General features: G+C 47.4%; 95 protein-coding genes and 1 riboswitch (2 of these 96 running past the window's edge). Of the genes, 49 read left to right on the top strand and 46 right to left on the bottom strand.

Translation table 11 applies throughout. The features are described 5' to 3' along the window. Both JYB87_RS00535 and JYB87_RS00540 read right to left on the bottom strand, forming a co-directional pair. Window positions 1-1,271: the 5' portion of a methyl-accepting chemotaxis protein gene (locus JYB87_RS00535; RefSeq protein WP_207354987.1), read on the bottom strand. It extends 352 nt beyond the left edge of the window; the window shows 1,271 of its 1,623 coding nt (coding positions 1-1,271); its start codon is at window positions 1,269-1,271; the stop codon falls past the left edge of the window. A 1,123-nt stretch (window positions 1,272-2,394) separates the two neighbouring features. After that, a protein-coding gene (locus tag JYB87_RS00540; protein WP_407695816.1) for an IS3 family transposase occupies window positions 2,395-3,611 on the bottom strand; the annotation gives its coding sequence in 2 pieces (ribosomal slippage) (window positions 2,395-3,296 and window positions 3,296-3,611; 1,218 coding nt in all). A 72-nt stretch (window positions 3,612-3,683) separates the two neighbouring features. Here JYB87_RS00540 and JYB87_RS00545 point away from each other — a divergent pair. Then, window positions 3,684-5,606: a hypothetical protein gene (locus tag JYB87_RS00545; RefSeq protein ID WP_207354988.1), complete on the top strand. Its 1,923-nt coding sequence runs from the start codon at window positions 3,684-3,686 to the stop codon at window positions 5,604-5,606. Window positions 5,607-5,800: 194 nt separating this feature from the next. After that, a complete protein-coding gene (locus JYB87_RS00550) occupies window positions 5,801-6,559 on the top strand; it encodes a hypothetical protein (protein WP_207354989.1) in 759 nt (252 codons plus the stop codon). 818 nt (window positions 6,560-7,377) lie between these two features. Here JYB87_RS00550 and JYB87_RS00555 read toward each other — a convergent pair. The 4 genes from JYB87_RS00555 to norV all read right to left on the bottom strand — a co-directional run bounded on the left by JYB87_RS00555 (window position 7,378) and on the right by norV (window position 11,019). Then, the gene (locus JYB87_RS00555; RefSeq protein WP_037444828.1) at window positions 7,378-7,713 is read right to left on the bottom strand and encodes a DUF1971 domain-containing protein; all 336 of its coding nucleotides are present in this window, start codon (window positions 7,711-7,713) and stop codon (window positions 7,378-7,380) included. A 92-nt stretch (window positions 7,714-7,805) separates the two neighbouring features. Next, on the bottom strand, window positions 7,806-8,363 hold the full coding sequence (locus JYB87_RS00560) for a class I SAM-dependent methyltransferase (protein ID WP_207354990.1): 558 nt from the start codon (window positions 8,361-8,363) through the stop codon (window positions 7,806-7,808). 56 nt (window positions 8,364-8,419) lie between these two features. Further along, the gene (gene norW, locus JYB87_RS00565; protein WP_207354991.1) at window positions 8,420-9,562 is read right to left on the bottom strand and encodes an NADH:flavorubredoxin reductase NorW; all 1,143 of its coding nucleotides are present in this window, start codon (window positions 9,560-9,562) and stop codon (window positions 8,420-8,422) included. Continuing rightward, window positions 9,562-11,019 (bottom strand): anaerobic nitric oxide reductase flavorubredoxin, encoded by a 1,458-nt coding sequence (norV, locus tag JYB87_RS00570; RefSeq protein ID WP_207354992.1) that lies wholly within the window; start codon window positions 11,017-11,019, stop codon window positions 9,562-9,564. Before norV ends, norW begins: the two co-directional genes overlap by 1 nt. A 189-nt stretch (window positions 11,020-11,208) precedes the next feature. Between norV and norR (JYB87_RS00575) the strand changes: the two genes are divergently transcribed. Continuing rightward, a complete protein-coding gene (gene norR / locus JYB87_RS00575; RefSeq protein WP_037444839.1) occupies window positions 11,209-12,762 on the top strand; it encodes a nitric oxide reductase transcriptional regulator NorR in 1,554 nt (517 codons plus the stop codon). A gap of 574 nt (window positions 12,763-13,336) precedes the next feature. Here the strand turns inward: norR (JYB87_RS00575) and hmpA are convergent. Then, window positions 13,337-14,521, bottom strand: a complete 1,185-nt coding sequence (gene hmpA / locus JYB87_RS00580) for an NO-inducible flavohemoprotein (protein WP_207354993.1) — start codon at window positions 14,519-14,521, stop codon at window positions 13,337-13,339. 224 nt (window positions 14,522-14,745) lie between these two features. On the opposite strand from hmpA, the gene norR (JYB87_RS00585) reads away from it, so the two are divergent. Beyond that, window positions 14,746-16,284 carry a nitric oxide reductase transcriptional regulator NorR gene (gene norR / locus JYB87_RS00585; protein WP_207354994.1) on the top strand — a complete coding sequence of 513 codons (1,539 nt, stop codon included), beginning with the start codon at window positions 14,746-14,748 and terminating at the stop codon, window positions 16,282-16,284. Window positions 16,285-16,386: 102 nt separating this feature from the next. Here norR (JYB87_RS00585) and JYB87_RS00590 read toward each other — a convergent pair whose 3' ends face one another. Together JYB87_RS00590 and JYB87_RS00595 are read right to left on the bottom strand one after the other, a co-directional pair. Beyond that, a complete protein-coding gene (locus JYB87_RS00590; RefSeq protein ID WP_407695823.1) occupies window positions 16,387-17,742 on the bottom strand; it encodes an ammonia-forming cytochrome c nitrite reductase subunit c552 in 1,356 nt (451 codons plus the stop codon). Between the two features lie 47 nt (window positions 17,743-17,789). Beyond that, window positions 17,790-19,001, bottom strand: coding sequence for an NnrS family protein (locus JYB87_RS00595; protein ID WP_207354996.1), 1,212 nt, complete (start codon window positions 18,999-19,001; stop codon window positions 17,790-17,792). Between the two features lie 827 nt (window positions 19,002-19,828). On the opposite strand from JYB87_RS00595, the gene chrA reads away from it, so the two are divergent. Further along, on the top strand, window positions 19,829-20,962 hold the full coding sequence (chrA, locus tag JYB87_RS00600) for a chromate efflux transporter (RefSeq protein WP_207354997.1): 1,134 nt from the start codon (window positions 19,829-19,831) through the stop codon (window positions 20,960-20,962). Window positions 20,963-21,297: 335 nt separating this feature from the next. After that, window positions 21,298-22,248, top strand: coding sequence for a TerC family protein (locus JYB87_RS00605; RefSeq protein WP_207354998.1), 951 nt, complete (start codon window positions 21,298-21,300; stop codon window positions 22,246-22,248). Window positions 22,249-22,332: 84 nt separating this feature from the next. Here the strand turns inward: JYB87_RS00605 and JYB87_RS00610 are convergent, their stop codons facing one another. The 10 genes from JYB87_RS00610 to JYB87_RS00655 form a co-directional block, all read right to left on the bottom strand. Beyond that, window positions 22,333-23,367, bottom strand: a complete 1,035-nt coding sequence (locus JYB87_RS00610) for a hypothetical protein (protein WP_207354999.1) — start codon at window positions 23,365-23,367, stop codon at window positions 22,333-22,335. A 142-nt stretch (window positions 23,368-23,509) separates the two neighbouring features. Beyond that, window positions 23,510-24,660, bottom strand: a protein-coding gene (locus JYB87_RS00615; protein ID WP_207355000.1) for an IS3 family transposase whose coding sequence is annotated in 2 segments (ribosomal slippage) — window positions 23,510-24,417 and window positions 24,417-24,660 — 1,152 coding nt in all. Because the reading frame shifts where the segments join, the coding sequence is not laid out codon by codon here. Window positions 24,661-24,888: 228 nt separating this feature from the next. Further along, a complete protein-coding gene (locus tag JYB87_RS00620; RefSeq protein ID WP_207355001.1) occupies window positions 24,889-28,002 on the bottom strand; it encodes an efflux RND transporter permease subunit in 3,114 nt (1,037 codons plus the stop codon). Window positions 28,003-28,059: 57 nt separating this feature from the next. Beyond that, a complete protein-coding gene (locus JYB87_RS00625; protein WP_207355002.1) occupies window positions 28,060-29,031 on the bottom strand; it encodes an efflux RND transporter periplasmic adaptor subunit in 972 nt (323 codons plus the stop codon). Continuing rightward, on the bottom strand, window positions 29,028-30,326 hold the full coding sequence (locus JYB87_RS00630; RefSeq protein WP_207355003.1) for a TolC family protein: 1,299 nt from the start codon (window positions 30,324-30,326) through the stop codon (window positions 29,028-29,030). The genes JYB87_RS00625 and JYB87_RS00630 overlap by 4 nt, the downstream gene beginning before the upstream one ends. 85 nt (window positions 30,327-30,411) lie before the next feature. Continuing rightward, entirely contained in the window at window positions 30,412-30,798 is a 387-nt protein-coding gene (locus tag JYB87_RS00635; protein WP_207355004.1) for a hypothetical protein, read from the bottom strand. A gap of 389 nt (window positions 30,799-31,187) precedes the next feature. Beyond that, the gene (locus JYB87_RS00640; RefSeq protein ID WP_207355005.1) at window positions 31,188-32,216 is read right to left on the bottom strand and encodes a TniB family NTP-binding protein; all 1,029 of its coding nucleotides are present in this window, start codon (window positions 32,214-32,216) and stop codon (window positions 31,188-31,190) included. Then, window positions 32,216-34,057 carry a Mu transposase C-terminal domain-containing protein gene (locus tag JYB87_RS00645; protein WP_207355006.1) on the bottom strand — a complete coding sequence of 614 codons (1,842 nt, stop codon included), beginning with the start codon at window positions 34,055-34,057 and terminating at the stop codon, window positions 32,216-32,218. Before JYB87_RS00645 ends, JYB87_RS00640 begins: the two co-directional genes overlap by 1 nt. Beyond that, complete coding sequence (locus JYB87_RS00650) at window positions 34,054-34,686, bottom strand: TnsA endonuclease N-terminal domain-containing protein (RefSeq protein ID WP_207355007.1); 633 nt, start codon at window positions 34,684-34,686, stop codon at window positions 34,054-34,056. The genes JYB87_RS00645 and JYB87_RS00650 overlap by 4 nt, the downstream gene beginning before the upstream one ends. Before the next feature lie 252 nt (window positions 34,687-34,938). Further along, window positions 34,939-35,736: a class I SAM-dependent methyltransferase gene (locus tag JYB87_RS00655; RefSeq protein WP_207355008.1), complete on the bottom strand. Its 798-nt coding sequence runs from the start codon at window positions 35,734-35,736 to the stop codon at window positions 34,939-34,941. A gap of 95 nt (window positions 35,737-35,831) precedes the next feature. On the opposite strand from JYB87_RS00655, the gene JYB87_RS00660 reads away from it, so the two are divergent. Next, window positions 35,832-36,674 (top strand): 23S rRNA (adenine(2030)-N(6))-methyltransferase RlmJ, encoded by an 843-nt coding sequence (locus JYB87_RS00660; RefSeq protein ID WP_207356559.1) that lies wholly within the window; start codon window positions 35,832-35,834, stop codon window positions 36,672-36,674. Window positions 36,675-36,701: 27 nt separating this feature from the next. On the opposite strand, the gene JYB87_RS00665 is transcribed toward JYB87_RS00660, so the two are convergent. From JYB87_RS00665 to JYB87_RS00675, 3 genes are all read right to left on the bottom strand, one after another. Further along, window positions 36,702-37,367, bottom strand: coding sequence for a lytic transglycosylase domain-containing protein (locus JYB87_RS00665; RefSeq protein ID WP_207355009.1), 666 nt, complete (start codon window positions 37,365-37,367; stop codon window positions 36,702-36,704). A 454-nt stretch (window positions 37,368-37,821) separates the two neighbouring features. Then, on the bottom strand, window positions 37,822-40,947 hold the full coding sequence (locus JYB87_RS00670; RefSeq protein ID WP_207355010.1) for an efflux RND transporter permease subunit: 3,126 nt from the start codon (window positions 40,945-40,947) through the stop codon (window positions 37,822-37,824). An 18-nt stretch (window positions 40,948-40,965) separates the two neighbouring features. After that, a complete protein-coding gene (locus tag JYB87_RS00675; RefSeq protein WP_207355011.1) occupies window positions 40,966-42,105 on the bottom strand; it encodes an efflux RND transporter periplasmic adaptor subunit in 1,140 nt (379 codons plus the stop codon). 344 nt (window positions 42,106-42,449) lie between these two features. Here JYB87_RS00675 and JYB87_RS00680 point away from each other — a divergent pair, with 344 nt between their 5' ends. Then, window positions 42,450-43,508: a LysR family transcriptional regulator gene (locus tag JYB87_RS00680; RefSeq protein ID WP_207355012.1), complete on the top strand. Its 1,059-nt coding sequence runs from the start codon at window positions 42,450-42,452 to the stop codon at window positions 43,506-43,508. Here the strand turns inward: JYB87_RS00680 and JYB87_RS00685 are convergent. The 3 genes from JYB87_RS00685 to JYB87_RS00695 all read right to left on the bottom strand — a co-directional run bounded on the left by JYB87_RS00685 (window position 43,441) and on the right by JYB87_RS00695 (window position 46,129). Next, the gene (locus tag JYB87_RS00685) at window positions 43,441-43,929 is read right to left on the bottom strand and encodes a GNAT family N-acetyltransferase (protein ID WP_207355013.1); all 489 of its coding nucleotides are present in this window, start codon (window positions 43,927-43,929) and stop codon (window positions 43,441-43,443) included. The two genes, JYB87_RS00680 and JYB87_RS00685, sit on opposite strands and share 68 nt — an antisense overlap. Window positions 43,930-44,008: 79 nt before the next feature. Then, window positions 44,009-44,668, bottom strand: coding sequence for a 7-cyano-7-deazaguanine/7-aminomethyl-7-deazaguanine transporter (locus tag JYB87_RS00690; protein WP_207355014.1), 660 nt, complete (start codon window positions 44,666-44,668; stop codon window positions 44,009-44,011). A 102-nt stretch (window positions 44,669-44,770) separates the two neighbouring features. Then, window positions 44,771-46,129: an isochorismate synthase gene (locus JYB87_RS00695; protein WP_207355015.1), complete on the bottom strand. Its 1,359-nt coding sequence runs from the start codon at window positions 46,127-46,129 to the stop codon at window positions 44,771-44,773. Between the two features lie 356 nt (window positions 46,130-46,485). Here JYB87_RS00695 and JYB87_RS00700 point away from each other — a divergent pair, with 356 nt between their 5' ends. The 9 genes from JYB87_RS00700 to JYB87_RS00740 all read left to right on the top strand — a co-directional run bounded on the left by JYB87_RS00700 (window position 46,486) and on the right by JYB87_RS00740 (window position 54,492). Then, entirely contained in the window at window positions 46,486-48,600 is a 2,115-nt protein-coding gene (locus JYB87_RS00700) for a TonB-dependent receptor plug domain-containing protein (RefSeq protein WP_207355016.1), read from the top strand. Between the two features lie 2 nt (window positions 48,601-48,602). Further along, window positions 48,603-49,949, top strand: coding sequence for an ATP-binding cassette domain-containing protein (locus JYB87_RS00705; RefSeq protein ID WP_207355017.1), 1,347 nt, complete (start codon window positions 48,603-48,605; stop codon window positions 49,947-49,949). Then, the gene (locus tag JYB87_RS00710) at window positions 49,939-50,619 is read left to right on the top strand and encodes an energy-coupling factor transporter transmembrane component T (protein ID WP_228729917.1); all 681 of its coding nucleotides are present in this window, start codon (window positions 49,939-49,941) and stop codon (window positions 50,617-50,619) included. The genes JYB87_RS00705 and JYB87_RS00710 overlap by 11 nt, the downstream gene beginning before the upstream one ends. After that, the gene (locus JYB87_RS00715; RefSeq protein ID WP_228729918.1) at window positions 50,606-51,202 is read left to right on the top strand and encodes a core component of ECF transporter; all 597 of its coding nucleotides are present in this window, start codon (window positions 50,606-50,608) and stop codon (window positions 51,200-51,202) included. The genes JYB87_RS00710 and JYB87_RS00715 overlap by 14 nt, the downstream gene beginning before the upstream one ends. Beyond that, window positions 51,202-51,939 carry a DNA-binding protein gene (locus JYB87_RS00720; protein WP_207355018.1) on the top strand — a complete coding sequence of 246 codons (738 nt, stop codon included), beginning with the start codon at window positions 51,202-51,204 and terminating at the stop codon, window positions 51,937-51,939. The genes JYB87_RS00715 and JYB87_RS00720 overlap by 1 nt, the downstream gene beginning before the upstream one ends. Next, the gene (locus JYB87_RS00725; protein WP_207355019.1) at window positions 51,939-52,169 is read left to right on the top strand and encodes a hypothetical protein; all 231 of its coding nucleotides are present in this window, start codon (window positions 51,939-51,941) and stop codon (window positions 52,167-52,169) included. The genes JYB87_RS00720 and JYB87_RS00725 overlap by 1 nt, the downstream gene beginning before the upstream one ends. Window positions 52,170-52,297: 128 nt before the next feature. After that, window positions 52,298-53,488 (top strand): HD-GYP domain-containing protein, encoded by a 1,191-nt coding sequence (locus JYB87_RS00730; RefSeq protein ID WP_207355020.1) that lies wholly within the window; start codon window positions 52,298-52,300, stop codon window positions 53,486-53,488. A gap of 69 nt (window positions 53,489-53,557) precedes the next feature. Then, entirely contained in the window at window positions 53,558-54,187 is a 630-nt protein-coding gene (locus tag JYB87_RS00735; RefSeq protein ID WP_207355021.1) for a paraquat-inducible protein A, read from the top strand. Between the two features lie 128 nt (window positions 54,188-54,315). After that, window positions 54,316-54,492 (top strand): hypothetical protein, encoded by a 177-nt coding sequence (locus tag JYB87_RS00740; protein ID WP_207355022.1) that lies wholly within the window; start codon window positions 54,316-54,318, stop codon window positions 54,490-54,492. A gap of 50 nt (window positions 54,493-54,542) precedes the next feature. Here JYB87_RS00740 and JYB87_RS00745 read toward each other — a convergent pair whose 3' ends face one another. From JYB87_RS00745 to JYB87_RS00760, 4 genes are read right to left on the bottom strand one after another with little or no spacing between them, the layout of a single operon-like run. Next, complete coding sequence (locus JYB87_RS00745) at window positions 54,543-54,848, bottom strand: DUF3240 family protein (protein ID WP_207355023.1); 306 nt, start codon at window positions 54,846-54,848, stop codon at window positions 54,543-54,545. Beyond that, window positions 54,845-57,898, bottom strand: a complete 3,054-nt coding sequence (locus JYB87_RS00750) for an efflux RND transporter permease subunit (protein WP_207355024.1) — start codon at window positions 57,896-57,898, stop codon at window positions 54,845-54,847. The genes JYB87_RS00745 and JYB87_RS00750 overlap by 4 nt, the downstream gene beginning before the upstream one ends. A 1-nt stretch (window position 57,899) precedes the next feature. Next, on the bottom strand, window positions 57,900-58,922 hold the full coding sequence (locus JYB87_RS00755) for a hypothetical protein (RefSeq protein WP_207355025.1): 1,023 nt from the start codon (window positions 58,920-58,922) through the stop codon (window positions 57,900-57,902). Beyond that, window positions 58,919-60,097 (bottom strand): metal transporter, encoded by a 1,179-nt coding sequence (locus JYB87_RS00760; RefSeq protein WP_207355026.1) that lies wholly within the window; start codon window positions 60,095-60,097, stop codon window positions 58,919-58,921. Before JYB87_RS00760 ends, JYB87_RS00755 begins: the two co-directional genes overlap by 4 nt. Window positions 60,098-60,253: 156 nt before the next feature. On the opposite strand from JYB87_RS00760, the gene JYB87_RS00765 reads away from it, so the two are divergent. Then, window positions 60,254-60,787: a helix-turn-helix transcriptional regulator gene (locus tag JYB87_RS00765; protein WP_207355027.1), complete on the top strand. Its 534-nt coding sequence runs from the start codon at window positions 60,254-60,256 to the stop codon at window positions 60,785-60,787. A gap of 62 nt (window positions 60,788-60,849) precedes the next feature. Here the strand turns inward: JYB87_RS00765 and JYB87_RS00770 are convergent, their stop codons facing one another. Continuing rightward, on the bottom strand, window positions 60,850-61,791 hold the full coding sequence (locus JYB87_RS00770) for a YeiH family protein (protein WP_207355028.1): 942 nt from the start codon (window positions 61,789-61,791) through the stop codon (window positions 60,850-60,852). Window positions 61,792-62,013: 222 nt separating this feature from the next. Continuing rightward, window positions 62,014-62,523, bottom strand: coding sequence for an aldolase/citrate lyase/malate synthase family protein (locus tag JYB87_RS00775; protein WP_207355029.1), 510 nt, complete (start codon window positions 62,521-62,523; stop codon window positions 62,014-62,016). Window positions 62,524-62,638: 115 nt separating this feature from the next. Between JYB87_RS00775 and JYB87_RS00780 the strand changes: the two genes are divergently transcribed. Beyond that, window positions 62,639-64,165 carry a DUF3612 domain-containing protein gene (locus JYB87_RS00780; RefSeq protein ID WP_207355030.1) on the top strand — a complete coding sequence of 509 codons (1,527 nt, stop codon included), beginning with the start codon at window positions 62,639-62,641 and terminating at the stop codon, window positions 64,163-64,165. A 50-nt stretch (window positions 64,166-64,215) separates the two neighbouring features. Here the strand turns inward: JYB87_RS00780 and JYB87_RS00785 are convergent, their stop codons facing one another. Together JYB87_RS00785 and JYB87_RS00790 are read right to left on the bottom strand one after the other, a co-directional pair. Beyond that, window positions 64,216-66,189 (bottom strand): methyl-accepting chemotaxis protein, encoded by a 1,974-nt coding sequence (locus JYB87_RS00785; RefSeq protein WP_207355031.1) that lies wholly within the window; start codon window positions 66,187-66,189, stop codon window positions 64,216-64,218. 113 nt (window positions 66,190-66,302) lie between these two features. After that, a complete protein-coding gene (locus JYB87_RS00790; RefSeq protein ID WP_207355032.1) occupies window positions 66,303-67,949 on the bottom strand; it encodes an electron transfer flavoprotein-ubiquinone oxidoreductase in 1,647 nt (548 codons plus the stop codon). A 206-nt stretch (window positions 67,950-68,155) separates the two neighbouring features. Beyond that, window positions 68,156-68,291: riboswitch (molybdenum cofactor riboswitch) on the top strand. Here JYB87_RS00790 and moaA point away from each other — a divergent pair. The 13 genes from moaA (at window position 68,279) to JYB87_RS00855 (ending at window position 78,267) form a co-directional block, all read left to right on the top strand. Beyond that, window positions 68,279-69,259 (top strand): GTP 3',8-cyclase MoaA, encoded by a 981-nt coding sequence (gene moaA / locus JYB87_RS00795; RefSeq protein WP_207355033.1) that lies wholly within the window; start codon window positions 68,279-68,281, stop codon window positions 69,257-69,259. (Overlaps the previous riboswitch by 13 nt.) A gap of 104 nt (window positions 69,260-69,363) precedes the next feature. Continuing rightward, window positions 69,364-69,795, top strand: a complete 432-nt coding sequence (moaC, locus tag JYB87_RS00800) for a cyclic pyranopterin monophosphate synthase MoaC (protein ID WP_407695824.1) — start codon at window positions 69,364-69,366, stop codon at window positions 69,793-69,795. A gap of 4 nt (window positions 69,796-69,799) precedes the next feature. Next, entirely contained in the window at window positions 69,800-70,048 is a 249-nt protein-coding gene (gene moaD, locus JYB87_RS00805; protein ID WP_207355035.1) for a molybdopterin synthase sulfur carrier subunit, read from the top strand. A gap of 2 nt (window positions 70,049-70,050) precedes the next feature. Continuing rightward, the gene (gene moaE / locus JYB87_RS00810) at window positions 70,051-70,518 is read left to right on the top strand and encodes a molybdopterin synthase catalytic subunit MoaE (protein WP_207355036.1); all 468 of its coding nucleotides are present in this window, start codon (window positions 70,051-70,053) and stop codon (window positions 70,516-70,518) included. Further along, window positions 70,518-71,276, top strand: a complete 759-nt coding sequence (gene modA / locus JYB87_RS00815; protein WP_207355037.1) for a molybdate ABC transporter substrate-binding protein — start codon at window positions 70,518-70,520, stop codon at window positions 71,274-71,276. Before moaE ends, modA begins: the two co-directional genes overlap by 1 nt. Next, a complete protein-coding gene (gene modB / locus JYB87_RS00820) occupies window positions 71,276-71,938 on the top strand; it encodes a molybdate ABC transporter permease subunit (protein ID WP_207355038.1) in 663 nt (220 codons plus the stop codon). The genes modA and modB overlap by 1 nt, the downstream gene beginning before the upstream one ends. Before the next feature lie 22 nt (window positions 71,939-71,960). Further along, complete coding sequence (locus tag JYB87_RS00825; RefSeq protein WP_207355039.1) at window positions 71,961-73,118, top strand: ABC transporter ATP-binding protein; 1,158 nt, start codon at window positions 71,961-71,963, stop codon at window positions 73,116-73,118. A 255-nt stretch (window positions 73,119-73,373) separates the two neighbouring features. Continuing rightward, window positions 73,374-74,051 (top strand): response regulator transcription factor, encoded by a 678-nt coding sequence (locus tag JYB87_RS00830; RefSeq protein WP_207355040.1) that lies wholly within the window; start codon window positions 73,374-73,376, stop codon window positions 74,049-74,051. 49 nt (window positions 74,052-74,100) lie between these two features. Next, the gene (locus JYB87_RS00835; RefSeq protein ID WP_207356562.1) at window positions 74,101-75,363 is read left to right on the top strand and encodes a sensor histidine kinase; all 1,263 of its coding nucleotides are present in this window, start codon (window positions 74,101-74,103) and stop codon (window positions 75,361-75,363) included. A gap of 37 nt (window positions 75,364-75,400) precedes the next feature. Next, window positions 75,401-76,090: a TIGR01621 family pseudouridine synthase gene (locus tag JYB87_RS00840; RefSeq protein ID WP_207355041.1), complete on the top strand. Its 690-nt coding sequence runs from the start codon at window positions 75,401-75,403 to the stop codon at window positions 76,088-76,090. A gap of 416 nt (window positions 76,091-76,506) precedes the next feature. Beyond that, window positions 76,507-76,656 (top strand): hypothetical protein, encoded by a 150-nt coding sequence (locus JYB87_RS00845; RefSeq protein ID WP_207355042.1) that lies wholly within the window; start codon window positions 76,507-76,509, stop codon window positions 76,654-76,656. Between the two features lie 126 nt (window positions 76,657-76,782). Then, window positions 76,783-77,514 (top strand): DUF4197 family protein, encoded by a 732-nt coding sequence (locus JYB87_RS00850; protein ID WP_207355043.1) that lies wholly within the window; start codon window positions 76,783-76,785, stop codon window positions 77,512-77,514. A gap of 114 nt (window positions 77,515-77,628) precedes the next feature. Next, window positions 77,629-78,267, top strand: coding sequence for a chloramphenicol acetyltransferase (locus JYB87_RS00855; protein ID WP_207355044.1), 639 nt, complete (start codon window positions 77,629-77,631; stop codon window positions 78,265-78,267). A gap of 545 nt (window positions 78,268-78,812) precedes the next feature. Here the strand turns inward: JYB87_RS00855 and JYB87_RS00860 are convergent. The 9 genes from JYB87_RS00860 to JYB87_RS00900 all read right to left on the bottom strand — a co-directional run bounded on the left by JYB87_RS00860 (window position 78,813) and on the right by JYB87_RS00900 (window position 89,059). Continuing rightward, on the bottom strand, window positions 78,813-79,520 hold the full coding sequence (locus JYB87_RS00860) for a hypothetical protein (RefSeq protein ID WP_207355045.1): 708 nt from the start codon (window positions 79,518-79,520) through the stop codon (window positions 78,813-78,815). 265 nt (window positions 79,521-79,785) lie between these two features. Then, window positions 79,786-80,682 carry a hypothetical protein gene (locus JYB87_RS00865; RefSeq protein WP_207355046.1) on the bottom strand — a complete coding sequence of 299 codons (897 nt, stop codon included), beginning with the start codon at window positions 80,680-80,682 and terminating at the stop codon, window positions 79,786-79,788. Between the two features lie 54 nt (window positions 80,683-80,736). After that, complete coding sequence (locus JYB87_RS00870) at window positions 80,737-81,351, bottom strand: hypothetical protein (RefSeq protein WP_207355047.1); 615 nt, start codon at window positions 81,349-81,351, stop codon at window positions 80,737-80,739. Window positions 81,352-81,526: 175 nt separating this feature from the next. Then, a complete protein-coding gene (locus JYB87_RS00875) occupies window positions 81,527-82,006 on the bottom strand; it encodes a hypothetical protein (protein WP_207355048.1) in 480 nt (159 codons plus the stop codon). A 962-nt stretch (window positions 82,007-82,968) separates the two neighbouring features. Then, on the bottom strand, window positions 82,969-84,408 hold the full coding sequence (menE, locus tag JYB87_RS00880; RefSeq protein WP_228729919.1) for an o-succinylbenzoate--CoA ligase: 1,440 nt from the start codon (window positions 84,406-84,408) through the stop codon (window positions 82,969-82,971). 1 nt (window position 84,409) lies between these two features. Then, window positions 84,410-85,453, bottom strand: coding sequence for an o-succinylbenzoate synthase (gene menC, locus JYB87_RS00885; protein ID WP_207355049.1), 1,044 nt, complete (start codon window positions 85,451-85,453; stop codon window positions 84,410-84,412). Continuing rightward, window positions 85,443-86,243 carry a 2-succinyl-6-hydroxy-2,4-cyclohexadiene-1-carboxylate synthase gene (gene menH, locus JYB87_RS00890; protein ID WP_207355050.1) on the bottom strand — a complete coding sequence of 267 codons (801 nt, stop codon included), beginning with the start codon at window positions 86,241-86,243 and terminating at the stop codon, window positions 85,443-85,445. The genes menC and menH overlap by 11 nt, the downstream gene beginning before the upstream one ends. Next, window positions 86,243-87,976, bottom strand: a complete 1,734-nt coding sequence (menD, locus tag JYB87_RS00895) for a 2-succinyl-5-enolpyruvyl-6-hydroxy-3-cyclohexene-1-carboxylic-acid synthase (RefSeq protein ID WP_207355051.1) — start codon at window positions 87,974-87,976, stop codon at window positions 86,243-86,245. The genes menH and menD overlap by 1 nt, the downstream gene beginning before the upstream one ends. Before the next feature lie 123 nt (window positions 87,977-88,099). Next, window positions 88,100-89,059: a LysR family transcriptional regulator gene (locus JYB87_RS00900; protein ID WP_207355052.1), complete on the bottom strand. Its 960-nt coding sequence runs from the start codon at window positions 89,057-89,059 to the stop codon at window positions 88,100-88,102. A gap of 390 nt (window positions 89,060-89,449) precedes the next feature. Between JYB87_RS00900 and JYB87_RS00905 the strand changes: the two genes are divergently transcribed. From JYB87_RS00905 to nrfD, 4 genes are all read left to right on the top strand, one after another. After that, the gene (locus JYB87_RS00905; RefSeq protein WP_207355053.1) at window positions 89,450-89,917 is read left to right on the top strand and encodes a hypothetical protein; all 468 of its coding nucleotides are present in this window, start codon (window positions 89,450-89,452) and stop codon (window positions 89,915-89,917) included. Window positions 89,918-89,982: 65 nt separating this feature from the next. Continuing rightward, entirely contained in the window at window positions 89,983-90,468 is a 486-nt protein-coding gene (locus tag JYB87_RS00910; RefSeq protein ID WP_207355054.1) for a cytochrome c3 family protein, read from the top strand. After that, entirely contained in the window at window positions 90,461-91,141 is a 681-nt protein-coding gene (locus tag JYB87_RS00915) for a 4Fe-4S dicluster domain-containing protein (protein WP_207355055.1), read from the top strand. The genes JYB87_RS00910 and JYB87_RS00915 overlap by 8 nt, the downstream gene beginning before the upstream one ends. Next, a complete protein-coding gene (nrfD, locus tag JYB87_RS00920) occupies window positions 91,138-92,079 on the top strand; it encodes a cytochrome c nitrite reductase subunit NrfD (RefSeq protein ID WP_207355056.1) in 942 nt (313 codons plus the stop codon). The genes JYB87_RS00915 and nrfD overlap by 4 nt, the downstream gene beginning before the upstream one ends. Before the next feature lie 181 nt (window positions 92,080-92,260). Here nrfD and JYB87_RS00925 read toward each other — a convergent pair whose 3' ends face one another. Both JYB87_RS00925 and JYB87_RS00930 read right to left on the bottom strand, forming a co-directional pair. Next, the gene (locus JYB87_RS00925; protein ID WP_207355057.1) at window positions 92,261-92,701 is read right to left on the bottom strand and encodes a MarR family winged helix-turn-helix transcriptional regulator; all 441 of its coding nucleotides are present in this window, start codon (window positions 92,699-92,701) and stop codon (window positions 92,261-92,263) included. A 761-nt stretch (window positions 92,702-93,462) separates the two neighbouring features. After that, window positions 93,463-94,560, bottom strand: a complete 1,098-nt coding sequence (locus JYB87_RS00930; protein WP_207355058.1) for an ISAs1 family transposase — start codon at window positions 94,558-94,560, stop codon at window positions 93,463-93,465. Between the two features lie 96 nt (window positions 94,561-94,656). Between JYB87_RS00930 and JYB87_RS00935 the strand changes: the two genes are divergently transcribed. From JYB87_RS00935 to JYB87_RS00975, 9 genes are all read left to right on the top strand, one after another. Beyond that, the gene (locus tag JYB87_RS00935; RefSeq protein WP_207355059.1) at window positions 94,657-95,577 is read left to right on the top strand and encodes a DmsE family decaheme c-type cytochrome; all 921 of its coding nucleotides are present in this window, start codon (window positions 94,657-94,659) and stop codon (window positions 95,575-95,577) included. A gap of 14 nt (window positions 95,578-95,591) precedes the next feature. Continuing rightward, window positions 95,592-97,574 carry an MtrB/PioB family decaheme-associated outer membrane protein gene (locus JYB87_RS00940; RefSeq protein WP_207355060.1) on the top strand — a complete coding sequence of 661 codons (1,983 nt, stop codon included), beginning with the start codon at window positions 95,592-95,594 and terminating at the stop codon, window positions 97,572-97,574. An 18-nt stretch (window positions 97,575-97,592) separates the two neighbouring features. Beyond that, on the top strand, window positions 97,593-100,055 hold the full coding sequence (locus tag JYB87_RS00945; RefSeq protein ID WP_207355061.1) for a DMSO/selenate family reductase complex A subunit: 2,463 nt from the start codon (window positions 97,593-97,595) through the stop codon (window positions 100,053-100,055). Window positions 100,056-100,065: 10 nt separating this feature from the next. Further along, the gene (locus JYB87_RS00950) at window positions 100,066-100,692 is read left to right on the top strand and encodes a DMSO/selenate family reductase complex B subunit (RefSeq protein ID WP_207355062.1); all 627 of its coding nucleotides are present in this window, start codon (window positions 100,066-100,068) and stop codon (window positions 100,690-100,692) included. Between the two features lie 55 nt (window positions 100,693-100,747). Then, the gene (locus JYB87_RS00955; RefSeq protein WP_207355063.1) at window positions 100,748-101,359 is read left to right on the top strand and encodes a TorD/DmsD family molecular chaperone; all 612 of its coding nucleotides are present in this window, start codon (window positions 100,748-100,750) and stop codon (window positions 101,357-101,359) included. Further along, on the top strand, window positions 101,356-101,787 hold the full coding sequence (locus JYB87_RS00960; protein ID WP_207355064.1) for a hypothetical protein: 432 nt from the start codon (window positions 101,356-101,358) through the stop codon (window positions 101,785-101,787). The genes JYB87_RS00955 and JYB87_RS00960 overlap by 4 nt, the downstream gene beginning before the upstream one ends. Before the next feature lie 659 nt (window positions 101,788-102,446). Next, window positions 102,447-103,742, top strand: coding sequence for a carbohydrate porin (locus tag JYB87_RS00965; RefSeq protein WP_207355065.1), 1,296 nt, complete (start codon window positions 102,447-102,449; stop codon window positions 103,740-103,742). A gap of 222 nt (window positions 103,743-103,964) precedes the next feature. Beyond that, entirely contained in the window at window positions 103,965-105,788 is a 1,824-nt protein-coding gene (locus JYB87_RS00970; protein ID WP_207355066.1) for a M14 family metallopeptidase, read from the top strand. 295 nt (window positions 105,789-106,083) lie between these two features. Continuing rightward, on the top strand, window positions 106,084-106,560 hold the full coding sequence (locus JYB87_RS00975) for a PadR family transcriptional regulator (protein WP_207355067.1): 477 nt from the start codon (window positions 106,084-106,086) through the stop codon (window positions 106,558-106,560). Between the two features lie 79 nt (window positions 106,561-106,639). Here the strand turns inward: JYB87_RS00975 and JYB87_RS00980 are convergent, their stop codons facing one another. Together JYB87_RS00980 and JYB87_RS00985 are read right to left on the bottom strand one after the other, a co-directional pair. Beyond that, window positions 106,640-108,880 carry a TonB-dependent receptor gene (locus JYB87_RS00980; protein ID WP_407695825.1) on the bottom strand — a complete coding sequence of 747 codons (2,241 nt, stop codon included), beginning with the start codon at window positions 108,878-108,880 and terminating at the stop codon, window positions 106,640-106,642. Between the two features lie 579 nt (window positions 108,881-109,459). After that, window positions 109,460-110,188, bottom strand: a complete 729-nt coding sequence (locus JYB87_RS00985; protein WP_207355068.1) for a FadR/GntR family transcriptional regulator — start codon at window positions 110,186-110,188, stop codon at window positions 109,460-109,462. Window positions 110,189-110,484: 296 nt separating this feature from the next. On the opposite strand from JYB87_RS00985, the gene JYB87_RS00990 reads away from it, so the two are divergent. The 4 genes from JYB87_RS00990 to JYB87_RS01005 form a co-directional block, all read left to right on the top strand. Beyond that, window positions 110,485-110,832 carry a cytochrome c3 family protein gene (locus JYB87_RS00990; protein ID WP_207355069.1) on the top strand — a complete coding sequence of 116 codons (348 nt, stop codon included), beginning with the start codon at window positions 110,485-110,487 and terminating at the stop codon, window positions 110,830-110,832. Window positions 110,833-110,856: 24 nt separating this feature from the next. Next, window positions 110,857-112,356 (top strand): FAD-dependent oxidoreductase, encoded by a 1,500-nt coding sequence (locus JYB87_RS00995; protein ID WP_207355070.1) that lies wholly within the window; start codon window positions 110,857-110,859, stop codon window positions 112,354-112,356. 198 nt (window positions 112,357-112,554) lie between these two features. Further along, window positions 112,555-113,796, top strand: coding sequence for an OprD family outer membrane porin (locus JYB87_RS01000; protein ID WP_207355071.1), 1,242 nt, complete (start codon window positions 112,555-112,557; stop codon window positions 113,794-113,796). 707 nt (window positions 113,797-114,503) lie between these two features. Beyond that, on the top strand, window positions 114,504-115,343 hold the 5' portion of the coding sequence (locus JYB87_RS01005; RefSeq protein WP_207355072.1) for a tannase/feruloyl esterase family alpha/beta hydrolase. Its footprint extends 906 nt past the window's final position; 840 of the gene's 1,746 nt are visible here — the first part of the coding sequence; its start codon is at window positions 114,504-114,506; its stop codon lies off the right edge, out of view.

Genomic DNA, 115,343 nt, shown 5'->3' on the forward strand with positions numbered 1-115,343 from the left:
TTGGTTGACTCTTGGGTTCGATGAGCAAGCGCGCGTACTTCATCTGCGACGACCGCAAAGCCACGACCTGTATCACCTGCTCGCGCTGCTTCAATCGCAGCGTTAAGGGCAAGTAAGTTAGTTTGCTCTGCAATGCCACGGATCACTTCCATTACCGAACCAATGTTAGCGATTTGATTCGATAAACTTAAAATGTACGCTTTTGATTGTTGTAGTTCACTTTCGAGCTGTTGAATAGCATCAACAGTTGACTCAACTTGCTGCTGCCCTTGAGTCGCACTTGCATCAACTAACGTTGAGTTGGCTGAGGTTGCTGCAGCGCTACGCGCCACTTCTTCAATGGCCACTGTCATCTCGGTAACCGCGGTGACTGCCATATCAAGTTCTGCATTTTGTTTTTCAATGGTTTGGACGGATGTTTCTGTAATGGTATGCAATTCGTTGGATGTGGACATCAGCTTTGAAGCGGAATGATGGATCTCCTCTATCGTAGTGCGCAGTTGAGTGCGCATTTTGGCCATTGCTCGTATCACTTCTCCCATTTCATCCGGTTCGGCGTCGTCAAACTGGTTGCGCAGTTCGCCTGCAGCAATTTGGTGGCTGGCATTTAATGCCAGTTTCATTGGTTGTACCAAGCTGGCGGTAAAAAATATTGCCAGAATCACGCCTAACACGCTTGCGACCACAATTGAAATAATGATCGACATTTCAGCATTGCTGAGGCTTGTAAAGGCTAAATTTGACTGTTTTTTCCCGGTATCGCGCTGATACTGTGCTAACGCCGATAATGCATCAGTGACTTTTTCAGCAAGCGGATTTAGTTGTGCATGTTGTAAGGCTTTTGCCCCGTTAATATCGTCAGCAGCGATCTGATTGAGCACCTGCGTCAGCACTAAATCATAGGCCGCTTTTGCATCTAGTACTTGCTCAAATGCGGCGCGACCTGCTGTGGTTTTGTGAAATACTTCGGCCTGACTCGATGATTCCTCATAGGCCTGACTTGAGGATTTAATAAGCTGCTGGTATTTCAACCGTTCGGCCATTGAATCTGCATCAAGGGCATTGGTGGTCGATATTCGGACTAAGAGGAGATTGCGGTTCATTTCGCCGACGAGCAATGCCGCCGGTAGTCTACGTTCAGCGAGATTATCGATGTTCGTTTTGATTTCAAACATGTGATAAATCGCTGACAAACCCACTACTACGCTTAACAAAACTAAAATGCTGAATCCTAAAAATAGGCGTTTGCCAATCTTGATGCGTCTTAACATCGCTGACTCCTTAATGGATCAGAAAGGATTGTGATGGTCTCAACATTCGAAACGGATAATGTCATTAGGCGCAGAAATATGGCTAAACCTAGATGCTAGCGCCTGTAGATTAATCATGTGCTTAAACGGCAATATAGCAACTAAGTGCGAGACTTTTTTTAAGATAAATTGTTTAAAATCAATAAGCGTGGCCAACTGCCAACCTAGATAATTGGAATATAGCAATATCAGTTGCATGTCGATGCTAGTTTCCTGCATGCACCGTTAGCTAAGGTTCTAAGCGGTAGAAAGCGCGTGTTAAGTGGGTCGTGAAATCTATTTGTAGGCGCTACGATATTTTCACCGGTAATAGTGTTGTAGTCTGCGGAAGCTGCTGCTCACAAAATGTGAATATCACCGCACGATAATTCATGGTTGCGATCGATATTTCGAAGTGTGGGGTGATCTATCGTGGCATGAGTCGGCGATATTTCTGTTGCTATACGATAAAAGTACGATGCGCAAACTTAAAAACGTAGATAAACACCGTGATGTCTGTATGAGATATTTGAAAGGCTTAGAGGTTAAAGGGAGCTGTAGATTCCGCGCTGTTTTACTCACTCAGTTGATAATGCCTCATCAGCGGCTAAATCGGGGTGTTGCAGCCGCAAGCTTATGGTTGTTTTATGTCAGCTTATGGTTATATCGACAAAAGCGGGTGTCGCTGAAACCATAAACTGTCATACCCCTATAATACATATCAATAAGTTACTAAATCACTTAAACCATAAGCTGACATAAAATGTAACCATAAGATGACATAATTATTTGTTAGATAATGAGCTAATATGTATTAAGAAAGAAAACTACAAGCTAAATACATCTCGCGTCCAATATGAAAATACCAGCTGTTAGGTGATGCTTATGTTTAGTTTTTTTCGTGATTCATGAGATAGCTGAGATGACGAGTTTCGTTGGCATAGCTTCTTGCTCGGTCGATATCTTCCTTCATCTCTTCGATTGCTTGCTGGGCGGTATGTTCAGTGAAGACTCTTTCTACATTTCGGGCAACTAAAAACAGACTCCATACTGCAATAAGAACAAGATCTTGAAAAGTGTAGTTGCCCCCACTAAAACGGACAGTTTAACTCGCCACTTTGAGAGCTCGATACTCTCTAGGTGACATCATTTTCAATCCACTGTGTGGGTGGTAATTGTTGTAATCGTCAAACCATTCAGCGAGCTTTGCAAGCACCGTGGCTGCGTCTGGACGGTCATTCAGGTATACATAATCTCGTTTAAACGTCTTCACGAAAGCTTCTGCCATGCCATTGCTTTGCGGGCTTCTAACTGGCGTCGTGCACACCTTAAAACCGAGTGACTTCGCGAACTGCCGTGTTTCTTCGGCGATATAACAACTGCCATTATCGGTTAACCATTCCACGGTATGTGGCAACTCTCGGACATCTCCGAAGCGCTGTTCCATGCTTTCAACCAAAATGTCTTGAACCATGTCAGCGCGGATACCCGTCGTTGTGGCTACATAACTCATAATTTCACGATCACAGCAATCTAAGCTAAATGCCACGCGCACTTTTTCTTTGTTCCAGCACGTTATTTCAAAGCCGTCTGAGCACCAGCGAGTGTTTGGGTGCAACGTAATAACCTGACCGTCATGAGCGCGGTGCTCACTTACACGACCGGTATGTTTGCGTAACAGCAAGTTGTTTTGTTGCATCAGGCGATAGACGCGTTTGGGATTCACTCGTGTAATTACATGCTGCTCTGCTTTCAACTGGCGATTTAAATGCGCAGTAATCCGGCGATAGCCGTTGCTTCCACGCTCCTCGCAGAGGTCGATTATTAACGGCAATAACAGCGCATCATCAGCCTTGTTGTAGCGTACTGAGCGGCCTTCTCGGCGCACGGACAAACGTTGGTATAAGTTCGAACGCGACACGCCAAGAGCCGCAGCTACTCGGAGGACAGGGAATCGTCCGGTGGTAGCAATGGCATGCGCGATATCAACTTTTTTGACTGAGCTATCTCCAGCGCCTCTTTTAGAATTTCGGTTTCCATCGTTTTACGGCCGAGCAACTGCTCAAGCTGTTTCACTTTCTTTTGAAGCGCCTTATGGTCTGCAGCACTGACGACTTCGTCACCAGACTGGATAGCAGACATACCACCATCTTGCATGAGCTTTTTCCACTTAAACAATAGACTCGGGGTTATGCCGTTTTGCCTGGCAACCAGCGAAACCGAATAGCCCGGCTGCATAGTCATGGCAACGAACTTTGCTTTTTCTTGCGGAGTATAACGACGGCGACGTTGTTCGCCAGTAATAATTTCAATACGTTCCATAGACACTCCTTAAAGATAGGTCTAAGCCTATCGCTTAACTAATGAGTGTCCGTTTTAATCGGGGGCTATTACATGGATCACCAATTTATCGGTTCGAATATCTTTGGTGAAGTATCTAGGGTAAGAAAATGCGACATCTGGCAGCATATTGAAAGCTCTAGAAACAGCGTTCAAAAGAGGATTGAGACTCAAGAAAGCCACACAGGTATCGAGGTACTATTTGAGCCTGGCAAATATAAAGATAACTCAAGAAATAGAAGCTTCAGTAATGAAGTCCACCCTTTAGTTATATTTGATGAAATTACGAGTGAAATTGGTATTCCTGTTCGTTGGGAGCATGTCAATATCATGTTAGATGTTGCTGCTAAGTTACTTCATCTAGAAGAAGTAGACTTTCACCATCGTCTTTATTTGAGTGTTCTTACCGCAAACAGCGAGACAGATAGTCTTCTTGAAAAGACCTTTTCAAGAATTCAATTGGCTCGGATTTCAAATGATGACTGTGAGAAACTAATTGAATGGTGTATCAAAGCAATTTCGTTTTGGACTGAAAAACTCTCAAGCAATTCTAGAGTCTGTAAGGCAACAGCGTTAACAAAAGCTAGAGTTCTAGTCGAGATCCTTGCAAGGCTATCTGTGAGAGCGTCACCGGCCAAGGCAAAGCAAATTTTCCGCCTAGCAATGACTTGGGGACATGAGAGAGTGTTTAGACATATTTGGTTGAGGAACTCACTCAAGCACTTGATAAATTACTCTTTGAATAGCGTTCCTAGCTCAGCGCAGGGTGAACTTCTTTTAGATGCTCTGAAATTCCCTTTATCACCAGAGCTCGAACTCTCAGACCAAACTAACTCTTTTGAGTGGCCAAACCCTGTGATACGAGGGAAACTGGAGAGAATCGATAGCTCTGAATTAGACCATAGGATAGATCAAATAATTGATCAGGTGCAGCCGAACTCGGATATATCCCGTTTTGGACTAGAAAGATTGTTACCTCTTTTACAGTGCAACTATCTAAAAGATAGCGAGAAAGAGAAGATACGAAACCAGATTTGGGGGCACAATACTGCCGTCAAGAGTTTACCAAAAACAGGGCTGCTTAATTGGGTTACACTAGAGTTGCCTTCCTATGACCCCAATGCACTAAGAACTAAATTCAAAGAGTATGTCTTTGATACGGAGGCTACTGACTTTTTTGATTCGACTCGTTTGTTAGACATAATCAACTGTAGACATGTTTCTATATCGCCTTCACACGAAGAAGCATTAAAGTGCTTTGATGTTCTTATAGGTTGGTCTTCCCAAGTAGAAGGAGCTGATGAGTTAGACTTCTTCAAAACTAATGACGATAGCTTTATCGGACAATATATTTCAGAAGCGTTGAGTCGTTGCATTGTTCCAGCGTTAAGGAATGATGACTTGAATGAGTCAAATTATCATAAAGTAATTTCTTTCGTTAGAGAAACTCAATTTAAGCAAGCGCTACTCTCCTTGCCTTACTTTGCACAAACTAATGTTACCCTAGAGGACAACTTGGAGAAAATCCTCAGACAATTCCTTCATAGCTCAGATACTGAAGGTGTCTCAAATGCAGCCTTTGCTATTTTGGAGTGGCGAAAGCTATATAGATGTAAATCAAACGAAAATCTAATCGCAACACTGATTACAATGATTACATTAAACAGGGAGTCTAGCGCGGTAAGTGTTTTATGGAGTATTAATGAGCTATTGCAGAGCAAATACTTACTAGACCATCAAGTTAGTTTGCTCAAAGAAGTTATACCAACACTATTTGACAATAGTAATTATAACATTGAGAGGCGCACTCTAAACGAATTGGCAAACGTATCATTGTTACGAGCTGAAGTAGTGAAACTGGCAAGAGCTTTAAACGATTTTTCAAGTCATAGTGAACTTGAAAGGGTTATAAGTGAGGCTCAAGTTGATCCCTTACCTGAAGTCAGATTTGCGGCATTTTACTCAGGTAAAACCTGAGAAAGCCCCATTCCGTTCCAGCTGCGTGATTTTGCGCTAACTTTGACATACCCAGTTCGAATTTTAGGAGTACACATGGAAGTCACAAAAGAAGATGTGTTCTAAATCGTCGCTAATGGTTTAATTGCTATAACATTCATTAATGCATACAAATCGCTTAATAAGCGTTGTGATTTTCTGATTAGGTGGAACTATTGAACTTCATAAGTAGACATTTACTAAAGTCATTGCTAAATAAGCCTGCACCAGACCGCATACCAAGGAGCGGAGAAGAGGCATTATCGATAGATTGTAACGTTGTTTATTTTCGATCGCTGGATAATAGTTGGACGCTACTTTGTGACGGAATTTGCCCTAAAGGGGTAACTGGAAAATACTGGCTGGATAATAAGGAATTTGGAAGAATATCAATTCCCTTCTACTTGATGGGTGATTATGAGTTAGATATTACCCATTTTTACGGGCGCTACGATCTTCGATACGGGTCTATAGCTCAATATTTTTGGGAAGGATTAATCCCTGTAGATAAAGCAAAAATTTTAATCGGCAAGGGAAGTCAATTCCTTTTCAACAAAAAAGAGTTAGTAAGGTCAGAGCGAATAGAAGTTCTAAAGGTTATTCTGGAAAAAGAGCTTGATCAAGGTCAGCATGAAATTAGCGCAGTCTCACTTTCCACTTTACTTTATACAGAAAAATGGGTTTTTCACCCCGATAAGTCACGCCAATTAAGATATAACGACTTATTATTACATTCACTTCATGAAAGTGGCGATTTAGTGAAAACTCAGTACGGATTCAAATTATGTTCTAAAGCATTGGTAACTATTGCTCAGTACGAAGAAGACCAGAAAAAGCATCGTGAAAACATATCTCAAGCAAAATCTATGAAGTGGCTAACCGTAGCATTGGTAGTTGTTGGCCTGATTCAAGCTTCTGTATCCATTTGGAGCTGAAGCTGGGCTTCATAACAAAGCCAGATACAGAGACCGATTCTTACCTAATTGGATATTTATCAAATGGCGAATTATCAGTTCTGGTCATAAACAGCACGGCCGGAACAGGACTGCTTGCTCTGTAACAGCCAAGTTGAAAAGCCTCACCCCATACAAACTTTAATCTGAAACTCAGCAATTAGGACTAAAGCCCTAAAACGTTTATGTCCAAATTCGTGTTTTCGCTAAGGCGCTTTTGTCCCAAAAAGATGTAACACGTATTTGCCCCATTCCGTTTTTCGCACCTTCAAGACGGAACTAAGCATGGGGCGAAACTAGCCCTAATTTTTGTAATGGCGGTTTAGTTGACAAGTGTTCATCTTTCCCACGTTTTAGCGTGAGCTCTTAAGATATCAATCAACTCTTTCCAGCTAGGCGGTATTTGTCTACAGCCCGGATAATAGAGATAAAACGGCTCTTCTACTGGTGTCCAATCGGGCAATACAACTTGTAGAGTGCTACTCTCCAAAAAAGGTCCAATGCGTTCTTCCAAAAGTACCTAATACCTCTGCCAGCAAGCGCCATATCATACCTATAGCCGTTTCATTTACGCATAACTGACCTGGTACATCGATGGCGCATCTTATTGCCATTTTTCAAAGTTCCACTGGTATATAACACCAAAGCCGGTACGTAGCTGGATGCAGTTATGCTGCTTCAGATCCTCTGACTCATCGATTTCTGGAGCGTGGCTGAGGTATTTGGGTGCGGCAACTGCTACCCATCTGAGTCTATCACTGACGCGCAGGGTAATGAGAGATTGGCCCGCTTTACGACTATTATTTGGTGTTGTACATCCGTTGGTCTTTTTTATCTGAATCAGACCAGAAGTTGATATTAAACTGAGCGTTATCGCTTAGTTCAATACAATGCCAGTATTGTGGCGGACTAGTAGCGAAACTACCTGCAGGAATAACGATCTTAATTTCAGGCTCAGTTGCGTTTTCATCAGCAAACCCGTAGTAGGTTACAACACCTTCCATCACGCAGAGTTGGCCAAAAACACCTGCTGCTGTGTTATGGTGAGAAAGCAGTGCTGTGGGTACATTATCATTAGTAAAAAATGGTGTTGAGCGTTGAATGGTCCAGTTTTTTGGAATTCGTTGGTGACTCATAATCTTTCTTCTCTATAAATATCCGCTTCGCGGTTGAATAAACACTTAATCGCTGTCTAACAAGCAGGCATAGCAAAAGTAGGAATCGGCTACTAATTTAACGTGAAGGTTAAAATATAGTGTTCTGGACATCCCGCCACATCAAAATCCACCACTTCAAATCCAGCTCTTTGAACTTCATCAATCGCTAGTTGTGGTGATACGCGTGCGTTACTGCCTCTAAAATCGACGATGACAAACTTGGTCTTCCGACTCGTCTGTGATCGCATCTTATTCAGAAACGCATCGCGGTCCTGGATAAAACGGTAGGTATTAGCGATAAACACGGTATCGACCCTAGGGGGAATGGATGGGTCGTCCGGTTGCGACAAGATGACCTTTATATTGTTGAACGCTTCACTAGAAAATCTATTTCGCATATAGGCCACCATATTGGGCTCACAATCTATTGAATAGATTTTCCCTTCCTTGATTGTATGCGAGAAAATTTCGGAAAAATAACCGGTGCCGGCGCCTATGTCGGCAATAATTTCATTTTCTTTCAGCGCAAGGCTGCGAATGATATGGCTGGTTTTTTGCCACTCTTCTCGGTTCTCGCTATCAAAAATTGCTTTTAGCCTTTCGGGCTCTGAGAAGCTGATATTCATCATGCTTATCTACTCACTATGTATGGATTGATTTAACCAGACGACAATAATCAATTCGCTTAGTTAGCAGCCTGAAGCTCTCGTAGCAGCGGGAAAGCTTGGCTTATATTGTCTTTAGTAACGACGAAACCGGTCAGGTGCTGGCTATGATTGTAGGCTCTGGCCAGGATGCCGTGCTCGTTGATATGCACCTGCCAACTCGCTGCGGAGTCACAGTTACCACCAGACTGGATCGGATAGCGAGGAGTTTTCACTTTAGTCATCATGGCTGGAAGGCTTAGCTCTCCTGTACTGGAAAGTAACTGACTGGCCAGCACATTTGCACTGAGTACGATAGGTTGCATACATGCCATCACCTTGCCGTTAATTTCGGCGCAATCCCCAAGGGCGTAGATATTGTCAACCGAAGTTCGCAGTGTCTTATCAACAACAATGCCTCGTTGCACCGCTAACCCGGCTTTTTTTGCAAGTTCTGTGTTGGGTACCAGTCCTGCGGCAGAGATTATGCAGTCAGTTTTGTAGCGTAAGCCGTTTCTGGTCGTGGCAACTAGACAGCTTTGGTCATATTCAACACTGATGACATGGTCCAGACAGTCAATCTGGACCCCATCGTTCCGTAACTGCTGTTCAAGGGCTGTAGCGACAAAGTCAGGTATCATGCTGGCCATAAGATGGGGGCTCGGATCCAGTATCTGAACTTTCTTACCTGCGGAACAAAGATCCATCGCCAGTTCAGTACCAATAAGACCGCCGCCCATGATTAAGATTCGTTGTGCCTGTGTAACACGTTGTTCAGAAACACGATATTCTTCTAGGCTATTGAGCGTAATAACTTCTGCAGTCGCATCACCAGTCAATATAGGAACAAAGGTTTTGGCGCCGGTTGCTAAAACAAGCCTGGAGTAGTGATAACAGATGCCATTAGCGGTAATGGTGTGATTGTCGGTATCAATCTTATCTACTCTGGTATTGGCAAAGATCTCAATTTTTTGCTGGGTAGCAAATGCTTTTCCCGTCATAGTGATAAGGTCACTAGCCCTTTGCAGGCGGGTAAACACGTGGCTCAGATCCGGTTTGTTGTACTCGTCCCCGTTATCAGCGGTAAATAACTGGATAGGCATATCGCTATTTTTACGACGAAGTGTTTTTATCAGTTGGTAAGCGGCAAAGCCGCTCCCAATAATAATCAGAGGAGGATACATCAGGCTGCCTCCTGGCCATTGTTCGCATGTTTAGCAAAGACTTCCTTACCCAGATTGCACTCTGGACAAAGGAAATAGTCTGGTACGTTGTCCCACTGTGTACCAGGTTCAACGCCCTGATTGGGTTCGCCAATTGCAGGGTCGTAAATCCAATTACACACAGTACAAATCATGCACTGGCAATTTGTTGGGTGTACCTTACTGTCAGAAGGTTCTGCCAATTCACTTGGTGCAGGTTTTGTCTCTATCAGTGTTTCGTTATTCAGTGCCCACTGCTTCGCAAGCTGACGGCCGTGTTCACGACATTCACGCATTGCTTTTCCATCTGGGCGCCATTTGGTTTTCAGGCTTAAGGCTGTTTCAAATCCTGCATCGGTCAAGCGGGCATGAATGCGGTCAACGGCACCTCCGTTCCAGCCATAACTGCCGAATGCAGCAGCTTTCTTGTTTTTGAAGCGCAGGCCTGTGATCTCTTCCAGCATACCGGCAATTTTGGGCATCATTACATTGTTCATGGTGGATGAGCCAACGAATATTCCTTTGGAGCGGAACACATTTGCCAGAATTTCGTTTTTATCGTGTTTAGATACGTTAAATACTTTTACCGCCACTTGCGGGTCAATATCATGAATTCCCTGAGCAATTGCATCGGCCATCATGCGGGTGTTGTTAGACATTGAGTCGTAGAAAATGGTGATCCGCTCTTCCTGATAGTTGTCTGCCCATTCAAGGTACTGATGAACAATTTGAGTCGGGTTATCACGCCACACGATACCGTGGGAGGTGGCGATCATATCCACAGGTACATTAAGGCTTAGAACTTCTTTGATTTTCGCTGTCACTAGGTTGCTGAATGGCGTCAGGATATTGGAGTAGTAACGAAGGCACTGATCCATCAATTCGTTTTGATCTACCTCATCGTTAAACAGGTGCTCATCGCAGTAATGCTGGCCGAAAGCATCATTACTGAATAGGACCGCATCGTCTGTCATATAGGTCATCATACTGTCAGGCCAGTGCAACATTGGGGCTTCAATGAAGATAAGTTGTTTTCCGTTACCGATATCAACACTGTCGCCAGTTTTGACGGTTTTGAAGTTCCACTCTGGATGGTGGTGATGTCCGACAATAGAGTCGATTGCTGCTTCAGTACAATAGATGGGAGTTCCCGGTATTTTTTCCATCAGTGCAGATAGAGCACCGGAGTGATCTTCCTCTGCATGGTTTACCACGATAAAGTCGATATCATTCAGATCTATCTCCATCTCTAGGTTCTGTAGGAACTGGTAGCTAAAACGGTGATCAACCGTATCGATCAGTACGGTTTTCTCTTCACGGATCAGGTAACTGTTGTAGCTGGTTCCTTTTGTCATTTTATATTCTGTACCATGGAAATCCTGAACTTCCCAGTCACGTTGTCCAACCCAGTGAATATTGTTTTTTACATGAATCGTCATTTTTTTACCCTAAATCAGTTGTGAAGGTTTGTCTTATAAGGGCATGAAGCGTGCCAAAAAATTATCCCTTTCATATCATCAAGATAACTTTATCAGCTTATTTTTTTTGTCATTTTGATATTTTGTTGTGATTATCAATATGATAATAATATTGTCGTTTAGATAATTTTTAAAGTTGAGGATATAGTCATGGAACAGCTTGGTAACGCGTGGGTACAGGTTGCGCTGGACATAACTTCCGGTATTTCTGATCAGGACAGGTTTGACCGACTACTTTCTACTATCCGCCATACTCTGAAATGTGATGCTTCAGCCTTGTTACTATTCCGCAATCAGCAGTTTGTACCTTTGGCGATTAATGGACTAAGTGAGGATGTACTTGGGCGCAGGTTTGATATTGAGAAGCATCCCCGCCTTGAGGCCATAGCTAGGGCTGGAGATATTGTGCGTTTTCCCCCCGATAGTGATCTGCCCGATCCCTATGACGGCTTGATACCCAATCATGAGGAGGAGCTCAAGGTTCACTCCTGTATCGGTCTGCCGCTAATGCTGGACGATCGTTTAATTGGTGCTGTTACCATCGACGCTTTTGATCCGGCTCAATTTGATTATTTTAACAATGATGATCTTCGGATTGTGAGTGCCTTGGCTGCCAGCAGCCTGAATACGGCCTTATTGATGGAGCAATTGGAACGGACTGCTGGGGTTGGAGCTGCATCCCCAAAGCGGTCAAGAAAACTAAATTACCCTGAAGAGATTATTGGCCAGTCTTCACCAATGCTGGAGCTTAAATCTCAAATTGATGCAGTGGCAGATACTGATCTCTCGGTACTGATCATGGGGGAAACGGGCGTAGGTAAGGAACTGGTAGCAAATGCGCTTCATAGCCAATCCCGTCGCTCGGACAATGCCTTGGTATACCTGAACTGCGCGGCGCTCCCGGAATCTGTGGCCGAAAGTGAGTTGTTTGGGCATGTAAAGGGGGCTTTTACTGGAGCCATTAGTAACCGTAAGGGTAAATTTGAACTGGCAGATAATGGCACCCTTTTTCTGGACGAAGTTGGTGAACTATCTCTTTCACTGCAGGCCAAACTACTCCGCGCTCTTCAGTATGGTGATATACAGCGAGTCGGCGATGACCGGAATATCAAGGTAAATGTCCGAATTATTGCTGCCACTAACCGGGTAATGCATGAAGAGGTGAAGCAAGGTAATTTCAGAGCAGATCTGTACCATCGACTGGGTGTCTTTCCTGTTTTTGTGCCTCCCTTGCGAGAACGTGATAAAGACGTTGTATTGCTTGCTGGCTTCTTCGCGGAGCGATGCGCACATAAGTTAGGTGTCGCCAATATCAGCCTAGATGCGGCAACCCTGACCGTTATTCAGAATTACAGCTGGCCCGGTAATGTCCGTGAACTGGAACATGCGATAAACAGAGCGTCAGTGATTGCAAAGTCTAATACCCAATCTGAGCAGATAATTCTGCTTCCGCACCATTTTAACTTTTCTATTGAGATGACAAACCAGCACGTTATTGACTCCCTGCCAGTTGACGGTGGGTGGGTAACTAATACAACTGAGTATCTGCACCTAGGATTAAAAGAGGCCATTGATCTATTTCAGACACAGCTTGTGCAGAGTGCTTATCTGGAGAATGATAAGAAGCTAAGTGCTACTGCAGAGCAGTTGAAAGTCAATCCGGGTAATTTGCACCGGTTAATGAAACGTCTCAACTTAAAATAACGATTTTGTAACCATTTGACACTAATGGAATTGGTCTACAATTTCGTATCATTCAAGTTCCTCGTGACGTAATTGGAATTTTCCACAGCTAAGTTTAATACATTCAACCAGTGTTCTTTCTGCTCTCCTTGATCTAGCTGGCTGTTGGCCCTTAGACGACTCGCTAGTTCTTGGAACGTCGGAATATCAAAGGACGATGCTCATGGACAGAGTATTTGGAACGAAAACCTTCGTAATGGAAATCTATTGGCAGCACCAAGCCTATGCTATCTACCAACGCCGTTATAGCGATGGCATTTATGTCCCTAACTCCATTTGGTAAGGCCTGAGATTTCTCAAATATTCATGCAATCAAGAGATGTCTTAATAACATGCAGATTTTGTTGTGCTACAAAAATGCCGCAACGCATCATTACTTCAGTAAATCCCACTGTCACCTGATGAGAAGCCGTGGCAAGCCTGTTCGACTCGAATACAAAAAGACGCCCAACTAATTTAGTTAAGCGTCTTGTTATGTTTGAGCTGCTTTATAATGTTAAAAAGGGACTGCTCATGCTCCCTTTAGCTAAATGGTTTATACGCCGCCAGAACCAAAAGCTTCCGCGAAAATTTGCGTTTCTGGTACACCGTGGGCTTTTAACTCTGAAAGATAATGACGCATAAACGCAGCAGGGCCGCACAGGTAATACTCTGCATCATGTGGTGCTTCAGGTAGGACATCGGTTAACGCAAATGGTGCGGGGCGGGCATGTTGATCCTGTGCGTCAGTTTGATCATAGAAGTAATGTACTTTTGCCCCGTTTTCGGCCAATGAATCGCTGACGTCTCTAAACGCATGTACATGACGGTTACGCGCTGAATGTACGAAATGGATATCACGCTTACCTTGTTGTGCCAACGTACGACTAATAGCAATCATTGGTGTAATACCGACACCTCCGCTGAGCAATACTACTGGACGTTCGGAAGATTGTTGTAGGACGAATTCGCCTGCTGGCGCAGATAACTCAACAATCTGCCCCACATCATATTGGCTGTGCAGCAGATTGGAAACTTTGCCTTCGGGTGAGGTTTCTCCGGCACCTTGGCGTTTAACTGAAATACGCAGTGCACTACCACCGGCAATGTCTGACAAGCTGTATTGGCGAGGTTGGAAAATCCCTAACTCTTCAACATATACTCGGACGCTAATATACTGGCCGGGTTGATAGTTCGGCAGACGGCCTCCATCAATAGGTTGCAGATAGAAAGATGTTATTTCTTCACTTTCAGGCTGTTTGCGCACGATACGGAAGGGTTTCCAGCCACTCCAACCTCCAGTGTTATCAACACTTTGCTGATAAAGCGTATTTTCCAACCCAATAAACAATTGTGCTAATTCGCCATAGGCTGCCGCCCAAGCATCAATCAATTCGGCGGAGGCCGCGTCGCCGAGGACTTCTTGAATACTGGTCAATAAATGTTTGCCAACAATCGCATAGTGCTCGGCGCGAATACCTAAGCTCACATGTTTATGGGCAATACGTTCGACCACAGGGAGTAATACTGAGGGATCATCGATATGTTGAGCGTAGGCAAGTACGGCACCTGCCAGTGCTTGTTGTTGACGACCGGCGCCCTGATGCCCCTGATTGAAGATGTGTTTTAGTTCGGGATTATGGCTTAGCATCCGCTGATAGAAATGGCTAGTTAAGGCGACACCGCTGCTTTGTAATACTGGTATAGTCGCGCGAACCAAAGCTTTTTGCTGTTCATTCATAAACTTCAACTCCTGAAAATGAAAATGCAATCACCGAGATGTGATGCCAAAGCAGTGACGTCATTACGGGTTAATTCATACTGAGGCGTTCACTGTTCTGCTTGGTCTATATCAAACGACGTGCCAAGTGTTAATTAGTTGAAATATATAGAAATGAATATTTTTATATGGTGAATTTCACCCTATAATTATGGGTATAATTTACCATTAGGGTAAAATGAACCATGTTATTCCCATTAGATTTTCGTGACTTAAAGCTCGAGTTGTCACCGCCGGTTCGTTTACAGCGTTTCGTTGATCAGGTTCAACAGTTGTTAGACTGTAACGCAGTCGGACTGCTACAACTTGATGGCGACATTCTGAAACCTGTGGCTCTCGCAGGTTTAGTGACTACAACCAGTGGACGCCGTTTTGCAGTGGCTCATCATCCACGGTTGTCGGCTATTTTATCGCAACGCAAACTAGTACATTTTGCTCCCGACAGTGCTCTACCAGATCCCTATGATGGATTGTTAGCTACACAGCAAGGAGTGCCGCTGCCGGTACATGACTGTATGGGCATTAGTTTATGGCCCGATGGTAAATGTTGGGGGGTGTTAACGCTTGACTCCCTGTATAAAGGCCATTTTAGCGCCGAGCAGATAGCGTTCATACCGCAACTTGCGGTGTATTGTGAAACCATCCTAAGAGTTAATCGACTTGAAAGTGAAATGCGGGCATTACGACAGTTTGATGAGCAACTGAAACAGGACAATGGTAGCATTTCCGCTAGTCAAGAGCTGATTGGGCAGCATCCACAGGTACAAAACTTATTGAAAGAGCTAGATGTTGTGGCGACTTCAGATCTACCTGTATTACTCCAAGGGGAAACGGGCGTTGGTAAAGAGCTATTTGCCTGGCGCTTACATCAGCGTTCCCAGCGTAAAGTTGCTCCAATGATCCACGTCAATTGTGCTGCTCTGCCGGAAACATTGGTTGAAAGTGAGTTGTTCGGCCATGTCAAAGGTGCATTTTCTGGGGCCGCATCAGAACGTGCTGGTCGCGTGGAATCTGCCGATGGTGGCACGTTGTTTCTTGATGAAATAGGTGAGCTGCCGTTGACCGTTCAAGCCAAGCTATTGAGAACACTACAAAACGGTGAAATCCAGCGCTTAGGCGCAGATAAACCAATAAAAGTAGATGTGCGTATTGTTGCCGCCACGAACCGGGACTTGGCAGAGATGGTCAAACGAGGAGATTTTCGCGCCGATTTATACCATCGCCTTTCCGTGTATCCGGTGGTCATACCGCCACTAAGAGAACGCGGTGATGATATCCTGTTGTTAGCAGGTTATTTTGTGGAATTGAATCGTAGTCGCTTCAGTTTTCGCAGTTTACGTTTGGCACCTGCGACGGAGCAGTTGTTGCAGCGCTATCCATGGCCAGGGAATGTACGTGAGCTAGAACATGTTATCAGCCGAGCAGCTTTGCGCACAGTAAGTCAAGGTGCCAATAAGACCGAAATTGTCACCATAGAACCGCGTCATTTGGATCAAGAATTGCTTACGTATCCTCGTGATTTTAGTCAAGCTCTCGATAGCACGTCGCTTGAACCGTCAGTGCTCTCAGGACGTTCATTAAAGGACAGTATCGAAGATTTCCAACGTCAGCTTATCCAACAGACTTTGGCAACAACGCAAGATAATTGGGCGGAAGCTGCCCGTTTATTAAAGCTTGATCCTAGCAATTTACATAAACTCGCGAGGCGGCTTGGGCTGAAATGACATTTTTAAACATAATCAGTGTTAAAAAGCTGCAGAGGCATGAAGAAAATCTAGCTTATTCCCCATCCCTAAATATCAGGATGGGGAATATCATGCCGTTAGTTAGTAACCGCGCTGGGTAACCGGATCCCAATGCTTATTGATTTCTTCCTCAATGAACGCCTTTTTCTCACGGACTAATTCTGCTTCATCTATCCCCACGGCTTGTTGGGCTTTGGCTTTGCTACTGATGTCGGGATAATAGACATGCTCGACTTTGAGTTGCCTCAATATTTTTGATAAAGAGCTACGTGCGCTCTTTGCCTGTTCGATAGCTTTATTGAGCAACTGTTTACCTTCCTCTGGGTTATGAGCGTAAATTCCGTGTGATGACATGGCAAAATCCCAGCGCCATTGGCTGTGACGAATGTCCATTATGGCGTCATTCATCTGTTCCCAAGTCGCGCCGGCGCCCCATGCGGCTTTGGCCTCATAGTGCGCCTTAACCAGTAGTTCTTCTACGTCTTTTGCCTTAGCATTTATCTCGTGTTTCAAGTCCGTTAGGCGTTGCGCCATTTTTTCTTGGCTGCTATGGCAGCCTTTGCAACTGCTCTTAAAGTAGGGCAGAGCTTTATCAACTTTATGGTTAGTAAACACTTTACCATTTTCATCGATTGCTTCAGGCATGTGACAGGTGACGCAGGTTACACCAAGTTCCGCATGTTTACTGCGATTCCAGTGTTCATACTCTGGGTGACGAGCTTTAAGCATTGGCGTTTTTGAAATCGGATGGATCCACTCATAGAATCGACGAGTGTCGTAATATTTTTCTATGTCATCAGCGGTATTACCAAAGATCCAAGGGATGTTAACAACATTGCTCTTTTCTGGGCGAAAATAATAAGTAACGTGGCATTGCCCGCAGACTTGAGCACCTTGAACCGTGGCACTTTGCTGTTCAAAGGGTTGATGGATTTTGGCCATTGCGTCACGGGCGTGAGGTCGTGGCAACGTTAGCTTTTCTGAGCCAGATTCATGACAGTCACTGCAATACACCACATTTTTTATTTCAGTGCCTAAATCGGTAAAGTTTTTCGCTGCATAACCTTCAAAGCCAAGTTCGCCTATCAGGCGTGGTGCATCCGGAGTTTTACATGTCCAGCAACTCGCAGATAGCCCTTTCTCTACCGCCTTTGGCGCAACGCCGGTGCGGAGCGTATGACTCACATCGGCTACAGCAAACTGATGGCCACGAGGTGTGTGGTATTCCTTTGCGTACGAAGACCCTGCCCAAAGAATGACATTTCGCGGGTTGTTTGCTAGTACATCTTCTCGCTCTGATTGCTCCTGCGTCGCTTCCCACGTTTTGTACTGCTTTGGGTAGGATTTAGCTATATCAGTTGTTCCATCGGTTGCAACAGCATTGCCGGAGGCACCAAGCAAAATGAATAACCACAGTTTTAGGTTCAGAGGCGACATTATTTTCATAGATGGTCTCACGTTCAATTTATCCAAAGTGTTTTGCATCATCCTGGACGTCCATCAACTCTTGGACGCGTTAAAATCATGGTGTAGTGGTACACAAAAATGGCAAATGAACCAAACCAGAACACTGCTGCAAACCATAGCCAAAGGTGGGTTTGGTTGGGAAAGTAAATCGGCATGATGGCTCTAAAAAATGCAGCCAACGGCAGACAGATAAATGCGATCCGCATGTTGGGTCCTTGGTAGATATTCCGCCCAGTGTGGCCGAGTGAAACTCGCGAAATCATTGATAGGCAAAGCATTGCCATGCCGCCAATTGCGAATAAGTGTAGCAGACAGCGATAAGCAAATTCATCGTTAAAATACCAGCTCATCATCAGTAAGCTTATTGGCAACGTAAAATAAGCAATGTGTAAGGACCAAAGCAGTGGTTCCCTGAATGATTTTAGCGGCATCCAGCGAGAAGCTCTGATCAGGTGGAGTACACCCGCAATGAATAGCAGCGCTTGGATAAATGCACTTGGTAATAGCTCGAATAATGCTTGTAAAACCAGCGTGAGCATGATCAGTAATAACGGATATTCTACCCAAGGTAATGCGGGTTGCTTGATTGCATTCAATCTCATTGCAGTAAAGAAGCCAATCACTCGACCGCCAACAATCGTGATCAGTAACGCAAGCCACCAAAGCATCGACTGCCAAATTTGGTGTGCCAGAATAAAATCACGGACATACAATGAATAGTAACTGAGAATATTGATACATAACGCGGCAATAATCATCAGTGGAAATCCAATATTGCGCCACTGTTTTACCTTATAAATATTCCACCATAAGGTGGAGCCAACTATCCCTAAAAACAGTATGTCGAATACGGCGGGCAGAATAATGGGGAGCGGGGTAGGGATGAGCAAGCTCAAGCGTGCCAACGCCCAACAAGAAAATGTTAGCGCTAAAGGCCAATTTTTAAGAGATGGCTGATTTGTCCAGTTTTGTACTGCTGTCAGCAAAAATCCTGACACAATTGCCATGGCAAATCCGAATAGTAATTCGTGAGGGTGCCACCACAACGGAAGGATTGGCGACCAGAATGTATCTTCAAATAGGGAGTATGCTGGTAAGAGCCAAGTTATCACCCACAAAGGAATGTAGAGAGCAGCAATAATCGCCCCACCAAGAAAAAAGGGGCGAAAACCTAAGCGCCAAATGGCCGGTGTTTTAGCAACTTTGCGTGGATCATCAATATTCAACATGTTCAGTTACTGCCAAAACGAAAGGTGTATATATTATGCATCTTATTGTTTTGGCATCACCATACCAAATCTAGGTTCCAATTTTGGTATCAACATCTCACTTTGATATGACCATTGAGATTTGGGATATTTCTATCGATCCGGTGAATACTCCAGATGACCTTTGGCTCTCAGGGAATAACTTGTACTACTCAAAATACTCTCGTCAATTAATTATGTTTGTGTTTAGCCAAGGAAAATGTTCGCGAAATATCATTAGCTCGCTTTGGATAATTTCTTTTTCAACTTTGATTTCAAGTTGTCCGAGTTCATAAACGTAGCTGTTGGAGTGCCATGTGCGGACGTAGTCGAAAAGTGTATCCATACAAACTGGTGCTTCCTGCGGAATAGTTAACGCTAATGTCTTCATAACGTTTTCTCCGTCACGGAAATATCACAAATTTTTAAGGTTTTGTATTGTAAATGTAAAGATTGTGTGTTTTTGATACAAGATTTTTTGGCTTTAATAAGTAAATTTATCTCTTTGTGGGTACAGCGTAAGGACTACAAAGTGGTGCGTTTTAAACAGCATAATTTCAAGAGCTACAAGTCGCCACTTGATATGAGACGGCGGTTACTCATTCTGACCAAGTTGTACTAATGCTACAAAGTGACCAAATGTAGGGTGTGGAAATGCAGAGTGCCCGTTTAACGGGGTTTCATCGCTGTACAGAAGTTAGTGGCCTTGAACAGTTTTGGGTACATCCGTTGCCCTTAGATTGTCTGCATTGACATTCACGACAGGGAGCGTCAGTAATAGGCTAAAATGCCAAATCGGATAATCAACAATGTGGTCGATATTTAAAAGCTTTTTCTTTCTTGGCTGGATTAGCTTTGGTGGACCGGCAGCTCATATTGGCTACTTCAGACAGTATTTTGTGGAAAAACACAAATGGTTGGAAGATAGTGAGTATGCTCAAATCGTTGCGCTCAGTCAGTTCTTACCGGGACCAGGCTCTAGTCAGGTCGGCTTTGCACTTGGCTATAAAAAAGGTGGTTTATCCGGAGCAATCGCTGCATTTTTAGGTTTTACCTTACCGTCCGTCACTATCATGTTGCTATTGGCAATGCTCAGTCGTCATTTTCTTGATACAGAAGTATATGAGAGTGTCGTTCATAGCCTCAAATTGTTAGCGGTTGTAGTAGTTGCTGATGCCGTTTGGGGGATGTATAGCAATTTCTGCAAAAGCCGACTTACTGTTGGCATTTGCATTGTTACTGCTAGCTTCCTGCTACTTGTACCGCAAATCAGCACTCAAATGATATTGCTGATGATTGCTGGATTGATTGGCAGTCGCTATCTGGTTGCTTCTGCTACTGCGGTAAGTGGATCATTTAAACCGTCAGTAATGCCACTGCTTCTATTTTTGCTCCTGCTTTTTTGCTTGCCGCTAACAACGCGATTTCACTCGCTTTTAGCGATATTTAGCAACTTCTTTTGGGCTGGTAGCCTCGTTTTTGGCGGTGGTCATGTCGTTCTTCCACTTCTCCAGGGATTGGTTGGTGAGCAGGTTTCTCAGGATGCCTTTATGACGGGCTATGCCGCAGCACAAGTTGTACCAGGGCCGATGTTCGCAATGGCAACTTATATCGGTTATGTGATGTCTTCAGGCTCTATTATCGGAGCTCTGGTAGCAACTATTGGTATATTTATGCCGGGATTTCTGCTGCTGTTAGGCGTGTTGAGGAATTGGCAACTACTTGCAAGTAAACCAAGAATCGCGGGAGCAATTAAAGGGGTAAACGCCGCTGTAGTTGGACTTTTGCTTGCTGCACTATATCAACCAGTTTTTAGCAGTGCCGTTGGCACATTGACCGATGTTGCGTTGATCCTTGCTGGATTTTACATATACAAGAAGTTCAACTTATCACTACTTTGGACAATACTGTTTTTTGTTATGGCAGGTTCTCTGGTTTCATGAACTAGCGGAACAAATTTTAGCAATGCTGCCAAATGAGAACTCTGACAGTGATAGTTCGAGTGATTATTCGATCACAACCAAACATACGACATTATCAAATTAGTCCATTTCTCAATTGACTTGTTCGGAGCCCTATAATAGATTAGCATTCGCTAAGGGGAGTAACTTCATTGTCGGTAGATCGTCATCACGATGCTTAAAGCATCCGATCGCCGAGCAACCTTTTTAGATGGTTGTAAGTGAGACCTTGCCGGAAGGCGAGGTCTATTGCTGCTCAAAATCAATGGCTGACACTTTCTGTGTTGGCCATTTTGTTTTTTAGGAGTAGCTATTTTATGACAACAGTCGGAACACCGATGCTATGGGGAGCCTTTGCTCTCATAGTTATCACAATGCTTGCTATTGATTTGATGATTCAAGGCCGCCGAGGCGAGTATGGCATGTCCGTCAAGCAGGCAGCGGTCTGGTCTGTTATTTGGGTATCAATAACATTTACGTTCAACGCAGGTCTCTGGTGGTATTTAAATAGTACAGCTGGTCATGAAGTCGCAGCGGAGCAGTCAGTCGCATTTTTAACTGGCTATCTCATTGAAAAAGCGTTGGCCGTAGATAACTTATTTGTCTGGCTGATGTTATTTAACTATTTTGCGGTTCCTCCATCCTTACAGCGCCGAGTGTTAGTTTATGGTGTCCTAGGCGCTATTGTACTGAGAACATTGATGATTTTCGGTGGCAGCTGGTTAATCTCCCAATTTGACTGGCTGTTGTATGTATTCGGTGCTTTTTTGATTTTTACTGGCGCCAAAATGTTTTTTGGTGGCGAAGAACAGGAAAATACCGCTGATAATCCTCTAATCAAATGGCTACAACGGCACCTTCGAGTTACTAACACGCTAGAAAATGAGCATTTTTTAGTGAAACGTAATGGACTTTGGTATGTCACACCGCTGTTTTTGACATTAGTAATGGTTGAGTTGAGTGATGTCATTTTTGCTCTTGATAGCATTCCAGCGATTTTTGCTGTTACCACAGACCCATTCATTGTTTTGACTTCCAACTTGTTTGCGATTCTAGGTTTGAGAGCAATGTATTTCTTGTTAGTTGGTATGGCAGAAAAGTTCTCATTGCTTAAATATGGACTAGCCGTAATTTTGGTTTTCATCGGGCTAAAGATGACGATGGTTGATTTCATCCATATACCAGTCGCGGTTTCGCTTGGCGTGGTTGCAATGATTCTTATAGTGACCTTGGTTGCAAGTATTTTTATTAGACAGAAAGCTAATTAGTTACTGTTGCAACATGTAATGTTCTGATTCTTATTAAAATAGCAGTCTGAAAAGACTGCTATCCAGCTAACCACATCTTAGTAATTACCAATAGAGTAAGGAATAGACCCCAACTGGTAGAATCGGAACAATATTTACTATGAAAAATGCGATAGGCAGGATTTTTAGGTATTGGTTTGCTTGTTTACCGAACAAAGCCATTATATTTAAACCAACAACGATAAAAGCACTAACACTGGCGATATTGATCAGCAAAGAGAGCGTCAACATCTGTTGTATTAGCGTTAGTTCGTCATAAATTCCGGCGTTAGCAACATCAATAAGCGCTGCTTCCCTATTCGCTACAGTTTTGGCAATCCATGCTTGAGTGATAACCTCAGCGGCTTGAGCACTAAACCCCAAATCCTTTAAGAGCAAATGTGGATAATGGGTAACATAACTCCAATCGATATTTGATTTATATACAGAACCCTTGAGTACTTCGAAAAACATAATAGTAATTGTTTTATTAGCAGTAAGTTTGCAGCCCCCCACCAAATATTGAGAAAGGTAATCGGATAATTTTTTGGGTGTTTTGCTTTGTTGAATGCAGCCAACAGCGAAATTGACTGAACTGCCTGATTTTTCTCTCTTAAACGGAACGTTAATAATGATAATAGCTAAGGGCATAACTAGGCTTGCAAGCAGGAGTTGATATACAGGGATTCCCAATGCAGACATCGAAACACAGCTAATCCCACCCGCTGAACTAAGGCCAATCAGCAAAATCATGTACCGATCACGTTGTGTTAGTTTGAGTTTTTCCGCTTTTAAAAAAAGCAATAAGTTTGAGCAGCCGAGAAAGAAGCTTAATCCGAAGACTTTTTGACATAAACTCAGTTTTGACGTTTTGACAGAGTAATTAAGCCTTTGATTGATAAAATAATGACTAACGCCTAAAAGCAAACAGATTAGTAGTGCGCCCGGAGCAATTTCGCTGAGAAACTGTTGTGTGATTTGAAAGTTAATCGGGAAATTTACAGAAAACTGATTTTTAAGGAAAAAAACTGTAACAATGGCTGATACGGTCAAGACCTGCATTAGGGGAATGTAAGGCTTTAGGTGATGTCGATAAAACACTGCATTTCACCTTCTATCGGTTAAGACTCTTAACGTATAGTAGCCGATTCAGCTACCCTAGTAGGCGATACTGAGCACAGAACTTAGACATGATTGCTGTTGTCGTATGAACTGATCTGATCCAGTAATAGTGGACACTTTGCTAAGCACTATTTTTTAATTCAAAGTTTTCTGGGCTCAAATAACCAAGAGCACTATGCCGTCTGGTCCGATTGTAATCAACCTCAATGTACTCAAATACAGCTTGTCTCATTTGATCTCGTGTCATGAGAGGCTCATCTTGCAGCGCTTCAACCTTTAATGTGTGGAAGAAGCTTTCCACGCAGGCATTATCCCAACAATTTCCTTTACGGCTCATGCTTTGTACTAACTGATGTTTCTGAAGCAAAGCACGGTAATCATTTGCGCAGTATTGGCTGCCTCGGTCGCTATGGACAATCACGCCGGTAGGAAAGCTTCGGCGGAATAAAGCCATCCTCAATGCATCACAAACAAGCTCCGATGTCATTCTGCTTGCCATCGACCAACCCACCACTGTGCGAGAGTAAAGGTCAATGATTACAGCCAGATATAGCCATCCTTCGTTGGTGTACAGATACGTGATGTCGCCAGCCCACTTCAGGTTCGGCGCATTTGCAGTAAAGTTCTGCTCTAGCAAATTAGGTGCGACTGGATGCTTGTGGTTGCTGTCGGTCGTTACCTTAAATTTCTTCGCTGCCTTTGGCACTAAACACTGCCGTGACATGCTGTCCATAATGGTTTTGATATCCGCCTTACAGTCATTATCCGCTAAATCTTGCTGAATACGCCGTGCGCCATTGCGCTTCTTGGAATCGTCAAAAGACGCTTTAATCAGCACATCACGGGCCGCACGCTTAATCGCTCTTGGGCTCAGCGTCATGCCGTTCTGCCGCCAGGTGTAATACCCACTACGCGATACCTTGAGTACCTCCACCATTCGCTTGAGAGAAAAACGGTGCTGATGCTCGAGGATGAACTCAAATCTGGCTACTTTTGGTTCTTCGCGAAGTAGGTGGCCGCCTTTTTTAGGATGGCCAAATCTTCCGCTTGTTCAGCAAGTTGGCGTTTAAGCCTTGCGACCTCAGCAGCAAGTTCTGCTTCCCTAGACGTAGTATTGGATTTCTTCTCAGTACTGGAACGCCAATTGTAGAGTTGGGATTCGTAAAGATTAAGCTCACGCGCTGCGGCGGCTACACCAATCTTTTGAGCGAGCTTAAGAGCTTCGGCTTTAAATTCTTGCGTATGGATCTTGCGGGGTTTCTTTGTTGACATACTTCACCTCAATAAGCGATTTTACTCACTTAGCGAGATGTCCAAAAGTACCGGATCGGATCATGCCTCGAACATCCTGCAAAATGAGATTCCGATAGCCTGCATCGTTTAATGCATCAACAACATTGTTGACTCTTACATGGTGTAAAAACGCTGTAATTAATTTCATGATGTATCTCCTCATAAGACAGCTGTTTACGGCTCAATAAACAGCTGTCTTTGCGTGAATTAAGATTTACTTACTGGTCGAAATGACATTCGGTAAAGCCCTGGCAATACAAGCAATGTCAGTAACGTTGAAGAGATGATTCCACCAATAACCACTGTAGCAAGAGGTCGTTGAACTTCCGCGCCAGTACCGGTATTGAGGGCCATCGGAAGGAAACCTAAGGCAGCAACAAATGCAACCATCAAGATGGGACGTAAACGCATCATTGCACCTTCACTAATGGAGACATCAATCGATTTGCCGTCCTTTAGGCCATCACGGAATGCAGACACCATCATCACACCAGTCAACACAGCAACACCTGATAAAGTAATGAATCCTACACCTGCGGTAATGGACAATGGAATGCCGCAAATCCAAAGTGATATCACTCCACCGGTAAGCGCGAGCGGTACGCCGCTAAATACCAGAAGTGCATCTTTTGCAGAACCGAAGGTCATCATTAACAGCGCGAAAATTGCGAGTAATGTAATAGGTACAAGTACGCTCAATCGTTTGGATGCAGATTGCAATTGCTCAAAGGTGCCGCCGTAACTAATCCAATAACCTGACGGGAGTTTTACTTGCTGCTCAACCTTTTGTTGAACCTCAGCAACAAAACCGCCAAGGTCGCGATCCTTTACATTAGCACTTACCACTAAGCGACGTTTGCCATTTTCACGACTGATTTGGTTTGCGCCAGGAGCAATTTTTAACTTCGCAACTTCACCTAGTGGAACATAGCCACCATCAGCTAATGGAATGGGAAGACGTGAAAGTGCAGTCAAATCATTACGCAATTTTTCAGGTAAACGAACGACAAGATCGAAACGCTTATCGCCATCAAATATTTTTCCGGCTTCTTCACCACCCGTTGCGATGGATAGCGTTTGTTGAACATCTGTCATATTCAATCCGTACCGTAAAAGAGCAGGACGAATCGCTTCAACAGAGAGAATGGGCAAACCATCCACTTGTTCAACCTTCACACTATCAGCACCTTTAATACCATTCAGCACACTTGCAATTTGATTACCAGAAGCGAGCAGTTGCTCAAGATCTTCACCGTAGATTTTGATACCCAGGTCAGAACGCACACCTGAAATCAATTCGTTGAAGCGAAGCTGGATGGGCTGGCTAATTTCGTAAGCATTACCTGGGACAGATGCCAGTTTGGCTTCGATATCTTCAACGACTTCAGCTTTCGTGCGATGAGGTGTGGGCCAATCATTTTTATCTTTCAGCATGACATAGCCGTCAGAAATATTTGGCCCCATTGGATCACTGGCAACTTCAGCGGTACCTACGCGAGAGAAAAACGTTTTTACTTCAGGCACTTTCATAACAGCACTTTCAACTTGAAATTGCATATCAAGAGATTGCGTCAAACTTGTACCAGGAATGCGTAACGCTTGAACAGCGATGTCGCCTTCATCCAAATTCGGAATAAATTCTGTTCCCATGCGGGTAGCAATGAATCCCGAAATCAGAACGAAAACAACAGCGCCCGCAAGAATGGGCTTGCGTAAACGCAACGCAAAATCGAGTACTCCGGCGTATCCCTGCTTGGCTTTACGAACAATAATATTTTCCTTTTCTTCGATATGACCCGATAGCAAAAGAGCAACAGCTGCAGGAACAAACGTTAACGACAAAATCAGAGCTGCGATCAACGCCATGATGACGGTCATTGCCATAGGGGCAAACATTTTTCCTTCAACGCCAGTCAATGCAAGGATTGGAAGATTTACAAGGATTACTACCAGCACACTAATTAAACTCGGCGTGAACACTTCGCGCGTCGCACCGAATACAACTTGAAAACGTTCGTCCAAATTTAAATTGCGACCTAAATGATGTTGTCGTCCTGCAAGTCTCAAAATACAGTTTTCAACAATGATTACTGCACCATCCACAATCAAACCAAAATCCAATGCACCCAAACTCATCAGGTTTGCGCTGACTTTTGTTTGAACCATGCCCGTCATTAACATCAGCATCGAAAGCGGAATAACCATTGCAGTGAGTAATGCGGCACGCACGTTTCCAAGCATTACTAGCAACACAACCACAACCAGAATTGCACCTTCGAGCAAATTCTTTTGAACCGTTGCAATGGTTTTGTTAACCAAAATAGTTCTGTTGTAGACAGGTTCGGCAGTCACACCCTCTGGTAGCGTTTTATTGATCTCGGTAATTTTGGCAGACACCGCCTCAGAAACCGTTCGGCTATTTCCGCCGAGCAACATCACTGCGGTACCTAGCACAGTTTCTTCACCATCTCTGGTTGCCGCGCCTGTCCGCAATTGCTTACCAAAACTCACGTCAGCCACATCTCGAATAGTCACCGGTAAATTCCCGCGATGAGCAAGAATAATTTGCTCAATCGAAGGGATATCGCTGACTTGGCCTGGAGCACGAATTAAGTATTGCTCACCATTTTTTTCGATATAGCCAGCACCAACGCTCACGTTGTTTTTCTTCAAGGCTTCTACAACATTTTCAAAGGTAATTCCGTAAGCCAACAATTTTGCTGGATTAGGTGTGATATGAAATTGTTTTTCAAAACCGCCAATCGTGTTGATTTCTGTCACGCCTGGAACTAAACGCAATTGCGGACGAATCACCCAATCTTGCAATGTACGTAAAGCGGTTGCATCGTAAGGTTGACCATTCGCTTGGCGTGCTTTGCTATCCGCATGTACAGCGTAATGAAAGATCTCACCCAAGCCAGTTGCCACTGGCCCCATACCAGGCTCGATACCTTGAGGCATTTGGCTTTTCGCTTGCTGCAAACGCTCATTGATAAGATTGCGAGCAAAATAAATATCGGTTCCATCTTTAAACACAACCGTTACTTGCGACAATGCATAACGAGAGAGTGAACGCGTCTCTTCCACATTCGGTAAGCCTGCGATAGCAACTTCAACCAAGTAGGTAATACGTTGCTCAACTTCCAGCGGAGAATATCCAGGGGCAGCCGTATTGATTTGCACCTGCACGTTGGTGATATCGGGAACAGCATCAATTGGAAGACGTTGATAATTCCACAATCCAACTCCAGCTACCACCAACACTAAAAACAACACTAACCATCGACGAGAAATGGAAAACTTAAGAAGTGCATCAATCATGACGTCACCTCCCTGTTAACCATACTTTTCCGGAAGGAAAGAATACCAATGCAGAAATTATTCATGTTCAGCACCGTCCTTTCCTAATTCAGCTTTGATGATGAAACTGTTTTTGCTGGCATAGGTTTCGCCCGCTTTAACACCACCGAGAACTTCGCTGACCTCACCATCTGTGCGGCCCACTTTTACCGGGCGCGGCGCAAAGCCTTTTTGACTTCTAACAAATACAACTTGCTTGCCTTCGTGATCTTGTAAAGCCTCATTACGAATCGTTAAAGCAGCTGTTTTTTTTGCAAGAACGACATCTGCATTCACGAAAAGACCCGGTGTCCATTCGTGCTCAGCATTGGCTAATAACACGCGAGCTGTTAAGGATTGATTAGTACTGGAACCTAGGGCCGACACTGAAATAATTTTGCCTTCGCCAGTAACGTCATTTGATGGGTTGGTAACTTTTACGGTTTGTCCGACACGAATTTTTGCAGCATCGCGAGGGAAAATTGCAACATCAACCCAAACACTTGAAAGGTCTGCAATGACAAATATTGTTTTGTCCGTAGTTTGCTCACCGACATTGCTATGTCGTTCTGCAACGACGCCACTGATGGCCGATGTAATGGAGTAGGTTTTTAAGCTCTCGTTGCTTTCAACGGTTACTAACACTTCACCTTCTTTTACAGTGTCGCCAACTTTTTTATTTACGGTGCGAACAGTTCCAACAAAACGCGCTGCAACTCGTTGTATCTTTTCACCATTGGCATAGACCGTACCGTAGAGTGAGATCGTTTCACGAATGTCGGCAGGTCCAACTTGGGCAAGACCAATCCCCGCTGTTTTCAATTGTTCATTCGTTAAGGCTGCGGCTTCTTCTTCATGTTCTTCTGCTTTTTCCTGCTTGGCAGAAGCTTTTTGTTCTTCTTTGGCTGCATTTGCTAATGAAATTCCAATTAACGAAATGCTCAAAAATCCAATTTGTAAAAGATGTTTCGTCGATAAAAGGTTTTGGACAACTTTAAAAAATGATTTCATGGTTTAACCTCAGAATTTTGTGCTGTAGAAGTTCCACTGAGACGCTCTATCTCAGAACGCAACAAATGGACATTTGCCGCTGCATCAATTAATGCAGATTCGGCTTCTAACAATTCGCGCTGAGCTGTACTAAGTTCGAGGTACCCATAGCGCCCTTTATCGAATGCGGCTTTTGTCTCCCTTAATGCGATTTTAAGTTGTGGAATGACATCGTTACGGAGACTTTTTAACTCAAAAAGTGAAGCCTTATGCTCTTGGTAAAGGATGACCAATTGCGTGCGCATTTGACGAAATGCCACTTCGCGCTCGATATCAACACCTAATCGATTTGCTTTTGCGGTAGTTAATTCGCCCGCTGCTCTATTGTTCGCAAAAAGTGGGACGGAAATGCCCAAAACAACTGCCGTATCATCACTGGCTTGTAGCCGACGAATGCCAGCATTCCATTCAACATCAGCCTTACTTTGACTAAGAGCTAAACGAACCTCTGCATCTTTCATACGCGCTTCGTTCGCAAAAAGCAGAATGTCGGGTCGATCTGAAAGTTGAGCTAAAAGTTCGTAGAGAGGGAGAATGTCACCAGTACTGAAAAGATCCGCATTTACAGAGGTGAAAGTTGGATTAGTAGAACCCCACATGCCAGACAATTTGATGCGAGCAGCATCGAACTTTAATTCGGCCTGATACAACTCGATGGCTGTTCGAGATTGGTTGGCTTGAGCCCGCGCTAGCTCTGCATCAGGTGTATTACCTGAATTTACACGTTGCTTGATCGATGCAGTTGTCTCAGTTGCAAGCGAATGTGTTGATTGGCGTAAACCGAGCATCTTCTGTGCCGTGGCGACATCAATAAATCGGCGTGCTACTTCTGATAGCAAGTCCAATTCGATAATACGTTGTTGGAGATCTAAGCCTTGCTGGCGCTCATTAACGACTCCCATACGGGCTTCTTGTTTATCACCAAACTCAATGATTGATGACAATGTAAGTGTTACTTCGGCGCTTTTAGAACCTGAGTATTCTCCAGTTCCAGCAGCGTTTTCAACCGTTGCACCAATCTGAAAAGCGGGTCTCAATGCAGCAGTTTGAAGCTCTCCTTCAAGAGCTTGTTTGCGAAATTGAAAACTACTAAGTTGAGGGTTTTTGGCGAGTGTTGCCTTAATGGCATCGCTCAAAGAAAGAATGCTGCTAGGCGCAGCTGTAGTGTCAGCTGTTGTTTGAGCTGATACCTGAAGAGCGAACGAACAGAATAACAAGGTCGCTATCAGCGCGAACCTGATTCGAAAAATGGTCATATTTAACTCCAACTAATTGCGCAGATGCGCAAACACGCTACTGGCCAGGTCGCTTAGCGAGCAAAGCCAATAGAACAAGATAAAATTAGTGGGAGCTTTTAGGAGGAGCGCGAAGCGGTGGGCGTAACCATGTTAAGGTCAGCCTAACTGAAAGAGATTTTACGAATATGAATCGTTGACCACGAACAATTGGCCATACAAATAAAATAAAAAAAGCTAATGCAATAAAGGGTAAATCGAGATTGAATACTTTGATTACACTTTTCTGGACAGGGTTAGTATCGACATCAATATGCTCAGTGTCTGACGTAAAATGCTCAACATCTGAAATATCCAACGCATTGAAATGAATAGAAAGTGGAGGCTCACCGCCATCAAAGCAATAATGTAAATGCATCCAGCTCAAACTGGCAACAAACCATATGAGCAATGCATAAGAAGCCAATTTTCTTTGATGGACAAATTTTCCCAAATCTTTAGCTCACAAATTCGACAGTTTCTAAGTTGCAGCAATACTCCTTCTAAGATATTGGATTTTTCTAACAAAGTAAATTCTGATCTAAACCGATACTTTAGGTTCTTCGCGAGGTAGGTAGATGTGCTTTTGTAGAATAGCTAAATCTTCCGCTTGTTAAGCAAGTTGGCGTTTAAGTTATGTGCATGGATGTTGCGGGATTTCTTTGTTGATTAACTCCAACTCGAAAAAAAAGAGATGTCTAAAAGTATCGGAGTTGATCAATTTGGAATCGACCATTATTCAATGGACACTGGGTGGGATTACTAAAATTTGGTCAATTAGCCTAAAGGAACTGGTGACAGCCTCAAGAGTTCTGGTTTTGAATGGGGCAATTTTGCTTTGCGCTAACTAGCCGCTATCCACTCTTGTAGTGTACGATTTGCTTCAGTGTATTGACGTGAAACGATCAAATCGTCCTGAGAAAGGGCATCGGGATTGTAGTACGAAGCCTTGGCAACGCGCGAAAACTTCAACTTATCAGGGGCCACCTTAAAAGGATTTGGTTGTAAAGTACCAAATAGTGAATCGTGCGAGGCCATAAAATGCTCTCTTTCTAGTGTCGAAGAGTTGTTCAGCAAAGCATGGCGCAATGTTTCGGTGAGCAGGTGTTTGAGTATGCGGTTTTCGCCTTTACTTGCAGCAAACAGCGGTATCGCGAATTCGGCTTGTTCGAGAGCTGGTCTGATTTCAAGAGGTATGTTATTGGCAAGCCCTTTGAGATAACGTTTGAAGTATTTCTGACCTTCATCCGAGATGATGTCAAAGTAGCTTAGCTGCCGTCTTCGTATTAATCGTGATGACCATTGGGGTTCATCTGCAATTTTTTCCGCCCAAGGCATCCCCACAAGAACTATCGGTAGTTTTGCGGCCTCACTGAGATACTTTAAAGCGTTGGCGATGAGCTGGCGCTCTTGAGGAGACTTGAATTCAATGACTTCCTGAAATTCATTGATGATTAGTAATTCAACTTTCGCATTTATTAAGCATTTGACGGTATCTTTCCTTAAATCTTGTTGCAAACCTCGCTGTCCGGTTCTGCGATGACTACCAAACAACTCCAAATCTGACAGGATTTGAGCAAATGTATGGTCAATGCCTTTGCCACTGGCAATGCGGGATACCAAAATTGGGTGGTTAGTGCGCGATGCCGTTTGCAAAGATGCTACGCGCTTCTGATAGTGATTAATTAAATGGCTTTTCCCTACACCCGTATCGCCAGTCAGTAGCATGCATTGCGGATCAGAATGGAATAACCGGCTTGCTCTCAACTGATCAAAATCTTCAAATATTTGTTTTACCTGAGTGTGCTCAATGAGGCAGTCGCTAAACTGATTGAGCAATTGTATTTGATGTTCACTCAATAGTTGTGTCATTAAAACGCCTCTAAGTCGTCGCTGCTATCATCCCAAGACGAAAAGACGTTAGGTATTACAGAGGTTTTAGCTTTAGGCGACTGGACTGATGGCTCTGAAATTATGCTAGTAGGATTTTTATCACTGATATTGGAAAGCCGAGCTTGATTTTTAGTAGACTGTATTTTGGTTGTTTTTTGCGAGGTGTGGAGTTTCTGTTCCTGCGCAATATTCTCTTTGATGGTCATCCTTGCTTTAGCAAGGTTGAGTTCATCGACTTGTGCTGCAATGATTTGTTTGTGGTGTTTACGAATTGTTTTGTATCGATACCAACTCGTTTTATTGTCTGCTAGATGCTCTGCGCAAGGAACATTCAGATATCCATCGAGTTCTTCCAGAAAAACTTTGATGTTTGCAATATCGTCTGGGTCGATTTTAATTGTCTTTTGGCTGCTTTTTTGACTCTGTGGATATTGCTTCCTATAGTCAGCCAATGCAGTGCTATCGTATCTAAGTCCTTCTAGAGTAAAGCCATTTTTGGTTAGTTTTCGTGTGACTGTTTTTCCCATAATAGCATTGAAGCGCTGCTCATTATTTGGAGTTATCATCAGGGGGGGCAGTATTTCGAAGTTTTCTCGCCATTTGACGATTGGAATGCGTGTCATACGTGAATCAGGCTGTTGGTGGTAAACATCAACTACCCATCGATGAAACTCATTAATAAAAGTCGAGAATCGAATTGCGGCATGTTTTGCTGGGTTGTAGTTATATTTTTTCAGAATATTTGAGAAGGTTTTGCCTGGCATTTCGGAAAGGAAGTACTGATTGATAACACCAAATATTCTTTCAACATGTGGTTTTAACCATGGCTTCCCAGTAGGATTGTATTGGATATTGATACCAGCATCTTTACATGCGAGCTCTAAACTTTCTGACCAGAATTCAGCGCCATTATCGACTATCAATGTTTCGAATTTCCCATAACATGGCCAATCGTTAAGAAGTTCGATATCAAGGTGTGTAAAGTTCTTTGGTTTAATCGCATGACTAATTGCTTTTGCAGTCGAATCATACGAAGGCGGATTGAAGCTAATATGAAATCCAAGTATACATCCGCTGTACACGTCCAGAATCAGGGTTAGATATGGTCGTCCCAAAGGAATATTTAACTTGTCATCAATTACAATAAGATCTAGTGGAGTATGGTCTATTTCCACACGTTGTAAGATTCGAGTTGGTGGCTCGTGTGAAGCACAATATGAGAACCATTGGTCGGCTATAGACTTACCAAATCTGGCTAAAACTTGTTCATATGGTGGAAGTTTTTTAATTCGTTTGGCAAATGAAGTGTATGAAATTATGGGAATTTTACCTTCGACAATATGTTCATTGGCTATAATAATTCTGTCTTTGTAAAACTCATAAGCTCTAGCGATATCAGGGCGTTTTGAATCTAAAAAACGAGACAATGCTTCTTCAAAAAAAACTTCATCGCCAGTTACCTTGGCGGTTCTATTCCCCTTTCGATGATGCTGCTCTGCGAGTGACGAAACACTTCCTTGGGTATCCTTTAGTGCCTTGTTCCAGCGTGCAACAGTCCGCCAACTGGGGCAGTTTTCATGATCATCTTCAAACAATTCATTAAGAATCGGAGTGAGATTTTTTTCAGTCCAACCACCAGATAAACGACTTTCAATTTGTGAAAGCAGTATTAGCTTTTTGGTTGCGAGGGCTTGCTGATCTTCTGAATATGTCTGCAGGTCTCTTGGGAGAATGACGGCCTCATCAAGCTTGATATATTGAGCTGGCGTTTGCTGTGGTGTGAGTTGAGATGGATCAAATTCATCCTTGAAATCCATCATTGGCACAGACTCAACAACGGGTCAAACATGAGAGTCTGGCTATGAATGTCTGTACTTATACGCCGCTGACTCATTAGCTCTAACATAATACGTCGAGCGTCAGCATTACTAAGTTTAAGTTGGCGTGCTAATGAAGACAGTGAGCTCTCTCCTCCGGAATTTGCTATGAGTTGCAGTAGTTGTTTTTGTATTTCAGTCGTTTCATAAAAACCACTGTAGCGATGAATGAGCTTAAGATTATCGAGAGTAACGTGAGTTCGAATCTGCTTGTCTGTGATCAAGTACAGCGGAATCCCAATAGCTTGGGCCGCGATTCTTTTTGCAGCAAATTTTTGCTGAAATTCAAAATTTTGAGTACGACTATATGGCTTGTATTCGTGAAAACAATATGAGCTGTCATTGAATTCTAACAACATGTCCGGTGTGTAAGGTAGGGATTTCCCATTGAACGTATATCGAAATCCTTCTGGCTGACTTTTGAAGGATTTTACGTGGCTGTTATATTCGTGATGAAAACACGCATCAAACTCCAAAGGGCTTTCACAAAGCACCACTTCACCATTTTTGGTGCTGGCAAACTTGAAGACGTTCTTGTTCGGTGAGGCCTTTCTTAGGTCACGAATGTACACAGTGACATTGCTCCGAGGAGTGCCAACAGATGCTTTCTAAACTAGCTGAATTTTGAACAGGTTGCAAATTATGTCATTTTATGGTTATAAAATGTTTTAATTGTTTGAAAATAATGATTTTTATTTTGTTGGTAATTTTCAAAATCACAAAATTATGTCAGCTTATGGTTTAATTATGACAACTTATGGTTGTTTTATGTCAGCTTATGGTTATATCGACAGCGGGCGAAACTGTGTCAAATATGCCGACTGTTAATCCGTCATCGCGGCTTTGACGTAAACATCAAAACGGTTTTTCTTGGTTTCAATCACGGTTGAAGGCTTTTGGCCTGCAAGGTCTTCGGCGTAATCAGGACGTTTGACCACTACCCGCTTACGCGCGATCTGCAACGCCGGTGCTAACAGGGCGTCGGCATCATCATCACTGCCCACTAAGGTTTGAAAAACCCGCATCTCTTTTTTCACCAATGCTGATTTTTCGCGGTGTGGGTACATAGGGTCGAGGTAGACCACATCAACACTGTCAGCCATGGTTTCAGCCAGCAGTTCAATATGATGGCTCGGCAAGAGCTGCATCCGCTGCTGCATCCAGCCACCGATCTCCGCATTTTGATAGGCGCGCTGTAAGCCATCCTCCAGTAATGCCGCCACCACGGGGTGACGTTCAACTAAGGAGACTGTGCAGCCAAGGCTGGCCAACACAAATGCGTCGCGCCCCAGCCCGGCAGTGCCATCCAGCACTGTGGGATTCACCCCTTGTTTTAACCCCGCCGCTTTCGCAATCGCTTGGCCGCGACCACCACCAAATTTACGTCGATGCGCCACGGCACCTTCAATAAAATCGACACTGATGCCGCCAAGTTTAGGTTCATCGCGCTTGAATAAGGTCAGTTGCTCGGCCACCAGTTTGAGTTCGAATAACGCGTCTTGGGTGTGCTGTAGTTGCCAGCGGGCAGCAATGGCACTGAGGGCGCTATTGTCAGCATCAAAATAGATATCAAACGGCGTACGGCTCACTAGCGAGGTTCCTTCAGATGGATATGGCGGCATTATGCCAAAACTGGATGATGGCTGATAGCGCCGCTTGGATGCAATTTGGCGTGCGGCTCTCTATAATGCGGCCAACTCTGTCGACGGAATTTATTATGCTCAGTTATCGCCACGGTTTTCATGCAGGCAATTACGCTGACGTGCTCAAGCACGCGGTGCTGTTACACACGCTGCAATTGCTGCAAAAGAAGGACAAAGGCTTTGTCTATATCGATACTCATGCCGGTGCGGGTGGTTACAGCTTAGAGGATGAGTTTTCGCAAAAGACCGGTGAGTACCGCGATGGCGTGGCGCGCTTGTGGCAAGCGGCTGATGTGCCGCCAAGCTTGCAGCTGTATCTGGACAACGTGCAGCACTTTAATGGTGATAGCGACGAGTTAGTGCAGTATCCCGGTTCGCCTGCGCTGGTGGATATGAATCTGCGTCCGCAAGATCGTATGGTGCTGCATGAGTTGCACTCGACGGAACAAGAGATGCTGGCCGACTACTTTGGTGGCGATAAGCAGGTGCAGCTGGTGAATGGCGACGGCCTTAAAGGCTTATTAGCGGCGGTGCCACCGCTGGAGCGCCGCGGCGTGGTGTTGGTTGACCCGAGCTACGAAATCAAAAGCGATTACGAAACAGTGGCGGAAACCCTGATTAAAGCGTATCGCAAGTTTGCCACCGGCGTGTATTTGCTGTGGTATCCGGTGGTGGATCGTGAGCGCACTGAAGCCATGCTGCAAACCCTGAAAAACAGCGGTATTCGCCGTCAGTTACGCATCGAGCAAAATGTACGGGCCGACTCCAATGAATTTGGCATGACCGGCGCGGGCATGTGGGTGATCAATCCTCCTTGGCAGTTGGATACGCTGGCCGAAGAGATGCTCAACTACTTAAAACCCTTGCTGGGTGAAGCCGATGGCAGCATTCAGCTGACATGGGAAGTGGGCGAGTAACGGTTGTCTGGTCGCGAGTGTTGGCGCTTAATGCTGACGATAGCGCTGCAATAAAATCTGTACCCGTTTGACGTAACTTTGGGTTTCGGGGTAATCCGGCACTGCACCGAGTTGACTCACCAAGGTTGGGCCTGCGTTATAGGCGGCGCAGGCCAATTGAATATTGCCGTTAAAGCGCTGCAACAGTTTGGCGAGGTAGCGACTGCCGCCGTCGATATTATCTTGCGGATTATAGCGGTTACTCACCCCTACCGATTTCGCCGTTTCTGGCATCAACTGCATTAACCCCACAGCTCCGGTTTTCGAGCGCGCCGCCGGATTAAACGCGGATTCGGCGTGGATCACTGCGCGAATCAGTGCGGGATCCAATTTATGCTGGGCGGCGGCTAAGTTGATCTCTTGCTGATACGGCTCAGTGAATAGCGGCGTGTGCTGCCAGTCGACGGTGGAGTCTGGGTTGCAGGCATAGCAATCATATAACAACACTTCAAAGGGTTGATTTTCAGGTTGTTGATCACTAAAAACTACCACACCTTTTGCATTTTTGTAACGAAACACCCGTTCTTGGCTATCTTCAGCATGAAGTTGCATACAATTGAGCAGCAGTAGGCTACAGCCAAGCAAGGCTGCGCTACGGCGATGTCGGCTGCAAATGCATGCTGCAATGGGATTTTGTGGTGGTGTTAGCAGCATAGAATGCAACTCATGGTTAGTGGCCATTTATAGGTGATAAATTCAACATCAATGCAGTTTTGTCCTTGAGAAAACGCCTTTGTCCGTGCACAAGCCGCGTTATTTAGCTGCTTATGCTATCTAGTTGCTACGAATGCCAAAAATTAGCGAAAACACCTGTTAGGCGCGGTGAACTAGGCGCTTTCTGCCGTTAGTCCGTATGAACAAAGGTTCATTTTTAGCCTAAAAAATGTTCAGCATCTATTCAGCGTCAGCGAGCTAAAGTGAGACTGTTAGTTAAAACCAGTGATTAGTTATTCAGCTTACCTTTAGAATACCTTTAGACCCTCCCCGGGTCTTTTTTTTTGGCTGAATTTCAGCGGGCTGAATCAAGCTTTTGTTTAAGATAGAACGATGCGCGACAAATAAAAAGCCCGACGCTTGCGTCGGGCTTAATGTTCACGGTTGCCGCAGATTATTCTGCCTTGGCGCTATCCGTTTTCTCTTTTGGCTTCACGAACAGACGTTCAACCACCACGAAGAAGATTGGGATAAAGAAGATACCCAAGAAGGTTGAGCTCATCATACCGCCGAGTACCCCAGTACCAATGGCGTGTTGGCTGCCTGAGCCTGCGCCACTGCTGACGGTTAACGGTACAACCCCGAGACCAAACGCCAGTGAGGTCATCAGAATTGGACGGATCCGCACCCGTACCGCGTGTAGGGTTGCCTCTACCAAGCCTGCGCCTTTCTCGTAGTACTCTTTAGCGAATTCCACGATCAAAATGGCGTTCTTGGTCGCCAGACCGACGGTGGTCAACAAGCCAACTTGGAAGAACACGTCGTTTGACAGTCCGCGACCATCCATCGCCAGCAACGCACCAATAATACCCAATGGCACCACCAGAATAACCGCAAATGGCACCGACCAGCTTTCATACAAGGCGGCCAGCAGCAGGAACACCACTAATAGCGACAATGCATACAAGCCTGGCGCTTGGTTACCTGACAGACGTTCCTCGTAAGAGATCCCGTTCCACGCCAAACCAAAACCAGGCGGCAGTTGTTTAGCCAGTGTTTCCATCTCTTCCATTGCTTCACCGGTACTGAACCCAGGTGCTGCTGCGCCCTGAATGTTCACCGCAGGCAAGCCGTTGAAACGTTCTAGACGAGGTGAGCCATATTCCCATTCGCCAGTTGCGAACGCCGAGAATGGCACCATTGAGCCACTGTTGTTGCGCACATACCACTTATCTAAGTCGTCTGGTTGCATACGGTATTTGGCTTCACCTTGGACATACACGCGTTTTACCCGACCTCGGTCGATAAAGTCGTTGATGTATGAACTACCCCATGCAGTTGCCAGCGTTTGGTTAACGGTACTTATTTCAACGCCCAAGGCTTTCAGCTTCTCGTGGTCTACGTTCAGCTTATACATTGGCGCATCTTCTTGGCCATTAGGACGCACTGCCATCAACTTAGGATTTTGCGCTGCCATGCCTAGCATCTGGTTGCGCGCCTGTACCAGCGCTTCGTGGCCTTGACCTGTCAAGTCTTGCAGATAAACGTCGAAACCGTTGGCGGTACCCAGTTCAATAATGGCTGGTGGAACGAAGGCGAATACCATCGCATCTTTAAATTGCGAGAACGCACCCATCATACGGCCAGCAAGGGCTTGGACTTTATCTTGCGGTGCAGTACGTTCAGACCAATCTTTCAGGTTAACGAACGCCATCCCCATGTTTTGACCACGACCGGCGAAACTGAAGCCTGCCACGGTAAACACTGAGTTAACTGCATGCTCTTGCTGATACATGTCAGACACTTTCTTCAGCACTTGCTCGGTGCTTTCTTGTGATGAGTTAGGTGGCAAGGTTGCCACAGTCATCAACATACCTTGGTCTTCATCAGGCAAGAACGCGGTTGGCATACGGGTGAATAAAAACGCCACAATCGCCACAAATCCAGCGTAAACCACCATCATGCGGAATGAGCGCTTGATGAACTTGGCCACCACGCTTTCATAGCCATTGGTGAATCGTTCAAAGCTGCGGTTAAACCAACCGAAGAAGCCGGTGTTCGCGTGGGTTGAACCCTTCTTAACTGGTTTCAACATGGTGGCACACAATGCCGGTGTCAACACAATCGCCACAATCACTGACAGTGCCATTGCCGAGACGATGGTGATCGAGAACTGACGGTAAATCACCCCAGTTGAGCCTGACATAAACGCCATCGGCACGAATACCGCTGATAAGGTGGCTCCGATACCAATCAAGGCGCCAGTGATCTGCCCCATCGATTTCTTGGTGGCTTCTTTCGGACTCAGGCCTTCTTCGGCCATCACCCGCTCCACGTTTTCCACCACCACAATCGCGTCGTCCACCAACAAACCGATGGCGAGCACCATAGCGAACATGGTCAAGGTGTTAATCGAGTAACCGGCAGCAGACAGAATCGCGAAGGTGCCCAGCAGTACCACAGGCACCGCAATTGTTGGGATCAATGTTGCACGGAAGTTCTGCAAGAACAGATACATAATCACGAACACCAGTACAATCGCTTCCAGCAGCGTATGCACAACCCCTTCGATAGATTTCTTCACGAATGGGGTGGTGTCGTATGGATAGATCACCTTTAAGCCTTGCGGAAAGTTAGGCTTTAACTCATCCAACTTGGCGCGAACCGCATCGGCAGTATCCAGTGCGTTGGCACCGGTGGCCAAACGGATCGCCAAACCACTCGCAGGTTGACCGTTATACAGTGAGGTGATGGTGTAGTTTTCTGCGCCTAGCTCAACGCGGGCAACGTCTTCTAAGTAAACATTGGCACCGGCTGCGTTAGATTTCAGAATGATACGGCGGAACTGCGCTGGGGTTTGCAAACGGCTTTGCGCGGTAATGGTCGCGTTCAGCTCTTGCCCCGGTACTGCAGGCGCACCACCAAATTGACCGGCGGCCACTTGGGCGTTTTGCGATTGAATCGCTGCGGTCACATCGGCGGTGGTCAGGTTGTATTGGGTCAGTTTCAGCGGATCGAGCCAAATACGCATAGCGTATTGGGCACCAAACAACTGTGTTTCACCTACACCAGATACCCGGCTCATTGGGTCTTGAATGGTCGAACCGATAAAGTCGGCGATATCCGCCTTGTTCATTGAGCCATCTTCCGAGATAAAGCCCAATACCATCAAGAAGCCTGAGGTCGACTTGTTGACCCGTACCCCTTGTGCTTGCACTTCTTGTGGCAGCAAGGTCATCGCGGTTTGCAGTTTGTTCTGCACTTGAACCTGCGCGATATCGGGATCGGCTTCAGCGTTGAAGGTGATGGTGACTTGCGCGTTACCAAAGCTATCACTGTTTGAGGTGATATAACGCATATGGTCAAGACCTGTCATCCGCTGCTCAATCACCTGAGTGACGGAGTCTTCAACGGTTTTTGCGGACGCCCCAGGGTAAGTGGCTGAAACAACCACTGTCGGAGGAGCGATTTTCGGATACTGCGCTACGGGCAGCGACTCAATCGCCAACACGCCCGATAGCATGATAAGTATTGCGATCACCCACGCAAAAATGGGGCGATCGATAAAAAAGCGTGCCATAAAATTAGCCCCGTTTTACTACTCTGCTGATACGACTTTTGTGGTCACTGGTGCGCCAGGGCGAATACGTTGCAGCCCTTCAATCACCACTTTTTCACCAGCTTTCAAGCCGCTGGTAATACGCCATTGGTGATTGATCACTTGCGCTGTGGTCACCACGCGTGCTTCCACTACGTTTTGGTCGTTAACCACCATCACTACGGCTTGGCCTTTGGCGTTATGTGATACCACCTTTTGCGGCACCATAATCGCTTGTGGGTCGACGCCGGCATTAACAATGGCGCGCACGTACATGCCTGGCAGCAGGGTGTGGTCTGGGTTCGGGAATTCAGCGCGCAGTGTTACTGAACCTGTGCTTTGATCAACACTCACTTCAGCAAATTTCAGCGTACCGGTTTGATCGTAGATGCTGCCATCTTCCAGCATCAGCTTCACGGTGGCGTCATCACTGGCTTTTAGTTGACCAGCCTTCAGGCTCGACTTCAGGCGCAGCATCTGTGCGCTAGATTGCACGATATCAATCTTGATCGGGTCAAGCTGTTGAATTGTCGCTAGGGCGTTTGCTTGGTTAGCCGTCACCAATGCACCCGGGGTCACCGTTGAAATGCCGATTTGGCCAGCGATTGGCGCTTTTACTGCGGTATATTCAAGATTGATTTTGGCTGTGTTTAATGCCGCTTCTGCCACGCTGACAGCTGCTTGGGCTTCTTTATACGCCGCTTCAGCCGTGTCGAAATCTTCCTTACTGATGAAGTCAGTTTTGGTCAGCTCGGTATAACGCTTATAGGTGGCTTTGGCTGAGGCCAAGCTAGCTTTGGCGCGTTCCAAATCGGCTTCGGCACTTACCACGCTTGCTTGGTAGGTGGCAGGGTCAATCTGATACAGTGACTGGCCTGGTTTTACTTCAGTGCCTTCAACAAAACCCTGTTTGATAATGATGCCTGATACTTGAGGACGAACCTCCGCTTCAAGGTAGGCGCGGCTGCGACCCGGCAGTTGGGTGGTGAGCGCTTGAGAAGAAGATTGAACTTCAATAACACCAACTTCGGTAGCGCCTGCTGGACCTTGTGGCCCTTTGGCTTGCGGGGCCTCCCCGCCACAAGCGGACAACCACAATGCCATGCTTATACCTGAGGCAACTTTGACAAAATGCCGCATGAAAACTCCTATTGCTATGCTAAATCCCTTACGTGCAATGTATTTTTTCAAGGGATGCGAATTCAGTTCAATGGATGAGTATTTTATAACCTATCGGATATTATCTGCGGCTCAACCGCAAAGTGGAAACCTTAAATAGTAAAATTTCATTAAAGGCACTGCAGAAAGAAGGGGTATTTGCTTCTATCAGATGTGACTTGTGCCGCTAAAGTGTACGAATAGGCATAACAATTAGACCATTGCGTCTGGTAGTTTTACCCACAGAAGGCTATATTCTACCACTGTAACGTATTATTTGTTAGATAGTGAAAAAGTGGCTCACTGTTGCATAGGTGAAACAATCAATGGATCTCAACCGAGTACAAATATTTGCGCAAGTTGTTGAACAGGGTAGCTTTACTGGTGCAGCAAGGGCACTTGGACTGACCAAAACTACAGTCAGTCGTAAGGTCGCTGAGCTGGAAACGCAGACCGGGGTACAGTTGCTATTTCGTACAACGCGTGCACTGCGACTGACCGAAGCTGGTGCTGAATACTACAACAAGATCACCAAGATTCTACAAGACTTGGAAAACGCGGAAGCCCAGTTAAGCGCGAGTCAGCAACGTGTTAAAGGTAAGTTAAAAATTGTTTGCCCATTTGAAATGGGACAGCTGTTTCTTGGCCCAGTGTTCACCTCGTTCTTGGAAGCCTACCCCGATATCAGCATCGACACTGAGTTAACCAGTCGCCACGTGGATTTGATTGAAGAGGGAATCGACCTGCTGTTTCATGTGGGCATGGTCGAAGACTCACGTATTCAAACCTACAAGCTGTTTAATACCAGCACTACCTTGATGGCCAGCCCTAAGTATCTGGCGCGTTTCGGTACCCCAACCAAACCCTCGGATTTAGTTGACCACCGCTATATTGACTGCCACCACAGCCGCCATATGAGCGGTGATGATGCCATTCGCATCTTTGATGGCCAGCGTTGGCAAGAGATTGAGCCGCAAGTGCCGTTCCGCGTGAACAACATTACCTTGGCGCGTGAAGTGGCGATTTCGGGCTTAGGCATTGCCGCGTTGCCGGTGATGATTGCTGAGCAAGCATTGTTAAGTGGCGAGCTGGTGCCGTTGTTAGAAGACTTCCCGATGGAGCACAATGTGCTGACAATGTCCTATCCAAAACGGGCATATTTACCGCGTAAATACATGGTATTTATTGATTTTATCTACCAAACTTTGTTCCGCAGTAAAGATGAAGAGTTGCTCGAAAAGCCAGAATTTGTGGTGATTCGTGAGGACGGCCAAGGCAATGTCACCTCAATTGACCGCCCTCAGGAGTTTTCTTGCATTAAGACGCTGGATGCGCTGAATCTGAAGTCAGTAAAGACTTCTGCAGCGATAGGCGATACTGACTAACGTCATCCGCGACCGGTGCCAAATCCACCACTTGATAGCGGTTGCGGATCAACAGATTGAGCACGGGTCGGTATTGATTGCGGGTTTGAATCTTTACCGACTGATAGCCATTGGCCTGCAGCCATTGTTCCTGTGCCGCCAGCAGTTGTTCGGCTAGTCCTAAGCCGCGCCAATCGGTGGCGATGCCGCCTAACCAACTAAAAAAGCGCTGTTCATCCAGTGCGTAGCCTAAGTTAAACCCTGCCAACTCCCCCTCAACTTCAAGCAGTTGTAGCAGTATTCGCTTATCGTATAAACGCTGTCTAATATCGGCAACGGCATCCACAGGGTCGTATTCTGGGATCTGCTCCATCAACGCAATGATTTGCGTAATGTGCGTCCCCGACAGTTCTGTGACTGTCGTTATCTTGGTGTGATACATCGTTGTGCTCCCCAAAAGCCGGTAACAAAGGGTTACCAGCAAATCGGCGGCAGTATAGCAGTTTGATATTGCTCTTCCTTTAACACAGCGCTGATTTTGCGTGTGTCTTCAGAATCATCTCTTGCAGCACTTTCAGCAGTACGCCGTAGGCTGGCAGGAACAAGCACAGGCTAATGAGTAGCTTGAAGGCGTAATCGACACTGGCGATTTCCGGCCAATGTTCTGCCATAAAGGCGTTATCTGAGTGATAAAAGGCGATACCAAAAAACACTATGGTGTCGATCAGATTACCTATGATGGTGGATGCCGTTGGCGCAACCCACCAAGCGCAACGTTCGCGAATTGCTGCAAAAACACTGATATCCATCAGTTGGCCCAAACAGTAGGCAGCAAAACTGGCAAATGAGATCCGCAGTACCAGATTGTTTATCTCCAGTAACGCCGCTGAACCTTGAAATGCGCCATCGGTGAATAGTACGCCAATGATATACGACAGCACTAAGGCGGGCAGCATCGCCAGAAAAATGATCCGTCTTGCGGGTTCTTTACCGAAGATCCGCACGGTGAGATCGGTGGCCAGATACACAAATGGAAAGCTAAACGCACCCCAAGTGGTATGAAAGCCAAAGATTTGAAATGGAAGTTGCACCAGATAGTTACTGGCACTGATGATCAGAATGTGAAAACTGATAAGCAGCAATAGCGCACGTTTAATCTGCGCTGGGGTTAACATCAACATATTGTGACCTTTTTGATTTAGTTAAGCGGGGTGAGGGAACCCGCAATGACGCTCGAAAGCGGCGCACATTATAGTCAACTCGCGCCGTCTGACAAGTCGGCGTTAAAAATCCACCAAAATTGACATGATGGTGGCGATCTTGTTCTCTAACTCTTGCCATTCAGATTGTGGGTCTGAACCGGCCAAAATGCCTGCGCCCGCAAACAGATTAATGGTGCCCGGTTCTAATAAGGCACTGCGAATTGCCACCGCAAATTCACTGACATGGCGACTCAAATAACCACACGCGCCCGCGTACCAGCCACGGTTATAGCCTTCATATTCGCGAATAAAATCGAGCGCATTTTGCTTGGGCACGCCGCCCACGGCAGGTGTAGGGTGCATCGCCTGCAGCAGTTGGAAATCATTGACGCTGTGTTTAAGTTTGGCGCGAATGATGCGATGCAGGTGTTGAATATGGTTTAGCTTAAAGATGGCCAGCGGTGCATCGCCATCAACACTGTCACTCAACTTAGCTAACTCAGCTAAAATATGGCTGCGCACAAACTGGTTTTCGACACTGTTTTTGGCGTCGTCTAACAGCTGCTGCGCCAACAGCTGATCTTGCGCTTCGGTAATACCTCGTACAGTCGTGCCCGCCAAGGCTTCGGTTTTGAGTTGCTGCTCATGGCGCTGGAACAAACGCTCTGGCGTGCAGGAGATAAAGCTGCGCTCAGCGCTGAACTGAAAGCCAAACTGAAAACTGTTAGGGTTGCGCCCTTGCCAGCTGGCCAACACAGTCCAAGGATCGGGTGTATCCGCCACTTTTAGTTGGGTGTGACGCGACAACACCACTTTCGGGGTTTGCGCATTAAATTCGGGCTCGGTCACCATAGACACCAGCTGTTGCCAGCGTTGCTGATCCGGGGTGTCGCAGCGGGCTAACACTTCGGTTTTGCGGGGTGGCGCTAATGGCGCGGCGGGTACTAACGCGCCTAACGCTGTTTGTGCCAGTTGTAACTCTTGCTGTGGGTCTTTGTCGGCCAAATGCAGGTTGAGCAACAGTTGATAGTGCTCATCTTGGCGGCGCAGTTCAATCCGTGGCAACACAAAGCGCACGCGGCCAAATTCAGGCCAAGAGCTTTCGCGCCGATCAAAGGCGATACCGCCATAGTAGCGAATATCGGGTTCGGCTAAGCAGCCCAATTGCTGTTGATAAACGCTGGCCAGTTGCTCGTCGCTGACGCTTTGCTCGAAAAAAATTTGGTGGCAACTGCCCACGGCGGCGGCTTCAGCATCGGTATTACGCCCATGCCAGTAGATTTTCGGAAATGTTTGCTGGCTGGCGATCCACGCCATTAATGGCAGCGCATCGATCTGCTGTTGCAGTTGCAGTACCGGAGCTTGAACGTCAAATAGATTCAGTTCATTGAGCCGCTGTTGCAGTGACTTAACGGCTTGCGAAAGAGAGGTAACAGACAAAAAGACGCTCCGAAAGGGTAAAACAGCCACCTGAGGGGTCGTGGTTGGCACAATATTGCTTTAACACAAACTAAAGTTAGCGGCTCAGAGTGTCAAGCAATCCGATGCTAAGGTGTGATTTTTGCCGTGATCTGAATCGTGAAAGTTGTCAAAAAATTGTGATCAAGGTGGACATTTTTTCGAATTCAACTGCGCGCATGTGTCAAAATGTCGCAACTGGGCATTTATTGCTGCTCCATCTGATGAGAATATTAGATCCTGATGGCTTTTTGGGTGTTATTCCCTTTATGCTTGCGCACCGTCTCATCAGAATTGATGTCGAAATCCTGTCTTATTCATTCACAAGGCATAGCATAATGTCAAAATTACCAGCAAGAATCTCACTTCTGGCGTTAGCCGTGGGGTGCGCCTGTCAAGCCAATGCAGACGAGCAAATTGTGCGTGATCGTTTGCTCAACGTAAACGAAGTAATTGTGGTGCAGGGCGATAAGCCAACTGCAGTGACTGAGGCAACCACTCACTGGAGTGTGACTGCTGATGACATCAAAGCAATGGGTGCGGTGAGCTTAGAAGATGTATTGGAAACTGTGCCGGGCGTTTACGTGCGTTACGGCGGTCAAGGCACTCCGCGCATCGATATTCGTGGCTTTAAAACTCGCCACGTTACCCTGTTAATCAACGGTGTACCTGCCAACAGTGCTGACGATGGTCAGTTCGACCCAAGTTTGATCCCAACCAGCCAAATTGAAACGGTTGAAGTGTCGATGGGCCCAGCCTCGGTGCTGTATGGTCCAGGTGGCGCGGGTGGTGTTATCAACATCATCACCAAGCAAGGGCAAAATGCACCGGCATTTGCCGCCAAAGTGGAAGGTTCACAAAACTCAACCTACAACAGCGAAATGAGCTTGGCGGGTAGCGGCGACAACTGGCAAGGGCTGGTCAGCGCGAGCTATCAAACCACAGACGGTTTCCCAATGTCTTCAGATTACGTAGCGACTGAATACCAAGACCGCGACACCCGCTTGAACGCTGATCGGACTATTCGTAATTTTTACGCTCAGGGCAGCTATTGGATCAATGACGACACCCAACTGATTGCCAACGCAGCGTTCCGCTCTGGTGATTGGGGCCAAGCTCCGCGCGATGGTAGCGGTGTGAGCAATGTGCGTTATCAAGGGGTAGATGACTACCAAGGTACTACAGTGCAGTTGGGTATTGCCCACAAGCTGAATGACACTCTGACGTTACGTGGTTTCGGTTACCACAACCAAACCGATAAAGTGGATCAAACCTTTACCGATGAGACCTATGCCGCACTGTCTGCGGCGCAAGACAGCACCTCTAAAGTGCAGGGCATTAACCTGCAGCTGATTGCTGACTTTGCTGAAAAAGGCATCTGGAGCACCTCGGCTATTGCAGAAAAGCAAAGCTGGGATTCTGAAGATACTCAATATCCAGCGGTAGCCACTGGTGGTTCAGGTAGCGGCTCTGGTTCAGGTGGTGGTTCTGGTTCAGGTAGCGGCTCTGGTTCGGGCGGCGGCTCTGGCTCAGGTGGTGGTTCTGGTTCGGGCGGTGGTTCTGGTTCAGGTAGCGGTTCTGGCAGCAGCGCAGCACCGACCGTTACCTCATTGTCAGATTCGGCTTGGGTTTACACCTTAGCGACCGAATATCAACATCAGTTGGGTGATAACTTTGGTTACACCGTGGGGGCGGGCTTCCATAGTATGGATGCCGACAACAACTCAGATGATGATTACTCCGCTATGGCTTCAAGCTACTGGCAAGCACTGGAAGGCACTAAGCTGACCTTAGGTGTGGCGCGTAAGATTCGTTTCCCATCAATGTCAGATCTGTATGACTTGTCATCCGGTAACTTGGATCTGGAAACTGAAACATCACGGCATCTGGAACTGGGTTTGAGTCAAGACTTGGGCTGGCAAAGTGCGTTGGATATCCATGTCTTTACCACGGATACCGACAACTACATTGCCAACGACAGCAACGGTGTGTCACAAAACATCGGTGATTATCGTTTTAATGGTTATGATGCCACTATCACTAACCAAAGCATTGAAGGTTTGAAACTGAGCTTGGCGTATAACTACCTCAACTCAAAAGACCGTCATGCAGATGAAACTCGCAGCGATGGGTTAAACTATCGTCCAAAACACCAAATCCGTTTTGAAGCGGCATATCAACTGCCAACCGATACCAAGTTGCACCTGAATGTGCAGCGGGTGATCGACCAAGTGTACTTCCAAAACGTGCGAGTAAACGGTGTACGTACCCTGACAGAGTTCGGCTTGAATCCATACACCTTAGTGGATGTGAAGCTGAGCCAAGGCTTCATGGATGATAAGTTAGAGATGTATATCCGCGCTGCCAATCTGTTGGATGAAAATTACTACCAAAGCGACTCCATGCCGATGGCAGGTCGTCAGGTATTTTTAGGACTTAACTGGCAGATTTAATCATGCGTTTGCTCGAACTGGATGGGGTGAATTTTAACTATGGCAGCGGCCAGCCGTGGATCTTTCGAGATCTCAATTTTCGGCTGGAGTCTGGTAGTTGCCATTGTCTCACTGGCCCTACAGGTTCGGGTAAATCCACCCTGCTACAGTTACTTGCCGGATTACTGAGCCGCCCATTTGAGGGCGGCGTCTTTCGTCGGCAAGGCTTGCTAGTCGGATTGGTGATGCAAGATCCGCAAGTGCAGTTGCTGCGCCAAACCGTAGGCGCCGAAGTGGCGTTTGCGCTAGAAAACTTGGCGTTAGCCTCTGAAGAGATGATCCCCATGGTGCAACGCGCGTTGCGCCGTGTGGGTTTATTTGTCAGCTTAGATTGTCCCATCAGCAATCTGTCGTTGGGGCAAAAATACCGTTTAATGATGGCGGCGCAGCTGGTGTGCAACCCTGCGGTGCTGTTACTCGATGAGCCGTGGGCGCAACTCGATGATCGTGGCGTTGATGAACTGCTGATGGTTATCCGCGGCCTGGTGGCTGATGGCATTGCGGTGGTGATCAGCGAACACAATCCGCGTCCTTTTGATGGTCTGGTTGATAACTTTTGGCAACTGGCCGATGGTCGCTTGCTCGCTGGCATCTATCAAACTCGGCACACGATTCCGATGAAAGCGATAGCAGCGCGCGATGAAGTGATCGTCGAGTTTGATCCATTTGAATATCGCTTTTTAGGTGATAGCCCGCTGTTTAGCAGTGAGCACCCGCTGCAAGTGCGCCGCGGTGAGTTAATTTCAATTGTGGGCGATAATGGCGCTGGTAAAAGCAGTTTGATGAAGTCGATGGCGGGAATACAGGGCAATACGGCGTCGTTACCGCTCAAAGTGTTTGGCGAGCGTCCCAAAGCCGGAGCTTATGGGGCCAAGTTAGGTTTGTTGATGCAGCGTCCGAATCGGCAGCTGTTTGAAAACAGCGTGCACGATGAAATCACCTTTAGCCTAAAACGCTTTTCTCTGCCGCTCGACAGTGCTTGTGAATTATTACATGAACTCGGTCTTGCGGAGTTTGCAAAACTCTCGCCGCATAAGCTGTCATATGGGCAGCAGCATTTGGTCGCCTTAGCATCCTTGGTGTGTTACCAGCCGCAGCTGCTGTTACTCGACGATCCACTTGCGGGGTTAGATGCTGAGTATTTTGACCGCTTCTGTTTAATGATCAATCGCCTCCGTGAGCAAGGCTCGGCCGTGGTGATCACCAGTCACAGGCCGTTAAAACATATTCCCACCACACAGCAGTGGGATATATCAAAGGGGATGCTATTGAATCGCCATTCAGTTGAGGAAACTCACCATGCCTGTTAGTCAGTTTTCCCGCCCCCATTCGCAGCCTGTGTCTGGTAGAACCTTGTGGTTTGCGGGCATAGCGATGTTACTGGCGCTGTTGCTATCTTCAGCCGCCTTTTTTCTCCCCGACGCGCAATTGCCGTGGTTAGTCCTCGTGAATGCCCTGTTAGTGTTGCACGGGGTGATCAACAAAGGGCGCATTAGCGGTCTGATTCGTTACATCGCCATGCAACTGGTATTCACCGTGGTGCTTTATTTGGCGATTCACGGTGGTAACCAAGTGGGCCAAGGGCTGTTGGCGGTGGCGCGGATTTTTCTTGCGGTGGTGCCGGGATGGTGGCTGACACACAGTGTCAGCGGTGAAGCCATTGGTGAGTTACTCAGTAAATTTATGCCATCCAAATGGGCCTTTGTGGCCGTCGCATCACTGAATTTGCTGCCGTTTATGATGAATGAAGCCCGCGAAATTTATCAATTGCAGCTGCTACGCGGTGCGCGAATTGCGCCAAAACAACTGTTGAATCCGCGTAACTGGAGCGAGCTGTGCTACTGCGTGTTATTTCCGCTGCTGGTGCAACTGCTGAAATTAGCGCAACAAACCGCAATCGCAGCACGGGCACGCCATTTTGGCCATAAATTGCGTCGTACGCATTGGCGCCTTGCGCGGAGTAAACATGACCACAAGTAGTCACAGTAACAATAGCCACACCCATGAGAGCCAACCTAGAGGCTTTCAACTGCAGGATGCACTGTTTATCGGTTTCTGCGCCACGTTGCTGGTGGCATTAAAGAGCATTTTGCGGCTTCGTTTAGGGCTTTCGGGGCACTCGATGCTGTTGATGAGTTTCTTCTATCTCATCTGTTATTGCACCGTGGCGCGGATTGGCGCGATTACCGCGTGTGGGGCAATGGCGGGTGCCGTGGCGGCGGTGATCGGTGTCGGCAAAGGTGGCCCCTTCCTGTTTATCAAGTTTCTCGCCCCAGCGATCGCGATGGAACTGACCTTGATCATCGTGCAAAGCCTATTAACCCTGCGCTGGCGGCTGATTGTGGTGGCTGTTGTCGGCAGTATTGCTTGGTCTGCCAAAGGGCTACTGGAAGATCTCTTGGTCGGTATGAGCTGGCAAGTGGCCTTAGTGCGTTTTGGCACCAAAGTCGCGGCGGGTGGCTTGTTTGCTGCCATTGGTGCGTTATTGGTTATTCCGGTGATGAAGCGCTTAAAAGCGCACGATTTGTTATATCGCAACAGTAAGTTAGATCAGGAGTTTTGATGACCGATTGGTTGATTTGTATCGACGATACCGATGACATTGGCACCAAAGGCACCGGCGAAATTGCCAGTGAAATTGCCGATATTTTGCAGCAGGCAGACCCTCAGGCGAGATTGTCGTTCGTGACCCGTCATCAGTTGTATGTACATCCTGATATTCCCTACACCTCCCATAACAGCGCCATGTGTTTTGCCTACAGCGGCAGCCTGTCGTTGTGTCAGTTGCGTGAATTGGCGATTCATCATCTGCAGCAAGAATCTGCTGCAGCGGCCGACCCCGGTTTGGCGTTAGTTAATCTTGCAGAACTGGATGACGTTGAAGTGCTGAAGCAGTTTGGCCTCAGCGCTAAACAGCAAGTCTTGACCAAAGCGGATGCCTATCAACTGGCTGATCAGCTGGGTATTGCGCTGAGTGAACACGGTGGCACAGGTCAGGGCGTTATTGGGGCCATCGCCGGTTTAGGTTTACGTTTGACTGGCAACGATGGCCGCGTAAAAGGCCAGATCCAATTGGGTCAAGGTGAGCAACCCGCGCAATATCAAGTGACTGATGTGCTCGCACGCACTGGACTCGATGGGGTATTGACCACCGATGGCCAGTGGTTGGACGGCGATGAAACCGTGTGGCTATCAGGTAAAGTCAAAGCGGTGTGGGCGCACAGCAAGTTTGCCCTGCTGGTGAGTTCAACTGAGCACGGCTGGAGTAACGCCAGCAAACAAGCGTTGAAGGATTATTGATGTCTTTGCCAGATCACTTTGCTTATTTCGATGGCCAATGGGTATTTAACGGTGGCCGTGAGGATCTCGACACTGCGCGCGAGCAAGCGGCAATATGCCCTCGCTTTCAAGAGGATGACGAAGATGAGCAAGTCGATGATGTGCGCAAAAGTTGCTATAACTGCGCCTTTCGACGTTGGTCTCCGGACAGTTTTAGCTGCACGGTCATGGCCGATATTATCCTTAGCTAATTATAAAAAATGTCGCCTTGATACAGGCAAAAATTAACCATAGCTTATAAACTAAAGCTTCTTGTATCAGTCGCTGTGCGTGGCACAGTCGCACGGTCAGATTGGCCGATGTTTTCGGGAAGCGCTCCATGTCAGAAGTACTGCAGCCAGCAGATTTAGTCAAAGTACCTGTCGCAAATGTTGAACTGGGCATGTACGTTGCTGCCATTGAAAGCAACGGCAAAGTTGCCGTCACTAATGCGGGCAAATTATCAAAAGCCGCGATTGCTACCTTGCAAGCGCGTGGGATTAAATTTGTTTGGGTCGACATGGGACGTTCCGATATTGCCGCGCCTGCTGCTGAAGCATCCGCAGTAGAAGAGATTCCTGCCGCAACTCCCAAGACTAAACGCGCAATCAATCGTCAACAGGCCCAAGATGATGCCAAATCTCTGCTCAATGAAGCCAAAGGCTTGATCCGCAAAGTGCTGTCGGAAACCTTTGAAGGCAAGGCAATTGAAGTAAAGCCGTTTGAAGCGTTGGCCGACAATATGATTGAGTCAGTCATGGGCCATTCAGATGCGCTGAAGTGTGTCAGTGCCTTGCGCTCCAAAGATGCGTACTTACTGGAACATTCGGTAAACGTTGCCGTGCTGTTGGTGACCTTTGGCCGCTACCTCAACTTTGACCGCCCCATGCTAAAACAGTTAGCCATTGGTGGCATTTTGCACGATATCGGCAAGATCAAGGTCGATGATGCGATTCTCAACAAACCCGGCAAATTGACCCCGGAAGAGTTTGAAGAGATGAAACTGCATCAGGTGTATGCCATGCCGATTATGTCGGAAGCCACCGGTATTTCGCAGATCAGTAAAGATGTCTGCTTAATGCACCATGAAAAGCTCGATGGCAAAGGTTATCCGCGTGGTCTCAAAGGCGATCAACTGCCAAAGCATGGCCGCATGAGCTGCATTGTCGATATTTACGATGCCTTGACCGCGACCCGCTGTTACAAAGAAGCCATGAGCCCAGCTGCAGCGTTTAAAATTTTGCTGAGCTTAACGCCGTTCCACCTCGATGAAAGCTTGGTATATGAATTTATCCGTTGTGTCGGGGTTTATCCGGTGGGCTCGCTGGTGGAACTGTCTGATGGCCGTGTTGGCATTGTTTGGGATACCGAAGGGCGTGATGTAACCCATCCGATTGTGAAATGCTTCTATAACAACAAGCACAAGCACCATACCGAAGTGACCTTGGTGGATTTAAAGCTGTCGGCACTGCATATCGAACGCGGTGTGTCGCCCAGTAGCATGGACGTTGACCCTAGTCCCTTCTATTAATTTTTACTGTAGCCGTTACACTGTCGAGGCCTGCACTTATCGCAGGCCTTTTCTATGTTGGAGGTTTGCATGTCGCACTGGAAGGCTGCGCTGCTGTTATTGTTATCGCTCTGTTTACTGGTGCCGGGGGTAACCCAGCCGATTTTGTCACTCACGGGCACAGTGGAGAAAGCTAAGCTGTCGGCGGCGGGCATGGACATGTTAGCCACCAGTGTCGCCGATGATTCAGAGGCAGATCGCAAACATGCGCGCAATATGATTGGCATGGTGGCGGGCTTGTTTGGCCTTAATCATCTTGAAGGTGAAGTGCAGGTATTTGATAAAACCCGCAGCATCTGGAGTACGGTGACTGAACTGCATGATAGCGGCAATATTGCGGTGGCGTTTTTGGTAATGCTGTTTTCGGTGATCATTCCGGTCATCAAAATTATGTTGACCTTGCTATCGATGCTGGCGCGCGAATCGCTGGCGCGCGGGCTGCAACAGGTTTCTGGCGCCTTATCCAAATGGTCGATGGCCGATGTGTTTGTGGTGGCGCTGATCATCAGCTTTATGGCCGGCAATGCCTCTGCGGGGATGGGTGATATGGTACGAACCAATGCCAGTTTTGGCAGTGGTTTCTGGTTTTTCCTTGGTTATTGTTTACTGTCGTTGCTGGGACAGAGCTTGATGAAGCCGTCAGTGAAGACTAACTACTAATATCTAAAAGTGATAAAAATAATTTTTATAAAACCTAAAGCTATTAAGTATGGTTTTTGATTATTGGCCGCATTCACCACGGCTCGCGATAATCAGCGCCATGTAGACTTAATGGCTTGAGAGTAGATATGAAAATTATTCAGCTGTTGTGCGCTGCAGTGGGACTGGTGCTGGTGACACAATATTGCTCTGCCATCGTGCAAGCCATAGTGTATTTGGGCACATTTATTGGTTTGTGGTGGGGTTTTTATCGCTCGCAACAAGCTCGCCACACAGCTCGACACACAGCTCGCCACCCAGAATAGGACCGCAGCTAATCATTGCTGCGGTCTTTCACTTTCATGTTTAAGATGAGCTAACTATTGCCAAGCACACCATTAGTGGCGATCGGCACAATCCAGTAACGGCACGGATTATGCTGACACACGGCGGCGATAGCGGCCAATAACTCTTCTTGCCGTTGCTGCGGATGCATCACTTCAAATTTAAAAAACTCGCGGTAACCTTCCACTTGCTCCTTTAGGTTGTACTGACTGTGTTCGTGGCTAAAGCCACAGATATTGATCAAGCTAAAACCTGAAAGGTAATCCTGCGACATCAAGCAATCGACAATGTCATCTTTGATGTTGTGTTGGCTAATCAGCACTAACAGCTGTTTCATTTGCGTTTCTCCAACGTTTCATAAAGCAATGGCAACAGATACAGGGTGGTAATGGTGGAGGTGATCAGCCCGCCAATCACCACAATTGCCAATGGCCGTTGAATTTCCGCCCCGGGGCCGGTGGCCAATGCCAGTGGGATAAGGCCAAACATGGCGGTGGTGGCGGTCATCAAAATCGGTCTCAAGCGGCGCGCTGCACCTTGTTTAACCCGATCTTCCAAGGTGGCAAACAGATGGCGAGATTGCTCGTAGTAGCTGACCATCACCACGCCGTTGAGCACCGCAACCCCAAGCAGCGCGATAAAGCCGACCGAGGCGGGCACCGACAGATATTCCCCTGACAGATAGAGGCTGATAATGCCGCCCATCATGGCGAATGGCACGTTAGCCAAAATCAGCAGTGCCTTGGAAATGGTGCCGAAGGTGGTAAACAGGATCAGGTTGATCAGCATAATCGCCACCGGCACTACCAACAGCAGATTGTTGGTCGCACGCTGTTGGTTTTCAAACTCGCCACCAAAGTTGAGGCTAAAGCCTCTGGGCAACTTCAGTTGCTGATCCAAGGTGGTTTGCAACTCTTCGACAAAGCCGACAATATCGCGTCCAGTGACGTTAGTGGTCACCACCGCAAAGCGGTTGCCTTGCTCGCGGTCAATCAGAATGGGGCCTTCACGGAAGCTGATCTCGGCCAATTCACTCAAAGGTTTTTGAGTGGCGTCCGGCAGTAAAATCACTTGCTGCTGCAGCTGGGCTAGACTGCTGATGTTGTCACGCGGACGGGCGATCAGCACTGGCGTGCGCTTCTTACCCTGAATCACCTCAGTCACCATAATCCCTTCCAACTGGCTCTTGAGGTAGCGCCCAAAGCTCATTGCATCCATGCCGTAGTAACTGGCCAAGCCATCTTTCAGTTTGAGATTGATAAACGGACTGCCTTCGGTCATCGCGGTTTTTACATCCTGCGCGCCCGCAGTATGGCTAGTGATATCCGCAATCTGCCCCGCCAACTGGTTAAGCTGACCAAGGTCATCGCCAAAGATTTTTATCGCCACGTCACCGATGCTGCCGGTGAGCATTTCCGATACCCGCATCTGGATCGGTTGGGTAAAGTTGAAGTCGATACCGGGGAATTTCAGCACTTCGGTACGAATTGCATCAATCAACTCGTTCTTGGTGGCGAAACGCCATTCATTCGACGGTTTTAACTGCAGGAATACATCGGTTTCGTTGAGTCCCATTGGATCGAGGCCGAGTTCGTCGGCACCCGTGCGAGCCACCAGTTGCTCAATCTCCGGCACTGTTTGCAGCAGGTGCTGCTCAATCTGCTTATCCAGTTCCAGAGACGACGGCAGCGAGATCGAGGGCGATTTTGCCAACTGCAGAATAATGTCGCCCTCATCCAACGTCGGCATAAAGGTTTTGCCGACGAGGGTAAACAGGCCAAAGCTCAGTACCAGTAGGGTGCTGGCGATTGCCACTGCTTTTTTACCGTGGCCGAGTACCCAAGTGAGGGTGGCCAGATAATGGCGTTTCAGCCAGTGGACAAACTTAGGTTCTTCCACTGCTTTCTCATTGACCAAGTAGGAGGCCAGCACTGGAATGATGGTCAGCGCCAAGATTAACGCCGACAACATGGCAAACACGATAGTGACCGCTACGGGAGTGAACATCTTGCCTTCGAGGCCAGTCAGCGTCAGCAGCGGCGAGAACACGATCATCACGATGACGGTGCCCGACACTACTGGCGTTGCCACATCCTTGGTGGCACGATAGATCAGGTGTAATCGCGGCACGCGCTGGCCGCCGGCCAGTTGGTTGACCATGTTTTCCACCACCACCACAGAGGAATCGACCAACATGCCGATGGCGATCACCAAGCCGCCAAGGCTCATCAGGTTGGCTGATAGATTGAAGTAACGCATCAGAATAAAGGTCGCCAGCGCAGCCAGCGGCAAGGCAAACGACACTACGAGGGCCGCGCGGACATTGCCAAGAAATAGCGCCAGCAAAATGATCACTAACACAACCGCTTCAACCAGCGCTTCGGAAATGGTGCCGATGGCCGTATTGATCAACTTGGCGCGGTCATAAAACACGTTGAGTTTGCTGCCAGCGGGCAGGGTCTTTTCAATGTCGGCCAGTTTCAGTTTTACTGCGTTCACCATATCAGCGGTATTGGCATTCTTCAGAGCAACAATCAGCGCTTCAGTGGTTTCGCTGCCATCTTTGGTCACTGCGCCGTAGCGGGCGAGGTGACCAATCTCGACGTTGGCCAAGTCCTGCAGCCGATAGCTGCCGTTGGCGTTACTGACAATCACCATCTGCCGCAAGGCTTCCAATGAATCGATGCGGCCTTCGGTGCGCACGGTAAAGTTGTCGGTGCCGACGGTAATCCGCCCCGCGCCGGTGTTGACGTTATTGGCTTCAATGCGGGCAATCAGTTCATCTTGGCTGAGGCCTGCTTGAGCCAGCGCTTGTGGATTGGGGGTGATCTGCAGCGTCTTGGCAAAGCCACCGAGAATATTCACATCGGCAACGCCCGGTACGGTGCGCAGCAGTGGCCGCACTTGCCACTCCAGTAGCTGGCGCCGTTCCAACAGCGTCATCGATGGATTTTCCAGTGAAAACATAAAGATTTCACTGAGCGGCGTGCTCATTGGCGCGATGCCGCCTTCAATGGTGGCGGGCAGTTTGTCTTTCACTGCTGCCAGCCGATCGCTGACCTGTTGCCGTGCCCAATAAATATCAGTGCCTTCGTTGAAATCTAGGGTAATCGCGGTAATCGCATACTTGGTGGTGGAGCGCAAAATTGATTGTTGCGGGATACCCAAGAGTTCGGTTTCGACCGGCACCGTCACTTGCGATTCAATCTCTTCCGCCGTCATCCCCGGCGCTTTCAGAATGATTTTGACCTGTGTTGGGGAAATATCGGGAAACGCATCTAGCGGAATCCCTAGCCATGCGAAGCTGCCCGCAGCCGCCAAAATAAGGCCGGTGATCAGCATAAACAGCCGCTGAGTCAGCGAAAAGCGGATCATTGCGTTTAGCATGTTACTCGCCTCCCAAACCCAGTAGCATGCCTTTTGCCGCTGCCACTGACTCACTCAATACTTCACTGTGTTCCAGTGCCGGTTCAGGTTGCACTAGGTAGCTATCGCCACTGACGCCAACAATCAACACCTCAGTAGGTAGCAGTTGTTCGCCTTGATGACGCAGCACGCGGCTGCCCGTGCCCCAGCTGTACACGCTTTGCTTCGGCAGTTGCAGGGCGTTGAGGCTTCTAAGTGGCGTTGCTTGCAGTTGCTGCCCGAGGGTCAGGCCACATTCATCGGGGATTGCGGCACTCCATGCTTGCACAAAACCACCCACGGCTAATTGCGCTTTGTGTTCGATGGGCAGTTGGCAGTTGGCCAGTTGCACCGCTTGAACCTCTGCGGCGATCATCAATGGCAACTGCAGCTGCAGTCGAATATCTTCAAGCGGAATCAGTGATAACAGCGGCTCGCCTTCCATCACTTGCGTCGTGGCGACGTCGTAGCGTAATACACCCGCTTTCGGTGCCAGCAATACCATGCCTTGCTGTGCTGGAGCGGGTTGCAGCAACTCCATAAAGTGATGCATATGCTCAAATTTGAGCTTGGCCGCAAAATATTGCTCGCTAATCTGACTCCACATCTCGGCGCCAATAGTGCCCTTTTTGTGGAGTGGTTTATTGTGTTGATAGCGGCTTTCGGCTAGATCAAAGCTTTCTTCAGCGGCCGCAAACTGCATCTGAAAATGGTGAATCCCTGCACCTTGCAGCAGTGCTATCGGCTGCTCTTTGACAACGACGCTGCCGTTGCTGACCAGCCAATGATGCTGTTGAATGGTTTCGGGCACGCTCAGCACAAAGGCGTTGCCGGGCTCAAAGCTGACTTGGGCAGGCACTGGGCTGGCGGGAATTTGGTTAACGCTGCTGACGCTAGTAAAACTCACACTGAGATTGGCAAGGCTGCTTACGCTCAAGGGGTCAGCAGCTAGGGCGCAGCTCAATACACTCAAGGCTGTACAAGTGAAAAATGATGTCCGTTTCATAAGCTAACTCCAAGCGCTTGTAACTGTTTTGAATGCAATTCGGCTTGCTGCAACTGGGTAAGTTGCAGCCGACTTTCGGTGGCTAAGGTATCGATATAACTGCGCAGCCATGCCTGATATTGGGCAAAACCTTGCTGCTTGGTGGCGGCCAGCGCGTCGGTCAATTGCTGATTGAGCGTGAGCGATTGCTGCAATAGCTGCTGTTGTTGTTGCAGTTGCAGTTGTTGCTGCCGCAGCTCTGCGAGGGTGAGTTTGGTTTGCAGTAGCAGTTGTTGTTGCTGTTGTGCGAGTAACAATTCTTGTTCGACCAAACTGCCGACTTCTGCCTGACTCAAGCCGCTGCCGATGCTCAGTGGAATATCCAGCGCGACGCCGATGGCTTGCTCTTCCATACCGATTGTTGCGGTGTTCTTGCCGTTTAATGACAAGGTCCATGGGGTTTCCACTCCATCCGCACGAGATTGGCCGAGCAGCTTTTGCCGTTGCAACTGCAAGCTGGTTAACTGGAACAGTGGATTTTGGCTGCCGTCATCCTGCGGTAACGCACGCTTGCTTTCATCAAGCGGCGGTAGTTCTGCCACACCGGTCAGCCGTTGCAGCGCATCGGTGGCGGTTTGCAACTGTTGCTGTAGCGGCAGTTGGCTTAGCTGTAACTCTAGCAATTCTCGCTGCACCATCAGCAGTTGGCTGCTAGAGGCTTCACCGCTTTGATGCAGCGCCTGCTGGTGGCTGACAAGCTGCTCAAGCAGTTGTTGTCGATGCTGCAATTGCGCTAATTCCGCTTGGGCGAGTTGTTGCTGCCACCAGTATTGGCGCAGCAAGCCTGACAGATAAAGCTGTTGCAGCTTTTGCTGCTGTGCGGTTAGCTGTTGATCCAATGGCTTCAACTTGGCTTCTAAGCGGTGCAGTGCTGGAGACTTTAGTGCCAAGTTGAGGTTCAGTTCCTGCTCAAAACTGCGCTGGCTATCGAGCCCTTGCAGGTGGCTAATGCTGATGCTTGGTAAACCCAGCAACCACGAAGAACTTTGATAAAGTGGTGCTTGTTGTGCTGAACTGTGCTGTAGTTTAGCTTGTGCTTGCGTAACTAACGCATGCAGAGTTGCCTCATCGGCAGCCCTTACTGGCAAGATTGGCAACAGCAATGCCAACGCCAAATAAAGTGAATGTGGTTTCATAGGCCGTATTTCATGGGGGAAAATAATGCCCTGCCAGCCTGACACATTCAGTTAGCGCGATCGTCGGGGAAATGTCCCTAAAAGCTGCTTATGGTACATATGTACCATAAGGCTATTTTGTTGATTTTAAAGTGTTTGCTGTATGGAGCGTTGTAAATGAAGGATTGGTTGCTGATTACTTTGCTGAGTATCATTACTCTACTCAATTTGCTGGATGTGCTGTCGGATCTCGACTTGGGTGTGCCTGCTTGGCACATAGTGCAAGAGAGTTTACTGGTGACATTATCTGGGCTGGGGGCGATTTACATCAGCAGTGATCTGCTGCGCCGTACACGCAAAATTCGGTTGTTGGCGACCAAGCTGAAACGTGCAGATCACCGCATTGGCAATATCTCAACCCGCATGAAGGCAGCTCGCGAAGAGTACACCCAAGCAGTACAACAGCAGTTTGAGCAGTGGGGCTTAACCCGTAGCGAACAAGAAGTGGCGCTGCTTTTGTTGAAAGGCTTGAGCTTTAGAGAAATTGCGGGGGTGCGTAACACCAAAGAGAAAACCGTACGCCAGCAAGCCTCGTCGATTTACACCAAAGCGGAAGTGGATGGTCGCCACAGCTTTTGTGCTTGGTTTATGGAAGATTTTATTCAGCCTGCCAACCAAGACGTGCCGGAGCAGGGCATGCAGGCTGCATAAGCAGTGGCTCTATGTTGTGTGGATGCAAGCGGCGAGTTAAGCCGCTGCCTACTGCCTACTGCTTAGTGCAGTGATACCACCGCCAACAGCGATCCCGAGCCAATACAAAACCACAATAGGGTCGCTGCGATTAATGGCTTGCTGCCTTGAGTGCGAAGTTTGCTGATGGTGATGCCGCAACCTACTAAAAACAGACACACAATCAACAGCCGTTTGCCGACCATAAAGATGCCGTCATACAAGGCTTGCCCCTGTGGTAGCAGGGTCGTAATCGCGATAGCGATGCAGTAGTACAGAATAAACATCGGCAATTTCAGTTTGCCATTGCCGCCAAACCATAGTGCACTCAACGCTGCGACTGGAATAATCCACAATGCTCGCGCCAGCTTAATCGTGGTGGCCGTCTTTAGCGCTTCTTCACCGTAGGCTGAGGCCGCACCGACCACCGATGACGTATCGTGAATCGCAATCGCGCTCCACACCCCAAAATCATGTTGGCTCAGTGCGAGCAGATGGCCAATCAGCGGAAACACAAACAAGGCGATTGAGTTCAGCACAAACACACAAGCCAGTGCTAACGCTGTTTGATCGTTTTTGGCGTTGATGGCGGGCGCAACCGCCGCAATCGCGCTGCCACCACAAATGGCGGTGCCACAGGCGATCAGGTGGCCGGTGTTACGTTCCAGTTTAAACAGCTTACTCAGTAGCGTGCCGATCACTAGGGTGGCAATGATAGAGCCAAGGATCAGCGGCAGATTCGCCATTGTGATAGTCGCCGCTTCGGCAAAGGGGATGCCGAACCCGAGGCAAACAATCGAAAACGACAGCAGCTTTTTGGTCACTGCGCCCACTTGCCAATCGCTCGGCATGCCAACAATATTGGCCAGCATAAAGCCTAATAACAGCGCAGTAGGTGAATTGATTACCGGCAGCAAACAGCTCACACCTAGCAGCAACAACAGCGTTTTGCGATAGCGTGGCTGTAACGACATACTGCTCAACATCCTCTTTCCCTTCATGGCAATTTCGCGATTGAGGATGGCAGTATAAAAAGTGTCTGACAATGAGAAAAATCAAATTAACTTAATTGAGTGATTCAAAAATATTGAATCTTAGGGTGAGGGATTTCCTCGTGGCAGGCGTGGCGACCACTCAGTGCTAAAAATAGCAACGGCCAACCTAAGTTGACCGTTGTCGATGTGACGTTTGCGCCTGAGACCGGAGCTTTAGCCAAAGGCATAGCGCATCCCGCTGCCAAGCTCATCGGCTTGCATGCCTTGTGGGGTGTGGTCATGCAGCAAGCTGATCCAGTGACGTTGATTGTTAGGGCTGGCGCCGTTCTCTAACAATACGTCCTGCAACTTAGCGCAATCATTGGCACCGATGTCGCCTTGACTATCAAAGCACAGTTCTAAGTGGCAGCCGGTTTCATGTTTCAGCAGCAGCGACTGCGGATTTTCGCGCTGGCCACTGAGGGCGACAAACTGGCTTGGATGACGCAAGCCGGTGAAGGTGCCGTCTTTGCCACAAGCCAACAGGTGTTGGTAGTACACCAAGTAGCCCTTCACGTCTTGATGCGAGCCTTTGCTCAGTGGAAAAAGTTCATCCATTAATTGCTTCGCGTTGTGCAATTTGTCGGCAATATGGCGTAAAGTTAACGTCTGACACGCGACCACTGCGGCAGCAATGCGCGGATGATGTGTTTTTAACTCGGTATGGTTTAATGAAATACTCATACTGTTTACTCCCGTGGTTGCCGTGTGGTGATAATCCCTTATTGGATGTTTTGTAGACTATCGAAATTTTTACTATAATTTCACAATAAAAATTCTACATTGTGAATTTTACAAAATGCGCAACGAAATCAGCCTGACTCGCAAGTCCCATTTTCTCGGTACTAAAATCCGTAACCTACGGAAACGTAACCATTTAACTATGGAAGATCTGTCTGCCCGTTGTGTGCGACTCGACTCGGAGAACGCGCCATCGGTGTCTTATCTGTCGATGATCGAACGCGGCAAACGCACGCCAAGTGTGGATATGCTGCGGGTGATTGCCGCGGTTTTTCAAAAAGAGTTGGATTGGTTTCTCGATGATACGCCGAGCGATGAAGCTATCGTGCCGCAAAAAGGGCGCCGTGGTGGGCTCGATGGCATGGTGTTGGAGCCGGGCTTTTTGTTCTCAGGCGATATTTTGCAGATCGCCATTCCTGAAATGCTGTCACAAACCGGCACCAGTGGCCGCCAGTTCGCCCAGCTGTTGATCCGCGCCTATCAGGAATATCACCAAAACCATTTCCCTGATTTGGAGCGTGCCGCCGAAGATATTGGCAACAAGCAGTTGGCCTTGTCGGTGGAGGAGTTGGTGCGCCTTGCCGAAGCGCAGGGGTTAAAAATTCGTTGGTTTAGTGAAGCGCCCAAAACAGTGATTGATGCGCATGGCATCAGTGGTCAGCGGGTGATCACTTCCTATCTTGAAGGGCCGGGCAAGCTGGCGCTGAATGAGATCCTCAAAACCAGCCCAACCCGGATGAAGTATGACCTTGGGGTGCATATTGGTCACTGCGTGCTGCACAACAGCGATGGCTATAACAATGTGCTCAGTATCGGCTCAGCCAGTGCCGCCGATGCAGCGCCTATTCAATCGGGCTCGGTGAACGCCCAAGATATTTTGCAGGCGTGGCGTGAGTTTGAGGCGAGTTTCTTTGCCGGGGCGCTGTTATGCCCAAAAGTGCCATTCCGGCAACTATTAGATCGCCAAGGCTATGAAGTGGGCGTGCACAAGTTAGCGCAAGTATCACCCTCGGTGGCGATGCGGCGCATGACCGTGGTATCGCCTTATCCGCACTGGCACTACTTCGATGCTTATGCGCCGGGCAAACTCAAGGCGGTATATCGCGGCAACGGTATTCCGCTGCCATGGGGTAATATGCGTACTGTCGCCGACCCTTGTCAGCACTGGTCGGTGTTTCGCATGATCACTGAGCCAAAAGATGGCAGTGCGGCGCAAATCTCGTTGCTGGATACTGAAAATCAAACCCGCATCTACTGCTGTGAATCAGTTCGTGTTCGCGATCTTGCCGGAAATAATCGGGTGTTGTGTGCTGGGATTGACCTTAACCCAGCCATTGAAGCCCAAGGCGAAGATGCTGCAGAACTGGCCGCCAGCTTGAAGCAGGTGTGTGTCGCTAATGGCGGTGAAGTGGATATTCCGGCGCCGATTAAGCGCAAGCTGCACACCATTTCACGTATTCTCAACATCAACTGGTTAGAGCGCGGCTTACAACAGCAGGCGCGTTTAATCTGTGCCCGCGGCGCGGTATGTCCGCGCTCTCCAAGTTGCTACGACGGTTGTAAAGGCGGCAAGGCGGATGATTAACACGCCAGTGCAGCAGTTTTTATAAACTCATCAGCTACAAAAATCGGCGCTTATTTGCGCCGATTTGTTTTGTTAAAGCGTGTTTGCTCAAGCGCGATGCTGTCACTTAGCTTAAATTGCCCCACTAACTGTTTGAGTGAGTCCGCCAGTTGATTCAACGCTTGGCTGGCTTCGGCAGCTTCATTGGCGCGCAGTTCACTGCGGCTGCTCACTTCGCTCATATCGGTCAGATGATGATTGATTTCATGCACGGTGGCGCTTTGCTGCTCAGTGGCCGCGGCCACCTGCATGTTCATATCGCTGATTTGGGCGATCCGCTTAGAGATATGTTGCAGCGCTTGGGTGACATCATCCGCAGCGGCAACACCGAGCTTAGAGCGCTGCTGGCTTTGTTGCATCGCCGTCACCGCTTTGCTTGCTTCGCGCTGCAGAGTATTGATCATCTGCTGCACTTCATCGGTGGAGCTGGCGGTGCGCGTTGCCAAACCGCGTACCTCATCGGCAACCACAGAGAAACCGCGTCCGGCTTCACCGGCGCGAGCAGCTTCAATGGCGGCATTCAGCGCCAGTAGGTTCGTTTGCTCGGAGATGCTGCGAATCACCTCTAATACCGAGCCAATCGCATCGGTATTTTCCGACAAGTTATTGATAATTTCTGCCATATTACCGACATCGGCAGACAACTCATTAATCACTTGGCGGGCACGTAATACCACCTGTTGGCCGTTGGCGGCGTCTTCATTAGCTGCGCGCGCCGCCTCAGCTGCGTAGGCTGCGTTATTGGCAATTTCGTTGACGGTGGCGCCCATTTCGGTTACCGCGGCGGCAACCGTGACGGCATGATCATGCTGCTGTTGCCGATCCAGCACGGTTTGCTGGGCGTGGCTGTCAGCCATATGTGCCGCCATGCTCAAGCTTTCACTGGTGTTTGCCACGTTTTGAATCGACTGCTGAATCTTATCCACAAAGCGATTAAAGCCGCGAGCTAATAGCCCGAGTTCATCGCGGCTATTCTCTGGTAACCGTTTACGCAGATCGCCATCGCCTTGGCCCAGTTCAGCAAACATAGTAGCGGCGGCACTGATCGGTTTGCTAATCGAGCCGCCAACCCAAATGGCCAATAGAATGAACAGGGCACAAACACTCAGCGTCAAGCCAAAAATCTTCCAGCTGGCGTTATCCAACGCCGCAAAAATCTCCTGCTCTGGCACTTCCGCCACCAGATACCAGCCAATCTCAGGCATATAGCTGCTGGCGACTAACACTGTGTCGTTATCGCTGCCGACGTGCACCATCGCCAGTGATTGCTGCTGCAACAAGCCGCTCAGATCGCTGTTGGGGTAGAGTTGTTGCAAGCGGCTATTACCGACCAGCTGGTTATTGCGATGGATTTGTACCTTACCCTCGGCATCAACCAGATACACTTGGCCGCTTTGTTCGATTTGGAAACGACTCAGCAGATTCGCCATATCATTCAGACTTTTCCCCAGCCCAACCAAGGCGCGGCCATTGACTTGCTGATAGTTGATAAACAGCTTTACGTCACCGCTTTTGGGCTCAGTGTACAGCTGCAACATCTTGTCTTGGCCGCTATTTCGGTAGCGGAAAAACCAGCCATCTTGCGCTGGAGTCAGGATCCGCAACAGGCCGTTCTGGGTGTAGTAAGCTGCGGTTTCACGGTCGGCATAAGAGGCCTGCGCTAAATCATATTGACTGACTAAGGCTTGCAGTCGCTGTTCAACGAGTGGCTCTTCCGCATCGGGACGACCACGTTGCAACCAACTGCCCAATAGTGGGTCATTCGCCAGTTGTTCTGATGCCTGCAACAAGCCGCCGATTTCGAGTTCGATGCGATAGCGGATCTGCAGTAGCAGGTTAGGCAGCTCAGAGTTGAGCATACGTTGGCTAATCACTTCCCTAGCGCTACGTTGGCCTAAGGTGCCTGCGACGATACTGGGCAGTAACACGGCCAGCACCATGGTGAGGATAAATTTCTGCTTGATGGAGAGCTTAATGAACGACATAACAGCAACCGACTTCTAGAATCCATTTATCACCGGCCTGTCCGGCGACAGCTTGGGATTATCCATAAGCTGTCGGTAGCTGCAATCAAAAGCCCCTTTAACGAATGTAAAGGTTACATGCCTGAGTAGTTCGGGCCGCTGCCGCCTTCTGGCGGGGTCCAACAGATATTCTGCGCCGGATCTTTAATGTCGCAGGTTTTGCAGTGAATGCAGTTTTGCGCGTTGATAACGAACTTGGGCGTATCGCCGCTGTTGACCACCTCATACACGCCCGCTGGGCAGTAGCGCTGAGCCGGTTCATCAAACAGCGGCAAATTGCTGGTGATGGGAATAGTTTTATCGCGCAATTTAAGGTGGTTTGGTTGGTCCTCTTCATGACTGATATTGCACAGATAGATGGACGAAAGTCGGTCAAAGGCCAGTTTGCCGTCTGGGGCTGGGTAATCAATTTTACTGAAATCCGCCGCTTTACCGAGGCAGCGATAATCGGGCTTATCATCGCGCAGTATTAGTGGGAAATTACCACCAAACCAGCTTTGTTCGAGGTAATTGAACATGCCGCCGAGCAGATTACCGAAGCGATGCAGCGCGGGGCCGAAGTTGCGCGCACTGTGCAACTCTTCATGCAACCAGCTGTGTTCCATCCGTTCGGCAAAGCAGGACAGGTCTTTGCAGCCTTCCACGCCTTTAATCAGTGCTTCGCCGATGGTTTCTGCGGCTAACATGCCGCTTTTCATGGCGGTATGAATCCCTTTGATTTTGGCAAAGTTCAAGGTGCCTGCATCGCAGCCAATCAAGAGTCCACCTGGGAAGCTCATTTTCGGTAGGGAATTGAAACCGCCTTTGCTGATGGCGCGGGCGCCATAGCCGATACGTTCGCCGTCAGCCAACAACTTGGCGAGCATTGGGTGGGTTTTGAAGCGCTGAAACTCATCAAACGGACTCAGGTGCGGATTGCGGTAGTTAAGGTCAACAATCAAACCTAAAGCAACCAATTGGTTATCCAAATGGTAGATAAAACCGCCGCCAGTGGCTTGGGTGAGCGGCCAACCGCTGGTGTGGATCACTTTACCCACTTGATGCTGCTCTGCGGGAATGCGCCAAACCTCTTTAAAGCCAATGCCGTAATGCTGCGGGCTTTTACCGTTATCCAAATGGTAGTGTTTAATCAGCTGTTTACCTAGGTGACCCCGGCTGCCTTCGGCAAAAATGGTGTACTTGGCGCGCAGCTCCATGCCGGCTACAAAGCTGTCTTTTTCTTTGCCTTGTTTATCCAGCCCCATGTCGCCAATCAATACACCGCACACCGCATCTTGCTCGTCATCCAGCAGTAACTCTTTGGCAGCGAAACCGGGGAAGATTTCCGCCCCCAGTGTTTCCGCTTGCTCGGCTAACCAACGGCATAGATTGCCGGCGCTGACCATATAGTTGCCTTCATTAGCCATCGACGCAGGTACAAACCGGTGCGGAATCGCGCGGCTGCCGTCGGTAGTTAACCAATGAAATTCATCTTGGGTGACTTTGGCATCAAGTGGCACATTCATGTTTTTCCAATCGTTGAAGAGTTCATCCAACGCACTGGTTTCCAGTAATGCCCCAGAAAAGATATGACTGCCGATGTCGGCCCCTTTTTCTACCACACACACTGATAGGGGATGTTCGCTATCACGGGCTATCTGCATCAAACGACAAGCGGCCGCCAAACCTGCAGGGCCAGCGCCGATGATAACTACGTCAAACTCCATTGATTCGCGTTCCATTTCTCTACCTCTATCGAGTGTGAAGGTGCCTGCAGCCCGCTGACTTACCCTAGTTATTATTGCTCACTCTGGCCTATTTTACCGTGGTAAAGCATTAGGCGCGTGAGAGTTGATAATAGTCACAGAATTGTCTTAAGTAAGTAAATACTGAATATAAAACAATCTGCTTAGGGGTTTTGTTGCTGTTAGTTTACACCTATAATAGTGGCTCGACGGTTCTCCGAGCTATTGTTCCTACGTCATAGAAGATACGGAATGGTAGCCGTGGCAATAGTGCCACTTGGGCGAGTGAAGAAATGAGTTCGCCTCCCGTGTTTGGAAAGGTGATCATGTCTCAACTTCAAGACGATTTTGGTCGTAGATTTCATTATCTGCGCATGTCGGTTACCGACGTATGTAATTTCAAATGTGGTTACTGTTTGCCGGATGGCTATCATCCGAACGGTAAACCCTCTTTTCTCACGCTCAGTGAAATCGAGCAATTGGTTGGCGCGTTTGCTGATGTTGGCACGCAAAAAATCCGCGTGACTGGCGGTGAACCCACCCTGCGTAAAGATTTTACTGACATCATTCGTTTGATCGCTGATAACGACCAAGTGAAGACCATTGCCACCACCACCAACGGTTATCGCTTAGAAGAGCATGCCAAAGAGTGGTATGACGCAGGTCTGCGCCGCATCAATGTGTCAGTTGACAGCCTCGACCCACGGATGTTCTACCAAATCACTGGCGAAAATAAATTCGACAAGGTGATGCGAGGCATCGACGCAGCCTTAGAAGCCGGCTTTGAACGGGTAAAAATAAACGCCGTACTGCTTAAAGATCTGAACGATAAAGATTTGCCGCGTTTTCTGCATTGGATTAAGTCCACGCCAATTGACCTGCGTTTCATTGAACTGATGGAAACTGGCTTGGGGCGTGACTATTTCCAAGCGCACCATCTGGCCGGTGAAAGCATCAAACAACGTCTAATGGCCGAGGGTTGGCAGTTGGATCAATCTGATGTGGACGATGGCCCAGCGAAAAACTTTAGCCACCCCGATTATCAAGGCCGGATCGGTCTGATTATGCCGTACGCGCAAAACTTCTGCGCAACCTGCAATCGTTTGCGGGTTTCGGCGACCGGTAAATTGCATCTGTGCTTGTTCACTGAACAGGGCATCGATTTGCGCGATTTGCTGCAATCAGAAACTCAGCGTGACGAATTGGTGGAACGCTTGCACCAACAGCTGCACTTGAAAAAGGAAACCCACTTCCTGCATCAAGGCTTTACTGGTGTGACGCAACATCTGGCATCAATCGGCGGTTAATTGTGGTTGGCGTTTCCTTGCGCCAGCCTCCGCAGCTTTTTTCGAATTAGGTTGTTTCAATGTCTAACTCTTTTACCCATATCAATGCTGATGGCAATGCCCACATGGTAGACGTGACTGATAAATCAGTCACTGAACGTGAAGCCCGCGCTGAAGCTTTTATCGAAATGGCGCCCGCCACGCTGGAGATGATTGTCAGTGGCAGTCACCACAAAGGTGATGTGTTTGCTACCGCCCGTATTGCTGGGATTATGGCTGCTAAAAATACCTCAGCGCTGATCCCGTTGTGCCATCCATTAATGCTTACCAAAGTGGAAGTGGATCTGGAAGCACAGCCAGAACACAACCGCGTGCGCATCACTAGCCTTTGTAAACTCAGTGGCAAAACCGGTGTCGAGATGGAAGCGCTGACAGCCGCCTCGGTGGCCGCGTTAACCATTTACGATATGTGTAAAGCGGTACAGAAAGATATGCACATCACCGGCGTGCGTTTGCTTGAAAAGCGCGGCGGCAAGTCTGGTCACTTTAAGGTATAAGTCGATGATTAACGTTTTATTTTTTGCGCAAGTACGCGAATTATTGGGCACCGCTTCTGTGCAAGTGGACTCTGCCGAGTTAACCACCGCGGCTGAGCTGCGTGCTCTCCTTGCCAGTCAAAATGACAAATGGGCGCAAGTGTTGGACTCCGACAAACTGCTGGTGGCCATCAACCAAACCATGAGCCAGTGGCATGCAACCATCAAAGACGGTGACGAAGTGGCCTTTTTCCCGCCGGTGACCGGAGGCTAATCATGCAAGCAAACAAGATCATCGTCCAAACAGAGGATTTTGATGTTGCCGCCGAATACGCTGCCATCGCGAACGATAATAGCGATGGTGCAGTGGTTACCTTTGTCGGCAAAGTGCGTGATTTTAACGATGGTGCCGAAGTCACTGACCTGACGTTAGAACATTATCCCGGCATGACTGAGAACGTGTTGCAGCAGATCGCCGTTGAAGCGCGTGAACGTTGGCCGCTGAATTGCGTCACCATTATTCACCGCGTTGGCACCATGCATCTGGGCGAGCAGATTGTGTTTATCGGCGTGACCAGTGCCCATCGCAAAGCGGCGTTTGCGGCGTGCGAATTTTTGATCGATTTCCTCAAAACCAAAGCCCCGTTTTGGAAGTTAGAAGCCAGCCCAGATGGACGTCATTGGGTGGATGCGCGTGACTCAGACGAGCAAGCGGCCAAGGCATGGAATAACGGAGACAAGTAATGCGCTTACTGCTGTTGTTGTGCGGATTGTTGAGTTTTACTGTGGTAGCGGATGAGGCAAGAATTGCCGCCGCAGCCAATATCAAATTCGCAATGCAGCAGATAGTTGAAAATTATCAGCAAGATACTGGCGCTAAGGTGCGGGTATCTTATGGTTCTTCGGGCAACTTTGTCTCCCAGTTAAGCCACGGCGCCCCGTTTGAGTTGTTTCTGTCTGCCGATGAAAAGTACGTCACCTTGGTTGAGCAAGCGGGCTTAACCGCCGACAGCGGCATCATCTACGCCTACGGTAAACTGGCGCTGGTGGCTTCAAATAATTCGAGTTTAGCGCTCGACCCACAATTGGATGGCCTGAAACAAGCGCTGTCACAAGGCAAGATTAAACGCTTTGCCATAGCCAATCCGGATCATGCCCCCTACGGCGAGAAAGCCCGAGAGTTATTAACCAACAAAGGGCTGTGGCAATCGCTGCAACCCAAGCTCGTGTTTGGCGAGAATGTGTCGCAAGCAGCCCAGTTCGCTATGAGCGGTTCCACCGATGGTGGGATTGTCGCCTTGTCGCTAGCAGTGGCGCCAGAGTTTAAACAACGCGGGCGTTACCTCGCGATTCCCGAAAGTGAATACTCACCTTTGGCGCAGCGAATGGTGCTAATGAAAGGCGCCTCCGAGCAAGCCAAAAATTTCTATCAATATCTGCAATCAGAGCGTGCCCGTCAGGTGTTTAGCGACTTTGGTTTTGGTCTACCGGATAAACGCTGATGGATTGGTTGGCGCTGTGGCTATCGGTCAAACTGGCAACAGTGAGCGTCATCATCCTGTTGCCGTTGGCGTTATGGCTCAGTCGCAGCTTGGCTTACCATCAGTTTTACGGCAAATCTTGGGCAGAAGCGCTGATTATGATCCCGCTGGTGTTACCGCCGACGGTTGTGGGTTATTACCTGCTGGTGGGGCTTGGCCGCGAAAGCTGGATTGGCAGCTTACTTGAGCGCTATTTTGACGCGCAGTTAGTATTTCATTTCTCTGGGCTGGTGATCGCCTCAATCCTAGTCAATATCCCGTTTGCGGTGCAGCCGATGCAGCGCGCCTTTGAAGCGATTCCCGCTGAAATTCGCGATGCCGCCGCCTGTTGTGGCATGAGCCGCTGGCGCATATTTTGGCGTGTAGAGTTGCCGTTAGCTTGGCCGGGCATTTTAACTGCTTTGGTGCTGAGTTTTTCCCATGTATTGGGTGAGTTTGGCGTGGTATTGATGATGGGCGGCGCGATTGATGGCGAAACCAAAACCCTGTCGATTGCGATTTACGATAGCGTGCAAGCGTTTGATTTTGATGGCGCGGGCGCAATGTCGTTGGTGCTGGTGGTGTTCGCCATGGTGACCTTGGCAATCACTTCGGCGATGTCGCGCCGAATGTTACGTCGTTAGGACGATGAGCAGGGATAGCAAAATGACTTCAATCACTACTGCCGCCACAACTGCCACGCCAATCAATGACACGAGTGCCACGTCAGCCACTACGCCTGCATTGCGGGTGCGGGTTGATCAACGCCAAGGGATTCCACTGCAAGCCGAGTTCAGTTGCGCTGCGGGTGAATTGTTGGCGGTAGTCGGGCCATCAGGTGGCGGTAAAACCACGCTGCTGCGAATGATTGCCGGATTAACTCGGCCTGAAAATGGCGAGATTTATTGTGGTGAGCAGCGCTGGTGTGATGCCAACACCTGTTTATCGCCGCAGCAACGTCACCTTGGTTATGTGCCGCAGCACTTTGGTTTGTTTCCGCATTTGAATGCCGAACAAAACGTGATGGCTGCGCTCGACCATCTGCCAAAAAAAGCGCGTCATGCGCAGGCTCTGGATTGGTTGCGGCGGGTGAATTTAGAGGGCTTTCCAGATCGGTTGCCGCATCAGCTCTCTGGCGGCCAAAAACAGCGGGTGGCACTGGCGCGCGCGTTGGCGCGTAATCCACAAGTGTTATTGCTTGATGAGCCATTTTCAGCGGTCGATCGCGGCACCCGCGAACGGCTCTACATCGAATTGGCGCAACTCAAAGCCAAGCTCAATATTCCGGTCATCATGGTCACTCACGACATCAATGAAGCCTTGCTGCTGGCTGACCGGGTGGTGCTGATCAGCCAAGGCGCCATGTTGCAACAAGGCGCGCCGCTGGCAGTCATGGCGAAACCGCATAACGAGTTAGTCGCACGCCATATGGGGTTACGCAATATCTTTGATGCCACCGTGGTCGCGGTAGAGAATCAAGATCAACTCGCTTGGTTGCAGTTTGGCGAGCAGCGTATCGCCTGCGATAACCCTGGTCATCTGCAACTCGGCATGAAACTGCGCTGGGTGATCCCCAACCAAGGGGTGCGATTTAACTCCATCAGCCAAGGCCGTTTGCCGCGCAGCTTCAACAAATTAACCGTCACCATTGAATCCTTGCTAGTGATGGGCGACATGGTGCGCATCGCGACTTCGGTGGCAGGGGTGAAGCATCCGCTGCAAGCGGAAGTCTCATTGAATCTGGCACAGAAGCTGGGTTTTAAAGAAGGAATGCAAACAGAGGTAGCGCTTAAATCGGAACTGATCCACCTGTTTCGCCATTAGATGATCAAAACTTAATCTCGCTGCCATGCTGCTTTAAAGCAGACTTCGTTATACTGCCATCCAGAAGCAAATTTCGCCGTACTTGTCTTTGCGATCATTAACCAAATAAGCGATCAATAACTTATTGGTTATTAATACTGATCAATTTAACGCCGACCTGCCGAGTAAAATCGTGGCGATTGTCGTGAGTGCGTCACTGAGTATGGCTATGATATTGACCATCGGCGTCAGCCGCTGCTTGAATGGGATTGATGGATGAAAATCTTACTTGTAGAAGACGACAGCACCACCCTCGACTATATTGCCAAAGGCTTTCAAGAGCAGGGTTATGGCATTGAAACCGCAACCGATGGCCAAAGCGGCTTGGTATTGGCGACCAGTCATCCGTTTGATCTCATTATTCTCGACCGCATGCTGCCACAACTCGATGGCTTAAAGCTGTTAGCGGCCCTGCGTGCCACTGGCAACCAAACGCCGGTGTTAATCCTCTCCGCCTTGAGTCATGTGGATGAACGCGTAAAAGGCTTGCGTGCCGGTGGCGATGATTACATGACCAAGCCGTTTGCTTTCTCAGAGCTGCTGGTGCGCGCAGAAAAGCTGATGCAACGTGGCGGTAGCGTACCTGCCAATACCCATATGCATGTTGGGCCGTTGAGCATGGAATTGTTGACCCGTTCGGTGACCCTTAACGGACAAGAGCTGCAACTGCAACCGAAAGAGTTTTTGCTGCTGAAATACCTGATGGAACATGCCAATCAGGTGGTAAGCCGCACCCTGCTGTTTGAAGCGGTGTGGGATTATCACTTTGATCCACGTACCAACGTGATTGATGTGCATATTGCTAAACTGCGGCGTAAGTTTGAGGAACTGGGCCACGGAGATCTTATTGAAACCGTTCGAGGAGCTGGATATCGCCTCCGAAAAGGCAATTAAGCCTCATCAAAGTAGTGTCTGGCGCATTACCATTATTTTTTCACTACTGGTGACATTGATCATCGGCAGTCTGCTGTACGCGGTTTATCGGCAGTTGGCCACTGAGCAAAAACTGCAAGTTGAGCAACACCTTATCTCGGAAGCGCAACGCTATCAGCAACTGGCGTTAACCGTTGACCGACGTGCGTTTGCAGCGCAGATCCGCACCGCCGATTCCCGTACCGCGCTGATCGCCTGGCAAGCAGGGCTGGAATTACTCGGCTCACTCAGCATCATGCCGGAAGATATGCCGCTGCTGCCGCAGACTAAAGAGTTTCCGATTATTGTTGGCAGTAGCGAGAAGATCCATATTCTCACCGGCGGTATTGTGATGACGCAATATGGGCCGATTCTGATCGCCACCCGCACCGACCAACTGGCGGCGTTGATCTCTAAATTCGTCAATATCGCGCTGACCGCGATGGCGTTGACCATTTTGCTGACGTTTGCGCTCGGCTACCTGTTTTCCAAAGGCTTACTTCGCCGTTTGGTGCATTACAACCGCCTGAGTGAACGGATTGAGCAGGGTTATTACAATACTCGGCTGCCGGTCAGTAAGCGCAATGACGAATTTGATATGTTGGCCAGCCAGTTCAACCGTGTGCTTGATACCCTTGAGCACAACCTGCATGCGGTGCGCGGTGTCACCGATAACATTGCCCACGATATGCGCACGCCGCTGTCGCATCTGCGCATCGGTGTTGAGCAGTTACCGCTGTACCCCGCCGAGCAGTTGCCAGAGCGTTGTGGCGAGTTGACCGACGAACTGGATCATTGCCTCGCCACCTTTAACGCCATGTTAGCGTTGACCCGCATCGAGGAAGGTCAGCAAGATCTGGAATTAGCACCGGTGCACTTGCGCGACCTGTGTAATGACCTACTGGAAATGGCCGAGGCGTTGGCGGAAGAGCAGCAACAACAGTTGACCCTTGAAACCAGCGAAGATTGTGTAATATCAGGCGACAAACACTTACTCTTTCAAGCATTGTTTAATCTGGTTGATAATGCCATCAAGTATGCGGGCGAGGGCGCCCAGATCAGCATTCAGCAACAACACAATGTGATTACCATTGCCGACAATGGCCCCGGCATTCCAGAAGAAGCCCGCGAGCGGGTGTTTGAACGGTTAGTGCGGTTAGATCCGAGCCGCCACGAGCAGGGCAGTGGCCTTGGGTTATCCATGGTAAAAGCGATTTTATCGCGCCATCACGCCAGTATTGTCCTATCAGACAACCAACCCGGCTTGCGAGTGACACTCACCTTTAAACTATAATGGCGACGCTATTATCAAATTCAGTGAAACTAACGCCATGAGCAACCCAAATTATCGCATTATCGCCAGCGAAGCCGATTTCATCGTGGTGGACAAAGCCCCCGGGGTGCATTTTCATAGCCAAGATGGTTCGGCCGGGTTAGTGGCGCAGCTTGAACATGATCTGAGCACCAAGCTGTATGCGGTTCATCGGCTCGATACCATGACCTCCGGCTTAATCTTGTTGGCGCGCAGTTCTGCAGCCGCGGCAGGCTTTACCGAGTTGTTCACTCAGCATCAAGTCCAAAAATACTATCTCGCCCTTGCGGCCGGTAAGCCGAAGAAAAAGCAGGGTTGGATTGTGGGCGATATGGCTAAGTCGCGTCGCGGTATGTATAAATTGCTGCGTACCACAGAAAACCCCGCCATTACCCAGTTTTTTAGCCAATCGGTTGCGGCCGGTTTACGCCTGTATCTGCTTAAACCACTCAGCGGCAAAACCCACCAATTGCGCGTCGCGCTTAACAGCATTGGCGTGCCGTTATTAGGCGATCCACTCTATGGCCCGGCCGACAGCGAACAAGACCGTGGCTACCTACATGCCTACGCGCTGCAGTTTGATTGGCAAGGACAAAGGTTTGCGTATCTGTGCCCACCGACCATCGGCGAGCAGTTCACCACCGAAGCCGTCACCCAGCAACTGCTGACGTGGCAACAACCTGCCGAGTTAGACTGGCCACATCGTTAAGCTGGCTGATTTATTGCTCACTCAAAACTGACAAGCCCAGCCTGCGATGCGCTCAGGTGCTGGGCTGCTGTTATCGCTAACTCAGGCGTCCTGCCATATTGCAGCGGCAGTCTCGTGAATCAAGCGGATCTTTTGCCATTGTTCATCAATGCTGAGCATATTGCCTGCTTCGGTCGAGGCGAAACCAGATTGTGGGCTAAGGCATTGATTTTCCGGCGGTGCAAAGTACGTTGTTTCTGCAATCTGTCAATCGAGACTGAGCACGCACCGGAGTTATTCGCACCTTTACTCGCTATTGTGTCTGTCGGCACCGTTTCCACTTGAGATCCGCGCAGCGCAGCGCTAGATTACTGCTCGAATAGCCAGTATGCATTGCCGTTTCAATTCAATTGTCTCTTTCTTCAGGAGCGCTCAAGATGCACGGTCATTATCGTGTTGTCGGCTTAAATAACATGTTGGCGTTAAGCCAGTCGATGAGCTATCCACTTCGACGAGCAGTAACCACCTACCACTGGCGACCTATCAACTACCTCTGTGCTTGGCACAAAGGGTTAGAACTTACCTGAACTCCCTGTTCGCGCTGGCCAATTTTAGCTAAGCGTTGCAAGTAAAATCTTTAAAAATCAAATTATTCAACGCACTACAATGACATTTGTGGTGTTTTTTAGTGCTCATTTATTCATAGGATTTCTATGTTAGGTAAAATCGTGGTGCTCTCTGTGTCACTGGTGGTGGGTGGCTGCGCGTCGATGGTCGAAGATTTAAGTACCAGCGTGCAGCAAAAATTTCAGCAGATGTTGGCCGATAAATTTGCCGCACAGTTAGGTGAAGGAATCGATGCTGTGATCGCAGGGCTCAGCATAGGTGGCGGCTATCTGAATGATCCATTAGTGCGTATCCTGTTGCCACCACCGCTAGGCTTGATTGCCGGGATTGCCAACGAGTTACAACAAAATCCTGAAGCCAAGTTATTAGAAACCTTAATGAACCAAGCGGCGGAACATGCTATTCCGGTCGCTGGGCCGATTTTGAAAAACATCATTACCAACATGGATGAACCGACCCTTACAGGCGTATTCAATGCGGGAAACAAGGCGGCAAGTCAATATTTGCAGCAGCAAGCGGGCGAGTTGGTCAGTAGTGCATTATTGCCAGCGATTACCGAGGAGCTGAATGCGAATGGCGCAGTGGAGTTATATGGCAAATTACTGGATGCCAAAGCGCAAGCCGATAAACTTAGCGCGACAGCGACGGAGTTACAGCAGTTGGTTACCAGCGCACAGCAATTGACCGAGCAACCGCATAACGTTGCCAAAGAGCAACTTTCACAATATGTTGCCGAACAAGCCATGGGTGGTATGTTCCGTAAGTTGGCCAAAAAGGAACTGATGATCCGTCAAGGATTACAGCTGCCACAGTCTTAAGCTCACGTAATTGAGCACGGGTTTAGCTATTAGCGTTGGTGATGGCTAAACCCTATGTTTTAATCTTTGTACATCGGCGGGTGCTATTGCGACTAAATCAACTTAGGAAAGAAGATGGAAGTTGTTGATATCGACAGATGGAAACGGAAAGAGCATTTCATGTTTTTTAAAGATATGGATTCGCCATTTTTTAATCTTTGTTTGGACCTCGATATCACGCCGCTGTACCAACATATCAAACAGCATAAGTTGCCGTTCTATCACGCGTTAATCTATTACGTGATGGCCTGCGTCAATAGCGTCGAAGCGTTTAAATATCGCTATGACAACGAAAGAGTGGTCAAGCATGATGCCCTCCATCCCTCGTTCACCGTACTGGATGGTGACGATGAGCTATTTAAAATTATCACCGTGCTCAACACCGATAACTTCCAGCAATTTATCAGTGACAGCCGTGACCAAGCCAGCACGCAAACCAGCATCATCGATGCGCAACGGCAACAACGCAGCGACCTTGTCTATATCACCTCGATTCCGTGGATCAGTTTTAGCAGCATTGCGCATCCGATAACTTTGGCGAAGTTTGATGCCGTGACGCGCATCGCTTGGGGCAAGTACAAAAAGGAGCAGGGCAAAGTGCTGCTGCCGTTTTCGGTGCAAGCGCACCATGCGTTTATTGATGGCATTCATATTGGCAAGTTAACTGAGGCTATTGAGCGCAATATGGCGCGGCTGGCGGAGATTTTTGGCTAACGTTTTTGCGGGGTTGTATCGCTGCGCTATGACGAATTGCATCACTGCGTGATGGCAACCTGCGGTTGGAAAGATTTATCGCTACGCGATTGCAAACTGCGTTTGCTAACGTCGTGGAACTACTCGTTCCACACCAGAGGACAAGGGGACTGGACGGCCTCGTCCCCTTGTCAAACCCCATGCCGCCCCACGGCGCTAAACGCTACGGCGCTTCTGGTTTGCCATTTTCGCAAATCGCTCTGATTCGCGGTCCCTCGCTCACCATCGCTTCTCGATATCCATATCTCGATTGCTCAATGCCTGCCCAAAGCACCTACGCAGCGCCGAAGGGGAACTGGTGTCGCCTGCAGTCGTGAGTAGGCTTTGGACATTTTCGAGTTAAAGCATTAACTCTAACTTGTCAGTTTCAGATAAAAATTTCTATGGGGTAACGCCCAGATAAACAGCTTGTTATGCTTACTAATCACCAAAGTATCGGACAATCTCTTTGGTGTGGGGCTGGAGGCTAGATACCTCTGGCTACCCGATTATAAGCCGGAAAAGCACTAATCTTCTGGCTGCACCTTTCTATTCTGATACTTTCGTTTTATATCATTTATTCTTGTTGTTAATGTCCATGAAGCGCTTTCAGTCAGAAAAGTATCAAGTTTCGAGTAATTATCATTGAAACTTTGATTAAAAGTCCCCGGGGTTGACTGAACTAAGTCACGCATGATGAAACACAGATATTGATGAACGGTATACCATCGACTAATTTCAACAACGTTTATAGACTTTACCGCTGTGGTTGTTGCAGTATTTTCTTTTGTATTTTTTGAATTTAGTGCACAAACCCATTGACCATGTGCAATTTTATTTCTAATTGTCTGAGGGCTTTCGATATAAGTGGTAATTATATCTAACAAATGATTCCTCTTATTCGAAATATTGCTATCAACTTTGAAGTCACCTACTTTACTCAAAGCTATATCAAGCATGCATTTCCACTTGTCTACGATAGAACTTTTTTTATTTACCTTTTGTATTTCTGAGTATAAAAAACCATTGGGTGTATGAAGAATTTGGAGGAATTGCGCTTCAGATAATGAACTATAAAGAAGAGAATAAAAGTTGGTTTTTATTCCAACTTTAAAATCATCACCTTTTAATAAGTGATAATTAATATCCATCGTTAGATTTTTCTCCACTTTTTTCAAATGGCGAACGTTTCTGCTTTGGATCTTGAAGAGTTCTTTGATCTCAGAGTCGGTCATTACAACCTCAAATATAGATGGTGGGGGGGCGGGAATCGAACCCGCCTCTCCATTTTAACTACAAGTAGTTAAAATGGCGCATTAGGCCTAACTATGCTACCCCATGGATATGAATCGCCTCGATATTATATAAAAATAACTGATGAGACAATACATTAAAGTAAAAACGGCTTATAGCGCCTAGCACAACGGCGCCAAAATAAGTGCAGCGTTTTTGGCGTCCGGCACCCAGAGGGTGGCGTATTGCTGCCACTTGTTAGGCCCTTCATTCCAGCGTGCGATATATAAAGGTAAAAATTTCTTGCTGAGACACGACTGGATAGCTGTCATGCCCCTCATCATCACCAACGTAGTTCCTAAACTCATCGCAATAATGTTCAAGATTGATTACAAATGATGTTGGCGCGCTAGCTGAAATCAATTCTCTCATACGAAATTCATCTGATGGATCAAGCAGGTATTCATTAGTAACAGGATGCGGCCTAGCATGTGCTCGTAAAAACGTTTCTTTTTTATAGCGATGTAACTGAGCCGCTCCTCTAACGACCTTTCCATGCTTCTGAAATACCTTTTCGATAATTTCTGAGTGTAAACTAGCCAATTGATAACAACACCTCAAAAAGTAAGGCAAACGAATATCTGGTCTATTTATTTCTTTTTGATTGTAAAGAAAATCATTGAAAGGCATTTGGTACGAGTAATACTCCCTAGCGTACTTTAAAACTTCAAACATTTCTTTAATTTTTCCGTTCACTATATATGGCTTAGCATTGGAAAATGTCGAATAAAATACATTAATAAGCTTCGAGTGAGTGATTTCAGATAATGACTCCAATTTTTCATCTGGCAGCAAGTACACGTTAGCTAGCAATGCATGAAACAATGAATAGTATGACAAGAAATAGAAGGCAGACCATGAGTTTGATTTTTTGGCTGATTGCGATTCCATATAAAATGCTGCAGATGTAAAAACTTCTTTCAGAGACTTGCTTGTTCGAACATCCCAGTCAATAACTGTCTTAGCTTTGCTCCCTTTAAACACTCGCGTGTACTTTTCAATCCACTGAGAATGATAGCGGTGTATATCCTTCTCATTCATTAATTTTCTGTTTAAATGAGAGAAGTTGCTGACCGAGTACTGTGAATATTCTTCAAATGGCATATTCTACCTTCTTAGCGTAGCTGGCTCCGCGTGCATTGGATTGTTAGGCTAAATTTATGGCTGCGTAGGTGCCTGTGGTAAAGTTGTACGATGCTTGGTACTCCTAATTCGCCATATGTATACACTAAATCCACTCATGGTTGTTCCATAAACTCGCTGAGTTACAAAACGGCGTGGACATGGAGATTGGTAGTAACTAGAAAACTCATCACAGGCTTCACGTTGCGGAGCGGACAGAGATGTTACATCGACTGTTTTATCGTGGCTATTTACAAAATCTAGGAACTCAGAAAAGAAATCAACTCTACCGCCGCCACTACCCAGGTTTGCTTGTGAGTTTTGGAAGTTACACGCAAAGCTAGTTTCGTCACCCGCTACAAGGAAATACCGATAGACGTGCTGGGATTCTGCATTTCGCAGTGCCTCAAGCCTTAGCATGTCATCGACTACCCGTTGCTTGTCAAAGGGTCCCTCGCCTACCCATTTTAATTCGAAGGCAGTTGTAAGCCGATTTTTATCTTTGCTAGAAAGGCAGAAATCGATTTGACGCGGACGACCACGTCTCCCCGCAAGATTTAGATTAGGGTGGTCTACTTCAGAATCGAGAGGCCCAGAGTGATGTTGAAGCAAATATTCACCAATCGGCTGGCTTAGGTAATGTTCAGACATGAGCGTCCCGCGGCCACAAAGGCTTTGAAAGCAGAGCCAATGTAGAACGGCGGATCCAAGATCGTTAACTCGTTTCATGTCCATAATCCTCGGGGGGCCTAACGCTTAGTTTTGGGGTATCCGGAGCGCAGCGTAGGATGTCCCAGCCACGATAGCGGCGATCAAAAACGACTTGTTACATGACGATGCCATAGCGATTACTCATTTGTTTAATTTGTTCTTTGTGCTGATCTAAAAGAGGGATTATCAGCAATGCCTCTTTGCCGCCGCGTTTAAGTGTGTCTACAACCGCCTCTGGATTGCTAAATCGCTCAAGGAATGGCAGTCCTTTTTGGTTAAAATATTCAAATAGCTCTCTAGCGGAGGATTTTGCTTCTGAGGCATTAGATACTGGAAACCTATGCTGCCCACTTCCTACTATATTCCCAAGTTCTGCGCCAACTATGCATATACGCTCCTTACCCGATTTAAACTCAACTGCCACGTCACCGACTGCATCAAAATCACTGGTGTGATTTACGCAGGAGATATGGAAAAGCCATATAACACCATTTTCGCTTTTTCTAAACTCGCGGTAACTTTTAACGAATTTCCAACTAGGAAGAAGGGTTTTTAATTCTTCAATAAATAAATTTTGCAGTTCAGATACTTTCATAGCATGTAACAGCTTATTAGTGCGCATGCGTATTTATCTTGTTGGACCAGTCAAAACGCGCACAGTTAACTATTTGTATATCAGCATTTTACTAAATTCACCATCTGGAAAAACGCGCACGCGCGTTTCCCAAACCTATTATCTAACCCATAGGTTTTATAATTAAATGATTTTAATGATATTTTCTCAAATTGAAATGTGAAATCGCGCACGAAGTTGGGATAAAAACAGTCATGATTTCAATATGACTGTATGCCCGTCCAGCTTTTAGGCATTGCACGAAATGGCATCTGGGTTCCCCGTTGCCAAGGGCGAATCTAAGCCATCGATTGAAGTCCACTCCACAGCGAGGTTTAACGCAGTCTACAGAATCGGTGGCGCTTCACACCAACTGGAATCGTTCATAGTGGCTCAAAAGGAGGGACGACTGGTTGTGGCACTGATACCAAGAAGAACTCCGAACATTGGGTTAATTCCCATGAGAAAATCACTTGCGATAAAAATGGCTGTAAAAACTAATTATTTTATGTGGTTTATGAAGGGCACCATGTTGTGCCCTGTTCTTTTTAAGATTGAATGGTGAATTCGCCAGCTTAAAGATGAGCATCTTTAACGTAGCCACTACTTAGCATTACTAAAATTTGGTCAAATGGACACGAGTTTGGCTGCCCCCTGCTTGGTCTGAAACTCGTTATGGGGCAAAGATGACTTTGCATTGAGAATTAAAACGAACTCAAAACTAACAGGTGTACTCCGTGAATTCCCTGCACATGCAGACTTGTGGCCGTCGCCAGCATGGATGCTGGCGTCGAGCATACAGGGATTGTACTCGCTGCGTGCCACAAGGCTGCGTGTGCATAAGCCTGCGGCAGGCAATTAACTGCAAAAGTTATGTGAATGCCGCACGATGATTCGTGGAAAACCTGACGACCAACCAACACCCAAAAGTAGCGCCTAAAGCGCTACTTTTTCAAAGATTGCGATTGCGTGATTATCGCCTGAATCACCTTTTTCCTTTGTACTTTCAAGCCCTGAAAATCCCCATTTGGCCACGGATAGTAAACTCGTGGGCGTTTAAAGCGGGCGATTTTGGAAGCGAGAAACTCGGTAAGTTCTGTCTCTGGTAGCAAACTGCCATTACGAGTTTTGAGGATGGCGGAAGGCAATAGGCCAAACTCGTCATTGGCTTCACCAAATACGATGGCGTCGAGAATTTGCGGGTGGAGCTTGAGTGCGGCTTCAACCTCTTCGGGCTGAATGTTCTCACCGCCGCAGATGAACATGTTGTCGCTGCGACCTTGTATGTGCAGTTGGCCGTGGTCATCAAAGTAGCCGCGGTCTTTGGTGCAAAACCAGCCGTCAGCGTCGGTATCGCGTACCAAACTCCCATCCGCTTGCAGATAGCCTAAAAACAGCGTGGCACCTTTAACCCAAATCTCGCCGTCACGAATACACAGCTCGCGATTAGGCAGCAATTCACCGCTGCCGGGAATATGCGCGGCACTGGTGGTTATTTGCGAACCCATTTCGGTCATGCCATAGCTGGTAAAAGCGCGAATCCCCATTTGCTGCAATGCGTCGGTCAGCTCGCGGCCAATTGCACCACCGCCAAGTAATAAGCAGCGCACATTGGTTAGGCTTGCTGGTGAATCTGCTGATAATCTTTGTAACTGGGTAGCTACAAGCGACAAATGACTGATGGGATCACGCTGTAGCTGGTCACTGAGGGGGAGTGTGTCGTCAACCATGATGATGGCTGCACCACTGAGGGCACAGCGATTCACAATCGCTAGTCCACCGATATGAAACAGTGGCAGCGATAGCAGCCAACCATCGTTTTCGCTGAGTGCTATCCGCTGCAAACTGCCTTCTGCATTCGCGATATGGTTGCTGAGCGAATGTACTGCTCCCTTTGGCACGCCCGATGAACCTGAGGTCAGCAATAGGTTGACTGGCTTATCAATCTCAATATCTGGAATGGTATTGTTTTGTGATGCTAACGAATTAACGGCCAAATCAGTGAAATTGGGCGATAGGCGCTGTACTTTGAATGAATTATCCGCTGACCACAGCGTATTTCGATTGTCGTCTGGGCACCACAGCGTGTTGATACTGAGGCGCTGCATAATTTCCTGCAATTGCAGATCAGGAAACTTGGGCGACAGTGGGCAAAACAGCAGGCCGCGATCCACGCAGGCCCAATACAGCAACACCATTTCAACGCAGTTACTGGCGACGATGCCGAGCTTATCACCGGCTTTTAGCCCTTGGTCGCTCAGCCATTGGCCGAGGGCGAGCACTTGTTGCGACAGCTGTTGGTAGTTGGTGACTTGGGTGCCGCTGCGCAGCGCGATGGCATTGGGCGCGGCGGCAGCGGTGTGATGCAGTGGTGAAACGGACAAGTTATTTCCTAACGCTAAATACGGGGGTGAGCGAATCAAACGCTAAACAGGTTTTATCCCCATAAGGCTCAATCAGCGCTTTGGTGAATGGGTTGACGGTATCAACCCCTGGAGTGTCATCCGGCGTCAACGCGGCGGCAATGCGCAGAATATCGGCGATGCCCAAGGTGGATTCAATTGATGAACTCAGTACGCAGCGCAGGCCGAGATTATGGGCTTGGTCAATCAGCTTTTGCAGTTTAGGCAGGCTACCGCACAACATAGGTTTGATCACCAAGGCGCGTAAGCCGCTGTCGTAAGCGTCTTCTGCCGGTTCAAAATCGGGATGACGGCCTAAGGTTTCATCTAGGGCGAACGGTACGCCGGTAGAGGCAAATAGGGCGCGGTTTTTCTGCCATTGGCGACAAGGTTCTTCAATGTATTCAATGGCGTTTTTCGGCAAACAGGCACAGAAAGCTTCTGCTTCTTCAAACTCAAACCCTTGGTTGGCGTCGAGGCGCAACTTCACTTCTGGGCGCAGCTCTTGCACCAGATGGATCAGCTTTAACTCTTCCGCCATGTTGGTTTGCGCCACTTTGATTTTAACCCGATGGATATTGGTCGGAATGGTCGACAAACGTTGGCGCAGCATCACTTCGGGCTCGCCTTCGCGCGGCACGATCAATGGCACGGGTTCAAATGGGGTGTGATGCACTGGCAGTTGGTTGTTGATTTTGGCCGACAACAAGCTCAAACCCCAAGCGACCGAGGCGAGTTTGGTCAGCTCGGCGGCGCTATCGAGATCGAGCGTGCCTTCAATGATGGCTTGCAGCAGATTTTGTAATTCAGCGGCAGCTTGGTCGAGGGTTTCCAGACTAAAGCCGTTAATATCACTGCCGTCGCGGTCAAGGCCGCTTAGGGGTGCGATTTCCACATAGTAATCTTGCTCATTGGCACGAGCTTGCAGGATCAATCCTTGGCGCAACTCAATCCGTTGCTTGCCGACAGGCAGCGCGCTATCTAAAGGAATTCGGTAGCGTGCAAGGCTAAAAGACTCAAGCGTCATTCATTTTCTCCGCAAAATCGTTCAAAGCTGGCTGCAGTTGCGCCAGAAACGCCACTGGATTGCCCTTGTGACAGTTGTGACCCACCGCGTCGATTGCATGCAAGCGCAATTCAGGTGCTTGCTGCTGCCAGCGTTGGGCAAGGGCCGTAAACTTGGCATCTCGAGTGCCATAATAATAGTGTACCGCGCAGGTTAACTGTGACGGCAGTTGCCATAATGGCTGCTGCAGTGCCAGCGATGTACCGGCATACATAGCTAACAGTGACGCGGGGTCTTGTTGTGCGCGTTGAGCAATCAAGGTTTGCCGTTGTTGCTCGCTTAGATCGGCAAACACCGCTTGCTGATACCAGAGCGCGAGAAAGTCACTCATGGAAAGTTGTGCAAGTCGTTGTTGCCACAGCTGATCATTGCTGGCGCGTTGCTCTCGCTCTGCCTCAGTGACTAAGCCGGGATGACAAGATTCAAGCTGTAAACTGAGCAGATGCTGCGGATATTCCGCCGCCAGATGCAACGCTATCCTGCCTCCTAGCGAATATCCCAGCAAGTGGAATTGCTCAATACCGAGAGCTAACACAGATTGTTGCACCAGCGTAGCGCACTCCGTAAAGGCGGGCGAGTGTTGCAAGGTGTGTTGGCTCTGGCCGTGGCCGGGCAAATCAACCGTGATGCAATAAAATGTTTGGCTCAAGCGAGCGAGCAGCGGTTGCCAATCGGCACCACTGCCCAAAAAACCATGCAACAGCACTAACGCTGGCTGCTGCGGATCACCATAGCATTGGCAATGCAGCATCAGCTTTGCCTGACCCATTGGCCAATGGCGGCGATTTGATCGCTGGCTTGGTTAGCGGCCACTTTGACTTCAATCACCGAGGCGCCGGCGTAATCAAGCGCATCTTCGTAGGCTTCAACAAATCCAGTTAAATCATCCACCTGATTGTAGGGCAGACCAAACATGGCACTGCCGTAACCGAACTCTAGGCCGTGGCCAAGTCGATAATAGCGTTGGCGCACTTGGTCATCGGGCACCGGCAGAATATTGAAAATGCTGCCGCCATCGTTATTGAGGATCACAATGACCAAGGGGCTATTGGCTTGGCGTGCCAAGGCCAATGAGTTGAGATCATGCAGCGCCGAAACATCGCCAATCACCAATGTGGTCGGTTTGCCTTGATGGGCGGCAATGCCACAGCTGGTGGCAATCAAGCCATCAATCCCCGACGCGCCACGGTTGGTGTAGGTGGTGGCGGGCGTGCTGCTGATAGGCGCAAACATATCGTACAAGCGCACCGGCAGGCTGTTACCAATAAACAGCTGTTGGCTGCCGGGGCGAGTGCGAGCGATTTGGCGCACCACTTGCGCTTCACCAAAACTGCTGTGGTCAATCTGCTGGCTAAACAACTGTTCCAAGGCTTCGTTTTGGGTAACTAACGGCAACGCCCAATGGGCAGATGAGGATCGAGGCCAATCTAACTCACTGATTTGGCTAAGCTCGGCCATGATGACCTGTTTGGCGTTGTGGCTTGGGTCCAGCCGTTGTTGCTGCGGTAACACTTGCCAGTAGCTGTGCCATGATTGTTCGGCCAGATAGTTGATCAACCGTTTTGACAGCAAGCGGCCACCAAACAGCAACACTCGATCGGCCTGTTGCAGCAGCGATTTGGCGTGAGGCTGTTGCAGCAGTTGGTCGATATTGCCAATGGCGGCGGGGTGTTGTCGCAGTTGCGATTGCGCATCGGTCAGTAAGGGCCAGCCGAGTTTATTGGCCAGCGCTACCAGTTGCTCGGGTTGCTCATCCGCATCGAGTGTACCGGCAATAATCACCCCTTTACCGTGGACAAAACGGCTGAGGGCATCTTTGGTTGGCAACTGGGCAAACTGTGCCTTGGCAAACTGAATATAGGGTCGTGCATCGCTGAGCCAGCTTTGCGCTGCATCGCGATACAGTTGCAGTGCTAATGGCAGTGGATCATGCAGCGGCTTCAACAATTGCTGCGGATACAAAGGCTCACGATACATACAGTTGATATGCAATGGTCCGCTCAGATTCGCTACCGCTTCATCAATGCTGCTCAGCAATACTTTGGCAGGGATGTGTAGATCTGGCGTAGGCAGATCGACTCGCTTGGCATAGTTAGCAAAAATCGCTGGCTGTACAATGGCTTGGTTCGCGCCACAACCAATCAGCTCTGGTGGTCTATCGCCAGACAGCACAATCAATGGCACCTGAGTGAGCCAAGCTTCGACGATTGCCGGATAGAGGTTCGCGACCGCAGTCCCTGAGGTGGTAATAATCGCCACCGGCGCGCGGCTGGCTTTGGCGAGCCCCAGCGCATAGAACGCCAAGCCCCGTTCATCAAAATGAAGGTGCTGTTTGAGCTTTTGTTGTTGAGAGGCTGCCAGTGTCAGCGGAGTGGAGCGTGAACCCGGAGCCATGCAGACGTGTTGTACGCCGAGCCGAGCTAATTCTTCGAGGATGATGGCACCCCAAAGCAGATTCAGCTCAGCATGGTAGTTATTATGCATAAGCGGTTACCCAATTTTGGCTGCTGAATAGTGTAACCATTTGCACGCACTGGCAAAAGCGATAAAAAGTTTACTGAGGCGGAGTTTTGCGCGCTGAGGTAACTTCGGGCTGGCGATTTCGGCTTATACCAAGCTGTTGGTGACTTGGCGGATCTGCTCTTTAAGCCAATTCAAGTCTTCATCGCTGTTGTTATTGCTACTGATCATCTCCACGGTTTTTGGGGTGGCGACGGTAAACATTCGCTGTGTTTCAACATCGGACAGGCGACAGCCATGCACCATCGGCACATCGGGCAGCAGATCGAATACCGCATGATATGGCACCAGCGCCACCGCTTGGCTCTCTTGCAAGTAAAGGAACAGTGACGACACACTGCTGATGCAGATATCGATAGTCAGTGGTATGCCGTTGGTGTGGCAGTAATCTTCAAACGGGCAGGTGCTGCGTGGATTGCAGCCGACTTCTGTTTTCACAAACGGATATTGGGCAATCCGTTCTAAGGTGATTTCGCCCTGCAGCAATGGATGCTCGCTACTGCACACCAGAAACAATTCACTCAGGGATTTGATAAATTCCACATGGAAGCTTTTTTCCACCAAGGCTTGTGCTTCTTGATGATTACCGCAGCAGATGCCCAAGGTGATCTCGCCATCGAGGATGCCTTGCAGTGAGGCGGAGTTCCACGGGTTAAAGTTGAGATGGAAATGCTTGTTATGTTCTTTAACCGCTTTCATCAGTGCTTTGGGGTACAGGTAACTTACCAGCCCAGGAATTGCCACTTCAAACCAACGTTCCTGCCCCTTATGTTGCTGACCTATATGGTTAAATCGTTGTGCGTGTTCCACAATCTCTTTGGCAATCGGGTAGATGGACTTGGCGTAATCATTGGGGATCAAACCATATTTTTTACGCTGGAATAATTCATTGCCAAATATGCTGCGACAATTATTTAAGCATCTGCTTATTTTAGACTGAGGTATATTAAGGATCTTTGATACTTGTGTGGCAGATTTATTTTCGCAAAGATTAACAATGATGAGCAGGCTCATCATGTCTAATTTTTCAAAATCGACATTTTTCATTGTTAATGTCCGCGCGCAAACATTTGTATCTGTTAAGCATAATATAAAATGCAAAAAATATAAAATAGCGCTGGATAAATATTTTTATCAGATTAAACTGTATTTTTAATATATTTTTCAGAAATCATTTACATAAATTAAAATTGTTTTTTAGCAAAATTGAAAAAGATACTTTTAACAACTGCAAAACGTATTTTTTATTTATAGATTTATGTTGTTTGAATTTTTAAAAATTCAAATTTTATCAATATCTTAGTTTTGATATCTGCCCGCCTGTCACCATCAAAAATGTGATCTAGTTCAAAAAATAAAGTGGCACTTACTCCAATACTCAAGGTGCGATAAAAACGTCGCATATTACAAAATAGAAAATGATGGTTGGAGGTAAATATGAGCATCCTATCTGTCTATCTAAGCTATGCCTTTGTGTACTTTGTTCTATTTTTAGTTGTGCCATTTGTCGTAGTCACTTTCGTTCTCACTTGTATTAAGTTCTTTCGCAATGAACATGATGTACCGTTACATGCCAGAATTAAAAACAGGCTGTTTGATAATGAAAGTTTGGGCTTTTTCAAATCACTCAAAAGCTTAACTAAAGGTCAATATGAAATTTGCAGTCATGTGCCTATGGATACAGTGGTTGAAGTTGAGCGAGATGAAGAAGAGCCTCATGGCTATCTGGACTATGTACTCATTGACCAGAACTCATCTGAAATAAAGATGATCATCAGCGATTTCAGCGATGCAGATAACAAGAGCGTACTGCCGTTACTGCGGAAGATGAACATTCGTATCATCGATATGAAACGCGATCATCCATTTGATACACAACATCTTAGCCAGGCACTCGCTGCCTAAGTTAAGTCCGTGTCGGTGGTACCTTGGGTACCACCGAGTTTTCAACTTCACTCTGGGGACACATCATGTCCAGGAATACTTGGCGCACAGTGCTCGGTGCCGCCACATTGGTATGCCTGATGAGTTTCAGCCCTGCCAATGCCGATAATTCCGCCGCACCGAACATTAATCAAGATCCCTGCCTCAAATGCCACAAGCGCAATGGCACTATGCAGGGAGTCCATGGCAACGAACAGCTGCAGTTAAGCTGTACTAATTGCCACGGCGAAAAAGGTATCCATCCACGTAAACCTAATGACGTTATAGTGTTTTCCACCGATATGACACTGCCGCCGCTGGAGGCGAATCAACGCTGCTGGCAATGTCATGACGCTACCGCACTTGGCGAACAAGCATGGTTCCACAACATGCACGCCAACAAGCTGTTCTGCTGGTCTTGTCATAAGCTGCATCCGCAGGATGATCCCGCGCTGCAACCGCCCGCCAGTCAGCTTTGTCGTAGTTGTCACGCTGAGCAGCCACAGCTGCTGCAGGAGGTGGATCATGGATAACATCAGACGCCAATTTATTAAAGGTGGCACTGCGTTAGTGGCCGCAACATCACTGTATCTACTGCACGATGCGGGCGCACAAGAGGAGTTGCCACAAACCAAAAAACGATATGCCTTGTTGCATGACGAAACCAAATGCATTGGCTGTAATGCCTGTGCCGAAGCCTGCCGTTTGACTAATCAGGTACCGCAAGAAGTGGCAAGATTGCGGATTGAGCGCACTGGCCCCTATGGCGAATTTCCGGATCAGTATTACCGCTTTACCCGAGTGTCTTGCCAACACTGTGAGGAGGCGCCTTGTGTGAATGTTTGCCCCACTGGCGCGGCAAACATCGATAGAAGCACCGGCATAGTGTCGGTCAACAGTTGGAAGTGTGTCGGCTGCCAATATTGTATTGCGGCGTGTCCGTACCATATTCGCTTTATTAACCCGGTGACCCATGCTGCGGATAAATGTGACTTCTGCAAAGAGACCAATCTGCGCGAAGGCAAGCAACCTGCCTGCGTAATGGCGTGCCCGACCGGCGCGTTGATGTTTGGTGATTTAGAAGATCCGCACAGCAAGATAGTGGCTGCGTTAAATTCGCAACCAGTGTATCGCGCGAAAGAGGACTTGGGCACCCACCCCAAACTGTTTCGCATTCGGGCTAAAGCAGGGGAGGTTTCATTATGAGCGCCTTTCATAGCGAATATTTAGTGTGGCATTGGCCAATCGCCTTTTATCTGTTTCTCGCTGGGGTTTCCGCCGGTGCGATGTTTTTTGCGGTATTGCTGAAACATCTGTGCGTGAAGGACTCCCCCCATCTTTCAGGTTATATACGTGCCGCTTGCCTGATTGCACCGGTGACCGTGATGGCTGGCTTAGGAATTTTGGTGACCGATTTAACCAAGCCATTGGAATTTTGGAAGATTTTAGTGTTTTATAACCCCACGTCGGTGATGTCAGTGGGGGTGATGATTTTGCTGGTCTACACAGTGCTGATGTTTATGTGGATCGCGCTGGTCATGCGCCCTTATATCGATGAGTGGAGTGAAATGCACTTGCCGTGGCTACAGAAGATCACCCAATGGTTAAGCAACATAGAACCGACGCTGACCGGCATCTTAGTGATTCTGTCGCTGTCCCTCGGCGCCTATACCGGATTTCTGCTGTCGGCTTTACCGGGATACCCCATGTTGAATAATCCGGTACTGCCAATTCTGTTTTTGTTGTCCGGTTTAAGCTCTGGCGCGGCATCATCTTTGCTCGGCGGCGTATTGCTGCACGGTAATCCTGACAGTCGTGAGGTGAAGTTTATCCACAAGATCGAAATCCCACTGATTTTGGTTGAAATTGTGGTGATTTTTACCTTCTTCATGGGCTTAGTGCTCACCGGTGGGCAAAGCAAAATCGCCGCGATGAATGCGCTTGGCTTCGGCTTCTGGGGTGCCGTGTTCTGGTTTGGGATTTTAGTGATTGGTTTGTCGGTGCCGCTGGCGATGAACCTGTTTATGACCGCTACAGCTAAACGGCGCTGGGCCTATGTGGCCGCCACCGCGAGCTGTAGCTTACTTGGTGTGCTGATGCTGAGACACTTTATTCTTTACACTGGGCAGTTGACCATTGCGTAACCGCGCGTTGTCGGCTGCTAAAACGAATCGCAGCCCAGACAGACAGGTCTGCCGCTTGCCACAGGGAAGTTACTGGGCAGGATGCCACTATTTGTCAATTTATGACCCCTTGACCCGAACCTCCACGGGTTTAGCCACCGACGAGCACTCAGGTGGCTTTTTGTTTCCTGAGTGCCAACTACTATTGCGGAAAGCGGGTATTACTTGCGACTAAGTTGTCCTGCATTTGAGCTAATACACGTTTAAAGGTGGCAATATCTGCAGTAGGGATCCCCTTCCAAGCTGGCTGCCAAATCTCTTCAATTGTTTGGTCAATTGCGCCAATCATCTGTTGCGCCTTGGGGGTAACGTAAAGGCGGCGAACTCTATGGTCATTTCCCGGTTTGCGACGTTCAATCAAGCCTGCCTCCTCGAGTTGATCAACCACTCGACTGACTTTTATTGGTTGCATGGATAGTCGCTCAGCGAGGTCAAACTGGCGAATGCCTGGGCACATCTCTACTCGCTTTACAATCATTGCTTGCGCCATCGGTAACCCAGCAATTTTTTCGTTAGTTTGAAACGTGAGCGTAAGTAGCCGCAAAATATTTGCCATCTGATAACCGCTTTCTTCGGGCTCCATTTCAGCTTTGTTCCGTTATTTAGTTTGATTAGGTGACCACTAATTTATCCAATCAATGTCTTTGACGCATCGAGTTTTCGCTGATACTGAGGCGCAGATAACGAATAAATTTTTTACTAACTGCCCGTATTTTTAGAATTTGTTTATTTGCCTAACATAGCTGCAACATTTTTTAGCTTAAGCACTAATTCATGAATTTTTATGGAATGACGTACTCTAAATAGCTGATTAAATTTATTGTTAATAATTTGTTTAAAAGCTTTAATTTCAAATAAAAATATTACTGTTTTTAATTATTGAACTTTTAATTTACAGGTATGAAATAATATATCTTCATTAGATTAATATGGTGGAAATATATTATTATTTTTTACGGTTGCGTTACTTTTTGTTTGTGATCTAGATATATATTCGCCTTGTCTAAAATTTATATTTTCAGTTGCGTTTTTTTAAGTTTTTCTTGAATAGCTAATTTAGTATTACACTTATGTTATTGAAATTTATTGTTTTATAAAATTTATTCGAGATTTGTAAAATTGGCCTAACGTCACTTTTTTTGATTATTTATTAAGATGATCAAAAAGTGATTTTGATAGGTGAATTACCTGTGGCGGTTTATGTAATATTAATATTCGATTCTAATGTTTTTAATTCCATTAGAACGGAAAATCATTTAGATAAAATAAACTCTAAAAGGTGTAACGATGTCCCGGCTTATTTATATAGCATTTATCAGGGCCGGAGCATACTTTGATTAGTTGCTAACCAAAGAACACTTTTTTACGGTAATCATCGCTCCACCCAGCTTGTTTTAGTTTGTTTCGCTGGCTCGGTGAGCCGCAATCACACTGCCGCAGCATATTCATTACGAAACGTCTGAACAGTGCAATGTTTTCGACTGCACCTTCTAGTGCTATCCGCGACTCATCTTCTTTAAATACAACATCTAGCACGTAATGTTGACTGTTCTCAATCCGCCAGTGCTGACGAATGTAGTGCCCAAGCAGTTTGTGGCGTGGGGACAGCGAACTCACATAGTAACTGGTATCTATCGTTGTGTTCCGCCCCTCTGTACGATGTCGCTCTACAGCAATGATACTCCTGATGGTTGGCCACTTTTGTGCAAGCTCCTCTGGCAATTTCGCCTTGAGCTGAAACACATATCGTTCTTCCTTGCGGCCATGAGCCTCTTGTCTAACTTCGGTGACAACTTGCTCTTTTTTAGCATCAAAAACAGTCTGAAATTGAGACTGAACAGCGTTCCAAAGCTTGGGCTGGTTCTTCTTGACTTGAACCACAACATGCGCCTTTTTCTCACTGATTTTTTCCAACGTTTCACGCTGACAATGCAAGGCATCTAGGGTAATCACTGCACCATTAAGATTTAGGACATCGAGCATCTGACGAACGACACTGATTTCACCCTTCTTGTTTTCTGTTGGCTGCTGGCTAAGGACCAGTCCGTTTTCAGTATCGTAGGCAGTGACCAGTTGCAACGCAGTCTTTGAATCATTGCGGTAAGCGCCTCTGAGCACTTTGCCATCGAAGGCAATGATGGGCTTGCCAGTATGTGTCCGCTGCTCATTTACCCAATTCAACAGCGCTTCAAGCAGCGACTCCACAACCACAGTGCGCAAGATACGAGCGATGGTGTGCCGCCGAGGAATGCCATGATTAAATGGGCGAAATTTTTGTAGCCAGGGAAGTTTACTATCACCATAGGTTTCAATGTCTTGCCAGCCTTCAGCACCCGACATAATAGCGCTTAAGACAAGGAACATGACGTCCACAAGGTTATGCCTTTGGTTGATGTCAGAGCGTGTTTCTTCAACAACCGTCAAGTGTTCAAGTAAGTTCATCAGGGCTACTACTTGCGAAATGGGCAGCTATTAGATCACAGCATGGTGCCACACTCAACACTAGCTACAAAAGTACGATCCCGCCCTGTAGCATTTATGGGGATAGGGGCTGTTTTTGCCTTAATTTCCCCAGTCATCGCAACACCGTGGGACGATTTGAGTGGCGAGCAGTTAGAACAGCAACTTCAGACGAAATTTGCCGAAGGTAAATATTCGTCTAAAGGTGCTGATTCATGTTTGATGTGTCATCAAAAAGACGCAAAAGTGATGGCGCTATTCGATTCGGTTCACGGACGTTTGGATTCCTCAAAATCACCTATGGCAGGGCTGCAATGCGAAGCATGCCACGGGCCATTAGGCCAACATAACCGTGGTGGTAAAGAGCCAATGATTGACTTTGGGCCAGACAGTAAGTTGTCAGCCGCAAGTCAAAACAGCGTATGTTTGGGTTGCCATAAACAAGCTGAAACGCAGGATTGGCACAGTAGCATCCACAATCTTGAACAAGTTACCTGTGTTTCTTGCCATGAGATCCACAGCGCCAAAGACGCTGTACTCGATAAACAGCAGGTGAACCAAGTATGCAGTGAATGCCATCGCGAGCAGGAAGCTGACATGCACAAACGATCTTCTCATCCATTGCACTCCTCGCAAATGACCTGTACGGATTGTCACAATCCTCACGGTTCAAGTAATCGAGGGGCTTTGAAACAAGTCACCGTGAACGACACTTGCTACCAATGTCATGCCGACAAACGTGGTCCGTTGTTGTGGGAACACGCGCCTGTTAGCGAGGATTGCACCACTTGCCATGATCCACACGGCAGTGTGAATGAACACTTACTCACTCAAAAAGCACCGCAACTCTGTCAGCAATGCCACGTTGATGACGGGCATTCCAGCCGAGTCGTGCCAGAGCAGGGTGTCGATGCGTTTGGGGGCGGACGTAGTTGTCTTAACTGCCACAGCCAGATCCACGGGTCTAATCACCCCGCTGGCAGTAACTTCAGCCGCTGATAAGGAGCAATGACATGTCAATGAAACTAAACCTTATCACCTTGGGATTGCTGATGGCGGCAGGCCAAAGCGCTGCGGCGGATTTTGGTGTGACTCAGGCGAATCTCAGCCAAGTTAACATCAGCCAATATCAATGCCAGCGGTGCCAAGCAACCACAGGGATGAGTGGAACGCTAGCGTTGGGTATCGGTTGGAACGATAGCGACGATATCCGCACCGGCAATCGCTTTGGTAAAGATGATGCAGGTTGGGTAGGCGCGGTAGGGGGCGAACTCCAGTATCGCAATAATCAAGGGTACAGCGCCTCTGCCAGTGCTCATGACTTAGGGCTTGATAACAGCAGCGCACACTTAGAGTCAGCCAACGCTGAACTGTATAAATTTAGTGCTGATTATCAGTTGCTTACTCACTATCAGCAACGTGGTCGTTCACCAATTTGGTACAGCGATAATCTGTTGCAACCATCGGCAACTTCCATGCGCTCACCGAGTTTGTTCATCGAGCGAGAACGCATCGCGGCCGACTTGGCGATTTACTTTGGCGACATTCAAGCGTTTGCGCATTTTGCCCATCTGAACCGCATCGGTAATAAATCCGCGAGTTTGATTGCCGCAGACGGTGTGGTCAACTTTGCTCAGCCAGTGGACGACAGCACAGATACAGTGGCCGCAGGATTAAGTGCCAACGGTAGCGATTGGTATAGTCGCTTGCAGTACAACGGCAGTTTCTTCCGCAACAACTTGGAAGATTTGTCGCTGCCATATCGCGCCAACGTCTATGCCGCAACGCCAGACAACGACGCACATCAAGTGTTGTTTGATGGTCAGTATCTGTTTGGTCGCACTGTGGTGAATGGTCATGTGGCCGCCGGGCGAGTCGTTCAAGAGGCTGATCTCATTCCGATGGATGGCAATCCTTGGGTGAATTGGAACGGTGAAGTCGATACCCGTGATGCGCGCCTAAACTTCAGCAGTTTAATCAATGCGCGCTGGCGAGTTAACGGTCAGTACAGCTACAGCGACCGTGATAACCAAGGGGCTGCTGCAGAGTTTGCTCAGCTCGAATGGGATAACGTCAACGGTGCATTCCGTGCCAATATTCCGCTCGACATCCAACGAGAAACCTATGCGCTGCAAACTCAATATCGGTTTAACAGCCAATGGCATTTAAGCGGTAATTACCAGCACAAGCGTACCGAACGTAACTACCTAGAACGTGAACAAAATAGCGAAGACCAATTATGGGCGCGGTTAAACATTAAGCCGCTGAACAGTATGAAGATTGGTATCAAAGCGCTGTATGAAACACGTGATGGCTCGCGTTATGACGCTTCTCGCATTCTGTCACCGAACGAGAACCCATTACTGCGCAAATACTTTCTCGCCGATCGGCAACGTTACGGCGCTGAACTGACATTTAATCATGCACCAAGCGATTGGTTGGCTATCGATGTGACCGCAACTTATGCCAAAGATGATTATCAGCACACCGATGTTGGCTTAACAGCCTCAGAAGACTATCGCTATAGCGCCAACCTATCGATTGACCCAAGTGCCGCGTTGCATCTGTATGCAACCGCAAGTCAGCAGTGGATCAATTCTGATATGGCTGGGGCAACGACCTTCGGACAAGCGAACTCGTTCAGTCGGGTAGAAGACAGATTTATCAATCTAGGGACTGGGGCGAGTTACCGCTGGTCAAGCAGGTTAACCCTGGGGGCTGACTACCTGTTTGCTAACTCTGAAAGCAATACCGCGATAGATAGCAATGACTACGACGACTATTACGATTTTGAGCACAGTGTCGAGGCTTACGGCCAATACGCGCTGAGTGATCGTTTGGGTCTCAAGTTGAGTTATCGCTATGAGCGTTACTACGACACAGACGACGCTCAAGTAGATGTCGACGCTATCTCTGGCCTAACCACCCTAGGCAAACTCGAACACAACTATAACGCACATCTGCTGATGTTGAGCGTCAGCTATAAGCTGCCCTAAGTAAGAGGTTTTAAGAAAATGGAACGCAGAAGTTTTCTAAAAATGAGCGCCGCGTTAAGCGCCGCAGCAACCGTTTCAGGTTGCAACTCAAGTTCAAAAGATATTGAAGAAGTAGCGCCGAGCAAAGGGGCTACTGAAGAAGTGATGAATTGGTCGGCTTGTCTTTGTAACTGTGGTTCTAACTGTCCACTGAAAGTGTTTAGTAAAGACGGCAAAATTGTGCGTATTGAAACAGATGATACCGGCGACGACAGCTGGGGTAACCATCAAATTCGCGCATGTGCTCGCGGCCGTTCCAACAGAAAACGTGTTTATAACCCAGACCGCTTACTTTACCCAATGAAGCAAATGGGTGAACGCGGCGATGAGAGCACCTTTCAACGTATTACTTGGGAACAAGCAATTTCTGAAATTGGTAGTCAACTCAAAGGAATCTACGACACTTATGGCGCACGTTCCGTACTGCGTCACTATGCTTCAGGTGCATACTACGATTTGAATGGTTCAAATGCTTGGCAACGTTTGTTGAATTGTATGGGAGGGTCGTTAGGTTATTACGGTTCTTACAGTTCGGCACAAGTTGGGCGGATGATTCCGCTAATTTATGGATCGGGTGCTAGGTCGACAATTGCAGAGGTACAACATAGCGATCTGTGTTTCTTTATCGGTTATAACCCGTTAGAAATGCGTCAAAGTGGTTCTGGTGAAGGTTATGAATTTAATTACTACCGCGAAAAGAACAACATCAAGACGATTATCATCGACTGCCGTTATAGCGATTCTTTAGCCGGCAAAGACAACATGGAATATCATGCCTGTCGTCCCGGTACGGATGCCGCGATGATTTCGGGTATGGCATATCATCTGATCACCAACAATCTGATTGATGAAAACTTCTTGACCACTAAATGCTATGGTTTCCGCGCAGAAGATGCGTTACCAGAAAAAGGTTTAGAAGCACTGCCATATGAGCGCAGCTATGAAGCTTATATTTTAGGTGTGGGTGAACTAGATAACACACCAAAAACCCCTGAATGGGCGGCCGCCATCTGTGGCGTACCAGCAGATCAAATTCGTCAACTTGCAGAGCAATTAGCGGCAGCTAACGCACCTTATATCGCGCTTGGCTATGGGGTTCAGCGTCAAGCAAACGGTGAATACAACGTATGGGCGGCTTCTGCATTGGCAATGTTGGTTGGCGCGGTTGGTAAGCGCGGTACGAATACCGGTGGCTACATGCCGAATTCTAGCAATGGTGGTATCTCTTCTGGAATGTCTACAGTTGTCAAAGATGGCCCCGCGTTAGAAACCGCACAAATCTCTGTATTCACATGGCCTGATGCCATCTTAGACGGTAAAAATATGACCGTCTTTAAAGATGGGGTGATGCATCTGAGTCCTGAGGAACTCGACGCGGATGGCAACGGTCGATTAAACGTAGACATCAAAGCGATCATCAACTTTGCAGGTAACACCTTAATCAACCAGCATTCTGACTGCTTTGGTACTGCTGAAATTCTGAAGCAGAAAGATAAATGCGAACTGATAGTCGTCAGTGAAAACCATATGACACCATCAGCTAAGTTTGCAGACTATCTATTGCCTGATAGTACTTGGTTAGAATCTGAAGATATTGCAAATGGTTCATATTCTTCTGGAAGTATGGGGTTAATTACTCCAATGACAACTTCTCTTGAGCCTCTAGGCGACTGTCGAAAATCTTGGGAAGTGTGTGCTGCACTCGCTGATGTGATGGGCGTTGGTGGTCTATTCCACGGTGGCTTGTCCTATCAAGAAACCCTCGAAAAATACTATGTTGATGTGATTGCGCCTAAATCCACGGAGTTACCAGCAACACTGCAGGAGTTCCAAAACAACGGCAAGTTATTTAAGAAATTCAAAGAAAATAGTGAAAGTGAATGCGGCCTTTATGGTTATGTACAAAACGGTGGCGAATTAGCTACAGCGTCTGGTCGTATTGAGCTGTTTTCTCATGCTGTTGATTTCATGAGTAAACATTGGGAAAAACCTGACTATGTTATTGGACTGCATATCCCACCGATCCCAGCCTATATTGTGACCTGGGAAGGTTATGAAGATCCTTCGCCTGAAATTGCGGATATGAAACTGCAATTGATAGGTCACCACACAAAAGGACGCACACACTCCTCCTTCCACAGCGTCCAATGGTTGCGAGAAGCAACTCACGATGCTGTTTGGGTAAACCCAGCTGACGCTAAAGGATTTGTTGATGGCGATTACGTTATTGTTGAATCACTGCGCGGCAAAGTACGAGTGAAGGCTCACGTGACTAATCGCATTATGCCCGGCGTGTGTGATTTGGCACAGGGAGCATGGTTCAAACCTGAAAATGGTGTTGATGTCGGTGGCTGTGTAAATACGTTGACTGCTTATCGTCCCAGCCCAATTGCCAAGGCCAATCCGCAACATACCAATCGTGTACGTATTTACAAAGCTTGAGGTGTAGAAAATGTCTGATAAACAGTATGGTTTTTACTTTGATACCAAAAAGTGTAATGGCTGCAAAGCTTGTCACGTTGCCTGTAAAGACAAATTCGATGCACCTCTTGGTGTCATACCTCGGCGTGTATACGAATATAGTGGCGGTAGTTTTGTTAAAGGGACAGATAACACGGTTACATGTGATGTGTTCGCCTATTACATGTCTGTAGGTTGTAACCACTGTAGCGAACCTGTATGTACAAAAGCATGTCCGACTGGTGCAATGCACAAACGAAGTTCTGATGGCTTTGTTTTGGTAGAAGAAAGCCTTTGTATCGGTTGTGGTAGTTGCGCCAGAGCTTGTCCTTATGATGCACCTCAGTTAGACATTGAGCGAAAAGTAATGGTCAAGTGTGATGGTTGCTATGAGCGAGTCGCTGAGGGATTGCGACCATTATGCGTAGAGGGCTGTACTCAGCGCGCGCTAGATTTTGGGCTCATTGAAGACTTAAAACAGAAATATGGCTCAGAGCAAGATATTGCCCCTCTACCACCAAGCAATATCACTTCACCTAACTTAATTGTTGGAACCAGTGATGTGACCCGTCCATCTGGAAGTATGGATGGTTCGATAGTCAATCCAACTGAAGTTTAATGAGTGCAGGTGGGGTTAGTTTTGCTGACCCCACTTCAACTTATTGAGGTGAAATATGAATGAAAATATTGCCTTATCATTAAAAACAGTTGCTCAACTATTGTATCAATATCCAACGGTTGAACTGCTGTCGTTAATGAATGATGAAATGTGGCAAGAGTGGCCAACATCAACGTCTTTTGATAAAGATTGTATTTCTGCAATTGCTGCAAGTGATAGAAACTTTACGGCTATTTGTTCAGATTTTACACGGCTATTTGTCGGCCCAGGAAAGAAGATTGTTTATCCTTGGAGTTCTATTCATCTTGATCAAGAACCGCTCTTGTTTGGTGATAGTACTGAACAATGGGAACTGCTATGTAGAAAAAATAATATTGAGATACAGCAACATAATAATGAACCATCAGACCATTTTGCGTTGATGTTATGGGTAATTGCTGAACTTTCTAACAATGCTGACAAACAGCAACTTTGTTCTACAGTCATTAAAGATTTTTATACACCTTGGATTCCGTCGGTCTTAACAAAGATAGAGCAAAAAGCGCATTCGATATTTTATCGGGAGCTGGCGAAGCTTGCCGCTCACTATGTGACTTTAATTAGTGCGCAAGTTGAAAATACTAGCGCTAAAAATCAAGTCAACATTGAGTGTGAACAGCTGGTATGAGTTTTACAAAAGCTGTTTCACAGCAATGGCATAAAGCTGAAGTCGCTGAGCTAATGTGCAAGCGGCTCCAGCTTGAGCCGACGATTACCATCTTGATGTCAGGTGCCACCTCGCTACAAACTGTGTGTAATTTGGTTGCCGCTATCGCCTTTGCTGAACAGGATTGGATGGCCGATGATTGGGATGATGAGCAGCTGGTGGCAATGTTCTTTTGCGCTTTTCAGCTGTTGTTCGCCAAAGCCATTCAGCAACCCTTGGCTCAAGGGGAGGAATTGATTCTCAGTGTCGGGGGACGTTTAGCACAGTGCCTCAATAGCGATGAATTCGAAGAAGTGTCCCACCGCCTAATGTCATTGATGAAGTTATCATCAGACCGATTAATCGAATTACGCTGCCAACAACGAAGAACCCATAGAAATATGTGCTAGGTATTAGCATTGTTATCCCAGTCATTTGAATGCCTTGTTAGCTCCAGCTTTTAATCTTGCGTCATTTCTATTGTTATTAAGTTTTTCTCAGATATTAAAAACTTGTTAATTAAAATGAGAAAAACAGTCAATGTATTTATTTTTATTATTGATATTGTAATATAAAACTATATTAAACTTGGTGGCGGTAATATTTATTTGTGCTCGTTGCTAATGCACTAGAGCTGATATTTCTCACATAAATATCATGGAGAAATAATAGGCGGTTGGTCATTATTGTAGTAACAGTGTTAGTCGTGATTTTAGTGCTGTTTTCTAGTGAATTTCTCCAATTTGATGACTAAAAATCAATAAATCTTATCTGCTTACTCAATTTTATTGGTTTTCATGCTGTTTGTGTTGATTGGTGCTTTATTCGGCTGCGGAAGTTAAATATTTACAATATAGATTCCTCGCTTGAGCGGAATATTAATAAATGGTAAAAATGCGCCGGAATTTTTATCAGTGTTTGCTTAATAAAGTTACCAAACACTTTTGATGATTCTCAGTGATTAAAAATATCTGGTGTAACCATTTCATAAACTAACCAAATCGGGGTGAGTGTCGAAGATGTGTAACGTTTGGAGGGGTCCAAAGGTTGCCGACACAATAAATCTTTAATGAGTCTAAAAAAATCACTTTCAGTAGCCAGTGCTCTTTGGCTAAGCAGCGCGCTATCGGTTGTTAGCGCAGAACAATTCAATGCGGACAATTACTTAACAGGCGATCTGGGTGGCGTGCGTAGTCAACTGCACGATCAAGGCGTCGACCTGCAATTGATGTACATCTTTGAGACGGGTACCAATGTTAAAGGTGGCCAATCAGAGCACGAATATAGCTATGCAGACCAAACCATTTTTGGGGTGGATACTGATTTAGAAAAGTTGTTCGATCTTAAAGGTGCAAGTTTTCACGCACAGTTCGTAAACCGCGGTGGTCAAAGCCAAAACTTATCTGGCAAAGCGGAAACTGGCCAATTGCTGCAATCGTTGGAAGTGTATGGCCGTGGTCGTACTACCCGTATTTCGGCGTTTTATTACGAGCAAAAACTGTTTAATGATCAGTTGAATGTAAAACTGGGTCGCATGGGGGTCAGCAGTCAATTTGCGTCATTCCGTTGTGAAATGGCGTACTTGGGCGGTTGTAGCTCTCAACCTGGTAACTTCAACGGCACTATCTATAACTTCCCTATCGCACCGTGGGCTGCGGTAGTGAACTACCAATTCAATACTGAATGGTACTTGCGTGTGGGTGCATTCCAAATGAACCCAAGTTGGTTGACGCATGGTCAACGCTTGAACTTCTTGAATGCGTCTGGCACTGAAGGTGTTACTTTGCCAGTAGAATTGGGTTGGAACCCAAGCATCAACAACTTGCCAGGTGTGTATAAGTTGGGTTTCTGGCATGACAACGTAGGTGGCGATGATCTGTACTTCAACCAAGCGGGTGAAGCGTTGGCATTGAACGGCGGCGCGGCGAAGCGCAACAATAGCCGTAACGGTGCGTATTTTGTGGTTGATCAACAGCTGACCTCGGAAGATGGCTCTGCCCAAGGCTTGAGCCTGTTCTCTATGGGCACCCTGAACGACCGTGATATGACCACGGTTGACCGCTCACTGATCGTTGGCCTGAGTTACAAGGGGCTGTTCGATGGTCGTGACGACGACAACCTAGGTCTGGCTGCACATTACCTGCACGTGAGCCAACGTTTGGCTGACGGCGAACGTCTGCAACTGCAAAACGGCCAATTGGTGAACCTGCAAAACGACGAGTGGGGCGTGAGCGCATACTACACTATGCAAGTGACACCATTCTTCAAGCTGCACCCAGAAGTGCAATTCCTGGGTAACCCAGGTGGTACTTCAGCGAACTCAGATGTGTGGGTGGCGGTGATCCGTGGTGATTTAACCTTCTAAGGTTATCGATGAATAGAGAGGCAGCCGAATTCGGCTGCTTTTTTTTGTTCTGGATTGTCACAACCTATCGATGGATAGAACCTAATTTGAACGCTGATAAATTGCCCATACTCATTTGGGATGAGGCTCAGTCATACGAAGTTGCAAATTAGTGCCAGTTTCCACTTGAATCCCCCGCTCAGCTAGGGAACCATTACAAAAAATAACGATACTGGAGTTTCCATGCGCTTGTCGTCTTTGCTGGTGCTATTTCCGGCGCTGCTCAGTTCGTCGCTATTGTTGGCTGACGAAAGCACCCCATCTGCAACCTACATCAATGATGCAATTTTGCCGCCGCAGCAACCCTGGCATGGTGCCAGTGAACAGCTGATGCTGGCACCGGATGCCTTTGACGCGACCCCGTTTGAACAAAGTGCTGGAATCGCGAGTCCAGACTATAGCGCGACCTTTGATTGGTTAGACCGATTAGCTGACAGCAGCGCCATGCTGCACAAAGTCAGCCTTGGCAAAAGCCCACAAGGGCGTGATATTTGGATGTACGTTGCCAGTAGTGACGGCGCGGAAACCGCTAACGAGCTGCAGAAAAATCATAAACCGACAGTATTGGTGCAAGCTGGCATTCATGCCGGTGAAATTGATGGTAAAGATGCCGGCATGATGTTGCTGCGAGATATGTTACGCGGTGACAAACAGGAGTTACTCGACGAGGTGAATCTGCTGTTTGTGCCGATTTTCAACGTTGATGGTCATGAGCGCAGCAGCGAATTTAACCGGGTGAATCAGCGCGGGCCTAAGTTAATGGGCTGGCGTACCAACAGCCAAAACCTCAACCTCAATCGTGACTATAGCAAGGCCGATACCAGCGAAATGCAGGCGATGCTGACCGCCATCAATGCGTGGGACCCACAGCTGTATATCGATGTGCATGTCACCGACGGTATCGATTATCAATATGATGTCACTTACGGTTACAACATTGAAAACGGCTTTAGCCCAAGCATCTATCGTTGGTTTAACCAAATTTATCGGCCGCAGATTGATCAGGCGCTGGAAGCTGCGGGGCATGTGCCCGGCGGATTAGTGTTCGCCTTGGATAACACCGACCTTAACAAAGGGCTTGAATATTGGCATGCCGGGCCTCGGTTTTCTGATGGCTATGGCGATGTGCGCCATTTACCTACCGTGCTCATTGAAAACCACAGTCTAAAGCCATTTAAGCGCCGGGTGTTGGGCACCTATGTGTTGCTCGAACAGACGTTAAAAACCGTTGCTGCTGAGCATACCAAGTTGCAAGCGGCGATTGAGATTGACCGCTTCCGTTACTGGCCGTTAGTGCCACTGACGTGGGAAAACGAGCGCCAAGCAGCGACACGAGATTTTAAAGGGATTGGTTACAGCGTTGAGCAAAGTGCCATTTCCGGCGATAAGGTGGTGCGTTGGAATGGCGAGCCGACGCTTTATCCTAATCTTATCCAAGAAGGGCCCACCAAACCGGCAATCGAAGTGACTCGCCCTAGCAACTACTACATTCCACCGCAATGGCAGATGGTGATCGAACGCTTGAAAATTCAAGGGGTGCGGATGACGCCGTTGGCAAGCCCGCGAACGCTGAAACTGCAACAATATCAATTGGCTGATGCTGAGTTTACGGCAACAACCTATGAAGGGCGGCAGCGGGTGAAGGCGGCTGCAAAACTGGTGAAGCTGACCACGACCTTGCCAGTGGGCACCATGGAGATCCCGACTGATCAACCCTTGGGTGATCTCGCCATGCTGCTGCTTGAGCCAGAGTCCGCCGATTCCTTTTTACAATGGGGCTTTTTTAACAGCATTTTTAGCCGCACCGAGTATATGGAGCCGTATGCGGTAGAGCCGATGGCGCAACAGATGTTGGCAACGCAACCCGAGCTCAAAGCCGCCTTCGAGCAAGCGTTAAAAGATCCGCAGTTTGCCAAGGATAGCAATGCGCGCTTACGTTGGTTCTATGAACGCAGCCCGTACTACGATAACCAGTACGCTAAATATCCGGTTTATCGCAGTCGTTAATTGAAAAATCGTCGCATTATCGCGGCGATTTTTTTGCGCTTTTTCGGTGCATTCGCCTCGTATCCACAATTAAAAATCGACCCTTGTGTCATAACCAAGGCGACACAGTTGACTTAGCCACGCTTCGGCATTAACTAGAGATAATGACTGGTGTTACTGCCGTGAAAAGGTTTTTATCGGGCGAAATTTCGATGTGTGGTTCATCATTGCGCTAACGCTAGTTGTGATGCGAAAGGGAATGTGGCGCGTCACCCTGCTGTGAGGGTGAGGCTCTTACGGTTTGAGGAGGATTTTTATGCCGCAACAACGTCTTTTTCAGCGTGGTGAAATGAAATGCTTGGTGATGCACATTTTGCAGCAAGGCCCAGCCTACGGGCACGAATTGATAAAAGCAGTTGCCAAATTGGTGGGGGATAATTATCAACCAAGCCCCGCCGTGATTTATCCTGCATTAGCCTCATTGGAAGCCGCAGGGTTTATTTGTGGTACCGGTGAACGTGCTGATGCCGAGGGCAATAAGCAGTTTCAAGTGACGGAAGTCGGACAGCAGCATCTGTGTATGGAAGCTGACCATATTGAAGAGATTCTGCGGCGTATTCACGAACCTCAGTTTGTCGATGTGCTTGATACTGACGCCATAGAGTTGGCTATGAGCCAATTGCAGCAAGCGGTGAAAACCACCTTGGCCACGCCACCTATCACCGAAGAAACCGTGATCGCCCTGACCAATATACTTGAACAAGCGACTCGCTCAATCGAGTTAAGCCGTTAGCGCTCGGTCAGCGTTAACACAAAAAAACGCCCTGCAATGCAGGGCGTTGATGTTTCCAGCGTTAGCGAAAGACTAAGGCTTAGAAGAAGCTTGCTTTCAGTTCAACACCGACAACGCGTGGATCATTCACGAAGCCTGTCAGGTTGTTGAAGTCGATACCACCGGTGATGCTTTCATCGTTGGTGATGTTACGGCCATAAGCAGCCACTTCGTAATCCACGCTGCCAGCAGTCCAGCGGTAACCGGCGCGCAAACCACCTTCCAGCAGGTAGTCGTCAGAGTATTCTTTAGACTCATACAGGAAGAAGTTTACTTTTGAACGATAAGCCCAGTCGGTGTACGCAAACAGTTCACCAGTTTCCAGCGGATAGGTGTACGCTGCGGTCATGTTGATGGTCCATTTTGGCGCGTGTGGCAGTGAGTTACCATCAATGATGGCGTTGCCAGTGGCATCCAATGGATCAGTCACGGTACAGCCGCTACCACAAGCTGCAATTGCTAAACCGCTGTCTTGGATTTCGGTTTTGTTGTAGCTCATACCAGCAGTCACTAAGAAGTTGCTAGTGATTGCAAATTGAGAATCCAGCTCTAAACCATAACCCACTGATTTATCAGCGTTGATCAAACGGTTGTAGTTGGCGCCACCACCTACTGCAGTCAGCTGTTGGTCATCTACTTGGTAGTAGAACACGTCAAAGTTGACGCGACCACGGTTGTCGAGGATGTCAGACTTGATACCCACTTCACCGCTGATCATGGTTTCTGAATCGGCAACAGTCACTTCATCACCGAACAGCAGACGACCTTGGATTGACGGGGCGCGGAAGCCTTTAGCCACACGAGCGTACAGGTTGGTATCTGCGTTCAGGGTGTAAACACCGCTGACGTCCCAGCTGATTTGACCATCAGAAGGGTTTTGATACAGCATTGCAGTTGGGCCTGCGCCAGCAGGTGATACTTCACGTTGGGCAACAAAGTCTTTGTCGTCGTGTGAGTAACGGATACCCGCAGTCATTTTGAAATCGTCAGTGACATCAAAGTCAAACGAGGTAAATACTGCCCATGCGGTGGTGTCTTGCTTTTGATAGGCGTAACCGTTTTCAGCGCCAGCTTCATCGTAGTTGAAGCTGTCGATGTTCAGGGTTTCATCAAAATAGAACAGACCTAATTGATAGTCTAAGCGACCCAGTTCATTACTGGCCAAACGCAGTTCTTGAGTGAACTGGTGATGCTTTGGCAATCCGTCAGCTGATTCTGAAGTGAATGGAATGAAACCTGGACCCATGGTTGGCATATAAGACGCGCCATAACCGCCGTCTACGTCTGCACGAGAATAGGCTTCAGCAGATTCGTAACCTGAGATAGAGGTCAGGGTGTGAGTACCGAAGTCATATTCCAACTTCAGGCTACCGCCTTTAACTTCAACAGATTGTTCAGCGCGGCTTGCCGCATCTTGGTAAACGGTGTCACGTGAGAAACCGTCAACAAAATCGTTAGTGCCTGATTTGATGATGTTAGCGCGGAACACGCGTGGCGTGCCGTCTAAGTCACGGTAGTGAGCATTCGCCAATGCAGAGAATTGGCTGTTCGGTTGCCACAACAGTTGCAGACGCGCTGCGCGGTCATGGTAGCCTTCTAATTGGTCGTTTTGTTCAAAGCCAGGTGCTTTGTTATCAACCCAGTCATCACGTTGTTGATCTAATACAGACAGACGGGCAGACAGGGTATCAGTCAGGCCACCACCGATAGCACCTTCGAGGTTTTGGGTGCCATAAGTACCGTAAGAGGCTTTGGCGTAAGCGCTGAATTCTTGTGTTGGTCGTTTAGAGTCGAACTTGATGATACCGGCGGTGGTGTTACGGCCGAATAGTGAGCCTTGTGGGCCACGCAGTACTTCAACACGTTCAACGTCAAATACAGGGAACCCTTTCAGAATTGGGTTTTCTTGAACCACTTCGTCATAAACCAAAGATACAGGTTGAGAAGCGTTCAAATCGAAATCTGTGTTACCCAAGCCACGAATATAGAAACGTGGGAAGGTACGGCCAAATGAAGATTCGATGGTCAAGCTCGGAATACGGGCTGACATGTAACGCACGTCTTGGCCTGATGCGCCCATCGCTTCTAAGGCGTCGCCTTTCAGGGCAGAGATGGATACCGGTACTTCTTGTGCGTTTTGGACGCGTTTTTGCGCGGTGACCAAAATACGCTCAAGCTTACCGTCATCTTGTTGTTCGGTGTCGGCCGCATATGCTAAGGAAGAGGTTGCAAGCAAAGCTGCCTGAATGCTCAGGAATAGCTTAGAGAAGTTGTTCATCATTAGGGTCTCTTTTTGGTTTGACGCTCAGTAAAGCGGCCACTTTTCTTATTTGAGGACGAAAGCAGTCCGCGATTGTGCGGCATTTTAACCGCATAGTTCTTTAGATGAAACTTAAATGTTTCAACATTGAAATATAACGGTTACTTTTCATTCAACAATGTGACCAATACCAATTTTTGAGCACTAAGTCGCATTTTTAGCGCAATTTGTAAGCAAATTGTGAATCGGTGGGACGACTTTAGTCGTAATTATTGCGTTGAAAAAAGCAACGGCGGTTCGACTTTTTATACCTAAATTTACCAATTGATAACAAATGTCTGCCTCGGTCTTTGGTTGGGAATTGGTGCAAATAATTAGTGATAAGCCATTGCTTTTTATTCAGAAACTATGGCCTAAAACAGTGCAAGTTAGTGGTATTGAGCGGCTAAATCAGCGGGTTGATTGCGAAATTGGCTGCAGATGGTCGAAATAAACTGAATTGCCGATTGGGACAAGATAAAAAGTGGTACAAGACAAAAAGTTAAGGGCACTTGGTGTTAGCCAAATGCCCTTAATGCGGAATTGAACGACGCTCTTTGCTTAACTGGCTTTTTCGTTAGCGCTACGGAAGTCCGCTTCAATGGTTTGCAAGCGTTCAAGGAACCCTTTCAGATGGTGATACATGGCTTGTGCCGCTGCATCTTCATCATTGGCAATTACTGCGTTAATCACTTCAAGGTGTAATCCTGCAGGGTGAATCACGTTAGTATCAGGTTCAAACTGATTGGTGATGCTGGCCAACACTTGCAATAAAGACTTAGTAATCCCCGCAAGAAAGCGGTTGTCGGTCATATCGGCTAATACGTGATGCACCTTTTGGCGCAATACCACAGTGTGCGGGTAGGCCAAGTTATCGCTTTCGTGACGATGGGCTTCCATCAGCAGTTCTGCATCTTTTTCAGTGCAGTTTCTTGCCGCTAAGCGTGCCACCATAGGCTCAATCAATAAACGCGCTTCACACAACTCAGTGAACGACAGCTTACCCATAAAAAAGAGGTCATTACAGGCGGATGTCATGCGTTCAAAGGTGATTGCTTTGACAAATGCGCCGCCAGTAGCACCTTGCTTGATTTCCACTAGGCCGCTTGCTTCTAGACCTTTAATTGCTTCGCGCACAACGGTACGACTCACCATAAACGATTCGATGAGTTCACGCTCAGAAGGTAATTTGCTGCCTGCTGGATAACTGCCGTCAAAAATTGCGGTGCGCAGTTGTTGAGCAACTTCGTCAGAAGCTTTTATCTGCTTAACCGGTTTAAAAGTTTCCAAAGACAAATCCTGAAGACGGAAAAGTGCATCCACTATACCACTATTCACTGCCTAATAAGTAGTAATCGAAATCACACTCCATGTATTTAATTTAACCTAAATCTCAATCACTTTTGGCTACATAAGACCTGCTAAAACAAGCGGTTACTAATTTAAGCTGTCAAAAAAAGGTGATCCACTAATCACTAATCAAGTTTTTTGTGATTGCGTTTTTAGAATCTTATTTAACTAATTTACGTTAAAAGCTAAATGTCATACGTTTAACATATGTTATTTAGTTATCGAAGCAAACAACCATGTCGAGATTAATCAAATTCCTTTCTATTTCTGCCTTAGCGCTGTCAGCCATGGCAATTAACGCTAATGCGGTTGAATTAAAAGGTAGCCATAAAGCAAACCAAGTTGCCTGTAAGTCTTGCCATACCAAAGGTATGAAAGAAGCGGGCACGATGGAAGGCTGCTTGAGCTGCCATAAGAGCTACGAAGCTGTGCGTGCACTGACCGAAGGCAAAGCCAACCTAGAAGTAAATCCACACATCGATGGCCACATGGGTGAACTCGACTGTACTGAGTGTCACCACGCGCACAAACCATCCAAGGCAGTTTGTAATGAATGCCATGGTTTCGATTTTGTTACTCCGTAAAAACCCCTCAAAGAGGTAAAAACAATGAAAAAAAGAACATTTGCCAAAACCGCACTCGCGTTGACGGCTGCTACGATGTTCAGTCTGCCAGCTTGGGCAACTATCAACATGGACACTGACGTTGTAGTTGTAGGTGCTGGCGCTTCAGGTATGGCTGCAAGCGTGCAAGCTGCTCAGCTTGGCGCCAAAGTGGTTACCCTGGAAAAACAAGCTAAGAACGGTGGTACCGGTAACTTCGCTGAAGGTATCTTCGCTTGCGAAAGTAGCATGCAACACCGTCAAGGCATCATTGTTACTAAAGAACAAGCGTTCAAAACCATCATGGACTACAGCCACTGGAAAGCTAACGCGCCATTGGTTTCTGCGTTCGTGAACAAGTCTGGTTCAACCATCGACTGGTTGAAAGACATGGGCGTGAAATTCGAATACATCGGCCCAGGCGGCCCAGGTGGCGTACTGACTTGGCACGTGATCGAAGGTCACTCTAAGGCAATGATCAAAACCTTTACTGAACAGTTGGACAAGTTAGGCGGCCAATTGCTGCTGAAAACTGCTGGTCATGAACTGATCACCGAAAACGGTAAAGTGGTTGGCGTTAAAGGTACAACTAAAGACGGCGAAGAGATCATTGTTCACGCTAAAGCAGTGATCATCTCTACAGGCGGTTACGCTAACAACAAAGAGATGATGGAAAAATACTCGCCATATCCAGACATGGTATTTATCGGTCAAATCGGTAAAGACGGTGACGGTATCAACATGGCGTGGAACGCTGGTGCCGCTGAAGAAGGCATTCACGTAATGCAATCTTATCGTCCAGGTTTGCCTGGCTATGCGCCAAACAACCAAATGATCGCAGCTGCTGTTCAACCTTACTTCTGGGTTGATCCAAAAGGTATTCGTTACACCGACGAATCTTCAGTGGTGTTGTGGCCATACGCCGGTAACGCGCTGGAACGTCTGGGTGGCAAAGCCTTCTCTATCTATGACGAAAACACCAAAAACATGTTCATCGACAAAGGTATCCATATGCCTTTGGGTGAATGGGTTATCGCCGGTACTAAGCTGACTGATCTGCCAAAAGAGCTGGATAAAGCGATTGCTAAGGGTGACGTAGTTAAAGCTAACACTATCCCTGAACTGGCAAAACAGCTGGGTATGGATCCAAAAGTACTGCAAGCCTCTGTTGATAAAAACAACGAAATGGCCGCAGCTCACGAAGACAACGAGTACTACAAGCAATCTGTATACCTGCGTTCAGTGGCTAAACCACCTTACTACGCAACTCGTCTGCAACCTCGTGCACTGGGCACCTTGGGCGGTGTGAAAATCAACGAACACACTCAAGCGATCAGCAAAACCACTGGTGAGCCAATCGATGGTCTGTTCGTGACTGGTAACGATGCTGGCGGTATCTACGGCGACAGCTACGACCTGATGTTAGGTGGTGGCACCTTAGGTTTCGCCGTTAACTCTGGCCGTATCGCGGCTGAGAGCGCAGTAAAATTCTACGTTAAAAAATAATACGTAGTGCGGGGTTAGGTGCCCGAGCTGGGTCGGGCGCTTAACTACCAATGCTTTGCTTAGTTGGATCTCTGGGTTGACCAGCTAAGCACAACACCCATGAACCCGCCTCAGGACGGATTCTTTGGGGGCTGCGGTTAACGCAGCAAGTAACACTTAGAAGGTTTCGAACGAACCTTTGCACCGGAAGTTACAACTATGAACAAAACATATCTTACCTTAGCCCTGTTGGCAGCGATGTCTGTTCCAGCAATGGCCGAAGAAACCACCACTATCGACAATATGTTCAGCAACGGAACCCTGACTGGTCAGTTCCGTATGTTTGACTTTACTCGTAGCTTCGACGGCAACACCAAAACTAACCACGACACCACCTTTGGTGGCATCTTCAAATACCGTACAGCGGAACTGAACGGCATTAAGTTTGGCGGCAGCTTTGCTTCTGCTAACCGCATGTTTGTGGATGAAAACCAAGGCGTATATGGCCTGCTGGGTCGTGAAGGCGGCAAACATTCAAATGTGAACCGCATGCAGGAATACTTTGTTGAGGGTAACTGGAATAACACCAATATTATTGTTGGTGCTCAAGAGCTGCGTACCCCAATGATGAACCCACATGACATCCGTGCGATCCCTCGTACTTTCCGTGGTGTGTCTGTGGTGAACAACAGTATCGACAACCTGAAACTGACCGGCTTGTATATCACCGACAGCATGGGTTGGAGCGATACAAGCTTTGTGTCAGTGAATCAAGCCGTTGCTGGTGAATTAGCCCGTGCGGGTATTCAAGCTAACGTGGCCGACAAGCCAGTTTATGCGCTGGGTGCGACCTATAAAGTACCAACAGGTTCTGCTGTTAAGCTCACGGCTGACCTGTGGGATTACCGCATGTCTGACGTGTTCAACGAAGTGTATGCCAAACTGGATCTGTCTGTGCCGGTTGGCGATGCTGAAGTGTACCTGACTCCGTCTTACCTGAAACAAAATTCAATCGGCGATGAAACTGCTAATGAATTAGATACCTACCAATGGGGTACTCACTTAGGTGTGAAATACGCCGGTGCGGATCTGACCTTGTTCTATGCGGAAACCGGTGATCACTCACTGTTGACCCCATGGGGCGACGAAAAAGTGGTGATTCAACAGGTATACCAATGTACTCGTGCAAAAGAAGACGTATATGCCGCGCAACTGAACTATGACTTTGGCAAAGTGGGTATCAACGGACTAAGCGCTTACGTGTTCTACGGCGACTATGATGTACCAACAGGTATGGGTCATGATTTCACTGAAACTGACTTCTCTGTGACCTATAAACTCGACCCTGTTATGAAAGGGCTGAGCACTCGCGTTCGTTACGCGATTGTCGATGTTGATGGTGGCGAAGATATCGACGACTTACGTCTGTTCGTTTACTACAACTTCAAACTAGGTAAGTAATTTCCTGATTGATGGCTTCGCCCACTGCTCCCGGGCGGGGCCGTCTTCTGCTGCTGATGTTCCCCTCGCGTTTTCCTGTTCGCTGTTTTCCTCTCTTAAATGACCCAACACTGTCGCGCGCTGGCTGACGGTCAATCGCCCTCATTGATGGTTAATGTCGATGTGGCACCGCCCATTGAACTCATAATCCAACTGCTTTTTTGCGCAGATTATCACTGTTTTTTAAAATGCTTTTATTTAATGCGCGTTATTAATGAATCACAGTTATTTAAATAATGTGATGCTTGGTGTTTATTGTATTTAAATTAATTATCAAATAGTGATATCTAATATGTGCAGTTTAATTTTTATAAGCGGCTATTAGCGTCATAAAAATATATATGCCCGTCACAGTTATTCAATTAAATGGTTTTAAAAGTAAAGCCTGCTATCTATCATACCTCTAATGTCATACATATTAGTTTATAAAAAATGATTTAAAAACATACCGTTATGTGTGTGTCTTATTAACTTTTTTGGCATATTTCAGATTTATATAGTGATAAGTATCAATTTTTTTGAAATTTTGAAATTAAGTTAGATGCGGGAACTCTTATTTAAACGATATTTAAATAAGAATTTTTGTTGAGTCAAATCTCAATTTTACAAAGTGACTTATAGATTTGGGGAAATAAGTCGACATTATTTAACATAGTAAGGTAAATGTTATGAAAGCAAGACACCTATTACTGCCATTTATTGTAACGCCACTGTGTTTAGCAATGTGGGGCTGTAACGACAGTGATAACGATAAAACAGCCGAAAAAGAAGTTTTGCCAATTTTGGGTGAGGCATCTCCAGCATCACTAAACAGCTGTGAAGATCTCACCAGCTTTAAATATGCCGACACCGTCATTACAGACGCGCACACCGTGGCTGCAGGTCCAATCGCTTACAACGCTACTGAATCTTACACTGCACCAGCACATTGTGTGATCACCGGTTATATGAATGATCGCACCGGTCGTGGTATTGCGGGTGACACGAATTATCGTATCGGTTTCGAAATGCGTCTGCCAGTGGATTGGAATGGTCGTTTCTACTATCAAGCTAACGGTGGTTTGGATGGTAGTGTGTCTAATGCCGTTGGTCGCTTTATGTCACCTAACGGTACAGATGCATCAGCGATCACTAAAGGCTTTGCGGTTATCAGCTCTGACGCGGGTCACGCTATTCCTGCACCAATGTTTGGTTTAGATCCACAAGCGCGCCAAGACTATGGCTACAATGCGGTTGCTGAACTGACGCCAATGGCTAAATCATTGATTGAAACCGCTTACGGCAAACAACCTGATCGCTCATACTTCGGTGGCTGCTCTAACGGCGGTCGTCACACCATGGTGGCCGCAACCCGTTTTGCCGACCAATATGATGGCTTCTTGGTGGGTAACCCAGGCTTTAACCTGCCTAAAGCCGCTGTTGACCAAATGTACGGTATTCAACAGTATGCATCTTTGGTTCATGTTGACCAAAACAACATCCTCACCAGTATTCAAAGTGCAATCACT

Origin of the sequence: Shewanella avicenniae, assembly GCF_017354945.1 — a bacterium.
Classification (GTDB): domain Bacteria; phylum Pseudomonadota; class Gammaproteobacteria; order Enterobacterales; family Shewanellaceae; genus Shewanella; species Shewanella avicenniae.

Excerpts from the sequence above, each read along its gene's own strand:
- JYB87_RS00545 (WP_207354988.1), top strand. The coding sequence starts at position 3,684 with ATGGATCACCAATTTATCGGTTCGAATATCTTTGGTGAAGTATCTAGG.
- JYB87_RS00555 (WP_037444828.1), bottom strand. The coding sequence starts at position 7,713 with ATGAGTCACCAACGAATTCCAAAAAACTGGACCATTCAACGCTCAACA.
- JYB87_RS00560 (WP_207354990.1), bottom strand. The coding sequence starts at position 8,363 with ATGATGAATATCAGCTTCTCAGAGCCCGAAAGGCTAAAAGCAATTTTT.
- norW (WP_207354991.1), bottom strand. The coding sequence starts at position 9,562 with ATGTATCCTCCTCTGATTATTATTGGGAGCGGCTTTGCCGCTTACCAA.
- norV (WP_207354992.1), bottom strand. The coding sequence starts at position 11,019 with ATGACGATTCATGTAAAAAACAATATTCACTGGGTTGGACAACGTGAC.
- norR (WP_037444839.1), top strand. The coding sequence starts at position 11,209 with ATGGAACAGCTTGGTAACGCGTGGGTACAGGTTGCGCTGGACATAACT.
- hmpA (WP_207354993.1), bottom strand. The coding sequence starts at position 14,521 with ATGAATGAACAGCAAAAAGCTTTGGTTCGCGCGACTATACCAGTATTA.
- norR (WP_207354994.1), top strand. The coding sequence starts at position 14,746 with ATGTTATTCCCATTAGATTTTCGTGACTTAAAGCTCGAGTTGTCACCG.
- JYB87_RS00590 (WP_407695823.1), bottom strand. The coding sequence starts at position 17,742 with ATGTCGCCTCTGAACCTAAAACTGTGGTTATTCATTTTGCTTGGTGCC.
- JYB87_RS00595 (WP_207354996.1), bottom strand. The coding sequence starts at position 19,001 with ATGTTGAATATTGATGATCCACGCAAAGTTGCTAAAACACCGGCCATT.
- chrA (WP_207354997.1), top strand. The coding sequence starts at position 19,829 with ATGTGGTCGATATTTAAAAGCTTTTTCTTTCTTGGCTGGATTAGCTTT.
- JYB87_RS00605 (WP_207354998.1), top strand. The coding sequence starts at position 21,298 with ATGACAACAGTCGGAACACCGATGCTATGGGGAGCCTTTGCTCTCATA.
- JYB87_RS00620 (WP_207355001.1), bottom strand. The coding sequence starts at position 28,002 with ATGATTGATGCACTTCTTAAGTTTTCCATTTCTCGTCGATGGTTAGTG.
- JYB87_RS00625 (WP_207355002.1), bottom strand. The coding sequence starts at position 29,031 with ATGAAATCATTTTTTAAAGTTGTCCAAAACCTTTTATCGACGAAACAT.
- JYB87_RS00630 (WP_207355003.1), bottom strand. The coding sequence starts at position 30,326 with ATGACCATTTTTCGAATCAGGTTCGCGCTGATAGCGACCTTGTTATTC.
- JYB87_RS00640 (WP_207355005.1), bottom strand. The coding sequence starts at position 32,216 with ATGACACAACTATTGAGTGAACATCAAATACAATTGCTCAATCAGTTT.
- JYB87_RS00645 (WP_207355006.1), bottom strand. The coding sequence starts at position 34,057 with ATGATGGATTTCAAGGATGAATTTGATCCATCTCAACTCACACCACAG.
- JYB87_RS00655 (WP_207355008.1), bottom strand. The coding sequence starts at position 35,736 with ATGCCGCCATATCCATCTGAAGGAACCTCGCTAGTGAGCCGTACGCCG.
- JYB87_RS00660 (WP_207356559.1), top strand. The coding sequence starts at position 35,832 with ATGCTCAGTTATCGCCACGGTTTTCATGCAGGCAATTACGCTGACGTG.
- JYB87_RS00665 (WP_207355009.1), bottom strand. The coding sequence starts at position 37,367 with ATGCTGCTAACACCACCACAAAATCCCATTGCAGCATGCATTTGCAGC.
- JYB87_RS00670 (WP_207355010.1), bottom strand. The coding sequence starts at position 40,947 with ATGGCACGCTTTTTTATCGATCGCCCCATTTTTGCGTGGGTGATCGCA.
- JYB87_RS00675 (WP_207355011.1), bottom strand. The coding sequence starts at position 42,105 with ATGCGGCATTTTGTCAAAGTTGCCTCAGGTATAAGCATGGCATTGTGG.
- JYB87_RS00680 (WP_207355012.1), top strand. The coding sequence starts at position 42,450 with ATGGATCTCAACCGAGTACAAATATTTGCGCAAGTTGTTGAACAGGGT.
- JYB87_RS00685 (WP_207355013.1), bottom strand. The coding sequence starts at position 43,929 with ATGTATCACACCAAGATAACGACAGTCACAGAACTGTCGGGGACGCAC.
- JYB87_RS00690 (WP_207355014.1), bottom strand. The coding sequence starts at position 44,668 with ATGTTGATGTTAACCCCAGCGCAGATTAAACGTGCGCTATTGCTGCTT.
- JYB87_RS00700 (WP_207355016.1), top strand. The coding sequence starts at position 46,486 with ATGTCAAAATTACCAGCAAGAATCTCACTTCTGGCGTTAGCCGTGGGG.
- JYB87_RS00705 (WP_207355017.1), top strand. The coding sequence starts at position 48,603 with ATGCGTTTGCTCGAACTGGATGGGGTGAATTTTAACTATGGCAGCGGC.
- JYB87_RS00710 (WP_228729917.1), top strand. The coding sequence starts at position 49,939 with ATGCCTGTTAGTCAGTTTTCCCGCCCCCATTCGCAGCCTGTGTCTGGT.
- JYB87_RS00715 (WP_228729918.1), top strand. The coding sequence starts at position 50,606 with ATGACCACAAGTAGTCACAGTAACAATAGCCACACCCATGAGAGCCAA.
- JYB87_RS00720 (WP_207355018.1), top strand. The coding sequence starts at position 51,202 with ATGACCGATTGGTTGATTTGTATCGACGATACCGATGACATTGGCACC.
- JYB87_RS00725 (WP_207355019.1), top strand. The coding sequence starts at position 51,939 with ATGTCTTTGCCAGATCACTTTGCTTATTTCGATGGCCAATGGGTATTT.
- JYB87_RS00730 (WP_207355020.1), top strand. The coding sequence starts at position 52,298 with ATGTCAGAAGTACTGCAGCCAGCAGATTTAGTCAAAGTACCTGTCGCA.
- JYB87_RS00735 (WP_207355021.1), top strand. The coding sequence starts at position 53,558 with ATGTCGCACTGGAAGGCTGCGCTGCTGTTATTGTTATCGCTCTGTTTA.
- JYB87_RS00740 (WP_207355022.1), top strand. The coding sequence starts at position 54,316 with ATGAAAATTATTCAGCTGTTGTGCGCTGCAGTGGGACTGGTGCTGGTG.
- JYB87_RS00745 (WP_207355023.1), bottom strand. The coding sequence starts at position 54,848 with ATGAAACAGCTGTTAGTGCTGATTAGCCAACACAACATCAAAGATGAC.
- JYB87_RS00750 (WP_207355024.1), bottom strand. The coding sequence starts at position 57,898 with ATGCTAAACGCAATGATCCGCTTTTCGCTGACTCAGCGGCTGTTTATG.
- JYB87_RS00755 (WP_207355025.1), bottom strand. The coding sequence starts at position 58,922 with ATGAAACGGACATCATTTTTCACTTGTACAGCCTTGAGTGTATTGAGC.
- JYB87_RS00760 (WP_207355026.1), bottom strand. The coding sequence starts at position 60,097 with ATGAAACCACATTCACTTTATTTGGCGTTGGCATTGCTGTTGCCAATC.
- JYB87_RS00765 (WP_207355027.1), top strand. The coding sequence starts at position 60,254 with ATGAAGGATTGGTTGCTGATTACTTTGCTGAGTATCATTACTCTACTC.
- JYB87_RS00770 (WP_207355028.1), bottom strand. The coding sequence starts at position 61,791 with ATGTTGAGCAGTATGTCGTTACAGCCACGCTATCGCAAAACGCTGTTG.
- JYB87_RS00775 (WP_207355029.1), bottom strand. The coding sequence starts at position 62,523 with ATGAGTATTTCATTAAACCATACCGAGTTAAAAACACATCATCCGCGC.
- JYB87_RS00780 (WP_207355030.1), top strand. The coding sequence starts at position 62,639 with ATGCGCAACGAAATCAGCCTGACTCGCAAGTCCCATTTTCTCGGTACT.
- JYB87_RS00785 (WP_207355031.1), bottom strand. The coding sequence starts at position 66,189 with ATGTCGTTCATTAAGCTCTCCATCAAGCAGAAATTTATCCTCACCATG.
- JYB87_RS00790 (WP_207355032.1), bottom strand. The coding sequence starts at position 67,949 with ATGGAACGCGAATCAATGGAGTTTGACGTAGTTATCATCGGCGCTGGC.
- moaA (WP_207355033.1), top strand. The coding sequence starts at position 68,279 with ATGTCTCAACTTCAAGACGATTTTGGTCGTAGATTTCATTATCTGCGC.
- moaC (WP_407695824.1), top strand. The coding sequence starts at position 69,364 with ATGGTAGACGTGACTGATAAATCAGTCACTGAACGTGAAGCCCGCGCT.
- moaD (WP_207355035.1), top strand. The coding sequence starts at position 69,800 with ATGATTAACGTTTTATTTTTTGCGCAAGTACGCGAATTATTGGGCACC.
- moaE (WP_207355036.1), top strand. The coding sequence starts at position 70,051 with ATGCAAGCAAACAAGATCATCGTCCAAACAGAGGATTTTGATGTTGCC.
- modA (WP_207355037.1), top strand. The coding sequence starts at position 70,518 with ATGCGCTTACTGCTGTTGTTGTGCGGATTGTTGAGTTTTACTGTGGTA.
- modB (WP_207355038.1), top strand. The coding sequence starts at position 71,276 with ATGGATTGGTTGGCGCTGTGGCTATCGGTCAAACTGGCAACAGTGAGC.
- JYB87_RS00825 (WP_207355039.1), top strand. The coding sequence starts at position 71,961 with ATGACTTCAATCACTACTGCCGCCACAACTGCCACGCCAATCAATGAC.
- JYB87_RS00830 (WP_207355040.1), top strand. The coding sequence starts at position 73,374 with ATGAAAATCTTACTTGTAGAAGACGACAGCACCACCCTCGACTATATT.
- JYB87_RS00840 (WP_207355041.1), top strand. The coding sequence starts at position 75,401 with ATGAGCAACCCAAATTATCGCATTATCGCCAGCGAAGCCGATTTCATC.
- JYB87_RS00845 (WP_207355042.1), top strand. The coding sequence starts at position 76,507 with ATGCACGGTCATTATCGTGTTGTCGGCTTAAATAACATGTTGGCGTTA.
- JYB87_RS00850 (WP_207355043.1), top strand. The coding sequence starts at position 76,783 with ATGTTAGGTAAAATCGTGGTGCTCTCTGTGTCACTGGTGGTGGGTGGC.
- JYB87_RS00855 (WP_207355044.1), top strand. The coding sequence starts at position 77,629 with ATGGAAGTTGTTGATATCGACAGATGGAAACGGAAAGAGCATTTCATG.
- JYB87_RS00860 (WP_207355045.1), bottom strand. The coding sequence starts at position 79,520 with ATGACCGACTCTGAGATCAAAGAACTCTTCAAGATCCAAAGCAGAAAC.
- JYB87_RS00865 (WP_207355046.1), bottom strand. The coding sequence starts at position 80,682 with ATGCCATTTGAAGAATATTCACAGTACTCGGTCAGCAACTTCTCTCAT.
- JYB87_RS00870 (WP_207355047.1), bottom strand. The coding sequence starts at position 81,351 with ATGTCTGAACATTACCTAAGCCAGCCGATTGGTGAATATTTGCTTCAA.
- JYB87_RS00875 (WP_207355048.1), bottom strand. The coding sequence starts at position 82,006 with ATGAAAGTATCTGAACTGCAAAATTTATTTATTGAAGAATTAAAAACC.
- menC (WP_207355049.1), bottom strand. The coding sequence starts at position 85,453 with ATGACGCTTGAGTCTTTTAGCCTTGCACGCTACCGAATTCCTTTAGAT.
- menH (WP_207355050.1), bottom strand. The coding sequence starts at position 86,243 with ATGCTGCATTGCCAATGCTATGGTGATCCGCAGCAGCCAGCGTTAGTG.
- menD (WP_207355051.1), bottom strand. The coding sequence starts at position 87,976 with ATGCATAATAACTACCATGCTGAGCTGAATCTGCTTTGGGGTGCCATC.
- JYB87_RS00900 (WP_207355052.1), bottom strand. The coding sequence starts at position 89,059 with ATGAAAAATGTCGATTTTGAAAAATTAGACATGATGAGCCTGCTCATC.
- JYB87_RS00905 (WP_207355053.1), top strand. The coding sequence starts at position 89,450 with ATGAGCATCCTATCTGTCTATCTAAGCTATGCCTTTGTGTACTTTGTT.
- JYB87_RS00910 (WP_207355054.1), top strand. The coding sequence starts at position 89,983 with ATGTCCAGGAATACTTGGCGCACAGTGCTCGGTGCCGCCACATTGGTA.
- JYB87_RS00915 (WP_207355055.1), top strand. The coding sequence starts at position 90,461 with ATGGATAACATCAGACGCCAATTTATTAAAGGTGGCACTGCGTTAGTG.
- nrfD (WP_207355056.1), top strand. The coding sequence starts at position 91,138 with ATGAGCGCCTTTCATAGCGAATATTTAGTGTGGCATTGGCCAATCGCC.
- JYB87_RS00925 (WP_207355057.1), bottom strand. The coding sequence starts at position 92,701 with ATGGAGCCCGAAGAAAGCGGTTATCAGATGGCAAATATTTTGCGGCTA.
- JYB87_RS00930 (WP_207355058.1), bottom strand. The coding sequence starts at position 94,560 with ATGAACTTACTTGAACACTTGACGGTTGTTGAAGAAACACGCTCTGAC.
- JYB87_RS00935 (WP_207355059.1), top strand. The coding sequence starts at position 94,657 with ATGGGGATAGGGGCTGTTTTTGCCTTAATTTCCCCAGTCATCGCAACA.
- JYB87_RS00940 (WP_207355060.1), top strand. The coding sequence starts at position 95,592 with ATGTCAATGAAACTAAACCTTATCACCTTGGGATTGCTGATGGCGGCA.
- JYB87_RS00945 (WP_207355061.1), top strand. The coding sequence starts at position 97,593 with ATGGAACGCAGAAGTTTTCTAAAAATGAGCGCCGCGTTAAGCGCCGCA.
- JYB87_RS00950 (WP_207355062.1), top strand. The coding sequence starts at position 100,066 with ATGTCTGATAAACAGTATGGTTTTTACTTTGATACCAAAAAGTGTAAT.
- JYB87_RS00955 (WP_207355063.1), top strand. The coding sequence starts at position 100,748 with ATGAATGAAAATATTGCCTTATCATTAAAAACAGTTGCTCAACTATTG.
- JYB87_RS00960 (WP_207355064.1), top strand. The coding sequence starts at position 101,356 with ATGAGTTTTACAAAAGCTGTTTCACAGCAATGGCATAAAGCTGAAGTC.
- JYB87_RS00965 (WP_207355065.1), top strand. The coding sequence starts at position 102,447 with ATGAGTCTAAAAAAATCACTTTCAGTAGCCAGTGCTCTTTGGCTAAGC.
- JYB87_RS00970 (WP_207355066.1), top strand. The coding sequence starts at position 103,965 with ATGCGCTTGTCGTCTTTGCTGGTGCTATTTCCGGCGCTGCTCAGTTCG.
- JYB87_RS00975 (WP_207355067.1), top strand. The coding sequence starts at position 106,084 with ATGCCGCAACAACGTCTTTTTCAGCGTGGTGAAATGAAATGCTTGGTG.
- JYB87_RS00980 (WP_407695825.1), bottom strand. The coding sequence starts at position 108,880 with ATGATGAACAACTTCTCTAAGCTATTCCTGAGCATTCAGGCAGCTTTG.
- JYB87_RS00990 (WP_207355069.1), top strand. The coding sequence starts at position 110,485 with ATGTCGAGATTAATCAAATTCCTTTCTATTTCTGCCTTAGCGCTGTCA.
- JYB87_RS00995 (WP_207355070.1), top strand. The coding sequence starts at position 110,857 with ATGAAAAAAAGAACATTTGCCAAAACCGCACTCGCGTTGACGGCTGCT.
- JYB87_RS01000 (WP_207355071.1), top strand. The coding sequence starts at position 112,555 with ATGAACAAAACATATCTTACCTTAGCCCTGTTGGCAGCGATGTCTGTT.